This window comes from Lagierella sp. ICN-221743 (assembly GCF_037890055.1).
Taxonomy (GTDB): Bacteria; Bacillota; Clostridia; order Tissierellales; family Peptoniphilaceae; genus Mediannikoviicoccus.
Genome location: NZ_JBBKBD010000005.1, coordinates 1 through 115,343, shown reverse-complemented (window position 1 = coordinate 115,343; position 115,343 = coordinate 1). Strand labels below are relative to the sequence as shown.

At 33.0% G+C, this 115,343-nt stretch carries 127 protein-coding genes, 1 pseudogene and 1 riboswitch (1 of these 129 running past the window's edge); of the genes and pseudogenes, 13 read left to right on the top strand and 115 right to left on the bottom strand.

Annotation, left to right across the window (positions count from 1 at the left end; genetic code table 11):
• From WKS98_RS04095 to WKS98_RS03915, 37 genes are all read right to left on the bottom strand, one after another.
• On the bottom strand, positions 1 to 708 hold the 5' portion of the coding sequence (locus WKS98_RS04095) for a L,D-transpeptidase family protein (RefSeq protein ID WP_498917137.1). The gene continues 615 nt to the left of window position 1, outside the view; only the first 708 of its 1,323 coding nucleotides appear in the window; its start codon is at positions 706 to 708; the stop codon falls past the left edge of the window.
• A gap of 77 nt (positions 709 to 785) precedes the next feature.
• The gene (locus WKS98_RS04090) at positions 786 to 1,163 is read right to left on the bottom strand and encodes a hypothetical protein (protein WP_498917136.1); all 378 of its coding nucleotides are present in this window, start codon (positions 1,161 to 1,163) and stop codon (positions 786 to 788) included.
• A gap of 144 nt (positions 1,164 to 1,307) precedes the next feature.
• Entirely contained in the window at positions 1,308 to 1,904 is a 597-nt protein-coding gene (gene rpsD, locus WKS98_RS04085; protein ID WP_498917134.1) for a 30S ribosomal protein S4, read from the bottom strand.
• Between the two features lie 81 nt (positions 1,905 to 1,985).
• Positions 1,986 to 2,327 carry a 50S ribosomal protein L17 gene (gene rplQ, locus WKS98_RS04080; protein ID WP_498917132.1) on the bottom strand — a complete coding sequence of 114 codons (342 nt, stop codon included), beginning with the start codon at positions 2,325 to 2,327 and terminating at the stop codon, positions 1,986 to 1,988.
• A 12-nt stretch (positions 2,328 to 2,339) separates the two neighbouring features.
• Positions 2,340 to 3,272 (bottom strand): DNA-directed RNA polymerase subunit alpha, encoded by a 933-nt coding sequence (locus WKS98_RS04075; RefSeq protein WP_498917130.1) that lies wholly within the window; start codon positions 3,270 to 3,272, stop codon positions 2,340 to 2,342.
• Between the two features lie 52 nt (positions 3,273 to 3,324).
• Positions 3,325 to 3,729, bottom strand: coding sequence for a 30S ribosomal protein S11 (gene rpsK / locus WKS98_RS04070; protein ID WP_498917128.1), 405 nt, complete (start codon positions 3,727 to 3,729; stop codon positions 3,325 to 3,327).
• A gap of 13 nt (positions 3,730 to 3,742) precedes the next feature.
• Complete coding sequence (rpsM, locus tag WKS98_RS04065) at positions 3,743 to 4,105, bottom strand: 30S ribosomal protein S13 (RefSeq protein WP_498917126.1); 363 nt, start codon at positions 4,103 to 4,105, stop codon at positions 3,743 to 3,745.
• Positions 4,106 to 4,117: 12 nt separating this feature from the next.
• Positions 4,118 to 4,231 (bottom strand): 50S ribosomal protein L36, encoded by a 114-nt coding sequence (gene rpmJ, locus WKS98_RS04060; RefSeq protein ID WP_055078595.1) that lies wholly within the window; start codon positions 4,229 to 4,231, stop codon positions 4,118 to 4,120.
• A 9-nt stretch (positions 4,232 to 4,240) separates the two neighbouring features.
• Positions 4,241 to 4,459 carry a translation initiation factor IF-1 gene (gene infA / locus WKS98_RS04055; protein ID WP_237037289.1) on the bottom strand — a complete coding sequence of 73 codons (219 nt, stop codon included), beginning with the start codon at positions 4,457 to 4,459 and terminating at the stop codon, positions 4,241 to 4,243.
• Between the two features lie 3 nt (positions 4,460 to 4,462).
• Complete coding sequence (locus tag WKS98_RS04050; RefSeq protein ID WP_498917124.1) at positions 4,463 to 4,732, bottom strand: KOW domain-containing protein; 270 nt, start codon at positions 4,730 to 4,732, stop codon at positions 4,463 to 4,465.
• 17 nt (positions 4,733 to 4,749) lie between these two features.
• On the bottom strand, positions 4,750 to 5,406 hold the full coding sequence (locus WKS98_RS04045; RefSeq protein WP_498917122.1) for an adenylate kinase: 657 nt from the start codon (positions 5,404 to 5,406) through the stop codon (positions 4,750 to 4,752).
• 9 nt (positions 5,407 to 5,415) lie between these two features.
• Positions 5,416 to 6,699 (bottom strand): preprotein translocase subunit SecY, encoded by a 1,284-nt coding sequence (gene secY / locus WKS98_RS04040; protein WP_498917119.1) that lies wholly within the window; start codon positions 6,697 to 6,699, stop codon positions 5,416 to 5,418.
• A gap of 1 nt (position 6,700) precedes the next feature.
• A complete protein-coding gene (rplO, locus tag WKS98_RS04035) occupies positions 6,701 to 7,150 on the bottom strand; it encodes a 50S ribosomal protein L15 (protein ID WP_498917118.1) in 450 nt (149 codons plus the stop codon).
• 19 nt (positions 7,151 to 7,169) lie between these two features.
• The gene (rpmD, locus tag WKS98_RS04030; RefSeq protein ID WP_498917116.1) at positions 7,170 to 7,352 is read right to left on the bottom strand and encodes a 50S ribosomal protein L30; all 183 of its coding nucleotides are present in this window, start codon (positions 7,350 to 7,352) and stop codon (positions 7,170 to 7,172) included.
• Positions 7,353 to 7,362: 10 nt separating this feature from the next.
• Positions 7,363 to 7,869: a 30S ribosomal protein S5 gene (gene rpsE / locus WKS98_RS04025; protein WP_498917114.1), complete on the bottom strand. Its 507-nt coding sequence runs from the start codon at positions 7,867 to 7,869 to the stop codon at positions 7,363 to 7,365.
• A gap of 17 nt (positions 7,870 to 7,886) precedes the next feature.
• Positions 7,887 to 8,255 carry a 50S ribosomal protein L18 gene (gene rplR / locus WKS98_RS04020; protein WP_498917113.1) on the bottom strand — a complete coding sequence of 123 codons (369 nt, stop codon included), beginning with the start codon at positions 8,253 to 8,255 and terminating at the stop codon, positions 7,887 to 7,889.
• 15 nt (positions 8,256 to 8,270) lie between these two features.
• Positions 8,271 to 8,810, bottom strand: coding sequence for a 50S ribosomal protein L6 (rplF, locus tag WKS98_RS04015; RefSeq protein WP_498917111.1), 540 nt, complete (start codon positions 8,808 to 8,810; stop codon positions 8,271 to 8,273).
• 25 nt (positions 8,811 to 8,835) lie between these two features.
• Positions 8,836 to 9,231, bottom strand: a complete 396-nt coding sequence (gene rpsH, locus WKS98_RS04010) for a 30S ribosomal protein S8 (RefSeq protein ID WP_237037280.1) — start codon at positions 9,229 to 9,231, stop codon at positions 8,836 to 8,838.
• A gap of 21 nt (positions 9,232 to 9,252) precedes the next feature.
• A complete protein-coding gene (locus WKS98_RS04005) occupies positions 9,253 to 9,438 on the bottom strand; it encodes a type Z 30S ribosomal protein S14 (RefSeq protein WP_055078584.1) in 186 nt (61 codons plus the stop codon).
• A gap of 16 nt (positions 9,439 to 9,454) precedes the next feature.
• Positions 9,455 to 9,997: a 50S ribosomal protein L5 gene (gene rplE, locus WKS98_RS04000; protein WP_498917109.1), complete on the bottom strand. Its 543-nt coding sequence runs from the start codon at positions 9,995 to 9,997 to the stop codon at positions 9,455 to 9,457.
• Positions 9,998 to 10,013: 16 nt separating this feature from the next.
• Positions 10,014 to 10,322: a 50S ribosomal protein L24 gene (gene rplX, locus WKS98_RS03995; protein WP_237037277.1), complete on the bottom strand. Its 309-nt coding sequence runs from the start codon at positions 10,320 to 10,322 to the stop codon at positions 10,014 to 10,016.
• 15 nt (positions 10,323 to 10,337) lie between these two features.
• Complete coding sequence (gene rplN / locus WKS98_RS03990) at positions 10,338 to 10,706, bottom strand: 50S ribosomal protein L14 (protein WP_498917108.1); 369 nt, start codon at positions 10,704 to 10,706, stop codon at positions 10,338 to 10,340.
• A gap of 25 nt (positions 10,707 to 10,731) precedes the next feature.
• A complete protein-coding gene (gene rpsQ / locus WKS98_RS03985; protein WP_498917106.1) occupies positions 10,732 to 10,986 on the bottom strand; it encodes a 30S ribosomal protein S17 in 255 nt (84 codons plus the stop codon).
• 4 nt (positions 10,987 to 10,990) lie between these two features.
• Entirely contained in the window at positions 10,991 to 11,197 is a 207-nt protein-coding gene (rpmC, locus tag WKS98_RS03980) for a 50S ribosomal protein L29 (RefSeq protein WP_055078579.1), read from the bottom strand.
• A complete protein-coding gene (rplP, locus tag WKS98_RS03975) occupies positions 11,187 to 11,627 on the bottom strand; it encodes a 50S ribosomal protein L16 (protein WP_498917105.1) in 441 nt (146 codons plus the stop codon). Before rplP ends, rpmC begins: the two co-directional genes overlap by 11 nt.
• 20 nt (positions 11,628 to 11,647) lie before the next feature.
• Positions 11,648 to 12,385, bottom strand: a complete 738-nt coding sequence (gene rpsC / locus WKS98_RS03970; RefSeq protein ID WP_498917103.1) for a 30S ribosomal protein S3 — start codon at positions 12,383 to 12,385, stop codon at positions 11,648 to 11,650.
• A gap of 15 nt (positions 12,386 to 12,400) precedes the next feature.
• Positions 12,401 to 12,736, bottom strand: coding sequence for a 50S ribosomal protein L22 (gene rplV / locus WKS98_RS03965; protein ID WP_237037273.1), 336 nt, complete (start codon positions 12,734 to 12,736; stop codon positions 12,401 to 12,403).
• Positions 12,737 to 12,748: 12 nt separating this feature from the next.
• Positions 12,749 to 13,033 carry a 30S ribosomal protein S19 gene (rpsS, locus tag WKS98_RS03960; protein WP_237037272.1) on the bottom strand — a complete coding sequence of 95 codons (285 nt, stop codon included), beginning with the start codon at positions 13,031 to 13,033 and terminating at the stop codon, positions 12,749 to 12,751.
• A gap of 15 nt (positions 13,034 to 13,048) precedes the next feature.
• Entirely contained in the window at positions 13,049 to 13,882 is an 834-nt protein-coding gene (gene rplB / locus WKS98_RS03955; protein WP_498917102.1) for a 50S ribosomal protein L2, read from the bottom strand.
• A gap of 15 nt (positions 13,883 to 13,897) precedes the next feature.
• Positions 13,898 to 14,194, bottom strand: coding sequence for a 50S ribosomal protein L23 (rplW, locus tag WKS98_RS03950; protein ID WP_237037270.1), 297 nt, complete (start codon positions 14,192 to 14,194; stop codon positions 13,898 to 13,900).
• Entirely contained in the window at positions 14,194 to 14,817 is a 624-nt protein-coding gene (gene rplD, locus WKS98_RS03945) for a 50S ribosomal protein L4 (protein WP_498917100.1), read from the bottom strand. Before rplD ends, rplW begins: the two co-directional genes overlap by 1 nt.
• 20 nt (positions 14,818 to 14,837) lie before the next feature.
• The gene (rplC, locus tag WKS98_RS03940; protein ID WP_498917098.1) at positions 14,838 to 15,467 is read right to left on the bottom strand and encodes a 50S ribosomal protein L3; all 630 of its coding nucleotides are present in this window, start codon (positions 15,465 to 15,467) and stop codon (positions 14,838 to 14,840) included.
• Positions 15,468 to 15,521: 54 nt separating this feature from the next.
• Positions 15,522 to 15,830 carry a 30S ribosomal protein S10 gene (rpsJ, locus tag WKS98_RS03935; RefSeq protein WP_237037267.1) on the bottom strand — a complete coding sequence of 103 codons (309 nt, stop codon included), beginning with the start codon at positions 15,828 to 15,830 and terminating at the stop codon, positions 15,522 to 15,524.
• 342 nt (positions 15,831 to 16,172) lie between these two features.
• The gene (locus WKS98_RS03930) at positions 16,173 to 17,027 is read right to left on the bottom strand and encodes a hypothetical protein (protein ID WP_498917096.1); all 855 of its coding nucleotides are present in this window, start codon (positions 17,025 to 17,027) and stop codon (positions 16,173 to 16,175) included.
• 23 nt (positions 17,028 to 17,050) lie between these two features.
• Positions 17,051 to 17,638 carry an amidase domain-containing protein gene (locus WKS98_RS03925; protein WP_498917094.1) on the bottom strand — a complete coding sequence of 196 codons (588 nt, stop codon included), beginning with the start codon at positions 17,636 to 17,638 and terminating at the stop codon, positions 17,051 to 17,053.
• A gap of 21 nt (positions 17,639 to 17,659) precedes the next feature.
• Positions 17,660 to 18,370, bottom strand: a complete 711-nt coding sequence (locus WKS98_RS03920) for a hypothetical protein (protein WP_498917092.1) — start codon at positions 18,368 to 18,370, stop codon at positions 17,660 to 17,662.
• A 144-nt stretch (positions 18,371 to 18,514) separates the two neighbouring features.
• Positions 18,515 to 19,918: a hypothetical protein gene (locus WKS98_RS03915; protein ID WP_498917091.1), complete on the bottom strand. Its 1,404-nt coding sequence runs from the start codon at positions 19,916 to 19,918 to the stop codon at positions 18,515 to 18,517.
• 97 nt (positions 19,919 to 20,015) lie between these two features.
• Between WKS98_RS03915 and WKS98_RS03910 the strand changes: the two genes are divergently transcribed.
• From WKS98_RS03910 to WKS98_RS03880, 7 genes are all read left to right on the top strand, one after another.
• Complete coding sequence (locus WKS98_RS03910; RefSeq protein ID WP_498917089.1) at positions 20,016 to 21,803, top strand: ABC transporter substrate-binding protein; 1,788 nt, start codon at positions 20,016 to 20,018, stop codon at positions 21,801 to 21,803.
• A gap of 114 nt (positions 21,804 to 21,917) precedes the next feature.
• Entirely contained in the window at positions 21,918 to 22,067 is a 150-nt protein-coding gene (gene scfA / locus WKS98_RS03905; RefSeq protein WP_077064928.1) for a six-cysteine ranthipeptide SCIFF, read from the top strand.
• A gap of 72 nt (positions 22,068 to 22,139) precedes the next feature.
• Positions 22,140 to 23,501 (top strand): thioether cross-link-forming SCIFF peptide maturase, encoded by a 1,362-nt coding sequence (scfB, locus tag WKS98_RS03900; protein WP_498917087.1) that lies wholly within the window; start codon positions 22,140 to 22,142, stop codon positions 23,499 to 23,501.
• The gene (locus tag WKS98_RS03895; protein ID WP_498917085.1) at positions 23,502 to 24,872 is read left to right on the top strand and encodes an aminotransferase class I/II-fold pyridoxal phosphate-dependent enzyme; all 1,371 of its coding nucleotides are present in this window, start codon (positions 23,502 to 23,504) and stop codon (positions 24,870 to 24,872) included.
• Positions 24,873 to 24,931: 59 nt separating this feature from the next.
• The gene (locus WKS98_RS03890; protein ID WP_498917083.1) at positions 24,932 to 25,303 is read left to right on the top strand and encodes a GntR family transcriptional regulator; all 372 of its coding nucleotides are present in this window, start codon (positions 24,932 to 24,934) and stop codon (positions 25,301 to 25,303) included.
• Entirely contained in the window at positions 25,287 to 26,003 is a 717-nt protein-coding gene (locus WKS98_RS03885) for an ABC transporter ATP-binding protein (RefSeq protein WP_498917081.1), read from the top strand. The genes WKS98_RS03890 and WKS98_RS03885 overlap by 17 nt, the downstream gene beginning before the upstream one ends.
• On the top strand, positions 25,988 to 26,833 hold the full coding sequence (locus WKS98_RS03880) for a hypothetical protein (protein WP_498917080.1): 846 nt from the start codon (positions 25,988 to 25,990) through the stop codon (positions 26,831 to 26,833). The genes WKS98_RS03885 and WKS98_RS03880 overlap by 16 nt, the downstream gene beginning before the upstream one ends.
• A 114-nt stretch (positions 26,834 to 26,947) precedes the next feature.
• Here the strand turns inward: WKS98_RS03880 and WKS98_RS03875 are convergent, their stop codons facing one another.
• Together WKS98_RS03875 and WKS98_RS03870 are read right to left on the bottom strand one after the other, a co-directional pair.
• A complete protein-coding gene (locus tag WKS98_RS03875) occupies positions 26,948 to 27,562 on the bottom strand; it encodes a hypothetical protein (RefSeq protein WP_498917078.1) in 615 nt (204 codons plus the stop codon).
• Entirely contained in the window at positions 27,552 to 28,982 is a 1,431-nt protein-coding gene (locus WKS98_RS03870) for a hypothetical protein (protein ID WP_498917076.1), read from the bottom strand. The genes WKS98_RS03875 and WKS98_RS03870 overlap by 11 nt, the downstream gene beginning before the upstream one ends.
• Positions 28,983 to 29,205: 223 nt before the next feature.
• Here WKS98_RS03870 and WKS98_RS03865 point away from each other — a divergent pair, with 223 nt between their 5' ends.
• The gene (locus tag WKS98_RS03865; RefSeq protein ID WP_498917074.1) at positions 29,206 to 30,297 is read left to right on the top strand and encodes a glycosyltransferase family protein; all 1,092 of its coding nucleotides are present in this window, start codon (positions 29,206 to 29,208) and stop codon (positions 30,295 to 30,297) included.
• On the top strand, positions 30,294 to 31,355 hold the full coding sequence (gene wecB, locus WKS98_RS03860) for a non-hydrolyzing UDP-N-acetylglucosamine 2-epimerase (RefSeq protein ID WP_498917072.1): 1,062 nt from the start codon (positions 30,294 to 30,296) through the stop codon (positions 31,353 to 31,355). The genes WKS98_RS03865 and wecB overlap by 4 nt, the downstream gene beginning before the upstream one ends.
• A 393-nt stretch (positions 31,356 to 31,748) precedes the next feature.
• Here wecB and WKS98_RS03855 read toward each other — a convergent pair whose 3' ends face one another.
• From WKS98_RS03855 to WKS98_RS03810, 10 genes are all read right to left on the bottom strand, one after another.
• Entirely contained in the window at positions 31,749 to 33,764 is a 2,016-nt protein-coding gene (locus WKS98_RS03855) for an FtsX-like permease family protein (RefSeq protein ID WP_498917070.1), read from the bottom strand.
• Positions 33,745 to 34,518, bottom strand: coding sequence for an ABC transporter ATP-binding protein (locus WKS98_RS03850; RefSeq protein WP_498917068.1), 774 nt, complete (start codon positions 34,516 to 34,518; stop codon positions 33,745 to 33,747). Before WKS98_RS03850 ends, WKS98_RS03855 begins: the two co-directional genes overlap by 20 nt.
• Before the next feature lie 699 nt (positions 34,519 to 35,217).
• Positions 35,218 to 36,159: a sensor histidine kinase gene (locus WKS98_RS03845; protein WP_498917066.1), complete on the bottom strand. Its 942-nt coding sequence runs from the start codon at positions 36,157 to 36,159 to the stop codon at positions 35,218 to 35,220.
• The gene (locus WKS98_RS03840) at positions 36,156 to 36,827 is read right to left on the bottom strand and encodes a response regulator transcription factor (RefSeq protein ID WP_498917064.1); all 672 of its coding nucleotides are present in this window, start codon (positions 36,825 to 36,827) and stop codon (positions 36,156 to 36,158) included. Before WKS98_RS03840 ends, WKS98_RS03845 begins: the two co-directional genes overlap by 4 nt.
• Positions 36,828 to 36,908: 81 nt before the next feature.
• Positions 36,909 to 37,538, bottom strand: a complete 630-nt coding sequence (locus WKS98_RS03835) for an epoxyqueuosine reductase QueH (RefSeq protein ID WP_498917063.1) — start codon at positions 37,536 to 37,538, stop codon at positions 36,909 to 36,911.
• Positions 37,531 to 38,403, bottom strand: coding sequence for a lipoyl synthase (gene lipA / locus WKS98_RS03830; protein ID WP_498917061.1), 873 nt, complete (start codon positions 38,401 to 38,403; stop codon positions 37,531 to 37,533). The genes WKS98_RS03835 and lipA overlap by 8 nt, the downstream gene beginning before the upstream one ends.
• Positions 38,396 to 39,403, bottom strand: a complete 1,008-nt coding sequence (gene lplA, locus WKS98_RS03825; RefSeq protein WP_498917059.1) for a lipoate--protein ligase — start codon at positions 39,401 to 39,403, stop codon at positions 38,396 to 38,398. Before lplA ends, lipA begins: the two co-directional genes overlap by 8 nt.
• Positions 39,404 to 39,486: 83 nt before the next feature.
• Entirely contained in the window at positions 39,487 to 40,371 is an 885-nt protein-coding gene (locus WKS98_RS03820; protein ID WP_498917058.1) for a YitT family protein, read from the bottom strand.
• A 78-nt stretch (positions 40,372 to 40,449) separates the two neighbouring features.
• On the bottom strand, positions 40,450 to 41,421 hold the full coding sequence (gene folP, locus WKS98_RS03815) for a dihydropteroate synthase (protein ID WP_498917056.1): 972 nt from the start codon (positions 41,419 to 41,421) through the stop codon (positions 40,450 to 40,452).
• A gap of 114 nt (positions 41,422 to 41,535) precedes the next feature.
• A complete protein-coding gene (locus tag WKS98_RS03810) occupies positions 41,536 to 41,778 on the bottom strand; it encodes a hypothetical protein (protein WP_498917054.1) in 243 nt (80 codons plus the stop codon).
• A 174-nt stretch (positions 41,779 to 41,952) separates the two neighbouring features.
• Positions 41,953 to 42,045, top strand: a riboswitch (THF riboswitch).
• Positions 42,046 to 42,126: 81 nt separating this feature from the next.
• On the opposite strand from WKS98_RS03810, the gene folE reads away from it, so the two are divergent.
• From folE to folK, 3 genes are read left to right on the top strand one after another with little or no spacing between them, the layout of a single operon-like run.
• Entirely contained in the window at positions 42,127 to 42,681 is a 555-nt protein-coding gene (folE, locus tag WKS98_RS03805; protein ID WP_498917053.1) for a GTP cyclohydrolase I FolE, read from the top strand.
• A gap of 1 nt (position 42,682) precedes the next feature.
• Positions 42,683 to 43,159 (top strand): HD domain-containing protein, encoded by a 477-nt coding sequence (locus WKS98_RS03800; RefSeq protein WP_498917051.1) that lies wholly within the window; start codon positions 42,683 to 42,685, stop codon positions 43,157 to 43,159.
• Between the two features lie 9 nt (positions 43,160 to 43,168).
• Complete coding sequence (folK, locus tag WKS98_RS03795; RefSeq protein WP_498917050.1) at positions 43,169 to 43,975, top strand: 2-amino-4-hydroxy-6-hydroxymethyldihydropteridine diphosphokinase; 807 nt, start codon at positions 43,169 to 43,171, stop codon at positions 43,973 to 43,975.
• Positions 43,976 to 44,024: 49 nt separating this feature from the next.
• Here folK and WKS98_RS03790 read toward each other — a convergent pair whose 3' ends face one another.
• The 10 genes from WKS98_RS03790 to WKS98_RS03745 all read right to left on the bottom strand — a co-directional run bounded on the left by WKS98_RS03790 (position 44,025) and on the right by WKS98_RS03745 (position 55,561).
• On the bottom strand, positions 44,025 to 46,526 hold the full coding sequence (locus WKS98_RS03790) for an ABC transporter permease (RefSeq protein ID WP_498917048.1): 2,502 nt from the start codon (positions 46,524 to 46,526) through the stop codon (positions 44,025 to 44,027).
• A complete protein-coding gene (locus WKS98_RS03785) occupies positions 46,489 to 47,166 on the bottom strand; it encodes an ABC transporter ATP-binding protein (protein WP_036747208.1) in 678 nt (225 codons plus the stop codon). The genes WKS98_RS03790 and WKS98_RS03785 overlap by 38 nt, the downstream gene beginning before the upstream one ends.
• Before the next feature lie 88 nt (positions 47,167 to 47,254).
• Positions 47,255 to 48,127, bottom strand: coding sequence for a sensor histidine kinase (locus WKS98_RS03780; protein WP_498917046.1), 873 nt, complete (start codon positions 48,125 to 48,127; stop codon positions 47,255 to 47,257).
• A complete protein-coding gene (locus tag WKS98_RS03775; protein ID WP_498917044.1) occupies positions 48,115 to 48,768 on the bottom strand; it encodes a response regulator transcription factor in 654 nt (217 codons plus the stop codon). The genes WKS98_RS03780 and WKS98_RS03775 overlap by 13 nt, the downstream gene beginning before the upstream one ends.
• Positions 48,769 to 48,857: 89 nt before the next feature.
• The gene (locus tag WKS98_RS03770) at positions 48,858 to 51,293 is read right to left on the bottom strand and encodes an ABC transporter permease (protein WP_498917042.1); all 2,436 of its coding nucleotides are present in this window, start codon (positions 51,291 to 51,293) and stop codon (positions 48,858 to 48,860) included.
• Positions 51,286 to 51,966, bottom strand: a complete 681-nt coding sequence (locus WKS98_RS03765; RefSeq protein ID WP_498917040.1) for an ABC transporter ATP-binding protein — start codon at positions 51,964 to 51,966, stop codon at positions 51,286 to 51,288. The genes WKS98_RS03770 and WKS98_RS03765 overlap by 8 nt, the downstream gene beginning before the upstream one ends.
• A 46-nt stretch (positions 51,967 to 52,012) precedes the next feature.
• Entirely contained in the window at positions 52,013 to 52,873 is an 861-nt protein-coding gene (locus tag WKS98_RS03760) for a sensor histidine kinase (RefSeq protein ID WP_498917038.1), read from the bottom strand.
• A 1-nt stretch (position 52,874) separates the two neighbouring features.
• Positions 52,875 to 53,525, bottom strand: a complete 651-nt coding sequence (locus WKS98_RS03755) for a response regulator transcription factor (RefSeq protein WP_498917037.1) — start codon at positions 53,523 to 53,525, stop codon at positions 52,875 to 52,877.
• Positions 53,526 to 53,649: 124 nt separating this feature from the next.
• Positions 53,650 to 55,248, bottom strand: a complete 1,599-nt coding sequence (locus WKS98_RS03750; RefSeq protein ID WP_498917036.1) for a hypothetical protein — start codon at positions 55,246 to 55,248, stop codon at positions 53,650 to 53,652.
• Positions 55,249 to 55,351: 103 nt separating this feature from the next.
• A complete protein-coding gene (locus tag WKS98_RS03745; protein ID WP_498917035.1) occupies positions 55,352 to 55,561 on the bottom strand; it encodes a hypothetical protein in 210 nt (69 codons plus the stop codon).
• A 63-nt stretch (positions 55,562 to 55,624) separates the two neighbouring features.
• Between WKS98_RS03745 and WKS98_RS03740 the strand changes: the two genes are divergently transcribed.
• The gene (locus WKS98_RS03740) at positions 55,625 to 56,548 is read left to right on the top strand and encodes a LysR family transcriptional regulator (protein WP_498917033.1); all 924 of its coding nucleotides are present in this window, start codon (positions 55,625 to 55,627) and stop codon (positions 56,546 to 56,548) included.
• A gap of 11 nt (positions 56,549 to 56,559) precedes the next feature.
• On the opposite strand, the gene WKS98_RS03735 is transcribed toward WKS98_RS03740, so the two are convergent.
• From WKS98_RS03735 to WKS98_RS03460, 56 genes and pseudogenes are all read right to left on the bottom strand, one after another.
• A complete protein-coding gene (locus tag WKS98_RS03735) occupies positions 56,560 to 57,258 on the bottom strand; it encodes a gamma-glutamyl-gamma-aminobutyrate hydrolase family protein (protein ID WP_498917031.1) in 699 nt (232 codons plus the stop codon).
• Positions 57,251 to 57,940 (bottom strand): gamma-glutamyl-gamma-aminobutyrate hydrolase family protein, encoded by a 690-nt coding sequence (locus WKS98_RS03730; RefSeq protein WP_498917029.1) that lies wholly within the window; start codon positions 57,938 to 57,940, stop codon positions 57,251 to 57,253. The genes WKS98_RS03735 and WKS98_RS03730 overlap by 8 nt, the downstream gene beginning before the upstream one ends.
• Positions 57,941 to 57,951: 11 nt before the next feature.
• Complete coding sequence (locus tag WKS98_RS03725) at positions 57,952 to 58,452, bottom strand: QueT transporter family protein (protein ID WP_498917027.1); 501 nt, start codon at positions 58,450 to 58,452, stop codon at positions 57,952 to 57,954.
• A 196-nt stretch (positions 58,453 to 58,648) separates the two neighbouring features.
• Positions 58,649 to 59,488: a metal ABC transporter permease gene (locus WKS98_RS03720; RefSeq protein WP_498917024.1), complete on the bottom strand. Its 840-nt coding sequence runs from the start codon at positions 59,486 to 59,488 to the stop codon at positions 58,649 to 58,651.
• Positions 59,482 to 60,147: a metal ABC transporter ATP-binding protein gene (locus WKS98_RS03715; RefSeq protein WP_498917022.1), complete on the bottom strand. Its 666-nt coding sequence runs from the start codon at positions 60,145 to 60,147 to the stop codon at positions 59,482 to 59,484. The genes WKS98_RS03720 and WKS98_RS03715 overlap by 7 nt, the downstream gene beginning before the upstream one ends.
• 4 nt (positions 60,148 to 60,151) lie before the next feature.
• Positions 60,152 to 61,447 carry a metal ABC transporter solute-binding protein, Zn/Mn family gene (locus tag WKS98_RS03710; protein ID WP_498917020.1) on the bottom strand — a complete coding sequence of 432 codons (1,296 nt, stop codon included), beginning with the start codon at positions 61,445 to 61,447 and terminating at the stop codon, positions 60,152 to 60,154.
• 22 nt (positions 61,448 to 61,469) lie between these two features.
• A complete protein-coding gene (locus tag WKS98_RS03705; protein WP_498917018.1) occupies positions 61,470 to 62,114 on the bottom strand; it encodes a ZinT/AdcA family metal-binding protein in 645 nt (214 codons plus the stop codon).
• Between the two features lie 537 nt (positions 62,115 to 62,651).
• The gene (gene msrB / locus WKS98_RS03700; RefSeq protein ID WP_498917016.1) at positions 62,652 to 63,725 is read right to left on the bottom strand and encodes a peptide-methionine (R)-S-oxide reductase MsrB; all 1,074 of its coding nucleotides are present in this window, start codon (positions 63,723 to 63,725) and stop codon (positions 62,652 to 62,654) included.
• Between the two features lie 97 nt (positions 63,726 to 63,822).
• Positions 63,823 to 64,749, bottom strand: coding sequence for a 2-keto-3-deoxygluconate permease (locus WKS98_RS03695; protein ID WP_498917014.1), 927 nt, complete (start codon positions 64,747 to 64,749; stop codon positions 63,823 to 63,825).
• A 9-nt stretch (positions 64,750 to 64,758) separates the two neighbouring features.
• Positions 64,759 to 65,943 (bottom strand): amidohydrolase, encoded by a 1,185-nt coding sequence (locus WKS98_RS03690; protein WP_498917012.1) that lies wholly within the window; start codon positions 65,941 to 65,943, stop codon positions 64,759 to 64,761.
• A 133-nt stretch (positions 65,944 to 66,076) separates the two neighbouring features.
• Entirely contained in the window at positions 66,077 to 66,973 is an 897-nt protein-coding gene (locus WKS98_RS03685; protein ID WP_498917010.1) for a diacylglycerol/lipid kinase family protein, read from the bottom strand.
• Between the two features lie 116 nt (positions 66,974 to 67,089).
• The gene (locus tag WKS98_RS03680) at positions 67,090 to 68,247 is read right to left on the bottom strand and encodes an ArgE/DapE family deacylase (protein ID WP_498917008.1); all 1,158 of its coding nucleotides are present in this window, start codon (positions 68,245 to 68,247) and stop codon (positions 67,090 to 67,092) included.
• 11 nt (positions 68,248 to 68,258) lie between these two features.
• Positions 68,259 to 69,530: an MFS transporter gene (locus WKS98_RS03675; protein WP_498917006.1), complete on the bottom strand. Its 1,272-nt coding sequence runs from the start codon at positions 69,528 to 69,530 to the stop codon at positions 68,259 to 68,261.
• Positions 69,531 to 69,932: 402 nt separating this feature from the next.
• Entirely contained in the window at positions 69,933 to 70,391 is a 459-nt protein-coding gene (locus tag WKS98_RS03670) for a hypothetical protein (RefSeq protein ID WP_498917005.1), read from the bottom strand.
• Complete coding sequence (locus WKS98_RS03665) at positions 70,384 to 70,584, bottom strand: helix-turn-helix transcriptional regulator (protein WP_012994121.1); 201 nt, start codon at positions 70,582 to 70,584, stop codon at positions 70,384 to 70,386. Before WKS98_RS03665 ends, WKS98_RS03670 begins: the two co-directional genes overlap by 8 nt.
• Before the next feature lie 153 nt (positions 70,585 to 70,737).
• Positions 70,738 to 71,361, bottom strand: a complete 624-nt coding sequence (locus WKS98_RS03660; RefSeq protein ID WP_498917003.1) for an alpha/beta fold hydrolase — start codon at positions 71,359 to 71,361, stop codon at positions 70,738 to 70,740.
• Between the two features lie 376 nt (positions 71,362 to 71,737).
• Positions 71,738 to 72,376, bottom strand: coding sequence for a DUF4428 domain-containing protein (locus WKS98_RS03655; protein WP_498917001.1), 639 nt, complete (start codon positions 72,374 to 72,376; stop codon positions 71,738 to 71,740).
• A 279-nt stretch (positions 72,377 to 72,655) separates the two neighbouring features.
• Positions 72,656 to 74,185, bottom strand: coding sequence for a YifB family Mg chelatase-like AAA ATPase (locus tag WKS98_RS03650; RefSeq protein WP_498916999.1), 1,530 nt, complete (start codon positions 74,183 to 74,185; stop codon positions 72,656 to 72,658).
• 9 nt (positions 74,186 to 74,194) lie between these two features.
• Complete coding sequence (locus WKS98_RS03645; RefSeq protein WP_498917141.1) at positions 74,195 to 74,671, bottom strand: MOSC domain-containing protein; 477 nt, start codon at positions 74,669 to 74,671, stop codon at positions 74,195 to 74,197.
• Positions 74,645 to 75,094: pseudogene (moaC, locus tag WKS98_RS03640) on the bottom strand (cyclic pyranopterin monophosphate synthase MoaC); the annotation flags it as partial. The gene WKS98_RS03645 and the pseudogene moaC, both read right to left, overlap by 27 nt.
• On the bottom strand, positions 75,095 to 76,045 hold the full coding sequence (gene moaA, locus WKS98_RS03635) for a GTP 3',8-cyclase MoaA (protein WP_498916997.1): 951 nt from the start codon (positions 76,043 to 76,045) through the stop codon (positions 75,095 to 75,097). It abuts the pseudogene before it with no gap.
• Between the two features lie 29 nt (positions 76,046 to 76,074).
• Positions 76,075 to 77,031 carry a hypothetical protein gene (locus WKS98_RS03630; protein ID WP_498916996.1) on the bottom strand — a complete coding sequence of 319 codons (957 nt, stop codon included), beginning with the start codon at positions 77,029 to 77,031 and terminating at the stop codon, positions 76,075 to 76,077.
• Positions 77,018 to 77,587, bottom strand: a complete 570-nt coding sequence (locus WKS98_RS03625; RefSeq protein ID WP_498916994.1) for a type II secretion system protein — start codon at positions 77,585 to 77,587, stop codon at positions 77,018 to 77,020. Before WKS98_RS03625 ends, WKS98_RS03630 begins: the two co-directional genes overlap by 14 nt.
• The gene (locus WKS98_RS03620) at positions 77,565 to 77,903 is read right to left on the bottom strand and encodes a prepilin-type N-terminal cleavage/methylation domain-containing protein (protein WP_498916992.1); all 339 of its coding nucleotides are present in this window, start codon (positions 77,901 to 77,903) and stop codon (positions 77,565 to 77,567) included. The genes WKS98_RS03625 and WKS98_RS03620 overlap by 23 nt, the downstream gene beginning before the upstream one ends.
• Positions 77,887 to 78,309 (bottom strand): pilus assembly FimT family protein, encoded by a 423-nt coding sequence (locus WKS98_RS03615; protein ID WP_498916990.1) that lies wholly within the window; start codon positions 78,307 to 78,309, stop codon positions 77,887 to 77,889. Before WKS98_RS03615 ends, WKS98_RS03620 begins: the two co-directional genes overlap by 17 nt.
• 2 nt (positions 78,310 to 78,311) lie before the next feature.
• A complete protein-coding gene (locus WKS98_RS03610; RefSeq protein WP_498916988.1) occupies positions 78,312 to 79,532 on the bottom strand; it encodes a hypothetical protein in 1,221 nt (406 codons plus the stop codon).
• Complete coding sequence (locus WKS98_RS03605; RefSeq protein ID WP_498916984.1) at positions 79,529 to 80,242, bottom strand: prepilin peptidase; 714 nt, start codon at positions 80,240 to 80,242, stop codon at positions 79,529 to 79,531. The genes WKS98_RS03610 and WKS98_RS03605 overlap by 4 nt, the downstream gene beginning before the upstream one ends.
• On the bottom strand, positions 80,242 to 80,613 hold the full coding sequence (locus WKS98_RS03600; RefSeq protein WP_498916982.1) for a prepilin-type N-terminal cleavage/methylation domain-containing protein: 372 nt from the start codon (positions 80,611 to 80,613) through the stop codon (positions 80,242 to 80,244). The genes WKS98_RS03605 and WKS98_RS03600 overlap by 1 nt, the downstream gene beginning before the upstream one ends.
• A 9-nt stretch (positions 80,614 to 80,622) precedes the next feature.
• Positions 80,623 to 81,711 carry a type II secretion system F family protein gene (locus tag WKS98_RS03595; protein WP_498916980.1) on the bottom strand — a complete coding sequence of 363 codons (1,089 nt, stop codon included), beginning with the start codon at positions 81,709 to 81,711 and terminating at the stop codon, positions 80,623 to 80,625.
• Positions 81,708 to 82,898 carry a GspE/PulE family protein gene (locus WKS98_RS03590; protein WP_498916979.1) on the bottom strand — a complete coding sequence of 397 codons (1,191 nt, stop codon included), beginning with the start codon at positions 82,896 to 82,898 and terminating at the stop codon, positions 81,708 to 81,710. The genes WKS98_RS03595 and WKS98_RS03590 overlap by 4 nt, the downstream gene beginning before the upstream one ends.
• Before the next feature lie 174 nt (positions 82,899 to 83,072).
• Entirely contained in the window at positions 83,073 to 83,807 is a 735-nt protein-coding gene (locus WKS98_RS03585) for a DUF169 domain-containing protein (protein WP_498916977.1), read from the bottom strand.
• Positions 83,808 to 83,821: 14 nt separating this feature from the next.
• Positions 83,822 to 84,574, bottom strand: coding sequence for an energy-coupling factor transporter transmembrane component T family protein (locus WKS98_RS03580; protein WP_498916975.1), 753 nt, complete (start codon positions 84,572 to 84,574; stop codon positions 83,822 to 83,824).
• Positions 84,561 to 85,859, bottom strand: coding sequence for an ABC transporter ATP-binding protein (locus WKS98_RS03575; protein ID WP_498916973.1), 1,299 nt, complete (start codon positions 85,857 to 85,859; stop codon positions 84,561 to 84,563). Before WKS98_RS03575 ends, WKS98_RS03580 begins: the two co-directional genes overlap by 14 nt.
• An 81-nt stretch (positions 85,860 to 85,940) precedes the next feature.
• On the bottom strand, positions 85,941 to 86,744 hold the full coding sequence (locus WKS98_RS03570; protein WP_002842397.1) for a KilA-N domain-containing protein: 804 nt from the start codon (positions 86,742 to 86,744) through the stop codon (positions 85,941 to 85,943).
• A 189-nt stretch (positions 86,745 to 86,933) separates the two neighbouring features.
• A complete protein-coding gene (locus WKS98_RS03565; RefSeq protein ID WP_498916971.1) occupies positions 86,934 to 88,454 on the bottom strand; it encodes a recombinase family protein in 1,521 nt (506 codons plus the stop codon).
• The gene (locus tag WKS98_RS03560) at positions 88,447 to 90,189 is read right to left on the bottom strand and encodes a recombinase family protein (protein ID WP_498916969.1); all 1,743 of its coding nucleotides are present in this window, start codon (positions 90,187 to 90,189) and stop codon (positions 88,447 to 88,449) included. The genes WKS98_RS03565 and WKS98_RS03560 overlap by 8 nt, the downstream gene beginning before the upstream one ends.
• Positions 90,182 to 91,900 (bottom strand): recombinase family protein, encoded by a 1,719-nt coding sequence (locus WKS98_RS03555; protein WP_498916967.1) that lies wholly within the window; start codon positions 91,898 to 91,900, stop codon positions 90,182 to 90,184. The genes WKS98_RS03560 and WKS98_RS03555 overlap by 8 nt, the downstream gene beginning before the upstream one ends.
• 98 nt (positions 91,901 to 91,998) lie before the next feature.
• Entirely contained in the window at positions 91,999 to 92,166 is a 168-nt protein-coding gene (locus WKS98_RS03550) for a hypothetical protein (RefSeq protein ID WP_000332792.1), read from the bottom strand.
• 415 nt (positions 92,167 to 92,581) lie between these two features.
• Positions 92,582 to 92,992, bottom strand: coding sequence for an RNA polymerase sigma factor (locus WKS98_RS03545; RefSeq protein ID WP_498916965.1), 411 nt, complete (start codon positions 92,990 to 92,992; stop codon positions 92,582 to 92,584).
• A 238-nt stretch (positions 92,993 to 93,230) separates the two neighbouring features.
• Positions 93,231 to 94,595 (bottom strand): MATE family efflux transporter, encoded by a 1,365-nt coding sequence (locus WKS98_RS03540; protein ID WP_498916964.1) that lies wholly within the window; start codon positions 94,593 to 94,595, stop codon positions 93,231 to 93,233.
• 21 nt (positions 94,596 to 94,616) lie between these two features.
• Complete coding sequence (locus tag WKS98_RS03535) at positions 94,617 to 96,362, bottom strand: ABC transporter ATP-binding protein (protein WP_498916962.1); 1,746 nt, start codon at positions 96,360 to 96,362, stop codon at positions 94,617 to 94,619.
• A complete protein-coding gene (locus WKS98_RS03530; protein ID WP_498916960.1) occupies positions 96,363 to 98,075 on the bottom strand; it encodes an ABC transporter ATP-binding protein in 1,713 nt (570 codons plus the stop codon).
• 15 nt (positions 98,076 to 98,090) lie between these two features.
• A complete protein-coding gene (locus WKS98_RS03525) occupies positions 98,091 to 99,599 on the bottom strand; it encodes an ABC transporter ATP-binding protein (RefSeq protein WP_498916959.1) in 1,509 nt (502 codons plus the stop codon).
• On the bottom strand, positions 99,587 to 100,261 hold the full coding sequence (locus WKS98_RS03520; RefSeq protein ID WP_000687642.1) for an energy-coupling factor transporter transmembrane component T family protein: 675 nt from the start codon (positions 100,259 to 100,261) through the stop codon (positions 99,587 to 99,589). Before WKS98_RS03520 ends, WKS98_RS03525 begins: the two co-directional genes overlap by 13 nt.
• A gap of 17 nt (positions 100,262 to 100,278) precedes the next feature.
• Positions 100,279 to 100,881, bottom strand: coding sequence for an MptD family putative ECF transporter S component (locus WKS98_RS03515; RefSeq protein WP_498916957.1), 603 nt, complete (start codon positions 100,879 to 100,881; stop codon positions 100,279 to 100,281).
• Positions 100,882 to 101,022: 141 nt separating this feature from the next.
• Positions 101,023 to 101,994: a helix-turn-helix domain-containing protein gene (locus WKS98_RS03510; protein WP_339074751.1), complete on the bottom strand. Its 972-nt coding sequence runs from the start codon at positions 101,992 to 101,994 to the stop codon at positions 101,023 to 101,025.
• A 29-nt stretch (positions 101,995 to 102,023) separates the two neighbouring features.
• A complete protein-coding gene (locus WKS98_RS03505) occupies positions 102,024 to 102,785 on the bottom strand; it encodes an alpha/beta fold hydrolase (RefSeq protein ID WP_339074622.1) in 762 nt (253 codons plus the stop codon).
• Positions 102,769 to 103,848: an NAD-dependent epimerase/dehydratase family protein gene (locus tag WKS98_RS03500; protein ID WP_498916955.1), complete on the bottom strand. Its 1,080-nt coding sequence runs from the start codon at positions 103,846 to 103,848 to the stop codon at positions 102,769 to 102,771. The genes WKS98_RS03505 and WKS98_RS03500 overlap by 17 nt, the downstream gene beginning before the upstream one ends.
• Before the next feature lie 48 nt (positions 103,849 to 103,896).
• Positions 103,897 to 108,696, bottom strand: coding sequence for an amino acid adenylation domain-containing protein (locus tag WKS98_RS03495; RefSeq protein ID WP_498917139.1), 4,800 nt, complete (start codon positions 108,694 to 108,696; stop codon positions 103,897 to 103,899).
• 44 nt (positions 108,697 to 108,740) lie between these two features.
• Entirely contained in the window at positions 108,741 to 109,364 is a 624-nt protein-coding gene (locus tag WKS98_RS03490) for a nitroreductase family protein (protein WP_498916953.1), read from the bottom strand.
• Between the two features lie 90 nt (positions 109,365 to 109,454).
• Positions 109,455 to 109,874 carry a DUF4829 domain-containing protein gene (locus WKS98_RS03485; RefSeq protein WP_498916951.1) on the bottom strand — a complete coding sequence of 140 codons (420 nt, stop codon included), beginning with the start codon at positions 109,872 to 109,874 and terminating at the stop codon, positions 109,455 to 109,457.
• A gap of 118 nt (positions 109,875 to 109,992) precedes the next feature.
• Positions 109,993 to 111,039 (bottom strand): 1-aminocyclopropane-1-carboxylate deaminase/D-cysteine desulfhydrase, encoded by a 1,047-nt coding sequence (locus WKS98_RS03480; RefSeq protein WP_498916950.1) that lies wholly within the window; start codon positions 111,037 to 111,039, stop codon positions 109,993 to 109,995.
• A 10-nt stretch (positions 111,040 to 111,049) separates the two neighbouring features.
• Positions 111,050 to 111,982 carry a DpnII family type II restriction endonuclease gene (locus WKS98_RS03475; protein WP_498916948.1) on the bottom strand — a complete coding sequence of 311 codons (933 nt, stop codon included), beginning with the start codon at positions 111,980 to 111,982 and terminating at the stop codon, positions 111,050 to 111,052.
• Positions 111,958 to 112,731 (bottom strand): DNA-methyltransferase, encoded by a 774-nt coding sequence (locus WKS98_RS03470; RefSeq protein WP_498916947.1) that lies wholly within the window; start codon positions 112,729 to 112,731, stop codon positions 111,958 to 111,960. The genes WKS98_RS03475 and WKS98_RS03470 overlap by 25 nt, the downstream gene beginning before the upstream one ends.
• Positions 112,724 to 113,542, bottom strand: a complete 819-nt coding sequence (locus tag WKS98_RS03465) for a DNA adenine methylase (RefSeq protein WP_498916945.1) — start codon at positions 113,540 to 113,542, stop codon at positions 112,724 to 112,726. The genes WKS98_RS03470 and WKS98_RS03465 overlap by 8 nt, the downstream gene beginning before the upstream one ends.
• Positions 113,543 to 113,711: 169 nt before the next feature.
• Positions 113,712 to 115,049: a sodium-dependent transporter gene (locus WKS98_RS03460; RefSeq protein ID WP_498916943.1), complete on the bottom strand. Its 1,338-nt coding sequence runs from the start codon at positions 115,047 to 115,049 to the stop codon at positions 113,712 to 113,714.
• Between the last annotated feature and the right edge of the window lie 294 nt (positions 115,050 to 115,343).

The window sequence follows — 115,343 nt, the reverse complement described above, 5'->3', positions numbered from 1 at the left end:
GTTAAGTTGATATCCTTCTTGTAGTTTGTCGTAAAATGAAATTAGTTCATCGCCCTTTACTTCGAATTTTCTATCGTCAAAGTCAAAGGTCAATATTGTGGAGAAGAGTTTTTGTTTTGTTTCTAGTTCTTCCCTTATCTCTTTGCTATCTTTTGTTATTGTTGGTCTTATATATTCCTCGTCTAGTTCTATTTCTTTTTCTTTGTTCTTGAATGCAGTTATTATACTTTCTTTTGTTTTTTTCATATCTAGTTCGTCGCCATATTTTTCTGGTATGATTTCATATTTTGATCCTACTAGTTCTACTTCTGCATCTTTTGATTTTTCTACGCCTTGGCTTAGTTTTGAACTTTTTATTGCCTCTTCTAGTTTTTCTTCGCTTAGTGAATAGTTGTAGTCGACTTTATAGTCATGTTTCTTGAATACTTCTACAAACCACAAAAATTCTTTTTGTTTTAGTTCTAATGGCTCTTTCTCTTCTACTTTAAAGTCTAAATCTTCAGCAGTAAATTCGTCTTCTTTGCTGTTTTTGCCTTTTACTTTAAGTGTGTAGTCGTCATATTTTGGATCTGTTATTTCTTTTATTGCTACAAATCCTTTTTTATCTCCGTTTACTGTTGTTTTAGGGTATGAGTAGTTTTTAAAATAAAACGCCCCTCCCAGGTATATTACTGCAATTATTATTGGTATTATAATCTTTTTTTTCATTTTCATCCTACTCTCTTGATGTATTTTGTGTTTATGGCACCTTGTAATAGATGCGGGTGTTTTGGTCTTACATCTTCTTATGGATATATTTCTTCTTTTTTTGCTTCTTTCACAAGTTTTTTAAAGAAGTTTCTAATTTCTTCTTTGTTTAGTTCTACGATTTTTAATTTCGCATTGTCTTTTCCATTTTTTATGTCTTCGATTTGAATTGTCTGTGTATCGTATTTTGTTGGGGATGACATTTTTATACGATAGTCACTTGAGCTTATATCTATTGTAAACTTTCTGTCTGTTTTTTCTATTTCTTTTAAACTAAAAAGTTCTTTTGCTATTTCGTTAAATTTTTTTACATTTTCTATATTTCCAAATGGGAATTGTATAGCGTAATCTGAAAGTCCTGATTCGTCATTTTCATCTATTAGTCTTTGCATAACAATGTAGAGTTTGTCTTCCATTTTTATCTCCTCTTTTATTTTCCTTTATTAAATAATTATATGTTCTTTGATATTTCTTTTCAAGTTGTTATATACCCTTTATGTATGGTTATAATTATTTTTGGGCACAAAAATACCGAGAAGACGAACTTCCCGGCTTAATGATTATACTAGTCTTGAGTAGAACTCTACTATTAATGAATCTGTGATTTCAATAGGTACTTCTTCTCTTTCAGGCATTCTATCTAATTTAATTTTAAATCCTTCCGCTTTTGAAATGTATGGAAGTGAATAGCTGAAATTAGTTTCAAAGTTTTCTTTGAACATTTCATTTTTTCTTGATTTTTCTCTTAGTTCAAGTTCATCTCCTGGTTGTACTTGGTATGAAGGGATGTTTACCTTTTTACCATTTACTAAGATGTGTCCATGAACTACCATTTGTCTTGCTTGTCTGATTGATGAAGCAAATCCTGCTCTATATGTTAAGTTGTCTAGTCTTGTTTCTAGCATTTTAACTAAAGCGTCCCCTGTAGATTCTTGAGATTTGTATGCTTTTTTGAAGTAGTTAAAGAATTGTTTTTCCATTACTCCATAATAAGCACGAAGTCTTTGTTTTTCTAGTAATTGTCTACCATATTCTGTTAGTTTCTTGTCTTCTCTTCCAAGGCCTTTTCCCATTCTCTTTTCAGCCTTTGGATGTCCTGAAACATTTAATCCAAGTCTTCTTGCTTGCTTGAATCTTGGTTGCATCATTTTTGCCATATCATAATCTCCTTAAAATTATTTTGCCGCGGATAATTTTAAGCCACAGTTCAAATCTATCTTTCCTACTACTTGTTTACATTAAACAAGTTCTAATATACACATTTCCGCTGAATCGCCCATACGAGGTCCTAGTTTTAAAATTCTAGTATAACCACCGTTTCTCTCTTCGTATTGCGGAGCTATTTCTTCAAATAACTTATGTGCAATGTCATCTCTATATACATAAGCCATTACTTGTCTTCTTGAGTGTAAATCACCTTTTTTTGCAAGGGTGATCATCTTTTCTGCTACTCTTCTAGTTTCTTTTGCTCTAGTTAAAGTAGTTTTGATTCTTCCGTGTTCAAGAAGAGATTGAACTTGGTTTCTAAGCATAGCATCTCTATGGTCTGATCTTCTACCAAGTTTTCTAAGGTTTGCCATTTACGCCTCCTCCTAATCTTCTTTCTCTGAAAATTCTAAGCCCAATTCATGGATTTTAGATTCCACTTCTTCAAAGGACTTCCTACCAAAATTCTTTATCTTGCTTAATTCCTCAACGCCCTTTGATATTATATCTCCAACTGTGTTTATATCCGATCTCTTTAAACAGTTGAATGATCTTAGGGAAAGGTCAAGCTCTTCTATGCTTGTAGATAATAAGTCTTCTATAGCAGACTCTTCTTCGTCCTCTACCTCTTCTTCAAAAGTGTATTCCGGTAGGTCTATAAATATAGCTAGATAATCTGTTAATATCTGAGCTCCTTGAGCTAACGCTTCTTGAGCTGATATAGTTCCGTCTGTCCATATGTCCAGTTCCAATTTTTCTTTGTTAGATACAAGTTCTGTAATCTCAAAGTTAACTTTTGTAACTGGTGTAAATGTAGAATCTATCGGAATAACTCCTATTGGATCTTCTTCTGATTTGTTCAAATCGGAAACTCTATAGCCTTTTCCATTTTCTATTCGAAGACTCATCTTTAAGTGTGCATCTTCGTTTAATGTTGCAATATATTGGTCTGGTTTTGCAACTTCCAAGTTTACATCTTGCTCAAGGTCTTTTGCTGTGAAGATGCATGGCCCTTTAAGATCTATATCAATATCTATGGGCTCAGTTGTTAAGCTCTTTAAAGATATTGCTTTGATGTTTAATATGAGCTCGGAAACATCTTCTAAAACACCTTTTACTGTTGAGAATTCATGTAGTACGTCTTGTATATGCACCTTGGTAACTGCAGTTCCGGGAAGAGATGAAAGAAGTACTCTTCTCAATCCATTCCCAAGTGTAGTTCCAAAACCTCTATCTAAAGGAGCTATAACAAATTTTCCATGATTTTTTTCTTCGTTGATATCTGCTATTTCAATCTTAGCCATTAAGTTTTGTGTCATAATTTGCGCCTCCTATGAAGTACGTTGAGTTAAGAATATTAATTTACTTATATTAAACTCTTCTTCTCTTAGGTGGTCTACAACCATTATGAGGAACTGGTGTTACGTCTTTGATAAGGCTGATTTCAAGTCCTGAAGCTTGTAGTGATCTTATAGCTGCTTCTCTTCCTGAACCAGGTCCTTTAACATATACTTCAACTACTTTTAATCCATGTTCCATAGCTTTTTTAGCCGCTTCTTGTGCTGCTTCTTGCGCTGCAAAAGGAGTGGATTTTCTTGATCCACGGAAGCCTAATTGACCTGCTGATGCCCAAGAAATAAGATTGCCTTGAAGGTCTGTTAAACTAACCATAGTATTGTTGAATGATGATACTATATGTGCTTGACCTTTATCAATATTTTTTCTAACTCTTCTCTTTGTTTTAGTTGAACGAGCTTTTGCTTTCTTTTGTGCCAATTAAATCCCCTCCTTACTTATTCTTTTGTGCTAATCTCTTAGGACCCTTACGAGTTCTTGAATTGTTCTTTGTGTTTTGTCCTCTTACTGGAAGACCTCTTTTATGTCTAATTCCTCTATAGCAATTGATTTCTTTCAATCTCTTGATATTCATAGCAACCGTTCTACGAAGGTCACCTTCTATTTCATAATGATCAAGTTGTTCTCTTATAGCTCCCATTTCAGCTTCAGTTAAGTCCTTAACTTTAGTTCCAGGATTAACTCCGGCAGCTTTAAGAATTTCTAATGAACGAGCTCTTCCAACGCCATATATAGCTGTAAGCCCGATTTCTACTCTTTTTTCTCTGGGTAAATCTACCCCGGCAATTCTTGACACTATTGTCCCTCCTTAACCTTGTCTTTGTTTATGTTTAGGATTATCGCAAATAACCATTATGCGGCCTTTACGTTTGATAATCTTACATTTTTCACACATCTTTTTAACTGATGATCTTACCTTCATGCTAACCTCCTACTTGTTACGCCAAGTTATTCTTCCCTTTGTTAAATCATATGGTGATAGCTCTACCACCACTTTATCTCCGGGAAGAATTCTAATGTAATTCATCCTTAGTTTTCCGGAGATATGAGCCGTTATTTCATGTCCATTTTCTAGTTGTACTTTAAAAATCGTATTTGGTAGAGCTTCGACAACTTTACCTTCAACTTCGATTATGTCCTTTTTCGCCATTAGTTAATGAGCCTCCTTGTCGTCCATAAACTCTTTTAATAGCTTTCTTATATGACTGTCGTTAGTTACATCTGTCATGTCAAAAACGCTATTTGTTTTTTGTAAATGCTTTATCTTCTTCAGCTTAGGCCTTTCAAGTTTTCTTCTTTTCCCATCTGCGACCTGTACAAAATTATCGTCCAAGAGTTTTATAACTATTTGGAATTTTCCTTTATCACGTCCTGACAGGGATCTAACCACTTGACCTTCAACTAACTCTCTAAATTGGTCCATCTTCTCTCCCGAGAATATTACATTCGTTTCAGTTGTGTAAGATGGTCTTTGATTCTACCAAACACATCGTCCGGTGCTAAAGTTCCATCTACATTAAAGATTAATCCAAGGTTACTATAGTATTCAATTAAAGGCTCTGTTTGTTTTTTATAAACGTCAATTCTGTTTTTAACAGTCTCTTCCTTGTCGTCTTCTCTTTGAACTATTTCGTGTCCACATCTGTCACAAGTTCCTTCTTCTTTAGAAGGTTTGTTGTCAACATGATAAGACGCTCCACAGTTTAAGCAAACTCTTCTTCCTGCAAGTCTCTTTACAAGAACTTCTGAGTCTACGTCAATATTTATTACAGAGTCTAGTTTGATTTGTCTTTCTTCAAGACCCTTTGTTAAGGCTTCTGCTTGAGCAATTGTTCTTGGAAAACCGTCAAGCATAAATCCATCTTTGCAATCGTCTTGATCAAGTCTGTCCCATACTAAATCAATAGTTAGTTCGTCTGGAACAAGTTTACCTTCTGCTAAATAACCTTTAACTTTTTTACCAAGTTCTGTTTCCTCTTTGATATTCTTCCTGAAAATGTCCCCCGTAGAAACATGTAGTACTTCGAATTCATCTACGATTTTTTCCGCTTGAGTACCTTTACCTGCTCCCGGTGGTCCTAATAGTACCAATCTCATTTATATCTCCTATTTATTTAAAAAACCTTTATAATGTCTCATTGTCAACATTGATTCAATTTGCTTGATTGTTTCTAATATTACACCTACAACGATGATTAGTGAAGTTCCTGCAAAGATCATTCTAAGCTTTAATGCATAGTTTATTATGAATGGAGCTGTTGCAACAACTGCAAGGATTAAAGCTCCTATCAAAGTAATCTTTCCAGAAATATTTTGTAGGTATTCACCTGTTGGTCTACCAGGTCTGATTCCTGGAATGAATCCACCATATTGTTGTAAGTTTTTCGCATATTCTACTGTGTTAAATTGAATAGCACTGTAGAAGTAAGCAAATATTATGATTAAAACCAGATTGATTAAACAGTATAGTATCAACCCGCTTATAGTTTGCATGCTAAACAAATATTCTAACCACTTAGGTGCCTTAGCTCCAAACAGTGAAATTATAGTATTTGGTAATTGCAAAATAGATGATGCAAAGATTACTGGCATAACTCCTGACATATTAACCTTAACTGGAATATGTGTAGATTGTCCGCCGTACATCTTTCTACCTACAACCCTTTTTGCGTATTGAACTGGAATTCTTCTTTCACCTTGGTTTATCTCAATTACTATAACAAGTATTGCTATTGAAACAAGTACAAGTATTACAAACGCCCACCAAGCTACCATTCCACCTTGCTTTTGAGCAATCATGGTTTGAACAGCTCTTGGAGCACCTGAAATAATACCAAAGAAAATCATTATAGAAATTCCATTTCCTACTCCCTTTGTTGTTATTATTTCTCCTAACCACACAAGGAACATTGATCCTGCAACTAAGGTTAGTAACATAATTATCTTTGAAAGGGCATTACCTTTTGCTATTTGAACAGCATCGCTGAAAAGTACGTTTACCATTGCATAGGCTTGTACAAATCCAAGTACAACACCCATTATCTTTGTGTATTCCCCGATTTTCTTCTTTCCTTCTTCTCCGTCTTTTGCAATTTCTTCAAGTCTTGGAATTGCAATTGTAAGAAGTTGGATGATGATAGAAGCAGTAATATAAGGATATATACTTAGTGCAAATATACTCATATTTGACAAACTTCCTCCAGAGAATGCATTAAGCATGGAAAGAAGCCCTGCATCCTGTCCTGACATATGAGCTTGAACAACTTTAGCATCCATAAATGGAACTGGGATTACATTGCCCAGTCTATATACTATAAGCATCAGGAAGGTGAAAATAAGTCTATCTCTAACTTCCTTTACCTTCCAAGCATTCTTCAGCGTTTGAAGCATTTTATACCTCCTCAGCCTTTCCTCCAGCTTGAGCTATTTTATCCATAGCAGTCTTAGTAAATTTAGTAGCTTGAACCGTTAATTTCTTTGTTAATTCACCTGATCCAAGTATCTTTACTCCATCTTTTGCTTTAGATTTCTTTACTATACCTTCTTCAATCAGAAGTTCTTCAGTCACTGTAGTGCCATCTTCAAATCTATTTAGTTGTTCTACATTAACTTCACCATATACCTTGCTAAATATATTCGTAAAACCTCTCTTAGGAAGTCTTCTGAATAAAGGCATTTGACCTCCTTCAAAACCAGGTCTTACTCCTCCGCCAGATCTTGAATTTTGTCCGTCACGTCCACGTCCTGAAGTGTGTCCAAGGCCTGAACCATAACCTCTACCTACTCTTTTTCTTGGCTTAACTCCGCCACCGTTAGCAGGCTTTAAGTCGTGTAATTTCATTGTAAAGTACACCTCCCCTTTATTCTACTTCTTCAACATCTATCATATACCCTACTTTTTGTATTACACCTCTTAAAGCAGGATTGTCTTCTTTAATTACGTGTGAACCGATTTTCTTAAGACCTAATGACTTAATAGCCTTTTTATGCTTATCAGTTCTACCAATTAAACTTCTCTTTAGAGTTATCTTAAGCTTCTTCATAAAAGCCTCCTTACCCGATGATTTCTTCAACGGATTTTCCTCTTAATCTAGCAACATCACTTGCTCTCTTAAGATTTTTAAATCCTTCAATAGTTGCGTTTACTATGTTTCTAGGGTTGGATGTTCCAAGAGATTTTGAACGAATGTCCTTGATTCCAGCAAGCTCACATACGTCACGAACAGGACCTCCCGCGATAACTCCAGTACCTTCGTATGCTGGCTTTAAGAATACTCTTCCAGCTCCAAATACTCCAGTTATTTCATGAGGGATTGTTGTTCCAACTAAAGGTACTTCAATCATATGCTTCTTAGCATCTTGAACTCCCTTTCTGATAGCTTCAGGAACTTCTTGTGCCTTACCTGTACCGATTCCAACCTTACCATTTTTATCTCCAACAACTACAACGGCTGTGAATCTGAAGTTTCTACCACCCTTAACTACTTTCGCAACACGGTTGATAGCAACAACTCTTTCTTCTAATTCTAAACCTTCTACATTCTTAGTTAAAAGTTCCAATATTGTACCTCCGTATCCTAGAATTTCAGTCCAGCTTCTCTTGCGGAATCTGCTAATTCTTTAATTTTTCCATGGTATAGGTATCCAGATCTGTCAAACACTACTTCTTCAATACCAAGTTTAACAGCCTTTTCTCCGATAACTTTACCAACTACTTTAGCAGCCTCTTTGTTAGAAGTACTTTCTAAACCAGATTTAATATCCTTCTCAAGAGTTGACGCTGATACTAAAGTCTTTCCGTGTGCATCATCTATAATTTGAGCATATATATTGGTATTGCTCTTATATACGTTTAGTCTTGGCTTTTCAGAAGTTCCGGAAAGATTTTTTCTATTTCTTATATGTCTTGCTTTTCTATTTTTTTGTTTATCTATGCGCTTTAACATCTAATACTCCTTCCTTTACTTACCAGTCTTACCAACTTTACGTCTAACGTATTCATCAGAATATCTAACACCTTTTCCTTTGTATGGTTCAGGTTTTCTGTGATCTCTAATCTTAGCTGTAAAGCTTCCTACCAATTGCTTGTCTATTCCTGAAACCTCAATTGTGTGTGCTTCAGGTACTTCAACTGTAATTCCTTCTGGTTCTTCCATCTCAATCGGATGAGAAAATCCTAAGTTCATTACAAGTTTATTTCCACTTTTGCTTGCTCTATAACCAGTACCTTCAATTAATAAAGTCTTTTTATAACCTTCAGTAACACCTACAATCATGTTTGCCAACAAGGTTCTTGTTAGTCCATGAATAGATTTGTGATGTTTGTCTTCAGAAGGACGAGATATAGATATAACATTATCTTCTATATTTATAGTCATTTCCCCATCTAGCTTTTGAGTAAGTTCTCCCTTAGGTCCCTTAACATGAACTAGATTTTTGTCGCCGATGTTTACTTCAACGCCACTTGGGATTTCTATTGGTTTTAATCCAATTCTAGACATTTTTACCTCCTAATAATACTATCCATTACCATACGTAACAGATAACCTCTCCACCTACACCTTCTTGTCTTGCAACTTTATCAGTTACAACGCCTTTTGATGTAGAGATTATAGCTATTCCAAGACCTCCAAGTACTTTTGGTAGTTCTTGAGCTTTTACATATACTCTTAAACCCGGTTTAGAAATTCTCTTAATACCAGAGATTACTCTTTCTTCATTTGGACCGTATTTAAGATCTAAAGTTATAATACCTTGTTTGTCATCTTCTGTAACATTGAAGCCGCTAATAAATCCTTCATCCAATAGGATTGAAGCAACGTCTTTCTTAATCTTAGAAGAAGGTATCTCAACTGATTTATGTTTAGCATTATTAGCGTTTCTTATTCTCGTTAGCATATCTGCTATAGGATCTGTCATCATAAAAGCTTCCTCCTCTCTATTTTACCAGCTTGCTTTTCTTACGCCTGGGATTTCGCCTCTATAAGCCAATTCTCTAAAGCATATACGACAAATTCCATACTTTCTTAAGTAAGCATGAGGTCTACCGCAAATTTTACATCTATTATAAGCCCTAGTGCTGTACTTAGCTGGCTTTTGTTGTTTAGCAATCATTGATTTTTTTGCCACGTTATTCCTCCTCGGTCTACTTCTTGAATGGCATACCCATTAATTCTAACAACTTCTTAGACTCTTCGTCAGTTTCAGCAGTTGTTACTATTACGATATCCATTCCTCTTATTTCATCAACCATATCGTACTCTATTTCAGGAAATATAAGTTGTTCTTTAATACCTAGAGAATAGTTGCCTCTACCGTCGAATGATGTAGAAGAAACACCTCTAAAGTCCCTAACTCTTGGAAGAGAAATACTAACTAGCTTGTCGAAGAAGTCATACATCTTTTCGCCTCTAAGAGTTACTTTACAACCAACGCTCATTCCTTCTCTTAATTTGAAGTTAGCTATTGACTTTCTTGCCTTAGTAACAACAGGTTTTTGTCCTGTAATTGTAGTTAAATCTCTTACTGCAGATTCAACAGCTTTTGGATTGTCCTTGTGAGAACCAAGTCCTATATTTATAACTATCTTTTCAAGTTTAGGAACTTGCATTACATTCTTGTATCCAAAGCTTTCTGTAATTGCAGGAACAACTTCATTTCTATATTTTTCAACTAATCTGGAAGTCACTAAATTACCCCCTTCACTACTTTATAGCTTTATTGTCCGCTTTAGAAACTCTTTGTTTCTTGCCAGACTCAACTTTATATCCTATTCTAACGCCCTTACCAAGCTTAGAATCATAATACATTACATTTGATACGTCTATTGGACCCTCAGACTTAACAATTCCACCTGGATCTTGAGGTCCTCTTGGTTTTCTGTGCTTTGTTTGAATGTTTATACCTTCAACAATCACTTTGTTAGTTTTAGGAAAAGTCTTTAAAACTTTACCCTTTTTGCCTTTATCAGCACCGGCAATAACAATTACCGTATCATCTTTTCTAATTTTCATGTGATACACCTCCAACTATATAACTTCAGGTGCCAAAGAAATTATCTTCATGAAGTTTCCGGTTCTTAACTCTCTAGTTACAGTACCGAAAATTCTTGTACCAACCGGATTTTTGTCCTCTTTTACGATTACCGCTGCATTGTCGTCAAATCTGATATGACTTCCGTCATTTCTGCTTACACCTGTCTTTGTTCTAACTATAACAGCCTTAACAACATCACCCTTCTTTACAACTCCTCCGGGTGTTGCAGTCTTAACGCTACAAACTACTATATCCCCAATATTGGCGTACTTTCTTTTTGTACCCCCTAATACTCTTATAACTAGTAGTTCTTTTGCACCGGAGTTATCCGCTACTCTTAAACGACTTTCTTGTTGAATCATTTAGTTTCTCCTTTCTAGTATAAGATTATTTTGCTCTTTCGAGGATCTCAACTAATCTCCATCTCTTTTGTTTAGAAAGAGGCTTAGTTTCCATTATCTTAACTTTGTCCCCAATGTTGCATTCGTTATTTTCGTCATGAGCTTTAAACTTAGTAGTTTTTCTCATTTGCTTGCTATAAAGCGAATGTGAAACAAAAGTGTTAACAGCTACAACGATAGTTTTATCCATCTTATCTGATACAACCGTACCAATTATTGTTTTTCTTTGATTTCTTTCCATGAGATTAAGCCTCCTTACCTATATTAAGTTCTCGTTCTCTTACGATGGTCTTAATGCGGGCTATATCCTTCTTAACTCCACCTATTCTCATAGGGTTGTCTAATTGTCCGGTTGCCAATTGAAAACGCAAATTGAAAAGTTCAGCCTTTAAATCCTTTAAAGAACTTTGTAATTGAGCGTCGGACATTTGACGAATTTCTTTAGTTTTCATTAGCTTCACCGTCCATTTCCATATTATCACGAGCTATAAATTTAGTTTTAATTGGAAGCTTGTGTGCTGCAAGTCTCATAGCTTCTCTAGCTACGTCTTCAGGAACACCAGCCATTTCAAATAAAACTCTACCTGGTTTAACAACCGCTACCCAGTACTCTGGATTACCTTTACCGGAACCCATACGTACTTCTGCAGGTTTTTCAGTTACCGGCTTGTCCGGAAATACCTTAATCCAAATATTTCCGCCCCTCTTTATATATCTAGTCATCGCACGTCTTGCGGCTTCTATTTGATTAGCAGTCATCCAGCAAGGTTCTAATGCTTGAAGACCAAAATCTCCGTAAGCTAAGGTATTGCCCTTGTGAGCCTTACCAGTCATTCTGCCTCTGTGAACCTTACGATGCTTAACTCTTTTAGGCATTAACATAGATTCTTTCCTCCTATGAACTATTTGTTTTCTGATTGACCTCTGTTATTTCTCTTTGGGTTTTGTTTTCTATTTCTCTTGTTTTTTCTTCTGTTGTCCTTTACTTCAGGTACTTCAGCTTCCTTCATTCCTGGAAGAACTTGACCTTTGTAAATCCAAACTTTAACACCCAGCTTACCGTAAGTTGTATCTGCTTCAGCAAATCCGTAACTTATGTCAGCTCTAAGAGTTTGTAGAGGAATAGTTCCTTCACTGTATCCTTCAGTTCTAGCCATATCAGCTCCGCCAACACGACCTGAAACAGAAGTCTTAATTCCTTTTGCGCCTGCTCTCATACTTCTTTGAATAGCTTGTTTCATTGCTCTTCTAAAAGAAACTCTTCTTTCTAGTGAAGCTGCAATGCTTTCTGCTACTAGTTGAGCGTCAAGATCAGGTCTTTTAACTTCCTCAACATTTATAATAACTTGCTTGTCTGTTAATTTTTCTAATTTATTTCTTAATACTTCAACGCCGGCACCTTGTCTACCAATTACCATGCCTGGCTTTGCAGTTTCAATTGTAACCTTTATCTTATTTGAAGCTCTTTCGATTTTAATTTCAGAAACTCCGGCTAAATAAACTTCCTTCTTTACTAATTTACGAATTTCGTTATCTTCAACAAGTAAATCAGCGAAGTCCTTTTTGTCGGCAAACCACTTTGAGCTCCAGTCCTTAATTACACCAACTCTTAAACCGTGGGGATTAACTTTTTGACCCATATTCGCTTACCCTCCTTATTCTCTTTCCTTAACAACAACGCCAATGTGGCTTGATCTCTTTAAGATCGGATAAGCTGAACCCTTAGCCTTAGGTCTCCATCTCTTCATAACTGGAGCCTGATTTGCATATGCGTGGGCTACAATAAGCTCATCTCTGTCTAAGTTGAAATTGTGTTCAGCGTTGGCAATAGCAGATTTTAAAACTTTTTCTAAAAGTCTTGCTCCTTTTTTAGGAGTGAACTTTAAAATCGCCAAAGCTTCATCAACATTTTTACCTCTAATTTCTTTGCAAATAAAGTTAACTTTAAGAGGTGATATTCTTTCATATTTAGAAATAGCTCTTACTTCCATATCTTAATCCTCCTATCTAACCTTACTACCTTTTTCTTTACTTCCTATATGGCCTTTGAAAGTTCTAGTGGAAACAAATTCTCCTAACTTATGACCAACCATATCTTCAGTTATATAAATCGGTAAATGCTTTCTTCCGTCATGTACCGCAATTGTATGTCCAACAAATTGTGGAAATATTGTAGATCTACGTGACCAAGTCTTAATAACCTTCTTCTTGTCTTCAGCGTTTAGTGCTTCGACTTTTTTCATAAGGTGTTCATCACAAAATGGTCCCTTTTTAACGGATCTTCCCATTAAAACCCCTCCTTATTACTTAGTTCTTCTTCTTACAATGTACTTATTAGACTTCTTGGATTTCTTTCTTGTCTTAACTCCAATAGCCTTTTTACCCCAAGGTGTAGATGGCGCTGGACGACCAACTGGTGCTCTTCCCTCTCCACCACCGTGAGGATGATCTACCGGGTTCATCGCAGATCCTCTTACGTGAGGTCTCTTACCTAAATGTCTGCTTCTTCCAGCCTTACCTATATTAACAAGTTCGTGAGTTGTATTACCAACTTGACCGATTGTTGCACGACATTCAAGGTGAACAAGTCTAAATTCTCCGGAAGGTAATCTTAATGTTGCAAACTTACCTTCTTTACCCATTAATTGAGCTTCAGCACCTGCAGTTCTTGCAAGTTGTCCACCCTTTCCAGGTTTTAACTCAATGTTATGGATTGTAGTACCAACTGGGATGTCTTTTAATTTTAATGCATTACCAATCATGATATCTGCATCTTCCCCAGATTCTATTTTATAACCTACTTTAAGTCCTTGTGGTGCAAGGATGTATCTCTTTTCACCATCTGCATAGTGAAGAAGTGCAATGTTTGCAGTTCTGTTTGGATCGTATTCGATGGAAGCTACTGTTGCAGGAATTCCATCCTTGTCTCTCTTAAAGTCAATTATTCTATATTTTCTCTTAGCACCGCCGCCTCTGTGACGAACAGTAATTCTACCATATGAATTTCTACCACCTGACTTCTTTAAGTCAACTAATAGTGACTTTTCAGGTTTTTTATTCTTTGTGATTTCTTCAAAGCTTAGTACGGACATTCCACGTACGCCGGCAGAGGTTGGTTTGTATTTTCTAATAGCCATTTAATTACCTCCTAACTATATTCCTTCAAAGAATTCAATATCTTTTGAATCCGGTTTTAAAGTTACGATAGCCTTTTTCCAACTAGGTGTTCTACCTTGGTTTTGGCCCATTCTCTTAAGTTTACCAGGAACAGTCATTGTGTTAACCTTAGCAACCTTAACTCCTTCGCCGAAAACAACTTCAATTGCTTTTTTAATCTCTGATTTGTTTGCTCTTCTATCAACCTTGAATGTATAAACTCCCTTGTCCATATTATCCATGGAAGCTTCAGTTATAATAGGTTTTATAATAATATCGTAAGGTGACATCATTATGCGAACACCTCCTCAATCTTTTCAACTGCGTCTTTTGTCAGTATAAGTGAGTCGTGTTTTAAGATATCATAAACGTTGATCTTGTCAGCAGTAGCTACGATAACTCCAGGAATGTTTCCAAAAGATTTCATAATCTTTTTGTCGTCTTCCCCAATAACTACTAAAGCCTTCTTTAAAGCTTTTACGTTGTTTAGTACACCTTTAGCTGTCTTAGTGCTGAAATCATCAAATTTTAAAGCATCTAACACGATTAGTTCTTCTTCGTTAACCTTTGAAGTTAAAACAGACTTAATAGCAAGTCTCTTAACCTTCTTAGGTAGTTTGTAGCTGTAGTCCCTTGGTTTTGGTGCAAATACAATACCGCCACCTCTCCATTGAGGACTTCTGATACTACCTTGACGAGCACGTCCTGTACCCTTTTGTCTCCAAGGTTTCTTTCCTCCGCCTCTAACTTCAGCTCTCGTCTTTGCGGATTGAGTGCCTTGTCTTCTATTTGCAAGTTGATTTTTAACAACTTCGTAAACTACATGTTCATTAACTTCTACGCCAAATATAGCTTCACTTAGTTCTATATCACCAACAGCTTCGCCTTGTTGGTTTAACATTTTAATGCTAGGCATATTCCATCCCCCTTCCTAAACTATTTAGCCTTTACAGACTCTCTTATTGTTACAAGTCCACCTTTAGGTCCGGGAACAGCTCCCTTAACTAAAATTAGATTCTTATCTTCATCAATTCTAACAACTTGTAGATTTTGAACAGTAACACGTTCATTACCCATCTTACCGCTACCTTTTCTACCTTTAAATACACGTCCTGGATATGCAGAAGCAGATCTTGCACCAGCAACTCTGTGTGATTTGGATCCGTGAGCTTCAGGTCCTCTACCGTAGTTATGTCTTACGATAGCACCTTGAGTTCCCTTACCTTTTGAAGTTGCAAATACATCAACCTTTTCTACATCATTAAATACGTCTACTTTAATTTCAGAACCAAGTTCATAAGCAGCAGTGTCGTCTACACGAAACTCTCTTAAGTATTTCTTGAATCCTGCATTTGCTTTGTTAAAGTGACCTTTCAGCGGTTGGCTTACTCTATGTTCTTTCATGTCAACATAGCCAACTTGAACTGCATTATATCCGTCAGTTTCTTCTGACTTAATTTGAGTAACTATCATAGGGCCTGCCTCTATAACAGTTACCGGAATAACTTCTCCACCTTCAGCGAAGATTTGAGTCATCCCAATTTTCTTTCCCAATATACTCTTCATGAGCACACCTCCTAATTACTTACAGCGGATTGTCCACTTACAATCATACTAAGATTAAAGCTTGATTTCGATATCAACACCTGCTGGAAGATTTAATTTCTTTAAAGCTTCTAAAGTGTTTTGGTTTGGTTCCACGATATCGATTAATCTCTTATGTGTTCTTTGCTCAAACTGCTCTCTACTGTCTTTGTGTTTGTGAACAGATCTTAAGATAGTGATGATTTCCTTTTCAGTTGGAAGAGGAATAGGTCCTGAAACCTGTGCACCAGTTCTCTTAGTTGCGTCCACGATCTTATGAGCAGATTGATCGATTAACTCATGGTCATAAGCTCTTAGTCTAATTCTTATCTTTTGTTTTGCCATTATAGGCACCTCCTTAAAATTTTGGAAGCGTCTGATTACTTTCGGCGTCAACCCATCCGGGTGTATCGTGTCAACAATTTTATAAAGACCTTTCGGTCCAAGTAATCTTTTTCGCCTGAATCGTGCCAGACTTACTCCACGGAAATTCCCTGAGAAACCTCAGCAACCTACCGTTTCTACGCTTTTCCTATTTTTGACACTCATACATTATATATGACATATGGGATTAATGCAAGTCTTTTTCAAAGTTTTTTTAATTTTTTTTGAAAATTTTACTTTTTTTCGTTCCCTTCTTCTTATATACATATAAAGAGCGACGGAACCGCCGCTCAAAATTAATTTTTAATTATTTAAAATGTCCTTGTCGAAGCTCGCTATCCACTTTCCAGAAAATGGATCTATATAATATACTTTTTTATTGTCCTTAGTAGGTATTCTATATAACATAATTCCAAATTCACTTTTAAAATCTTCTGAAGGAGTTCCCATAGTTAGAATCTCTTCCCCATTTACTTTCAAGCTCTCATAAAGCATATTTGTAACAAGTAATTCACATTTGTCCTTGTCAATATCTTCAGGCTTAATGTCTTTGTACTCACCTTGACCTAACTCTTTAAACAGATTATCAAGAACATCACCCAAACTTAAAACCTTCGGCTCTTCCTTTAGAACTGAATTCCTTCTTTTTACAATGTCAGTTACATATTCACCATCAAAGATAAATTCATAGGAGTCTAAGTAGTTAGTTATGGATTTTTTAGAATTTGTTAATAAAACTCTATTGCCATTATCATTTTTTATTTCATTAACCTTGTCATATCCATCTTCTAAATAATTTGAATCCATTATGTCTTTAAGTTTTAAATCAGCATCGCCACTAGCTTTATGATAGAAGACCAACTTTTCCTTAGCGTCAAGAACTACAATTGAACCTTTTTCATTCTTATATATTACAGGTGAGTCCTCTTTAGATAAAAAGTCAAGGGCCTTTAACTTTTCAACAGCTAGGTCATTTCGTTCTCTGTCTAAAACTGAGATATCAATGTACCTATTATCTATTTCTTCTTTTACTTCAGCATATTTTGCATCACTTTCTTTTATTTCATCAAATCGTAATCCAAATAATTCTAAGTTAGATTTTTTTGTGCATCCCGCTAAAAGAAAGACAACACAAATAAGCATTAAAAATCTTTTCATTTTATTTCATTCCATTCATGTATTTAGTATCTATATTCAATATTTAATCCAACTGCTCGTGGATATACATTATTATTTAACTTTCTCCAAAGAGGTTGATCTTTTTCATATGAATTGTGAGAACAATATAAAGCTCTGTTTCTTCCTCCTTCTTTAGAGCAAATTAATGTATGTTTAGCAGTTCCATTATTGGGACCTGTAGTTAAGCATAGAAATATTAAATCTCCAGGATATAAAGTGTTATCTTCTCCTCTATCAAACCATGTGCCTCTCCAGTATTGAGGTCCTGTCTTTTGGTATGATTTCCTATTCATAATAAGAAATTCCTTTAGCATTGAAGCCGAAGCCCAAGCATAAGAATAATTATTTCCTCTATTCATAGCAAACCACTCATTCGGAAGTTTTCTTTTCGATATATCCGTACCTGTAAATGGTGCTCCTGCCTCGTGTAAAACTTGAGAAGCGAAATTTGCGCAATCATAATTTCTAGGATGTTTTGTAGGTATATGAATATATCTACTTGAATCGCAGTATGGAGGTGTTGTCACCCATTTTACAGCATAGTTTCTTGCCTTTGTTCTATCTAACTTTCTGATAGAAGAATACGGCATTATTTCTATATCATTTAAATCTTATTCATAATTAGAATTTAAATTCATTAAAGCTCTGTTTTCTAAAATTTTTTCTGCTTTTTGAATATTTAATTCCTTGTCTTCTTCAGTGGTAGCTGATTTTGTACTTTTTAAAGACCTTGCATTATTTTGTAAATCTGTTGCAGGATCTACAGAATAAGGTTCTTTCTCTTCTGTAAGTCCATTTATTCCTACGTCTTTGTTAAAATAGCAAGAAATAGGATCTACTAAGTCAATTAATTTTAATCCTTCGTTTGTTTTTTCAAATTTTAAAATAACATCAGTTAATTCAGAGCTGATTCTACTTATAGAGTTATCCTCTTCCTTAAATAAATATATTATTTCGCAATTTGCCTTTACCGTATATATATTTCCATCTTGTTCACAGGTCATGTCCTTACTTTGATGTAATTCATGACCAATTACATTTCCTCCATTTTCCTTATTTACCTTTACTCTTAAATTAGAAAAATTTACTCTGGCTTCAATTTCTTTATTGAAAAGGTTATTTGAAGGATCTAGAAAACGATTTTCTAAATCGAAATAATCTATTTCATTAGATGGAATCCAATAATTTGTTAAGAATTCTTCCGCAATGTTTAAGACTTCTTCGTTAAGATTCTCTTCATCAGCATAAGACATACCCCTAGCAGGCAATACTAATAAAATCGCCAGCATTATCGCCATTACTTTTTTTAGAATTTTCATCATATATACCTCCTCAATATATTCGGATAAACGTTATAGTCATTCATCTTTATTATAACATTATCTTATAATTCTGTAAATATTTCTTTTCCATTTTTAAAACAAATTTCCATAAAAAAACGGCGAATACTCGCCGCCTAAAATCAATTATACTGTTTCGTTTTTCTTTTGACTTCTCTTTTCAAAAATTAACTTGTCTAAAAGCTTACTAAACACTCCCATCAATATACTTGCCACAACTACTATTGCCCAAATCACATTGAATACATAGTCTGCGTATCCTCCATGTAGGGTTAATAAAAATGCAACTGTTAAATACGAAAACAGCGATACATTTATAGCTGTCTTTGGCAAGCGAGTAAAAATTAAATTTAATGCAAAGAACACTATTGGCACATGAATCATTGCAATCCATATTCCAGGTATTTGGAAGTTGGCATAGGCTTCTCCTAAAAATAGACCATTATACACTCCCGCTTGGCCGGACCTCTCTCCAATAAAGTTTACTGACTGCATAACAACTGATGAAGATCTAATAACTTCACTAAATCCAAATAGAGGAGCACTTATAATCTTTGGTAGTGACGCTCCCATAAGTGGAAGCATTCTATATGTGAATACTTCTAGGTGAAGCAAAAAGCCCATGGGTGTTGTTATAAATAGTCTTGAAAAGATTGGATTGTCCGGTGACAATAATTTGCTAAGTTCTACTTTTGAAATAAAGTAGTACATCAAGTTCAGTGTAATAAATCCTATAACTCCAAAGGCTATAAGGTATTTTACTTTTACCCTGTCTCCATATATTAATGATAGAACTATAAAGTTAAGCCAATACATTACAAGGGTTGCCTTTTGAAGATTGTAAAACACCATCATATTTGAAAACATAAATAGGATGATAAATAGCACTAGCCATCTCTTCTCCTTTGTGTTTCTAAGATGCACATATGCAACATAGGACAGAAAAGGTGTCATTGTTAGTGCAAAAATATTTTTTATATATCCAGAAATTCCAGTAAATTCATTTGCAATTACATTTCTTAGCACCGCAAGTTGGTCCTTACTTCCCCCTCTTATCATGGCAAGATAGGGATTGTGTTCAGTGCCAAGTTTCACAAATACAAATATCACCGCCGCTATACAGACGATTGACGCCAACACCATTGTTGTAAACTGAGCGTCTTCCGATGACTTTGAAGTAAGCTTCTTTGTCCTGTACTCTTCATAGGTCAAAGGGTTATACTTAAATATTTTGTTACAGAGAATTATTACCCCTGGGAAGATTATCATTAGTGCTGAAATTATAAAAAATGCATCCGTAACCATTTGCCAATGCCTCATGTAACGCATCATGGAATGGTCTGCGATCTTTAGGTTTAATAATGTAGTTCCTAAGTATGATAGGAAATACAAAAAGTAAAATGTCAGTGATATTGGTCCCAGTTTTTCAAGGGACAATGTGCCCGCCGCTCTTTTATATAAATAAATTGAAATTACAGTTGTTAGTATAAAGAAAAATATTATATAAGTGAATTGTAGATTGATTATCATATGAACCTCCTTCTTTTTTATTATAGCATACGAACATAATATTATCGCTATTGAAACCATCTTGTTTTTTTGCAATAATAATTAACAGGAGGTACCAATGACTAAATTAAAAAAACTTATAACGCTATTCGCCCTGACCTTAGTTTTAACTTCTTGTGCAGGAACTGCGGCGGATAACGATGCAAAAAAACTTTTTGAAGATGAAAAGGAGACCTTGGAAAGAAGAATTGCTTTTCAGACCCCTTTAAAGGATGAAATAAAATTTGGAGTCATTGACACTGTAGAAAATTTAAATCCTTTTTATAACGAAGACGAATCTTCAAAAATAATTACATCCATGCTGTACCAAAATCTTTTTTCCATAGAGCAAAAGTATCACCAAGAGGAGTACAATTATCTTTTGGCAGATAGTTTAACCTCTTCTGAAGATGGAACTGTTTATAATTTAAAATTAAAAGACAATCTCTATTGGCATAATGGAGAGAAGATAACTGTGGATGATATTATCTTTTCAATTAAATATAGCTACGAAAATAAGGACACGGTATATCTTGATAGTTTTTTAGTTGATGGTAAAGAAATAACCATGAACAAAGTTTCAGATACGGAACTTGAGTTTAGATTACCAAGGCCATCCTTTACTTTTAAGTATTCCCTTGAAAGTTTAAAGGTAGTGCCGGAAAATACTTTTAAAGACGCTCCAAAGCAATTTACATTTGAAGACAAAAATCACTTAATCGGCTCTGGACCATATGTGTTCGAAAAAAAAGTTCATGACAAACATTTCAATGTGGATGAATTTAAGTTTAAAGCCTTTGACAAATACTTTGAAGGGCCTGCCAATATACCAAAACTATGCATTAAAAATGTGGCCCACTACAGCTCTCCAAGATACGACATGCTGGACTACAATATACAAGGTGGATATATTTTAGGAAACGACGTTGACGCTTTTGTAAAGGACTTTTACAACATAAAGGCCGTTGAATCGGGTAATGTAAAGTCCCTCTTATTTAAAGTTAATAATCCCGTTGTTAAAGACAAAGAAATGCGTAACGCCATATGCAACTTAATAAATTCATACAATTTATCTTCAACATTTGGAGACAACACAAATGTATCCAGAGCAAGCTCTGTGTTTGGTCACAATAACTTCTACAAATATGACGACAATATAGTGGATGAAATGGCCAGTGGAAATGCCATTGAATACATTAAAAAATTCCAAAGGGAACACAAGGACTCTACACTAAAAATGGGTTTTATTCTCGACCCAGGAGAGCCACAGGAAAAATTTGCAGTGGCGATTCAAGAGAGCTTTATCAATAGAGGAATTGATATAGAGTTGGTGGCATTATATGAAGAGGAGTATTTGGAAGAGCTAAAGGATCCAAACTCTAAAGTTTTTGACTTCTGTCTTTTTGAATACGATTCAAATGACAATCCCGATTATTTCAAAAACTTTTTTAAGACTGATGGCGCTTTAAATTATTCTGGATATTCTAATAGCGAATTGGATCCACTTTGGCAAGAGGCCCAAAGCGAAATGGATTTTCAAAAAAGACTTGAATTATATGGAAATATTCAAAGTGTTATAAACGAAGATAAACCGGTGTATCCACTATTCTTTGCAAATAAAGTTGTTGCCACAGATGACAGAATTATAAACATTGAAGAAGCAGATGCCAACGGAAGTTCGTTCTTTACACATTTGAACAAACTGGACATAAAAGAGTTTGAAGCTTCAAAAAAGGATATAAAGAAATATAAAATTGATGAGTCCTCTATTAAACGAAAACCAAAATATAATGATGTAAATATTTTTACAAAGAACTCTCAACCTAAGAAGGTTATTAAACCTGAAGGCGCGAAGGAAATAAAATAATTAAGGCAATTTCATAGGGATTGCCTTTTTTCTACACAATTTTTCACAATATAAAAATTTTAATTTCCTACTGAACTTTTATATGTTATAATAAAACCAATGAGGAGGTACATAATGGAAAAACATATTATTACTATTTCAGGTAATTCTCTTAAAGAATCTGCTTGTAAAGGTGGATGTGGAGAATGCCAAACTTCTTGTCAATCTGCTTGCAAGACTTCTTGTACTGTAGGTAACCAAGAGTGTGAAAACGAAAACAGATAATCGAGAAGGGTTGATTAATTTCATCCCTTTTTTACTTTATAAATTTAAATGGATTAATTTGAAGGAGATTTTATGATTCATAAATATAAAATGCATGGTAGAAATATCGTAGTTGATGTTAATGGTGGAGCAGTTCACTTGTTTGATGACATCTCTTTTGATATTTTAGACTACTATAAAGATAAGAATAAGGAAGAGATAATAGAAATACTTTCAGAGTACGATGCGTCGGACGTGTCCGACTGCTATGATGAAATTGAAAACATGGAGAAAAATGGACTGCTTTATTCCTCCGACGACTACATCGACTTTGATGCAATTAAAAATAAGGAGCCTGTGTTAAAGGCAATGTGCCTTCATGTGGTGCATGACTGTAACTTAAAATGCAAATACTGTTTTGCATCCCAAGGAGACTTTGGTGGACACAAGGCCTATATGACGGAAGAGGTTGGTAAGAAGGCACTTAAGCACCTTGTTGACCACTCCGGGTCAAGAAAGGCCCTGGAAGTTGACTTCTTTGGTGGCGAACCACTTATGGACTTCCCTCTTGTGAAAAAACTTGTGGAGTACGGAAACAAAATTGCAGAAGAAAATGGAAAGTACTTCCGTTTTACAATAACCACCAATGGAATTTTATTAAACGACGAAATCATCGACTATATAAATGAAAACATGCACAATGTTGTGCTTAGTCTTGACGGTCGTAAGGAAGTCAATGACGAGATGAGACCTACTCTAAACGACAAGGGCTCATACGACATAATCGTTCCAAAGTATCAAAAGCTGATTTCAAAAAGAGGAAAGAAATCATACTATGTTAGAGGAACCTTTACTAAAAATAATTTAGACTTTTCAAATGACTTAGAACTTTTCAGAGACCTAGGCTTTAATTTGTCTTCTGTAGAGCCGGTGGTGGACCCTGACAACAATCCATATGCTATTACGGAAGAGGATTTGCCAGTTATTTTAAAGGAATATGAAGATTATGCAAAGACCTACGCAGACCTTCAAGTTGAAGGAGATCCTTTTAAATTCTTCCACTTTATGGTGGACCTAAGCCAAGGGCCATGTATCTTAAAGAGGGTTTCAGGATGTGGCGCCGGCTGTGAATATGTGGCTGTTACTCCAGAAGGAGACGTTTATCCATGCCATCAATTTGTAGGTAACGAAGATTTTAAAATGGGCAATATCTTAGACGAAGACTTTACAATGCCTGAAGAGACGCAAAAACTTTTTGGCTCAGCCCATGTGTTTGAAAAGGACGACTGCAAGGACTGTTGGAACAAATTCTACTGCTCTGGAGGTTGCCATGCCAATGCATATAACTTTAATGGCGACATCCATAAGCCATACGCTGTTGGCTGTGAGATGCAAAAGAAGAGAACCGAATGTGCAATCTATACGGAAGTTGAAAAGATGTTAAAGGATAGTTAAATGACGAAACTGAATACGCCAATACTGTCTGGTCTAATGAAACTTAAAGACAACGACAAAATAAGATTTCACATGCCCGGGCATAAGGGCCATGCTTTTGAACTTTATAAGCCAATTATAGATAATCTACTACAACTTGACTTCACTGAGATTGATGGCGCAGACAATCTTTATAATACAAATGGTATTATTGAAGAGTCTTTAAAACTTTTGACCGAGGAAAGAGGTTCTAAAAAATCTTTTTACCTTACCAATGGTACCACCGTGGGAATTCTTGCAGGCATAATGGTACTGACAAAACACAAGGACAAGGTGTTAATTGCAAGAAACTGCCACAAGTCCGTTTATAATGCAATTGAACTTAATGAACTGGTACCAATTATTTTGGAACATGAAAGCACAGATACGGGCTTAGAAATTCCAATTTCAGAAGAAGAGTTTTTAAAGGTTTTAAAAAAAGACAGAGACATTAAGATGGTTATCCTTTCAAGACCAAACTACTTTGGACTGTCCAGGGACATCAGAAAGCTTGCAAAGTATTGTAGGGAAAATGATGTATATCTATTTGTGGACGAAGCCCATGGGTCCCATCTTAAGTACCACGGGGACTTAACAATAAATGCCATGGAGCTTGGAGCAAGTCTTTCAGTAAACTCATTTCATAAGACCTTGCCCGCACTTACACAGACTTCAGTTATAAACTTTGGTCACCATATGAGTGATGAAGATATTTCAAAGGTGCTTTACATGATTGAAAAACTTCAAACCTCCTCTCCCTCATACATCTTTATGATGTCTTTGGAGTTGGCAAGTGCCTATATGGCAAAGCATGGAGAAGAGAAGTTTGAAAAATTAAAGAGTTATGTGGATGACTTCTATAAGTCAATTGAAGACTTAGACTTTGTATTTTACCCTAATTTTTCAAAGGACTTGAAGCAGGACTTTTCAAGAATAATACTACAGACCACAAGCCCTTCCATCTATCTTCGTCATCATCTTGAGCGTCACGATATTTTTATCGAGATGATTACAAAAAATATTATGGTGTTAATAACCAGCCCTATGGATAGAGAGGAAGACTTTAAAGCCCTTTCAAAGGCGATTAGGTCATTCAATATGAAGGACTATAAAGACTTTGTAACCCATGAAGATATAGAAAGCGACAAAGAAGACAATAGAGTTTCCCTTCTTAATGCGAAAGGACGAAAACTAAAGGAAAATATAATCATCTATCCACCGGGAAACATTTACCTTAAAAAGGGCGATGTTATAAAGAGCGAAGACATTTCCTATTTAATGGATCTATTTGAAAACGGCGTTAAGGTATTTACAGACTTTTCAAAGGACTTAAACAATCTATATGTAGAATAAAATATTGACATTCCTATTATGTTGCTGTATTATTTAGATAACACAGTAGGAGGTGTAATATGGAATTTAACGATTTTCAACCTATCTATGTACAGATTATGGATTACTTTAAGTACAAGATTATTAGGGGCGAACTTAAACCTAACGAAAAGATTCCATCTGTAAGGGACATGTCCTCTATTTTAAAGGTCAATCCCAACACTGTTCAACGAAGCTTTCAAGAACTTAAAAATGAAGGGATTATCTATTCTCAACGAGGACTTGGAAACTTTATAACATCAGATGAAAAGATATTAAAAGATTTAAAAGTCGATAAAGGCAGAGAGATTATTTCAAATTTCTATAGCGAAATAAAAAGCCTTGGACTTAATAAAGAAGAATGTTTCAATTTATTAGAAGAGGAGTGGCAGGCGAATGAGCAATCTAATTGAAATAAGAGAATTAAATAAAAAATATGGAAGTAACTACGCCCTAAAAGATGTTAACCTGTCTTTAGAGTCGGGCAAAGTTATTGGACTTCTAGGACCAAACGGATCTGGTAAGACAACTTTAATAAAAATTATTGCAGGTCTTATTAACACATACAAAGGGGAAGTACTACTTAATGACTTCAAACCAGGAAAGACCACAAAGGCATTTGTGTCTTACCTTGCAGACAAAGATATCTTATATAATTTTAAAAAGATTTCCGATTGCATAAAGTACTATGCAGACTTTTATGAAGACTTTGACAGAGAAAAATCTGTAAAGATTTTGGAAAGCCTCGGTCTAAATCCAAGTCAAAAGATATCTACACTTTCAAAGGGCATGAACGAAAAACTTCATCTTGCCATGGTACTTTCAAGAAAGGCAAAGATTTATATTATGGACGAACCAATTGCAGGAGTTGACCCTGTGGCAAGGGACGAAATCTTAAACACCATAATAGACAATATCGCACCGGAAAGTCTTATGATTATATCAACCCACTTGGTTAAGGACATCGAGAACATCTTTGAGCAAGTTATATTTATTAAAGACGGAGAGATAGCTCTTTTTGATACAGCAGAAAATATTAGAGAAAGAGATGGCTCTTCTATAGAAGAAAAATACAAAAAAGTATTTGGAGGTTTGCAATGGGAAAACTTTTAAAATATGAATTTAAAAAGGCTGCATCCTACTTCCTATACCTAATAATAGGAGGGCTTGTAGCTTCAGGACTACTACTTCTTGGTTTCAAAACCTTTACTGGTGATAATCTTGAACCAGGGTTAAACACAGTTAGTGATACTGGACTAATCTTTCCAGTAACACTAATAGTATCCATAATAATTGCTACGGCAATAGGAATATGCTTTATTTTTTATGTAGTTACAAATTATAAGAGGGATTTATATAACGATCAATCCCTACTAAAGTTTACTCTTCCAATAAATGGAAAGGACTTTTTAAACTCAAAGCTTATAAATATATTAATATGGACCGCAATACTAAATATTACAATACTTGCAGGATTTTACTTTTTCTCAAAGTTTTTAATCCCAAATATTCATGAAGCAGCTGCAAAGTCAATTCGTATGGCAATGACAGCAAACGAAATAAACATTAGCCATATTATATTTGTACTAGTAGCAAGATTTGTAGAAGGAATTTTTTCATTTGTGTTGTTATATTTTTCCATAACATTTACAAAGGCGGTATTTAAAGAATCCAACTCAGGAATACTTTGGCTTTTAGTTTACCTTGCTTTCTCTATTGCACATTCAATAGCAGCTTACTTTATAAACCTAATGGTGCCATATAGAGTTGAGTTTTTTAAGAGAATAGAATTGGTATATAAAAGTTTTGATATGTTTGCACAAGATACTCCTCAAAGTGCATTTCTATCCTTTAACCTTGCATCGGCAATATTATTCACAGTGCTATGCATAGTATATTACTTCTTAACTAGATATATGTTAGATAATAAAATTGATTTATAGTGTTTAGGGCAATCTTCGGGTTGTCCTTTTTTAATTGAAGACATCAACTAAATTTTTTTCATACACAAAAATAAGAGATAGTATAAACCATCTCTTATCAAATATTTCTTGAATCTATTTGTTATTTATAAACTCAGTCGCCTTTTCATAAAGTTCATGAGATTTTTCACTATCATACTCTACCCCATAAACATCTTCAAATGACAGTCCAACTTCTTTTAAAATTTTGGAATATAGGGATTTTAATTCTTTATATATAGGGTCTTCTTTATTAAACGAATAAAAATGTCTCTCCTCTTCTCCATATACATCTGCCCTTAACCTCACATAAGCACCGTCTTCCTCATCAAATAGCATTGAGAATTCAAAATCATAAGGACTTTTGCCAGACATAAGCCTAATAGGAAGTATAAGTTTCAACTCTCCAGACTCGTTTTGAACTTTTAATTTGTCAATAGTATTGTTAATTTCATTTTTCAAATCATCTTTATCCGTTGTAAACCTTAACTCTTCTAATTCTTTATTTTGGATATTATCAATTATCACTTCAATAGGCAACTCTGAAACTTTAGTTTTTTTAAAATTATCCCCAATAAAGTTATCATTGTTTTCCGTATTATTTGCATTTGTAATTGCTGTTGTATCAATATTTCCATTTCTTTTACATGAAACAGCAATTAAGACAACACTTATTAATAAGCTTAATCTTATAATTTTTTTAATATTCATAATCTCCTCTAAAATTTAAATGAGATACATCTTCTCCTTTAGCTGAAGCAATACTTTTTGCTTTTAAAACGTTTTTATAAAGAGCATCTCGTGGATGTGCCACACTTTGATTTCTTAATTCTGTAACAAAAACATGACTTGCATTAATATACACACGTTCCCTCCATCCCAAAAGCACTTTACCTTTGCTTGAACTCCATATGTTAAAAACTGACGCCCATGCATTTCCTTTTTCAGATTCACACATATCCATAAACACAAATTTCCACCTGGAATTAGTTTTACACTCAGATGCATATATATATGTATGCGGGTCCCCTCCAGATTGATTCTTACTGGTTAATAACATAGAATTCTCACTACCATGACCACTAAATGAAAATCCTCTTTGATTTTGGTTAGTGTTAATATTATATAAAATAGAATTCTTGTTATATGTTCCATCTGCAGAAACCCCAACTTGACCTCCTGGTAGTCCCTTTATATTCATAACTTCAGCTATGCTTTTTGCATTTTCCCAGTTATACATATTCTTTTGTCTATCATAAAAAGATGTGGAATTTTTAAAATCATTAATGTTAATAATTTTATAGTTGTAACAATCTAAATTAATTTTTGTCTCATCAGATAACTCAACCTCATAACTTAAAAATAGATTATCATCGTATATCTTAGATATAAGGTCTCTATTTTCTTCTATTATTGGATTATTGATTTGCTTTACTTTTAAATAAATATCATTAATTTGTACATTTTTTTGATATTCTTTACTAATAAAGTCTTTTACAGCAAGCATAGCCTTTTCTTTATCAACTTCTAATTCAATTTCATCCATATTAAATTTTTTATTATTAATTAAATGAACCAATTTGTAATTATCTTTTCCCAGTGTAATATACATAGCATCAAATGGATTATCAATTTTTAAACCCTTATATTCTCTATCTTTCCTTTCCAATTTTACATCTATAAAATTATCTAAGGACTCTTTAATACTTGTTATTTCATATTTATCTAAATCATTAATGAGAGTTCTTAAGCTTCCTATATAGTTTTTCACTCGTTCTTCATCAATCTCTTCCGAATAAGAAACTGCTCTTTCTTCTTGTTTTGGTATCAATACTTTATCTATATACTGTTCAAATCCGTCAAAATATAACAACTCCCCGTTATATTCCGCATATTCATTTTCCCCAATTTTTTTAACTATAGCATCTTTAGAAATTTCATTAAGTTCTAAAAATTCTTCTTTTTCTTTTCCTTTTAATTCGTTTTGCTTTTCTCCAGAATCGACAATACCTTGAGACTTTAACTCATTTTCTATGTTCTCATGATTTAAATCTTTCGCATAACTTTGGCTAGTCAGCGGTATTGCAAAAATGGTAATTAAAAGTAAAATTAGTAATATGTTTTTTTTCATTTTTTCCTCCTTTAATCGCTAATAAAACTTTTTCCTATTCTGCACCAATTTTCTTTACACCTTTATTGTACTATAATACATTAAATTTAACAAGCATAACTAAATAGACAATTTAATTACCTAACTATATAATGCTATACACCAAGCACTTGTCTTCGATTGTCCTTTTTTAATGTAATTTTTGAAAGCCTATGTTATAATCATACGGAAAGAAAGGATTATTATGAATAAAAATATTATATTTCACATTCCGTTTTATGCGGACAAAAACCATTTAAGTGGTTCAAATATAAGACCATATAAGATGATTGAAGCCTTTGAAAAGATTGGATTCAATGTTGATGTGGTTATGGGCTACGGCGCCGAAAGAAAAACTCAAATAGAAAATATTAAAAATAATATTGAAAAAGGAGTTTTATATGACTTTTGCTACAGCGAAAGCTCCACCATGCCCACACTACTTACAGAAAAAAATCATTTACCGAAGTACCCAAACTTAGACTTTGGCTTCTTTAAATATTTGAAATCAAAAAATATAAAGATTGGACTTTTTTATAGAGATATTTATTGGCTCTTTGAGCAGTACAAGAACAGCGTTTCATTTTTAAAGAGAGCTGTTTCCACATACTTTTATAAATACGACTTGAAAAAGTATGTGGACCTTGTGGATATAATCTACTTACCAAGTTTGAAAATGAAAAGCTATATCCCTATAAATCAAAATCTTAATTTTAAAGAGCTTCCCCCGGCCATTGATGAAGAAGTAGAATATGAAAAGCCTGAACATGAAGATTTGAAATTTTTCTACGTTGGTGGACTGGGAGACCTTTATAAACTTGATGAGTTTTTAAAAGCAACAAGCTCTTTAGAGTTTGCTAAGGTAACTATTTGCACAAGAAAAGAAGAATGGGAATCTTTGAAAGATAAATACCAACCTTATTTAAACGACAAAGTGAAAATAATTCACGAAAAGCCAGAAGGCTATGAACCATATCTTAAAGAAGCAGACATAGGCGTTTTGTATATGGAGCCAGTTGAGTATCGTGACTTTGCAATGCCTGTAAAGCTATTTGAATATATTAAATACTCAAAGCCAATTCTTTCAGTCAAAGGCTCTGCTGTTGGAAACTTTGTAGAAAAAAATGATATTGGTTGGGTACTGCCCTACTCTTCATATGAACTAAAAAGTTTACTTACAAAACTTTTCGAAGATAAAAATGAAATCGAAATTAAGACGAGAAATACAAAGGAAATTATTCCACAAAATACTTGGACTGCAAGGGCGACTAAGGTAAAGGAGGATTTGAGTAAATGAAGATAATGTCAATTATAGGTGCAAGACCTCAATTTGTAAAAGAGGCCATTGTGCAACATGAAATAAATAAATATGACGATATTGAAGAAGTTGTTGTTCACACGGGGCAACATTATGACGAAAATATGTCGGGAGTGTTCTTCGATGTTCTAAAGATGAAAAAGCCTGACTACAACTTGGGCATTAACGGCATGACCCATGGTGAAATGACCGGCAATATGATTATCGAAATAGAAAAGATTTTACTAAAGGAAGAACCGGACCTTTTAATCCTATACGGTGACACTAACTCTACCTTGGCTGGAGCAATTGCAGCGTCAAAGTTAGGTATAAGTGTTTGCCATATTGAAGCAGGCCTAAGACAGGAACCTAAGACAATGCCGGAAGAAATAAATAGAGTTCTCACCGATAGAATTTCAAACTTTTTATTTGTCCCAAGTGAATATGGCCTTGAAAATCTTAAGAAGGAAAACATCACAAATAATGTTTACTTCACTGGAGACGTTATGTATGACATCTTCCTAAAGATGAGACCATCCTTTGACGACTCACTAATGAAAGAGCTGTCACTTAAAGAAGATAACTTTATACTAATGACACTACACAGGGACTTTAATGTGGATAAAAAAGAGACTTTAGAAGAAATCCTTACACAGGTTGATAAGGTTTCAAAGGAGATTCCAGTGGTGTTTCCAATTCATCCAAGAACAAAGTCTAGAGTTGAAAAGTTTGGCCTGTCTCACCTACTTGAAAATGTAAAGGTGTTAGATCCAATTGACTACCTAAGCCTAATGGGCCTTACGGAAAAATGTAAGAAGGTTTTAACAGACTCCGGTGGTTTTCAAAAAGAGTCCTACTTTGCAGGAAAGCGCGCAGTAGTAGTTATGGAAGATACATCATGGAGAGAACTTACGGACAAGGGAATAAATGTGCTTTCCACTCCAGAAAATATATATAAACATATTATGAGTAATGACAATGTGGTGTTTGAAAAAAATATTTATGGAAGTGGAAACGCGGCAGAAAAGATTGTAAAGATTTTGCATGAAAGCAAGTAAAATAATTCAGGATACTTTATCGCGAACTTTCTAATAGAAAGTCCGCGGGATTCTTCGACTACAATTTTTGCTTTGCAAAAATTTTCGCTCAGAATGACAGTATGGGTGTCTATCGTTCCTAGAGAGAAGATGCACAAACTGCATTAAGTGCCGAAGGCACAAATAGGAAAGCCTTAGCTTTCCTACCTCTTTACAAACGGGGTCTCGGGGCCGGCCCCGAGTCGTTGGGAGGTAAAGGGGGTTTCCAAGGGGGAAAGGAACGTACGAAACGGTTCCTTTTCCCCCTTGGTATAATAAAAATGATAATATACTAGAAATAAATAGGTAGTAGGTCATCGACCTACTAACCAAAAACAAAAATTAAAAGAGCGAAATTCATTCGCTCTTTTAATTTTATCTATTCTCATATCTCTTTGCCATCTTCAAATACACCACTGTTGAAAGTTTAAACATTACAAAGTAAACCACAAGGTATATTCCCATGCCAATGGCGGTGGACTTAATAAATGTAGTCTTATCCATAACTCCTACTATCTTTACAATGTCAAAGACTATTTTAGACGAACCCATGGTATGGCAAAGTGCAACTATCAGTGGTGCAAAGAACATAAAAAAGTTTTGTCTTCCCACTTGACTTTTAATCTGTCTATTGCTCATACCGATTTTTTTCATAATTGAAATGTTTTTTCCGTCTTCAATTCCTTCTGAAATCTGTTTGTAAAATATTATTATGGATGTGGTTATTATAAATATAATGGAAAGTAGTGTGGAAACAATGTAGATTCCACTGTATATGTCTTTAAATTCCTGTCTTGATGAAATTCCATTACCACATGATGCTTCATATTTTCCATCTATCAGTCCTATAACAATATGTTCAGCCATTCCATTATAAAAACTGTTCTTTACATTTTTATTGTCCACTAGGTCGATAAAAATTTCCGTAAATTTATGGTAGCTTCCATGATCTTCATGACCTTTAATAAGTTTATCAATTTCATCAGTAAATGCCTTAGTGTCCTTTGTCACAATAATTACATTGTGAAATAGACCTTGGGCAGGATCTGTAATATATTTTGGTTTTTCTTCTAAGTTTCTTACTTTGAAATTTAAATCTCCCATATGGAAGTTTTCGAAAGTTTTTTTCTTGTTTGAGTAAATTAAAACTTCTCCGTCATTAAGTTCATATTTTTCCTCTGAAATCTTATTCATTTCCTCTATGTCAACTACACTGATTAAGTCGGTGCTATCTTCCATTTTTTGTTCCAACCCATCCACATATAGCTTTGGTGTAAAGTTTTCCTTGTCACTTTTGGTTTCAAACTTAATTGTCTTTACAGATTTAATATCCTTTATGGGCATATTAGTTTCTTTAGAAAGTTTTTGTAATTCCCCTTCTATATCTTTCTCCAATTGGTCATCAAAGGCATAGTATGTTATGTTGTAGTCCGCCGGGAAGGCGTCTTCTATGAAAACATCCCTACTCTTTAACATTCCCGTAAGGCATGTAAACACAACTAAGAACATTGTTGATATTATACATATACTTGCTAATGACGCAGAAGATTCTCTAACTCTAAACAATAGTCCTGAAATAAAGTTCATGTTTTTTTCTTTATAATAAACCCTTTTATTCTTCTTTAATGCCTTTAAAATGACTACTGAAATGGATCCAAACAAGAAGTAGGTTCCAATTATAACTGCAATAACAGCAAAGAAAAATATTTTTAAACTTTTGAATATGGAGCCGGTGGATAGGGCCTCATAATAGCCAAAGATTAAAAGCGCCACACCTATAACTATCCCAATAATATTTGCCCTTGGCTCACGCTCTCCCTCTCTACTCTTTTGCATAAGCTCAATTGGATTTAGCTTTCTAGTGGAGATGATGTTTATAAAACCTAGTACCAAATGGATTATTAGAAATATTCTAACTGTTTCAAAAATAAAAAACTTATTTACTGAAAATACATCGACGGCTTTTACATCAAGTATTTTAACAACCATCCTGAACACCAATGGATAGGTTATAATCTCTGTAACTATTCCTATAATCATTGATATAATGGCAGTTAAAAAAGTCTCTATGGCAATGACTTTGCCAATGCTCTTCTTTGAAACGCCAATCATTGAATAAAGTGCCAAGTCTCCGAGCCTACTCTTTCTAAGTACGGAGTTGATGTATAGTAGGAACAGCACTGCGAAGATCATTATAATCCAAGTTCCAAATCCCAGCACCATAAATATGGTCCTTGATCCTTCGCTTTCTTTAATAAACTCGGCGCCGTCCAAGTTCAAAAGTAAAAGGTAGATATATACAAAAATTGATGATGCAAAGATATATGGGATGTATATAAGCTTGTTGTTTTTGATATTACTTAGGGCTAATTTAAATTCCAGCTTCTTCAAGGCTGTCACCTCCCGCAAGTAACATCATTTGAGTTTGAACTAACTTTTTGTACATCTGGTCGTTAGTCATATCACCTTTGTATATATCGTGAAAGATTATTCCGTCCTTTATAAAGAGAACTCTTGATGCACGACTTGCCGCCATGGTGGAGTGGGTTACCATTAGTATGGTCTGCCCTTTTAAATTTAAGTCGTCAAATACATTTAAAAGTTCCATGCTGGAGTTTGAGTCAAGAGCTCCCGTAGGTTCGTCTGCAAGTAGTATCTTTGGATTTGTTATCATGGCACGGGCTATGGCAACTCTCTGTTTTTGCCCTCCAGACACTTCGTATGGATACTTTTCAATAATCCTTTCTATCCTTAATTCCTTTGCAATTTTGTTAAGCCTTTCTTCCATTAGAGATACCTTTTCATTTGAAAGCACCAATGGAAGATAGATATTGTCCCTGTTGTTTAATGAATTTAGTAAATTGAAATCTTGATAAACAAAACCTAAATTATTTCTTCTAAAGGCAGCCCTTTCTTCATCACTCTTTTTAAAAATGCTCTCGCCCTTTAAGTTGACCTCTCCATAAGTTGGGCTATCCACAGTTGCAATAATATTTAGTAATGTGGTCTTTCCCGAACCAGACTCTCCCATAATTGCAACAAACTCTCCTTCTTCAACTGTAAAGTTAACGTCCTTAAGTGCTTCTACCGAAGTCTTCTTTCCTTTATAAACTTTTTTCAAATTCTTTACTTCAAGAATATTCATTTTAACCTCCTGATTATTTCGTTGAGATTATAATATAGTTTTTTGTGGAATTAATCCCAAATTTAACCTTACAGTTTTTTTGTAAACTTACAAGTTGTAAGTTTTAAATGGGAAGTAGGGAGTTAGAGGTGAGAGAAGATGTGACAAAAAGCTATCGCTTTTTGAGATTCTTCGACTACAAAATTCCTCTGGAATTTTTCCGCTCAGAATGACATACATGAAATATAATCGCTATATTACAACATAAATGTTCCGTAGCTGTCATTTTAAAAAAGAGGTTAGAAGTTAGAGAAATTGAAAGAAAATTTCAAGATACTTTAGCGTGAACTTTCTACTAGAAAGTTCACGAGATCTTTCGACTTCAATTTTTGCTTTGCAAAAATTTTCGCTCAAGATGACACACGCGATGCTATCACACCTACTGTGCATAGTTTCCAACTCCGATAACACTTTACTACTAGAAATTAAAACAAGGTCTACATTTGACCTACAATAAAAATACTTGTCATCCTGAGGGAGCGAAGCGACTCGAAGGATTCTTGACCTAACAGAAGACGAAGTCTTCGTTGTAGGTCAAATGTCAATCTCGTTTCACTTTTCGAAGAAAAGTGTCAGAAGGCGACCTCAAAAAAGCAACGCTTTTTTGCTACCTCTTGTCCAACTTCTCATTTCTCACTTCTCACATCTCACATCTATTCATTAATCTTCAATAAGCTCTCTTCTCCTAAGATTTATTTTAAACCTAGTTCCTACTCCTACTTCCGACTCTATTGTATAATCATATTTTAATTTATTAAGTATATCATTAACTAAAAACAGTCCAATGCCGGTGGAGTTCGAAAACTCCCTTCCGTTTTCGCCGGTAAAGCCAAAGCCAGTAACCCTTGGCAAGTCCTCCTTTGGAATTCCAATGCCACTATCTTCTATAACAAGCACGTTGGGGTCTTCATTATTTGAAATTTTTATATGGCCATCTTTTGTATATTTAAGTGAGTTAAACACAATTTGGTCTAACACAAAGCTAAACCACTTTGGGTCTGTGACTATTTCAATGTCCTTAACATCTAAAATCAATTTTAAATTCTTTTCAATAAAGAATAGTCTATACTTCCTAATGGTCTTTTTTACAACCCCTTCAAGTGATACTTTCTTAAAGCTGTAGTCCTTTGATTTTTCCATGGACTTCATATAGTTTATCATCTGACTAATATATTCTTCCGTCTTTTGCACTTCAAGCTCCACAGAACTTTCCGCACTTCTCTCTGCAATAAGTGAAATTGCCGCAAGGGGCGTCTTAACTTGATGTGCCCAAAGTGTTAGATATGAATTTAAATCCCTTAGGTCACTTTGGTTTCTACTATTTATTTCAATTATTTCTCTTTCCAGTTCTTCATATGCCTTTTTGTTTTTCAAGCTTAAGGTGTTCTTATCTAAAACCACATATTCCTTTGAATTTAATTTCCCTCTAAATATAAAGTACCTTATTATCATGGGGATACATAGAAAAAATAGTGACAGTGCCATATAATAGGCGATTATTTTTAAATCTATTTCAAAGGCAAAGAACACCAATGCACTTGCAACACACATGATTATGTATGATATTACATAGCCTTTATTTATCTTAAAAAAATCTATCATTTTATTATATAACCTACGCCCTTTTTAGTTTCTACAAAGTCTTCTATCCCCACATCTTGTAACTTTTTTCTAAGCCTTGTGACGTTTACCGTAAGGGTGTTGTCGTCAATGTAAGAGTCTGTGGCCCAAAGCTTATCCATAATTTGCGACCTTGTTACAACTCGGCCGATGTTTTCCATAAGTATTTCTAAAATTAAATACTCATTCTTGCTTAGCGGCTCTTCCTTGCCATTATATAGAATTGTCATGGCGTCAAGGTCCAATGCCACGTCTCTATGTTTTATTTGAGAGTTGGAGCTTTTGTTAAATGTATATGCACGACGAAGCTGTGCCTTTATTTTAGATCGAAGTATTTGCATTTGAAATGGCTTTGCTAAAAAGTCATCTCCACCATAATTGATGGCGTTAATTAAATTTATGTCGTCGCCGGCGGAAGTTAAAAAGATTATTGGCACATTGGAAAAACTTCTTATCTCTTCACAAAATATAAATCCATTTTTATATGGAAGTTTTAAATCCATTAGCACCAAGTCATAGTCTTCCTCTTTAAACTCTTCCACCACATTTTTAAAGTCTCTAACTGTGCCTGTTTCATATCCCCAGGTTTGAAGTTGAAATTCTAACTCTTCACAGATTTTCTTTTCGTCCTCTACAATAAATATCTTCATATTGCCCTCCTGACTTTATTATACATTATTAAAACTTTATTTATTCGACTTAGACAAATTGTAATAATTAAAAAAGAGAGGCTACTTCCTCTCTCTTTCTTCCGCTTCTCTTTTTGAAAATGGACATCCACAGTAGTCCTGCCTATAGATGTTCCAACTTTTTGAAAGTTCCACCGACTTTTTATATCCATCTTTTTTCTTAAAGTCATTTGGCAAGTGGTTTACTTCATATTCTTGCGCAATTTTTTCACCGAGTTCGTTTATTGTCTGTGCATTTTTATATGGACTTACTGAAAGGGTTGTTGCAAAGTAATCTATGTGAAGTTTTTTTGCAAACTGCGCCGCTTCTCTAAGTCTAAGCTCATAGCAGTTAAAACATCTTTGTGATCCTTCGGGAAGATGTTCCACTCCCTTAACTGCGTCAAAATATTCTGCAGGGTCGTATCTCCCTTCTAAAAATTCAATTTTAAATCTGCCATTAACCTTCTCCAAAACTTTTTTCTGCTCTTCCAGCCTCTTATAATACTCGTCACTGGGATAGATATTTGGGTTGTAATATAATAGTGTAACTTTAAAGTAGTCACTAACTAGCTCTAGCACTGACGTTGAACATGGCCCACAACAGGAGTGTAAAAGTAAAGAAGGGGGATTTTCTAAGTCTATCCCCTTTATTACCTTCTCGAATTCCATATAATAATTCTTTTTATTCATCTAATTTTATAGCCTTTGCCTTGTAGGATGATCTTACAAACGGACCTGATTCAACTTCTTTAAAGCCCATGTCTAAAGCTATCTCTTTGTACTTGTCAAATTGCGCTGGTGTTACATATTCTTCAACTTCCAAGTGGTCCAGTGATGGTCTTAGGTATTGACCGATGGTAAGCATATTTACATCAATTTCCCTAAGTGCCTTAAATGTTTCTATCATCTCTTCTTCAGTTTCTCCAAGACCAACCATAATACCTGTCTTTGTTACAAGACCTCTCTTCTTTGCATAGTCTAAAACCTTTAGTGATCTATCAAACTTTGCTCCTGGTCTTACTTTTTTATAAAGTGAAGGAACTGTTTCAATATTGTGATTAAGCACGTCTGGCTTTTCGTCATAGATTATATCCATGTACTCTTCTTTGCCATGTAGGTCTGGTATTAATACTTCCACAGTTGTGTCTGGGTTTTTCTTTCTTATTTCTCTAATAACATCTCTAAACTGAGTAGCTCCTTCATCTGGAAGGTCGTCCCTTGTAACTGATGTTACTACAGCATGTTTAAGTCCAAGTCTTCTTACTGCCTCTCCTATGTGTGCCGGCTCGTCCTTGTCTACCATGTCTGGTGTGCCATGAATAACATCACAGAAGTTACAATTTCTTGTACATTTACTTCCAAGAATCATAAATGTGGCAGTTTTTGACTCGAAACATTCCATTCTATTTGGACAGTTGGCCTCTGAACAAACTGTATTTAAATGTAAATCAGAAATTAAATTTCTAACTTCTGCAGCCTTTTCTCCACCTTGAATCTTAATTCTCATCCATTCTGGTTTTCTTTTTATCTTCAAAACGTCACCATCCTTATTCATTTATAACTAGTTCTTTGTCTATCTCATCTTTATAAAACAGGTCTTTAATAAGTGTTTCCATTGAAAGGCCTGTTATGTAACAAGAGAGTTCTTCATCTTCAAGGGCATCTCTTAAATATTTTTCTGAAAATTTAATTCCTTTAAGCTTGTCCGTAAGTTCCTTTACATCTTCCATACCAAAGAAATCTCCATAAATTTCAATCTCTTTTATTATACCCTCTTCTATGCATATGGCGTACTCAACTATGCCAAAGTCGTGCTTAACAGAATATTTTATATTCGCTTTTGGGTTCTTGCCATAGTTCCAGTGGTCACAGCCATACTTAGCGTCAACTATTTTTCTAATCTCTCTATCAATGTCTTCGTCGATTTTTATAAATTCTGTAATGTCAAAGTCTTCCATAACAGTCTTTGAAATTTCGTCCATAAATTCAGTTACGGATATATTTAGTAACTCTTTTAAAAATCCAACTCTACTTGCAATTGAAGAAACATTTTTGCCCACAAATTTTAATGGATTTGGTCTTAGGCAGTGCTTCATAACTTCAACATTGCCACCATAAAGGATGGATCCATGGTGTAGTACTTTTCCCTTATTGTGGTATTGGGCGTTTCCAGAAAATTTCTTGCCGTCAATAACAAGGTCGTTTCTTCCTGTAAACTCACCATTTATTCCAAACTTCGCCAATGTGTCTATAATTGGCTTAGTAAAGTATCTGAAAGAGTCTCCCTCTCTCTCCTTTGTAATAAAACTATATTGTATAATGTCTAGGTCGCAGTAGATTGTACCTCCACCTGAAGGCCTTCTCACTACATCAATTCCATTTGCAATACAATAGTCTAAGTTTACTTCTTTATATATATTTTGATTCCTTCCCAACAGCACAGTGGGTCTATTTCTCCATATGATGAAGATGTCATCATCATAATTATCAAAAAAATATTCTTCCAGTGCGTGGTTATATGCAGGATTTACATTATTATTTTCAACAACAATCATCTTACCACCTCAACTATTTAATTATAGCATAGATAGTCTATAATAATCTTACTTCATAAAAAAACGGAAGTTTTCACTTCCGTCTATCTTACAATACTTCTCCATCTCCAGCCCAATGTCTCTGATGCAGATGCAGTTACAATAAAGGCCAGTGGATCAATATCCCTTATATATCTTTTTAGTACAATGTAATCTCTATTTGATACAACAGTTTGAATAACGTCTTTCTCCACTCCAGTGTAAGCGCCAATGGCCTTGTACACATTAGCGGAACGAGTTAAGTTGTCCGTAAGAAATTCACATACCTCTTTCGTCTTCGATGTATTTATAAAACATAATTTAGATGTGTTAAGTCCGTTTATGGTGTTGTCGATAACAGTTCCATTTAGCACAACTCCTACTAGCGAATAAAGTGCAATCTCTGTACCAAATTGGTACCATGCCAGTAGCGTTATAGAAAAGTCAACTATTAAACATCCCTTACCGAGGTCCAGTCCAAAGTATTTGTTTAAAATCTTTGCAAATATATCGGAGCCTCCTGTGGAGCCATAGCAATTTAAAACCATGGCAACCCCTCGTCCATACATAAGCACACATGCCACCAGTTGGATAAATAGATTATCAACAATCGGTTCTTTAATTGGAAATACTATATCAAGTATCCATACCATAACCGATAGACCTAAGGATGCCACTATGGTACGCTTACCAAAGGAAGGACCAAGGAAGATAAAGCCAATTATAAATAAAACAACATTTATAATTACAAGCCATGCCCCTGTGGATATAGGAAATACCGAATTAAGTACTATTGCAAGCCCCGCTCCACCACCTAGGGTAAGTTTAGTTGGAGCCAAAAACAGATGAATACCAAGGGCAATTAAAATAACTCCTATTGCCATATTTATGTATTCTTTTCTTGTAGATTTTTTTTCTAAATTTGCTAAATCTTTCTTTTTAACCTTCATACGCCCTCCCCTTCCAGATATATTTTAACATATTTCTACTTGTGGGGCATAAAAAAAGACCATGGTCACCCATGGAATTTATTTTTTATATGCATCAAAATTTATATCTTCAGTTTCTTCCGCCATCCTTACGGCGTCTGCAATATCCGCTGCAATTTTATGTCTTGGAATAACATGTACCCTAAGTGCCTCTGCCCCCATAACCGCTGCGATGGATGTTAGCGCTGCTGAACCGTCGTCCCTATTTATAAAGCCTTCGTCAGTGCTTGAGTCCACATTAAATCCACCCTCTTCAAGTATATTTACAATAAATCTCTTTCTTGATACACCGATAAACGCAAACATATTCCAGTCGTGAATGAATTTAAAGTTTTTAATTAGCTCAAGATTTTCTCTCTTTGTAAGTCCAAAGCCAATTCCTGGATCAAGCATGATTCTCTCTTTAGAAATATTATTTTTCTTTGCAACTTCTAAAGTCTTTTCAAAGTACATCTTGCATGAGTCAACTATTGAATCACTCATTGCACTTTCTTCTTCCTCTTTTGTAAACACACCGTCTCCACCAAACTTCATAAAGGCCTTTGATGACTTGTGCTCTGGCCTAAGAATAACTGGATTAAACATTGCAACAACTCCAACGTCAGAGTCTCCAACAACACGACCCATGTTAGGGTCTCCAAGCATTCCAGTAATATCATTTATAATATCAACACCTGCATCAATGGCAGCTTTTGCAACTTCACTCTTCCATGTGTCAATGGAAATTAATACATCAGTACGTTCCTTAAGTCCTTTTATTACAGGAACGACCCTGTCAATTTCGTCTTGCACTTCGACCTTGGTAGCACCGGGCCTTGTGGACTCACCACCAATATCAAGCATGGTAGCACCTTGCTTTACAAGTTCAAGGCCATGTTCAATAGCTTTTTCAGTGTCAAACCACTTGCCGCCATCGGAAAAAGAATCCGGAGTCACATTTACAATTCCACATAAAATAGTCTTGCCACCGGATTTAATAACTTTATCTCTATATTTAAATATTCTTTCCATCTTTATACCTCCCTTGGGAACTCTATGATAAAGATACATCAAATTTAGTAAAATGTAAAATGCAATTAAATTAAGCCCCCAAATATCGGGAGCTTAATTTAAAATCAATTTTAATTAACTCATAAAAATTGAAATTGTAATGGCTTCAAGTACTAAAAATAAAATTATGACACGTAAAGCCAATTCCTTAGCACCATGTGATGCAAGTTCATCGTAGATTAAGTAAGAACCAAAGGCACCTATGGATGTCAATTGAACCCATGTTGTATTTCTAAACAGATAGAGTATTGCTAAAAAAGCAATTACAACGATTAGTTTAACTGTGAAGCCTTTTTTTGAAGTCTTTACACTCTCCATAACATCCTCCTTGAATTTTTATGTAAATTATAATTTTATATAAAATATATACCCTGATTAATAAATCGATAACATTTATTTTTACTAGATTTAACTCCTGTTAAAAATTTTATTTTACGGGTATTATAATAATGACAATACCATACCCCGTTTGTATGGTATAATTGAATACAGAATAGAGTAGGTAAGACGCGTTAAGTGTAAAGGGATAGGGAGTTGCCCTTTAACGAAAATTTTAAATTGCGGTGTCTTATCGCTTCCGCTAATATTATTATCATACTTGCGGAAGACCGGTACCTATTGGTACTGGTTAATTTTATTTGTAGAAACTAGAAAGAGAGATTTAGAATGGATAAAAAGAAAATTGAACAAGCAGTATCGATGATAATTGAAGCTGTGGGAGAAGACCCAAATAGAGAAGGACTTCTTGAAACCCCTCAAAGGGTGGCAAGAATGTATGAAGAAATATTTTCAGGTTTAGGCAAAGACGCTAAGGAGCATCTATCTAAAACCTTTGAACATGTGGACGACAATATTGTAGTGGTTAAGGACATTGAGTTCTTCTCAATGTGTGAACATCACTTTTTACCAGTACATGGCAAGGCTCATATTGCCTATGTACCAAATGGAAGAGTTGCAGGCCTTTCAAAACTTGCAAGAACAGTTGAAACCTATGCAAAGAGACCACAACTTCAAGAGAGATTAAATCTTCAAGTGGCTGAGGCGATGATGGACTACCTAGGAGCAAAGGGAGTTCTAGTTGTTGTTGAGGCTGAACATATGTGTATGACAATGCGTGGTGTTAAAAAGCCTGGCTCATACACAGTAACTTCAGTAGCCCTTGGGGAAATGGAAACTAATTTAGACCTTAGAAACGAAGCTTACAGATTGATTGAGATGTAATATGGAAAATACAAATATCATAATGTTTAATGAGGAGTATGTAAAACTTTTAAACGACTTGGAGGAGTTTGAAAGAGAAAGACCCTTTTGTAAACATGACCTTGTTCATTTTTTAGACGTGGCGAGGATCTGTTACATTATGGTTTTGGAAGAGGGACTGGATATATCAAAGGACTTAATTTATACAACCGCCCTTCTTCATGACATTGGAAGGGTTATGCAGTACCGCGATGGAACGGACCACGACAAGGCCTCCACCGAGATTGCAGAAAAACTACTTCCACTTACTTCCTTTAACGAAGAAGAAAGAGAAATGATTTTGGACTGCATCAAAAAGCATAGAGAAAAACAAGAGAGCACCCCCTTTAATGAAATTTTTTACAAGGCGGACAAACTTTCACGAATCTGCTTTAGATGCCCCGCTTATGATATTTGCTATTGGTCTGAAGAGAAGAAAAATCACAGGATTACCTACTAAAGGAGAGTTATGGATACACTCAGAATAAAAGATTTAACAATTTTTGGTAAGCATGGTGTTTTTGAAGAAGAAAAAAATCTTGGACAAAAATTTGTGCTAGATTTAAACATATACTATAACATGACAAGAGCTGCTAGAGAAAATGACCTAGAAGCTTCAATCCACTATGGAGTCTTGGCAGAGGAACTAACAGAAGAGTTTAGAAGAGAGTCCTATGACCTTATTGAAGAGGCATGTTTAAAACTTGTGGAGTTTATCTTCCATAAATATAAAATGGTTGAAAGAGTTGACCTGGAATTAAAAAAACCTTGGGCACCGGTGCATCTTCCCCTTGATACAGTTTCAGTTGAAATATCGAGAACAAAGAGAAGGTACTATCTGTCCCTTGGCTCAAACATTGGCGACAAAGAAAATTATATGAATAGAGCCATAGAAGAACTGTCAAAACATTTTGAAATAATAAGACAGTCCAGCGACTATGTAACAAAGGCATGGGGAAAGACAGACCAAGATGACTTTTTAAACAAGGTTGTAGTAGTAGAGTCCTTCGAAGAACCAATAGATTTTTTAGATATAACACAAAAGATAGAACTGGAACTAGGTAGAGAGCGTCACGAAAAGTGGGGACCAAGAACTATAGATATAGATATACTTTTCATTGACGACGAAATAATCTATAACGATAGGCTAAAAGTGCCACATCCATATATAGAAGAAAGAAAATTTGTATTGGAACCACTCAATGAAATCGAGCCATTCTTGGTGCATCCTGTTTTGAAAAAGAAAGTGTTCCAGTTGTTAAATGAAATAGAATAATTTAAGGCGATGGATTTCTTCATCGCCTTTTAAAGTTGAATTTCATATATTATTCTAAACTTCTTATTCTATCTACAAGACTGTTTTGACTGTGCTTTTCATAGAATCTACTTGTAAATAATATCCCAATAATTATATTTACAAAGTTTACAAGTATAAGTGGCATGATTACAAATTTATAGGAAGTCCACTTAGTTTGTTCCATAAAACCTATCAAGATGTATTTATCTACAAGAAGCATAATGATGAAGGAAAATACTAAGCCACATAAAGAATAGATCAAATTCTTTTTCACCAAATATTTTTTAATATTTTTCGTTGTCATTCCAATTGCTTCAAGAATTGATAAGTTCACCATATTTCTCAAAATTTCAGTAGCAATAACATTAATAAAGTTAAGCACAGATATTAAGAATAATACTATAGATAAACTATAACCCACAAATTCTATAAGATTTTTGAAATCTTTAAAAGACTTTATCTGAAGATCCCTTGAATCGTAGGAAAATCCTGGTTCATTTTCAAAAGATTTTAATAACTTATCAAAATTTTCCTTTTTGCTATCTTCTACATCAAATCCATAGGACATTATACTCTTATCGCCTGTGAGCTCTTTATACTCATTCGGCTTCATATAAATGTATTCCAAGCCTAAAGTAGGACTAGATTCGTCGTTTATATCTTCCTTAATTACAGGGAAATATCTAAGACCATTTGAAAAATTATATTCAATCTTGCCCATAACTTGGACTTCTTTGACCCTGTTTTTTACATTGATTTTTATTTTATCGCCTGCTTTAAATGAAGATTTCTTATCACTATCTTCACCTACAATGGCATACGATCCGTTATTCCATTTATCTTTATTAAATTCTCCTTCTATAAATTTTTGTTTGTTTATTAGAAACTCATCTATACCAAATAGAATTGGAGCAATTTTTTTATCTTCTATTTTAATATCTGGATAATAGTACTCATAACCATAATAGTATAATGCTCCCCCAGCTTTAAATCCCTTTTGATTTTCTATTTGATCAATGAAATTATCCTTTATACCGTCCTCACTTCCTGAGTACATATACCTAAAATATTTTGGGCTTGCTATATTATAGTCTGTTACAATTACATCAGAAATTCCCTTTTCTAGATCAATATTACCAGTATAAGTTAAAACGCTATTTAAAATAACAGCAGAAAGGCTAATGGAAAGAACTATCGATATAAATCTAAATTTATTGGAAAATACTTGTCTTCTAGCAAGCTTGCCTAGAGAAATGTCCTCGCTTTTATACTTCTTTTTTATCGTGGTTTCATTGTATCTGCTGGCATCTATTGGAGAAACTTTTGCCGCATACCTTGCAGGTCTCATCACCGATAGAAATACTGTAAGCAAAGTAAAGGCTGTGGAAAATAAAATAATTAAGATTATTATTGCAGGCGATAATTTTACATTCGTTAGCATCTCATTACTTGCAAATATTTTATTTAAAATGATTTTTCCAATAGAAATTCCGACTATATCTCCAACTATTATTGAAGGAAGTGCGACTGCTAAAGACTCTAGATGAATAAGCCTTTTGATTTGTGGCTTTGTCATTCCAATTGTTTTTAAAAGTCCTAGAAGTTTAATATCTTCATTTACGGATATCTTAAAAATATTATTTATTATTAAGTATCCCGCTACAATTACTAAAATCAAAAAGGCTAAGAAGGGTAGAAATGTTTTAAAATCAAAACTAGAATCACCAGATAAAAGATATGCAAAGTTAACACCAATTCTTATTTCTTTGTCGGATAGATTTCCAGGGTCATCTACCACTTTATAACCATTTCTCTCTGCAATTTTTAAAAGTTTATCCCTTATCATAAAGGAATTCTTTAGCATTACTTCCAAATCTTTATTATTTTCTGGAAGGGATAATTTATCTACATAAGCTTTTGATAAATAAATTTGTCCTACACCAACGTTGGAGTCAATAGGATTTTGAAAAGTCCCCGATATAATAAATTTCTCACTTATTTTTTTGATAATTTCTCCTGTGTAAGGTTTTTCTATAGTGAAAGGAACTTCTATCTCTTCTCCAATTTCTCCTTTATAACCTAACTTTTTTGCAGTTGCTAAATCTATAAATACGTCGTTTTCTTTTTCAGGAAATTTCCCTTTAACTTTTTCTATTAGCGACCATTCAAATCCATTGTTATCTATATAGGATAGTTCTGCGCTTATTTTTTCATCATCAAGAATACCAACTTTCTCTCTTATTGAAAATTCCTTTATGTCTTTATCCTTTGATAAAATACTTATGTCTTTGTCAGAAAGTTCTTTAAAAGAGCCATGGCTGATTGTTCCAATAGTTTTCATCGTTTGGGTTTCCATGCTCTTTCCTAAACCTAAGGCTACAGAAAATAGACTTGTAAATAGTATAGAAGTCAAAGCAATTGCTAATAAGAGAATATTTCTCCTACTTTTATTCGCATTTAAAATACTTTTTGCAAGACGCCTTATATAAGCTTTATTTTTGACTTTCATTTTTTCCCACCAGCTTTCCATCTTCTATCCTCAAAGTTTTTTCTGCAGCTTGAGCGACGGCATCATCGTGAGTAATCATAAGAATAGTATTTCCAAGCTCTTTATTAATCTTTTTTAGTAAGTAAACAACTTGTGAAGATGATTTTGAATCCAAATTACCTGTGGGTTCATCAGCTAGAATTAAAGAGGGTTTAGTAACCAAGGCTCTTGCTATAGCAACTCTTTGTTGTTGTCCACCAGATAATTCGTTTGGCATTTTATATTTTTGATCACTTATCTCAAGAATATCTATTACAGAATCAACATATTTTTTATCTACCTTGTCCCCATCTAGACCAAAGGGAATAATTATATTCTCATATACATTTAGCATGGGCAAAAGATTATATGCTTGAAAAACAAAACCGATGTTTCTTCTCCTAAAAATTGTTCTCTCATCATCTTTCAATGCATAAATGTCGGTATCATCAATTAAAACTTTCCCGCTTGTAGGATAATCAAGTCCACCTAACAAATGTAATAAAGTTGATTTACCAGATCCGCTTGCTCCTATTATAGAAATAAATTCTCCTTTTTCCACATCGAAAGATACTCCATCAAGAGCTCTTACTTCCACATCATTTGTTTTATAATATCTTTTTAAATTTTCTACTTTTAACATATCTATCACCTCTTTACATTTAATATAACATTCATATCTTACAAAGTACTTACAAGACTTCTTACAGTTTTGTAAGAAAAAAGACTTCTCACAAAGGGAAGTCTACTGAAAATTTTATTCTGTTATTATCCAAAGACGCTCTTATATTTCCGCCATGCTTTTCTATAATTTCTCTGGCTATAAAAAGGCCTAAACCCAAACCGTCCTTTGAAACAGAATTTGCACCTCTATAAAATCTTTCAAATATCTTTGGCAAAGTTTCTTCTGACAAGTCTTTGCACTCATTTTCTATGTCTAAATTATAGTTTAGGTAAGATTTATAAACTGAAATATTAATAGTAGAACCATTTGGCGAGTATTTTATAGCATTGTCTACAAGATTGTGGACAGCTTCTTTAAGCCATCTTTCGTCCAAATTGAAAATTAAGTCTTCGTCTTTTAAATTAATGCTTACATCTTTTTCATCTAATGTAACTTTAAATTCTCTCAAAACATCTTCTACTAGCTCTTTTAAATTTGCTTGCTGTTTTTGTAAGGAAATAATATCGGATTCTAGCCTAGAAGATTTTACTAGGTTTTGAATTAAAAATTCTAGTTTATTAAGCTCATACTTTATAATTTCAATATACTCATCTTTAGGATTATCTTCTAAAAGACTGATGTATAAAGAAAGATTGGTAATAGGCGTCTTGGTTTGGTGTGATATATCCGCTATTAAGTCCTTTGTTTTATTTTTTTCTATATTTATTTTTGCTTCTTTTACTTGGCTGGCATATAAGAATTTAATGAGTTTTGATTTTATTTTAGATAATTCCTTTTCATCAAATTCTGTAATTTCTAAATTTCCATCCAAAGCCTTATCAATATAAGCTGAAAGTTCACTCATTTCACTTCTCAAGACAATATATTTATATAAAATAATTCCAATTATAAGAGCTAAAAGACCTATTAAAAATTCCATTTATATCCAACTCCAAAGACTGTTTCTATTGGGTCATAGGGTTTTAATTTGTTTCTTATTCTAGAAATGTTGACACTAAGAGTGTTGTTATCTATAAATTCATCATCTATTCCCCAAACAAAATCAAATAGTGTTTCTTTTGTTAAAACCTGCCCTTTGTTTTTTATCAATACATATAAAATTTTAATTTCTGTTCTCGTCAACTCAAAATTAACACCATCAACTGAAAACTTGTTCTCACTAAAATTGAAATCAATACCAGCTTTTTTATAAATAGTTAAATCATCAGAGTTGATTTTTTCAAATGCCCTCTTTATCTTTGCTTCTAAAATTCCTAAAGAAAAAGGCTTGGTTAAATAGTCATCTGCCCCTAGATTTATGGCTGAAATTATATAGGCTTCTAAATCTATAGCAGAAATAACTATTATAGGTATTGTTGAAATTTCCCTCGTATATTTTATTATTTCAAGTCCATCTCCATCGGGAAGATTCATATCAAGTAAAATTAGATCTGAATCATTAATATGTTTTTTTGACTCGCTTATAGAAAATGTAGAAATTACTCCATAGTTTTTTTCTAATGCTATAGATAATCCCTTATTAAGATGTTTATCATCCTCTATGATTAATATATTTTTCACTTACTTAGTCTCCTTTTCTATAGCTACTAATAGTATACCATTATCTTTTATACTAAAAATAGCCCTTTGCACGGGCTATTTCACTTATTCTAAATTGTCCTTATCAAATCAATAGTCGGTCTGTCTAATATCCTCTTCAAGGATAAATGATAGATGATTAAGTTAATACCATAGACGACTAATGAAAATCCTAGAAAGCTTTTGTAGTCATAATATTTTATTAAAGTACTCATTCTTAAATCAGAAGCGATTAATGATATTACAAACATAACTCCTAAGCTCACCATAATAGAAATTATAAAGGATTTTACCTGTTCTCCAATAAATTCCTTTTGATATATGTTCTTTAACTCATCTACATCCATTCCACAAGAGTAAAGACTCCCGATTTCTTTTTTTCTGCTCATTAGACTTAAATTAATGGATAAGTAACCATTGGTGATATTTAGTACAAAGATGATTGATGCAATTCCTATTACAATTTTTATTAAATTTTTCACGTCCTTATATTTATTTTTTTCGATTTCTTCACCTGTTGTGATATTAAAGCGATCTTCTGGTGAGATTTTACTTCTAATCATGGCCTCTACATATTCTTTTACATCTTTGGTATCAGAATCTTTTACCTTCATGTTTAAAGTATAGGCATAGTTTGTATATTTCTCATCACCTGCTTCTTCCATAAGTTTAAAATAAGTGTCAAAATCTGTATAAATTTTTACATCAAAAGGCATTGTTCTCGACTTATATTTTTCCAAATCTGTTATAGTATTTGAAATTTCAATTGTCTTATTATAATCATTTGCATAGACAATATCTAAACTCTGCGGATTTTCAAAATATGGAATTCTCTTTGCCTTAGCTATTGGAATAGAAGAATCTTCTTGAATTGTATTGTATAGGACAAATTCACCCTTCTTTCCTCCAAGTTCTTTTAAGTCTTTTTCTTCCAAGGCGATGATAAATCCATCCATACCCTCTTTCTTATATTTTTCTATATTCTTTTTCGCTTCCTCGTCTAAACCTGCCGCCTTTGCTTCCTTTGAGAATTCGTTAGTGTTTTTCACTCGAACATATTTATCTTTTGAAATATAAGACTTCTCGTTAGGAATTTTATCTACAATTTCTTTTAATATTTTTGGGACTTGATTCTTTTCACTAAAATAGTCCACAGAAAAATTATAGCCAGCATCGTAATGCGAAAAATCTCTGTAGTATGTTGAGATGCCTATGATGATTATAAAAACCGAAATTATAATTATCCCTATTGCAGAAATATATCGTTGTGATTTTATTGATGCCAAGTTGTTGAGTTTTAATTCCTTCCAAAAATCTTTGGCTCTTTTCTTCTTTGATTTTGAAAAATCTATATTTCCTCTTATGCCGTCTATAATATTTATTTTAGAAATCTTTTTCGCAGGGGATTTAATAGCTATTGCCACAATTGTAAAAGAGACCAAAAGTATTGCTAAACTTAATAATGGATTAAATTTTATAACTTCAAAGGCACTTACTCCTTCGCCTATTGTTATGTTTTTATACAAACAATATATAAAGAAAAATCCTGCAATATGTCCTAAGAGTATTGGAATTGCAGTTGTAATAAGTCCTTCCTTTAGAAGTAACAGAAAAACTTGTCCATTGGTAGATCCTATAGACTTGTAAATGGAAAGCTCTCTAATCTTCCTAAGCCCCCAAACCCAAAAGATGTTTTTTATAAAAAACACAAAGAGCACTATACATCCAAGAACTGATAGAACAAGAACAGCCTGGCTCATTATATTTTGTAAGGGTTCGTTTTCCACTCCATAATAGTTTATAAGACCTTCAGAAAATTCTAAATGAACATCTTTACCAAGTATCTTATTTATTTCATTTTGTATCTTATCTCTATTTTTGTAAGCTTCTTCGAAAGAATTAAACTTTATAAATGTTCTAAATGTAGGCATTTTATCTTGTAGACCTAGAGCAAAACTTAGTTTACTGTACTTGTTGTAGACATCTCCATAAACACCGACTAAAGTAAAGTTTTTGGAGCCTTTAATCTCAAATTTTTCCCTGTCAGTATTTGCACTTGTGGGACCTATCTCTTCGCCATCTAAAAACCTTTTGCCTAAATCAAGTTCTACCTTGTCGCCTATTTTAAGTTTATTTTTCTCTACGAGGCTTTCAGATAGTACAATTTCGTCTTCCTTTGTAGCAAATCTACCATCAATAAGTCTTGAATACTCCCTCATCTTATTGATTGCTTCGTCTTGGTAGTTGATAACGACTAAATCGTTAGCAAGCTTTCCATTGTCAGGTTTAAGAGACATTTTTCCGACCAAATCTATATCTTCAACGGACTTTAACTTTTCAACATCTTCATTTGAAAGTTCTTCTTTAATCTCCCCATGATAAAAGCTTGAAGCCATGTAATAACCATAGTTAGCCCTCATACTTCTATATCCGTAATAAAAAATTACAGTGAAAAACAGACTTACAATAAATAAGGAAATAAAGATAGGAAAATTCTTCTTATTCATTTCTTTCATCTCCTACAATTTTTCCATCGACTATTGTAATAATACGTTTTGTTTGTAAAGCTATTTCTTCGTCATGAGTTATAAGTATGATGGTTTGCTTTAAGGTTCTGTTAAAGTATTTGAAAATTTCAATTATCTCCTTAGAGTTTTTTCTATCCAAATTTCCCGTTGGCTCATCTGCAAGAATAATTGAAGGTCTATAAATCAAACTCCTTGCAATGGCAACTCTCTGTTGTTGTCCTCCCGATAGTTCACTTGGAAAAGAGTCTAATTTGTCCTCAATACCTAGTTTTTTTACAATGTCATCAAATAATTCTGTCTCAATTTTCTTTTTATCCAATTTAAGCGGAAGTTCTATATTATGCCTAACGGTTAAATTTGGAATTAAGTTATAGAACTGATAGATTAATCCAACCTTTCGCCTTCTGAAATACGCTAATTCCTTTGAAGAATAATTTGAAATGTCATTACCATCTATATAAACTTTTCCATCATTTGGGTTATCAACTCCTCCAATGATATGTAAAAGTGTTGACTTTCCAGATCCGCTTGGTCCAACTATTGCAACCAGGTCACCTCTTTCAATTTCAAGATTAATTCCATCAAGGGCAATAACTTTATTATTCCCTTCGCCATATTCTTTTCTTAAATTTTCTACTTTTAAAATTTCCATACTTTCCTCCCTAATTTAAGGTAAGTATATAAAAGTAAAGTGATTTTTAGGTGACATTGTAAAATTTAATTTCAAATCTTGCTCCAGCATCAATATTTGAAACAGAAATTTCTCCGTTGTTTTTTTCGACAATTGTCTTCGCCATAGCAAGACCAATTCCAAAACCATTTGAGTCTGGAGTTTTATAAAAGCGTTTAAATATTTTTTTCATATTTTCTTTTTCTATTCCTCCTCCATTATCTTCAATTGTAATCGAAGTGTAGAGAGGGTTTTTATATGAATTTATAATAATCTTGTCACAAGTTGGTCTATTTGATGCATTTTTCAAAATATTTATTATAGCTTCACAGATCCAGTAAAAATCTCCTTCAATATATTTTTCTTTTAAACTGTCATCCACTACTACATCAATACTGCTTTCTATATTTAGAGTATCAAGTGCATACATCAAAACTTCATTCAAGTTCACAGACTCTTTTTTCATCATATTTTTATTTGCATCTAAATTCGAAAGTTTTAGTAGTATATCGGAAAGAGAGTTTAATCTTAAAATTTGTCTTTTTAAAACTGTAACCTCTTCACTTTGATAACCCTCAGATTCCATGTTCTCAATAGAAAAAAGCATACTGGTAATCGGTGTCTTTATTTGATGCGCAATGTCTTCCAAATACTCTATCTGACTTTTAGAATTATTTTCAGTCCTTTCCCTCTCTTCAACCAATTCTATAAAGAGTTTATATATCCTATCTTCCAAAATCGAAAAATCATCTTGCTTCATAGGAATTTTATAATTTTGATTTTTCATATTTTCTATCAGATCTATAAGTTCATTTATTCTATTTTTCTTTCTTTTTTCTAAAAAATAATAAAGAAGTCCCAGACTTATTATCCAAAATACATATAGCATCTCAATCCATCCTATAACCAATTCCTCTAACAGTAGCGATAACTTCTCTATCAAGCTTTTCTCTGATTCTCTTAATAGTTGATGTGAGAGTATTATCATTTACGAACTTATCCCTATCTTCCCAAAACATTTCTAACAGCTGGCCTCTTGTATAAACTCGGTGAGGATTTTTGATAAATAATAATAACATTTCGTATTCAAGTGGAGTTAATTCTATAAGTTTAGATTTAAAATAAACTTTTGACTGATTTAAATCTATTTTTATATCCTTGTAAGTAATTATTTTGTATTGACTTAGGGGTATTGTCCTTAAAACCGCATCAATTCTTGCCCGCAATATGGCAAGTGAAAATGGTTTAATTAAATAATCATCTGCCCCATTATCGAGAGAATCTATAATAAAGTTCTCATCGCTTTTAACTGTAGTAATTATGATTCGAATATCTTTGTTTTTAAGTTCATCTATTAAATGATGTCCGTCTCTGTCTGGCAAATTAATATCCAACAAACAAGCATCATACTTAATATTAATTTTATTAAGGGCATCAAAATATGAATTCGCAAGATCAACTTCATATTGATTTTTTAAAAGAAATCTTTTTATCTGCATTGCAATTTCTTTATTGTCCTCTATGATTAAAATTTTTTTCAATTTGTTCTCCTAGTTAAGTTTAAAGTTTCAACTTCAGTATATCATTTGTTGTTTAAAATAATAAACATCGTCTGATTAAATTTAATGTACTTAAAAAGAAGACATCTCTGCCTTCTTTCATAAATTATTCTTCAATATTTGCTATATTAAACTGTTTTCCCAAGTCTTCTCCCTTTATCTTAATCACGTCGCCCTCTTTCATGAACGGTAATTTGTTACTTGCTGAAATTGGTGCAACATAGACCACGTCATCTCCTTTATTTCTAATAAAGTAATTTGTATTTCCATCTATTGTTACTGGAATTATTTCTGAAATTGTAATGGTCTTTTCGTCAAGCTCTTCTGTCGGTGTCTCTTTTGAGATTGAAGTGCTGTCGTATGCGTTAAGGGCTTGTTGTACCGTTGCTCCAGTCGCTACGGTTTGGTAGTTCTGTGCATCTATAAATGCAAAGGTCTTAATTAGTCCTGCGTTGTCCTTTAATGAAAGGAAGTAGGTCGGTCTGTTGTATAGGTTTATAAGAATTGGGAATGTGGCCTTATATCCCTTTTCCTGTACTGCACCTTCCGCCGATTCCATTGCGGACTTTTCGTCTGCTGATGATACTGGATAGAACTTTGCTTCCTTTGTTCTTAAATTAATAAGTGCAAAGCCTATGTTTGATTCGTCTTGTAATACGGATGTGATTCCTGTGTACATATAGATGTCGTTATCTATTGAAAGGTAGTTGTATCCGTCTGTTGGTTGGTTAACTCCCTTTTGTCCAATATATTGGTTGATGAAACCTCTCTTTAATGCACCGTTCCATTTCAGCTGTCTCATAATTAGGTTTGCAGAGTACACTCTGTCCACCCACTCTGGTACATTTCCCACATCATATCTATTGGCTTCTCCCGTTGAAGCGTCAACTACTATAACTGAATTTGAGTCAAAGCCTCCAGCAAGTCCAATGGTTGGCTTTACTGTTGATGCAACCCAATATGGTTTGTTGTTGTCGTCCACTTCGAAGTTTATTTCGTCAATAATCGCAGTTGGATATTTAAATCTTATTAGTCTGTGAATATTTCTTCCAAACTTGTCTGAGAAGGAATATTTAATTGGCGTTTCCGGTTTAACCATCTTAACATCTTGTTCTGTCATATCAACTGAGATGAAGTATGGTATTCCACTTTTCTTATTTTGAAACCACTTTATTAAATCGGAATACACAAGCGGCGTGTTTCTAACTGGCTTTCCGTCAACTGTAACCTGGCTATAGGAGGAGTCGATATTGTACTGTGAAACAAGTTCTCCCATCTCTCCCATCTTTCTTGAACCAAGTTTTGCTGCAGTGTCCCTGTCTACCACTGGAATTCTATTAAAGTCCACTTGAGTTACATCTTCTTTAAACACGCCTTCCTTAATACCAAGCAGGTTTGAATAGGCCTTTGCGTGAAATATTGGAAGGGATATTATGTTCATGCAAATAAAAACTCCCCATGCAAGAACTAATATTCCAATAAATACTTTTCCCGTCTGCAAGAAATTTTTAAATGTTCTAGTATGTAACAGCACCACCAGTATTGATGTCACTGCCACAACAATTGTAAGTGACACATAAAACTCTGCAGAGTATAGGTTTATCGGTGGAAGCACCACATAAAAATAAATTAGTGCAAACACCACTCCAAGACCAATGGCTATGGGAAGCCTATTCGTCTTCTTTTTGTTTTTCTCTTTTTCCATTCTTTTCTCCTTTTAAGAAATTTTTAAGCAAGTTGTACTACTATAATAATTGAGAGATGACTTTTTTCATAACAACTTCCTTTGAATAAGACGGGCAACCGTCTTATTTTTTTATTTTATTATCTTTAATATACCTATATAGTCCTACAATTATCATGTAAAAAACATAAAGCAAGAAAACAATTAAAAGCACATGAATAAACACACTTTTAAATGATTTGCTATATAGCCCATACACTTGATAAATAATGTATGAAGCAATCAGCACCAGTAATATTACTTTGAAGAATCTTAAAATTTTATTATCAACCATGATCATCCCCCTGCTTATATTATACCCCTAAATTGTGGTATGATATTTACAAAGGAGAATAAAATGACATTACAACAATTACGCTATATTATTATTGTAGCAGAAAAGGGTTCAATTAATGAAGCTGCAAAATATTTATATGTATCACAGCCGAGTCTTTCAAACTCAATCAAAGAGCTAGAGGAAGAACTGGGCTTTACAGTCTTTATAAGGACAAATAGAGGAGTGACTCTGTCCCACAAGGGGATGGAGTTTTTAGGCTATGCAAGACAGGTTATAACCCAAGCAGACCTTTTGGAAGAAAAATATATTAAGAAGACAAAACAGATTAAATCCTTTTGTGCATCGTCACAACATTATCCCTTCGTATCCCATGCCTTTGTGGAGTTGGTAAAGGAATATGAAGAAGATGACTACAACTTTACACTTAGCGAAACAACTACATACGAAGTTATCGAAAATGTAAAGACACTTTACTCGGAAATTGGAATACTGTACCTTTCAAAGTACAACGAGGCAGTTATTAGAAAAATTCTTTCAGAAAACAACTTAATCTTTGAAGAACTTGTTAGGGCAAAACCCCATGTGTTCGTATATAAAGAACATCCACTGGCAAAGGAAGAATTAATTGACCTAGAAGACTTAAGGGAATACCCAAAGATTTCATTTAACCAGGGAATGTATAACGCCTTTTACTATAGCGAAGAAGTCTTTAGCAACCTTCCAGTGGAAAGATCCATAAATGTGTCAGACAGAGCCGCCGTGGTAAACTTTATGATGGGGCTAAACGCCTACACCTTTTCTTCAGGTATCTTCCCAGAGTACCTGCATGATCAGGATATTATTTCAATCCCCGTTTCTGCAGATGAAGAGATTATTATTGGTACAATTGTCCATGAGGACGTAACACTTTCAAGCATAGGCGAGAAATTTTATGAAATTTTAAAAGACTATGCAAAAAAGCATAATGAGTCAATAAAAAAGTAGCCGTCAATCGGCTACTTTATCATTTCTAAAAATGCTTTAAATATATCTATATACTTGTCATTGTACTTATCAAGTTCGGGATGAAACTGTGTTGCAAATATTGGAAGGCTTTCATGTTCTATGCCTTCAATCATCTTGTCTGATGCTCTCGCAGTAACTTTTAGTCCCTGTCCCAGGTCTTTAATGGCCTGGTGGTGAATGGAGTTTACATAATCCCTTTCTCCAAGGACACGTCTTAAAATACTTCCTTCCACCGTTTCAATCATATGATGGTATTCATATCCCTTGTCGTTTTTATCTGAATGTAGGAACGGATTATCAAACTGTGAGTAGATATCTTGATAAAGGGTTCCTCCAAAGAATACATTTATTAGCTGTAGTCCTCTACACACTCCAAAGATTGGGATTTGTTTTTCCACTGCTTTTTTTAGTATTTTCATTTCAACAAGGTCCCTATGGTACTGGGTCTCTTGTAGGGCATTAGACATCTCTTCTTTATATAATACTGTGGACACATCCGCCCCTCCCGTAAGGATAAGTCCGTCTATTCGATTTATAAACTCATTCACCGACCTGTCGTCTGGTTGTTGAGGATACATTAATGGAATGGCATTTAACGATATTAGTTTTTCCACAAAACTATTATTTGTTTCTTGTCGCCTGACCACATCTGAATGTGTCCAAAGAGGTATTCCTATTATCTTACTCATAATGGCCTCCTTTAAAAAACTCTTTTAATATCTTGACTGCCATTTCCATATCTTCCAAGTTAAATTGTAGTCCTAGGAGTTTTTCGTTACCATCAGGCTCTATAACTTCTGCAAGTCCATCTAAAGATCTTCCCGTAACTTTCATTCCACTTCCCAGGACTTTTATGCCCTGTCTGTGGTTTGATGGCACTACGATTTTTTCTTCTTTAAAGACATCTTTTAAAAATGATTTTTCTAATTCCACAAAGTGAAATGTACTTCCTTCTTCACCTTTGTGATACACTTCTGTGCCTAATTCTTTTTCTAAATCTCGGTATAGGTTTCCACCAAAGTAGATATTTAATAAAAGCGCTCCCCTTCCTGTAACAAGTAGTGGAATATTATTTTTTATTGCCCTTTCAATGTAGATAAGTTCTACATCATCTTGTAATAGGTCAAACTTTCCTCTATTGTCTATAGGATCTTGTCCAAATAAAAATGGATTTACTTCTTCATCTCCACTAATAAAAATCCCGTCAAGTTTTAAAAGTAATTCATCTATTATAGCTTCATCTTTCGTTATTGGCAGTGAAAAAAGTACAATATCAGATTTCTTCGCCAAGTTTAGTGAACTTTCTTTTATATATGAAGATTTATAAAGTGGTCCATTGAAATATCTACCGATGGTTCCTATACATTTCATTTTGTTCTCCTTTAAACGAGTCCTCTCTTATCTAGGTCTAGAATATTTACGAACTCTTTATTTTTTGTAAGTAGTTTAAATAGTGGTACTCCTATTATTGTAACAATAATTATCTCAGAAAGCATTATTTGTCCTGTTGTTAAAAAGAACGCCGCCTCTCCCTTTGTTACAAAATAGATTTGTACTCCGATTAAAATATTTGCTATGGCCGGTATAATAGACGCCACAAAAATATTCTTGCACTTACTCATAAAGTAAACTGCAATGAAGGATGCAAATGTTCCTACAATTATATCCAGTATATATGGACTGAAGATATTTGCAAGAAAGCATCCAAGAGTAAGTCCCCAAATGTACTCTGGGTTAAAGAATGCAAGCAGAGTCATTGCTTCTGATGCCCTAAACTGTAATGGTCCATAGGCAAGGTTTGGGAATGCCAGTGTTAGCACTGCATAAAGCGCCGCAACGATTCCCTGTCTAACTAAGAATTTTTGATTAAATTTTTTGTTCATAAAACATCTCCTTAAAAAATATTTATGTTTTATGACACCAAGGATATCTAAAATAAAAAAGTCTCGCCAAAAGACGAGACAGATATCCATCACATCTTGATTTTTTAAGTGGGTGCCAAGTAAACACTTCATAGTCTAGAATAACATAATATTTTTACTATAGCAATAACCCCCATCCATTGGGATGAGGGTTATATTAATTCTCAGGTTGTTCTCTTAATATTACTTCCGTTTTCTTTAATGCTCTTTCTCTTAATTTTGTAATAATAAATGTTATAGAAAGTCCCAGTCCTGCAAACACCACTATGGCTCCTCCGGGTTTTACGTCAAAGTAGTAGGAGAATAAAACTCCCGACATTGTATGAAGCATTCCGAATAGTATGGTGTAGATATAGGTTTCTTTATAACTTTTACTAACCATTAATGCGTTTGCTACTGGAAGCACTATTAATGAAGTAACCATCAAAGCTCCTATTACTTTTGATGACAATGCTACGGTGATGGAGGCTAGAAAAGTAAAGAGTCCGTTTATGAATTTTGTATTCACTCCTGCAAGCCTTGCAAGGTTTGGACTAATACAGATGTTTAATAAACCACCGTAAAATATTATGGACATAGTCACCACCAATAAAAATGTTATTGAAATAAGTATTAGGTCCATCTTTGATATGGACACGATACTTCCAAATAAATAGGCTTCGAAGCTATTACCTCCCGGCGCAAAGTCGGAAAGCACCGCCGCAATACCAAGTCCAACAGCCGTTATCATTCCTGTTGCCATGTCTCCATAGTGCGGAAACTTTTTTCTGATGCCTTCTATTCCAAAGGCACCTATAATACATGCTATTACTCCTCCGATAAGTGGATTGATGCTTAGTATTAGTCCAGCGGCAACTCCCGCCAAGGAAACGTGGGATAGCGCATCTCCAATCATTGAAGTCTTTCTATTTACAAGTACAATCCCAATTAAAGGTATCATTATTGATATCATCATTGAAACAATCAACGTACGCTGCATAAATTTAAAGGCTAACATGATATCCCTCCTTGACTTATTTTATATATATAAGGAGTGTTTATATTGTCCTTAATCCAACTTAATTCGTGGGTTACAAGGATAATTGTGCTATTATGTTTGTCGTTGAGCTTCTTTAGAATTTCCGCCAAATATTTTTTTGAATCTTCGTCAACACCAGCAGTTGGCTCGTCGAAAATCAAAATAGATGGCTCGTTCATAAGTGCTCTTGCAATCATCACTCTCTGTCTAAGTCCTCCCGATAGTTCTGAAACGGGAGTGTTTATATATTCCTCAAGTCCGAGAGTCTTTAATATTTCCTCCACCTTTTTATAAAGCTTTCTGCTTGGTATCTTTATAAATCCAAACTCATCATAGGCCTGTAATACTACAAGCTCCTTTGATGTCAGGGGAAATGCTATAAAGTTATCTCCTTGACTTTGGGGTACATATCCTATTTTTTTTATAATTTTATTATCTATGGGTTCTTCTAAAATATTAACTTCTCCTCTGTCGGGAGTGTTCTCTCCAGTCATCACCTTTATAAGGGTGGACTTTCCACAGCCGTTTTCTCCTGTGATAACAATTACATCTCCCACATTAGCAGTAAAGTTAATGTCATTTAAAACTTTATTTTCGCCATAGCTAAAATCTAAATTTTTAACTTCTATTGCTTTCATCTTCTCACCTCAAAGACTCATATATGGATTTCAAGTTGTACTCCATAAAATCTATATACCTGTCTCCAACTTTCTCCATATCCCTATTTAAATATTCCATGGATATTAGGCCCTTAAGATCTGCGCCTATCTCCTCCGCTATTATGTCAGCACCATTTGTTGGCATTCCATATTCATAAAATATAGTTTTAATGCCTTTGTTTTTAGATTCGTTTATTACCCTTACTATTTTTTTTATGCTTGGCGCTTCCATACTGGTTAAACTTTGTAGAGGATACTGAGCTAGGGAGAAGTCTTTTGCCAAATATGCAAATGCATAGTGGCTTACAATAAACTCTTTTCTTTCCACATTATCGAAAAGTTCTCTATATTTATAATCTAAGGTAGTTAATTCTTGCACTAACTTGGATGCATTTTTTCTATATACCTTTTGATACTTTGGAAATTTTTTACTTGCCACATATTCCATATCATTTACAAATCGCTTTGCATTTCTAATGCTCATCCAAGTGTGAGGATCGTAAGTTATCTTGTCCTCAGAGGTTGTAGATTTATCTCTTAATGTTTCAAAGGTCAACTTTTGTTCCTTTGAGTCAAAAAACTCATAGGACAACATGTCTGATGAAACTCTGTCGGTGTAGATTAACCACTTGCCCGCATTGGGAAGTTTAAAGAAAATCTCTCCCGACTCATGGCCCATCTCAAGGGCATAGACCTTATTTTTTTCCACCTTAATAACATCCTCTTGAGCTACCACTTCGCCCTCTGACTCCATAATCTTTCGTCCTATTTTAATCATTTCCTTTTCCGAAAAATTTTCATCATAGGGTACAAAGGCCATCCTAAGGCTCTTTTCATGGGTGTGACCAAATTCTATTTTATACTCTTGCTTGGTCAGGTCAGCTTTTGCCAAATATTGAAAGTCTCCTATGGCAGCGGCACCCTTATAGGAAATAAGATTGACTCCTCCCGCCAAATTTAATATTTCAAGATCTGGTAAGAGCTGTGGTATTTTGTCCGCCCACTTTTCAAGGTTTGCGCCATTAATAATTAAAAGGTCCGCCTGTGAAAGCTCTTTCATCTTTTTTGGAGATGGCTCCCAGAGATGTGGATCTTGACTTAGTGGCATAAAGATTCTAAGATCCACCGTATCTCCAAAAACCTCTTTTGCAAGGCTGTATACAGGATAAAAAGAAGTGTAGACTATTGGTTTTTCTTTATCCTTTCCACTTGTCTTACAGCCAGTAAAGGTAAGAAGGCTCAGTAAAATTAAAAACAATGAAATTATTTTCTTTTTCATACTACCTCCTTAACTAAAATTTTTATTCAGCTATCTCCTCATAAACTTGGTCAAGAGTTACTGCTGGACTAACGAAAGTAGGATACCAGTCATCCATGCTTAACATACTTTCAACGTCGCTTCCTGTTCTTAAGTGGAAGTGAGGCATGGTCTCTTCACCATGAACAGGCATTAATAAAATATGTTCATACTTTCCATCTGACTTGAATTCATACCAGTAGTAAGTCTTTCCACCATGTTCCATTGGATGTTTGTCAACATACTCAAAGTTTGAACTGTCAATTTCTTTTCCATTTGGAGCGTCATAGAAAGTGATCTTTCCATCTCCAATCTTAACTGCGCCAAAGTCAACCTTAACATGTTCTGCAAAGTTTTGCTTTGCTTCTTCTTCAGTAATCTTATCTCTTTCAGCTACTTCCTTGTATGCTCCTTGAACTTTTTCATCATCAGCATAAGTAGCTATACTATTCCATTCGCCATCCCAGTCAGAAAGAGAAACTTCTCCCTCTTCATCATCATGATCGAGGTCATGATCATGTCCTGCGCTTTCTTCTGTTGTTACATTACCTGCAGTGGTGCTGTCTTTGTCTCCACTCTTTTCACAACCTGTAAAAGCAAACATTCCAACTATGGCAAATGCCAAAAGAATTTTAAAACTATTTTTCATTTTTTTCTCCTAAATTTGTCCTCGCCATTTATAGCACCAAACTTATAGGGGGTAAGTTAGTTACTTTATGAATTTTAATATGTAAAATCCATTAGCTACAAATGGCAAGGATTTTTAATGACAATCGGATTTGGGGTGATATTGATTATCATTTCAACGACAATTGTAGCACCATTTATTGTTTAATGCAAATTTTTTTTATAATATTTTTGTTAACCTTGCTTAAACATTGAAATCAAGCCATTTTGATAACGCTTATCATTTAAATGTAGATTATTATTTTTATTTCACTTAAACATGTTGTAAAGCTTTATATTTAGCTATTTGTTTCTTGTTAACTTCTCTTGACTAATCTTTTTAGATAATTCAAAAATATTTTTCATAATAAAAATAGTTTTAAAATTCAAACTTTGTTTTTTACTTTTTGAAGCAGCAAGTTTCGATTAAAATTCAAAAAATTTTCACACCCCATTATCAATTAGAAATAAAAAATAAAAAAATTACCACAAAAAAAGAAGACTTTCGTCTCCTTATTAATCATTTTACTTTATCAATATAGTCGCCGTAGCCCTCTTCTTCCATCTTGCTTAGCGGAATAAATCTAAGCGACGCACCATTTATACAATACCTTGCGCCGCCTTTGTCCTTTGGACCGTCATTAAACACATGGCCAAGATGTGAGTCGCCGCTTTTACTTCTAACTTCAACTCTGCTCATGTTAAAAGAGTTGTCGCTTTTGTAATTTATATTTGAGTCGATTGGCTTTGTAAATGAAGGCCATCCACAGCCTGCATCATATTTGTCCTTTGAAGAAAATAGTGGCTCTCCACTTACTACATCCACATAAATTCCCTCTTCGTAAAAGTCGTCATATTCAGAAGTAAAGGCTCTTTCCGTTTTATCTTCTTGAGTTACTCGGTACTCTTCTTCCGTAAGTTTTTTCTTTAATTCACTTTGGTCTTTCTCAATTACTTTTCCCTTTGTATCAAGCGGTTCATCTGCCAGTGCAAGATTAATATGGCAATAGCCTCCTGGATTTTTATCTAAATAGTCTTGATGATAGTCTTCTCCTAGGACAAAATTGTTTAGTGGTTCAACTTCAACTGCAATCTTTTCATCGAAAAGCTCTTGCTTTTGCCTTATAATTTCATCAATGACAAGCTTATCGTTTCGATTTGTATAGTAAATTCCAGTTCTATATTGCCTTCCTCTGTCATTTCCCTGTTTGTTTACAGATGTGGGATCAATTATTCTAAAATAATGTTCTAACAATTCTTGTAGCGAAACCCTGTCTTCATCATAAATTATTTTAACAGCTTCACTGTGGTCGGTTTCCTTTACTTCTCTGTAGGTGGTGTCTTTGGTTTTTCCATTTGCATATCCAACGGAAGTGTCAAGAACGCCTGGAACCTTTTTAAAGTAGCCTTCCACTCCCCAAAAGCAGCCACCGGCCAAGTAAATTTCATTTTTATTTTTTACATTACTCATATCTATATCAGTCCCTTCTGTATTTCTCTTATTTGAATTTATGTTGGAGTTGTTTTTATAAAACTTAACTCCAACAATAACTAAAACTATCGTCAAAATTATAAAAACTTTATGTCTATTCATCTTATCACCTCTAAGGTTATAGTAAATTTATACCAAAATGATAAGATTTTAAACAAAAAAATATAAAAAGACCCATCCATCTGGACAGGTCTATATATTAGTTTTTAGCTTTTGTCGCCGCTTTTTTTGCAAAGTATGGTGAAACTATTGATGTTATAACAACACCCATGGTAACTATAGCCGCAGCTCTTGGTGCAAACTTTGCAATTTCTGGATTAGTTTCTGCAATTGTAAGTGGAACTGATGCTGAAAGTCCAGCCATGGTGGAAATTCCAAAGGTGGAAATTCCACTTCCCTTTTGTATCTTCTTTTCAAATAGTAGTACTGGTAAAACTGTTAGCGCATAATAAAGTACTACCATTACGATTCCTGCAAAGCCTGCTCTAAATGCTTCAAGTAAATCAATTCTTGCACCTACACACCAGCCTAGCATAAATATTGTAAATGGCATTCCTGATGCCATAAAGCTACCTAAGTCATGGTCTAAGTTCCCAACGATAACACCTAAAATAAGTGGTACTACTATAGATACTATTGGAAGAATATCTATCTTAGTTGGTTGTGTAAGACCAAATATAAGTAGCGGTATTACTGGTGTTGAAAGTAGTGATATAAGTCCAAAGGCTGAAGTGTCAACTTCGTCTCCAAAGTCTTCCATAACCGCAAGAAATATTGAAGGGTTCATGGAAGTTGTAGATGCAATAAATGCAATTAAGCTGATTCCAAGTACACCTTCAAGGCCAAACAGCCTATAGAATAATACGCCAAAGGCTGCACAAAGGGCTGTTCTAAATGCAAATAGTCCCAAATATCTCTTTAAAACATGCTTTATTGTTGATAATTTTAAAATACAACCAGAGATAAATATTGCAGCACCTAAAACGAAGTTTAAGGCTCTACCTGCAATAAAAGCTTCTGTTACACCACCGATGTGAAACAGTGATGGGTAGATAGTGTTAATAAGTGCCGATATAAACATTGGCACAAGCATTGTACCTCCAGGTATTTTTCTCATTAATTTCATAATGACCTCCTAGCAATCCCCAAGATATTTTAATACAACTGCTCCCATTGATTTAGCAGCAATCATCATAGAATCTTCATCTATGTCAAACTTTGGATGATGATGTGGGTAAGCTTCTCCCTTAGGCATTGCACCAATGTAGAAGAAACAGCTTGGAAGTTTTTGTGAGTAGTATGAAAAGTCCTCTGATGGACTAAGTGGTCCACAGTCCTCAACACCTGTTACAATTGGGATATTTGCTTCACTAACGGCGTCAACTACAAGTTGAGTCATTTCGTCATCGTTCATAAGCACAGGGTAGTCGTTTTTGTAATCAAGATCTATCTTACAGCTATAGGCTTCTTCCATACCCTTGCACATAGCTTTAACTTCTCTTTCAATCATCTCTCTGTCTTCGTTGGACATACATCTTACGTCTCCCTCTAGTGTTACAGAGTCTTTAATTATGTTGAAGTCTCCCTTTCCATCAAAGGATCCAATTGTTATAACACCAGGTCTCATTGGATTAAGTCTTCTTGAAACAATTGTTTGAAGGTTTACTACTAGTTGACTTGCAATAACAATGGCGTCATTTGCTTCGTGTGGAGATGAACCATGTCCACCTCTACCTTGAACCTTAGCCACAAACTTTGCTCTGGCCTGTTGGGTTGCTCCCTTGTGGTAGAAAACTTTTCCAAACTCCATTTGACTCATAACGTGGCAACCAAAAACATTATCCACACCGTCAAGTACTCCGTCTTCTATCATAGCAAGTGCACCTCCTGGTGGCATTTCTTCCCCTGGTTGGTGAATTATAACAATTTTTCCACAAAGTTCGTCTTTCATTTCAATAAGTGTATCTGCAAGGTTTAACATGTAAGCAGTGTGTGCATCATGTCCACATGCATGCATTACACCCTTGTTCTTAGATGCATAAGGAAGTCCAGTGTCTTCTTCAACAGGTAGTGCATCAAAGTCTGCCCTAATGGCAATGGTCTTTCCTGGTTTCTTAGTGTCGATGGTTACTTTAACACCATTTCCACCAATGTTTTTTTCTATCTTTACACCATCTTCATCTTTATATTTTTCATAAATATATTTTGCAGTTTCAGTTTCTTGAAAAGACAGTTCTGGATGCATATGAAGCCACCTTCTGTCTTCAATCATAGTCTCTTTTCTTTCATCAAGCAAAGAAAACAATCTTTCGTAATTCATAAATCCCTCCTTGAAGTTATTTTGCTTAATTATACCCCATATTCAAAAATTAAATAAGCCTATTTCAACTTTATTTAAAACGTTATCACTTTTTTTATAATTAAATGCCTTATACCATTTTGGCAGTAAGACATTATTTATAACATACATTGGCAAATTTTAATGACTTAGGTTTCACCTTGAAATCCAAATGGTCGGTTTCAAAAATTTCTCCATCCGCATTGACCACAATAACTTCTTCAAAGTCTATCCTTCCACTTGTTAAACTTTGTAAACGGATTAAATCACTGGAAAGATGTTGTCCTTTTTTATATTTGAAAATAAGGGGAATTAGTTTTAATAAATTCATTTCCTTGGCCAAGCAAATTTCAAGCAATCCATCCCTTACATCTGCATTTGGCGACGGATTAAAACCACCACCATAGTAGCCGCCATTACAAATGGCACCAAGAATAAAATATCCCGTAAGCTTAGAAGATTCTTCCCCATTTTTAAAAAAACATTTTAATTTGTACTTAGGTATCTTGAAAATATTTTTTAAAATCGCCCTTGGGTAGGCCCCTTGTCCAAGCTTTGGATTTTTCTTTAAAAGGTCATAGGCGGTTTCTAAAATTACAGTATCATAACCAAAACTCAAAACATTTACAGAGTACCTGTCGTTAACTTTAATTAGGTCGATGTTTTCAACTTTTGGGTTGATAGTGTCTTCTATTTTAAAATTTTTATAATCAAAATTTTTTGAAAAGTCATTGGCAGTTCCCGAAGGAATAAGCCCTACGGTAAATTTTGCATTAACTTTTTTCATCTCATTAACCACTTCGTTTAAAGTGCCATCTCCAGAGCAAACATAAAAAATTAGTTCTTCTTCATCTTTATAGTCCCTAACAACGTCCTTGGCGTGGTCCTTATACTCCGTCTTGATAATTTTATATTCTAAATTATTTTCATCGTAAGAAGAAATAATACTTTTTTCAAGCTCCGTAAAGGAACCACTTCCCGCCTTCTTACTCATTAAAAATAAGTATTTCATTTAATCACCTTGCCATATTATAATATAAAGATAATTTTGGTACAATTAAATCTTTTATTAATAGATACCCAGCAATGCCTTTAAAAAAGCATAAAAAAAGCGACCTAAGCCGCCTTTTACATCTTTAAAAATTTAATTGCCGTGTCTTTGAAAATACGAATTGTATCCACATATTCATCTAGCTCAATATACTCGTCCACCACATGAGCCTGCTTTGTTAGTCCCGGGCCATACACCAAAAGTTGTACATTATCTGAAATATGAATGAATCGTGACAGTTCACAGGTTCCAATTAGTGGTCTTATTTGTACATTTTTATCCGGAGCCGATTCAATTAATGCACGAATTAAGTCATTATCTTTAGAAGCCTCAGCCGGGTCTAGCACTTGAATTAGTTCAAGACTTAACTTTGCACGGCCTTCGTCACTATTATTTTCTTCAATTGCCTTTTCCAAAATTCCAATGGACTTTTCTGATCCAAACTCAGGCACCGTACGAATATTTCCCTTAACAAAGGCCTTGTCCGGCACGGAGTTAATTTGAATTCCACCTTCCATAATTGAAAACACATTTAGTGTAGAGCCCAGTTCTTTATTTTGAAAATCTTTGTTAGCTGTAACTTCATCAAACTTTTTTTGCACCTTTTGTATAAAGTCTGCAATGGCCGTAATTGCATTTACACCAATTTCTGGCATTGATGAATGGGCTGCCTTTCCTTCCGCGTGAACCGCATACATAATCGACCCCTTCGATGCAAAAATGCCTTGGTTTTCTCCATCACGCTTTGTAGGTTCTGGTGTTATAATTGCATCTACATCCTTTAGGTATCCACCTTCCACAAGGTCCAGCGCTCCCTGCATTCCCATCTCTTCGCCGACGGTTCCAATAAACCAAATCTCTCCAGCAAAATCTCGTTTCTCTTCAATAAGATCAAGGAGAGTGTATATTCCAGCTGCAACTCCCGCCTTCATATCGGCTGTGCCTCTGCCATACATCTTGCCGTCTTCAACCACACCTTCAAATGGTGGATAGGTCCATCCTTCTCCCGCTGCAACAACGTCAAGATGTCCAGAGATTGCAAAGACTTTGCCCTTTTCACTTCCCTTTAGCTTAACGATAACATTGGAGCGATCAGGGTATGAAGGAATTATTTCCGTTTCCGCATTGTCATAGCCTTCAAAGAGATTTGCAATATACTTTGCAACCTCGTCCTCTCCATCATTTACCGATTCAAATTGTATTAAGTCCCTTAAAATAGGAATATATTTTTCCATGAAATCCTCCTCTATTTTTCACTCTTGCCTTCATATGGCTTTGCAGTTTTATGAGCAAGAAGCCATAGTAGTCCCGTTAAAATTGCAAAACCAATATTGATTAGCCATGCAAACCTGTAGCTTCCTGATGAATCAAAAATAAAGGAAACTAGAAGTGGTCCAAAAGCCGCGCCGACTTGAGTGCTTGACTGTACAAATCCGTAGGCTTCTCCATACATCTTACGTCCATAAATTGAAGAAGTTACAAGAGGTGGTAGTACCGAACCTAGTGCAAGGCCAAATCCAAACACAATGGCAACTAGCCAAGGTCCAAAGGGTTTATCAACAAGAAGCATGGAAACAAAACTAAGGGCCAAAGTGCTAGCACCAAAAATAATTGCATGATTAATTCCATACTTGTCGGCGATTCTACCAAGTAAAAGTTTACCTCCAACGCCAATCAATAGATAAATTGAAATTACAGTTCCTGCCACTTGAAAGCCCACAGCTTCTTGAAGTGCCGGCGGAAACTGAAGTGACGCTCCATTTGAAAGACCATTCATAACAGTTCCAAGTAAGAGGAATATAAAAAAGCTACATGATAGTGACGCTCCAATAGAAAGTCCCACATTTAAAGACTTGTTAGAGTCCACTAAACTACTTACAGACTCGTCCTCTCCCCTATATCCATATGGCTTAAGTCCCTTGTCCTCTGGCTTTAAATAAATTAAAAAGAATCCAAAGACAATTGCCAAAGTAAGAATAATAAGGGCATATACCCTATAGGACATTCTCCAGCCCATGTTTTCAATAAGCATATTTATAAGAGGACTTAGGAGTGCACCTCCCGCAGATATACCTGATACTGCAACGGAAGTTGCAAGGCCCTTCTTCTCTTGGAACCAGTTGTTGATAAGCATCATCATAGGAATTTGCGCAGTGGTTATATAAGACGCACCAACTACAAAACCTAAAATATAAAAATGATATTTATTTTGAGCCATGGAATATCCAAACACAGCTAGAGCAAAAGTAATTGCCGCCGCTGTCCAAATGCGTTTAAAATTATATTTAGTTAACATAACAGAAATTACAGGCCCAAGGAAAATTCCCACCGCCTGAGTTATGGTTCCCGTAAAGGAAAATGCAGTCCTTGAAAAGCCTAAGTCATTAGTAACAGCAATTTGCCAACTATTGGATAAGGAATTTACCACCGGCACATACACTCCCAAAGTGAGCGTAGTTACCACTAAAATTACCCAGGCGTAATGAAAACCGCTCTTTTTATTTAATCTATCTTCCACAATAACCCCCTAATACAAATCAATCCTTTAGTATATTATAGTACAAAATGTTTGAGATTACATTGTTTAAAAAAAATAGCCCATAGAGGCCATTTAATTTTAAATCTCGTCCTTATGAATATTATTATATTCTTCAAGACTAAAAGGCTCTTCAAGTAAAAACTTTATTAACTTAAATTCGCGTTAATACTTATCTTTTATCTATCTAATAGTTCCTTCTCCTTTATCTATAAATTTCAATTAAAAAAGCGACTGAACTTATAATTCAATCGCTAAATGTCTTATATTATATTGTTTGAGTGGTACTTCTTAACCTTACCATTTTAACCTCCTAATTTTTGGTATAGAAAAAGACGATAGAGTTTTTAATTTCCATCGTCTGATGCCTTTACTATGATGTTTTTAAATCTTTTTTGACCAATATATTTTTAATATTTTAGAAAATATTATTTGTACAAATGCAACTATCATTAATGCTAAAAAGGCTTCATAACTTACATATGCTACAATTAAAGAAACAATTACAATAACCATTGAAAATATAGGTATTATATTTGCTCCTGACTTCATCTTTATTAATATCACTCTTTCATCTGTTTCTTTAGTATACATCTTTTCCAATATATCTCTATTTCTATATGCTCTAACAAGCATTGACATATAGAATACAGATACTAGTTCAATTCCAGTAAAAAATCCTACTACATAATCTGTCACATCTTCTTTTAATGGAAATTTATATTTTAAATAAAAATTTCCAATAATAACTGCCAGTAAGGCAACTATGCATAATAAGACTAAAATACTAATCCTAAATCCTATCTCTTTTTTATAATTTTCTAATTTGTTAATATTAATCATCCTCCTCTATACTAAATATTTCTTCAATACTCATATCAAAAAACTTAGCAATTTTAAAAGCCAACGGCAGTGACGCTATATATTTTCCAGTTTCAATGGAAGTTATGGTCTGTCTTGTTACTCCAACTTCATTTGCCAATTCTTCTTGAGTTATTTTATGCTGTTTTCTTAATTGAGAAATCGTATTTTTCATTTTCCCCCTCCAATAGCAAGCTTGCTTTACATATAAAGTATAGCTTGCTTTGCTTTTTTATCAAGCACGCTTTGCTTTTTTTTAATTTCTTAAACAAAAAGACGATAGAGTTTTTAATTTTTCTATCGCCTTGGGTACCTTCCATTATTCTATTTAATCAGTCCAAAACTCTGATATTATATATCCTAAGTCTTTAGGATTATCAATATTTATTTCATGTCCAGAATTTTTTATTATTCCAAATTTACTATTTTTAATCTTCTCATTAAAAAGCTTGCTACTCTTAATATTGAGCTTATCTTCTTTTCCACAAAGTAACAAGGTTCTGCAATTTACCCGTTCTAACTCACCGTTTATCTTTAAATCCTTCAATGATTTAAGCAGATTTATAAATTCATATTTTTTTAGACCTAATTTTAAAAAATTAGATTGTGGCATAGGTTTAAAAACAAAAGTTTGTATGCTAAAAAGTAATTTAGGTATTTTATACGGTACTCCTATTAAAATTAAAGAATTTACTTTCTTAGGATGATTTTTTGCATAATCTAAAGCAACTATTCCACCTAAAGAAAGACCACACAAATTTACCTTATCATTATAATTATTTATTTGTTCTTCAATAGCACCGTAAAGGTTATTGTATTCATAACTATCATTTTTTAAAAGATCAAATAGATTAGGACAAATAACATTATAATTGTATACTCTTAAATACTCTTTTACTTTATCCCAACTTTTATTATCTTGACCCAACCCATGAATTAAAATATTCTTCATAATTAAATTTAACAATTTTCAGGCTTTATTAAGCCTAACCATTGATATGTTCTTTTAGTAATCCCCCATAGCTATATCTTTGAAATTGGTTTATTAATACCCTTTTTAAAATCAATTTCATTTTAAATTTCATATTCGTCTTTTCAAAATCTCTCACACATTTTGCGTTGTATTGTAGTGTAACATATATATTCATTATATGGAAGAAAAGTCTTATATTCTATATTTTGAATTTTTCAAACAAAAAACTGTTGAGGTATGTTCATACTCCAACAGTTTTTTCTTTCTCTATTAATCAAATCACGAAAGATCCTATCACCTTTTATTAAAAAGTGCTTTCGTTTAAAAAGTTTTTTCTGTTAAAAAATTAATTGTTCTACTTTTGAATTAGACTTCCTTCACCAACGCCTTCTGAAAGATCCAATAGAATCCATGCGCTGGTTCCCGCTTCCGCATTATGTTTGTGCAAATTGGATGCAAGCATTGTCTCAAATGTTGAACTGTTACTGCATTCAATAACATCGAGAATAGTTGTTGTAATGTCTTTGCCGTCTGTAGTAACTGTAACTGTGTCATCTTTGGCAAATTCACCAGTAATAATCTGAGATGTAGCCACGATTTTGTTCTTAAAAGCTTTAGCTCGTTTTAGCCCCACATCCAACGCCTTTGGTGCAATGGAAAAGCACTTATCTACTTTTGCAACATTAGCGTAATCGGAACCTACTTCTTCGATAATCTTTGCTTGCTCTTCTTTCATTGAATGCATCATATCTTCAATTTCGGCTATTGTCATAGCCTTAAGAGGGTCTTTTGTTTTTAAAACATAATCTGCTCTATCGAAGCCCGTAGTGCCCCATCCTTTCTTCCAATATTCTGTAATATTAAATTGACCGCGAAGCTTTTTCTCACAATCACTACAAATTTGTCCATCTTCAACTACTAGACCGCTAAGTAATTTCAATTCATTGCCGCATATAGGACATGATTTTTTTCCCTTTTTTCCGAATAATCCCATAATTGTCTCCTTCCTTTAGATTATTTAAATTTGTTGACTTTGTTTATACTACTTTAAACTTCTTCAACTTTTTTCGGAAAACCTTTTTATTAGGTATCTAATCATGTTAGCCCACTTGTTTGTCTATATTATACTACATTTTAAAACTTTTTCAATCTTTTTGTTTGAAAACCTTTTTATTAGGTGCACAACAAAAGACCCTGAAAGTTTTCAAGGTCTTTTTATATTCTTTTGCTTTAAAAAAAACAATCTTTACTAGATATTTGAACAATTATTATTTTATCCCCAATACTTTGTATCAACTGTTCTAAAGCGTATTGCCTCCAGCAAATGCTTTTCTTTTATCTCTTCGCTTTCTTCAAGGTCTGCAATGGTTCTGCAAAGTTTAAGAATTTTATTGATACTTCTTGCTGAAAACTTATATTTTTGGTACGCCGCTTCCAATAGCTCGTTTAAGTTGTCGTCAAGTTTAACATATTTTTTTATAAGTCTATTGTTCATTTGACCATTGGTCTTGGTCTTTTCCCCTTTGAAACGCTCTCGCTGAATATTTCTCGCCTTAACAACTCTTTTTCTAATCTCTTTAGATGGCTCTTCCGGTGTTTTATCCCTTAAGTCCTTTAGCTTTACTGGCTTAACATCCACATGTATGTCGATTCTATCAAGGATTGGTCTGGATATCTTTCCAAGGTATCTCTGTATTTGTGACGCACTACATGTACACTCGTGTTCTTCACTTCCGTAATATCCACATGGACATGGATTTGCCCCTGCGATAAATAGGAAGTTTGCAGGGTAAGTAAGAGTTGCGTTTGCACGGGAAATAGTTATAGTCTTTTCTTCCAGTGGTTGTCTCAAAACTTCTATGGTTGATTTTGGAAATTCTGGAAGCTCGTCAAGAAAAAGCGCTCCATTATGGGCCAGGGAAATCTCTCCCGGTTTTGGAATTCGTCCTCCACCTATAATTGACACCGATGAGCTGGTGTGATGTGGCGCTCTAAATGGTCTTTTCTTTACAAGTCTATTTTCTTTTAGCTCGCCGCTAACTGAATATATTTTTGTGCATTCCATGGACTCTTCAAAGTCCAGTGGTGGTAGGATGGTAGGTAGTCTCATTGCCGCCATTGTCTTTCCTGCCCCTGGTGGTCCTATCATAAGCAGGTTATGTTCTCCTGCTGCTGCAATTTCCATGGCTCTCTTTAAGTTTTTTTGTCCTTTTATCTCTGAAAAGTCTATGTCGTATTCTACTTCTTCTTCAAAGTCGCTAAACACATCTTCGTTAAATGGTTCTATGTCTATATTTTCGTTTAGATAGTCCACAAGGTTTGTAAGATTATCCACTGGTATTATGTCAACGCCTTTTACTAATGAACACTCTTCTTTGTTGTCAACAGGTACTATGATTTTTTCAAAGCCCATTTCCTTTAGTGATATTGCCATGGGAAGTGCTCCATCCACTGACATTAATCTTCCGTCTAAGGCAAGCTCGCCTATAAATGCAATGTTGTTCTTTGGCTCTTTAATTATAGTTCCATAGGCTGTAAGGATTGATATTGCAATTGAAATATCTAGCTGTGAACCTTCCTTTTTTAAGTTTGCCGGTGCCAGATTTATGGTGATCCTTCCAACGGGAAATTTAAATCCGGAGTTTGTTATTGCTGAACGGACTCTCTCTTTTGCTTCTTTTATTGATACATCTGCCAGCCCAACTATATTAAACGCTTGAAGTCCTCTTGCAATATCTGCTTCAACTTCTACTTTATATCCTTGTAAACCTTCAAGAAAACAGGTGTATATCTTTGAATACATAATAACTCCTTAGTCTAAAAGCTCTATCTTGTCGCCCTTTTTAATAGGCCCCCCCTTTAATACTTTTGCAAAAATTCCTTCCGTTGGCATGATACAGTTGCCAACTTTTTGTTTTATTGCACAGCCCTTATGGCATTTTTTTCCAATTTGTGTAACTTCTAAAAGGCTATCTCCAATTTTAAACTTTGTTCCAACGGGAATTTCGTGTAGAATTAGTCCCTTTGTTGTAATATTTTCTGCAAAGTCGCCGTCTTTTAAGTCTGGTAGTCCCATGGCCTTCATCTTGTCTATGCTTTCAACTGCAAGTAAACTTATTTGTCTATGCCAGTCACCTGCATGGGCATCTCCTTCTAGTCCAAAGTTTTCTATTAAATTTCCAACTTCTACTGGAGTTTTTATTACGCCCTTTTCCTTTGAGATGTTTACGTCAATCACTTCTCCAACACCTCTTTTGTAGTGGCCGGACTTTCCTCCAACTTTTTCCATTAATTTCACTTCCTCTATTACCATGCCTCTGTCTATGGCCTTGCACATATCGTATATTGTTAGGGCTGCAGTGGAACATCCTACCAGCGCTTCCATTTCAACTCCTGTCTTTCCAGTGGTCTTGGTTGTGCAGTATATGTCTATGGAGTCTTCTTTTACTTCGAACTCTATGTCCGCTCCCGTTAGTAGTATGGTGTGGCACATGGGAATGTGCTGTGGAGTGTTCTTTGCTCCCATAACCCCTGCAACTTGCGCCACTGAAAGCACGTCGCCTTTTTTTATTCCACCACTTTTTATTGTGTTTATGGTTTCTCTTTTCATTCTTATGGTTGCCTTTGCCGTAGCAACTCGAAGGGTGTCGTCCTTTGATGACACGTCCACCATCTTGGCTCTACCCTGTTCATTTATATGAGTTAAATCCATTTATCCTCCAATTTCGTTCATGTCGGTTTCGTTGTACTTGCCCTGTATTAACGAATGTCTCTCGGGCTTTTCCTGGATGGCCTGTAATATAACTTGCTTTATATCTTCAGAAGCTCTTAGGGGCGTCTTAATGTCCACTGTCTTTTTAGAGTGGAGACATAGCACTAGATTCCCCTTAACCGTAAGTCTAATTCTGTTACAGTTTTTGCAAAAGTTACATGATATTGGGTTTATAAATCCAATTTCTCCCTTGTAGCCATCTATCTTATAGTACTTGGCCGGCCCTGAGCCTATGCTTTCTTTAACCGGTTTCAAATTGCCACATAAATTTATAAGCTCTTCGTTTGAAATAAAGTCATCTTTGCTCTTTATGGCTTCTCCAATGGGCATTAGCTCTATAAATCTTACGATAATGTCCTTATCTTTCGTAAGTTCTAAAAAGCTTTTGTACTCGTCAAAATTAAATGACCTCAGTACCACCGTGTTTATTTTTATTGGACTGATGCCGTACTTTTCGCAAGCTTCGATGCCTTCAATAACATCTTTTAAATTACCACCTCTAGTAATGTAGCTATATCTTTCTTCTTTTAAACTGTCCAGAGAGATGTTCACTCTGTTTAGTCCCGCATCTTTTAAGTCCTTGGCCATATCCTTTAAGAGGATTCCGTTGGTGGTCATTGATATATCTTCAATGCCCAGCTCTTTAATTCCCCTTATTAAGTCTACAACGCCATATTTTACCAGTGGCTCCCCACCGGTAATTCTAACTTTTTTTATGCCCAGCTCTTTGAAGGCCTTTACTATTTCTATATATTCACCAATGGTAAGTACCTGCCTTGAGTCCACCTTGTGAAAACCGTCTTCCGGCATGCAATACCTACATCTTAAGTTGCATCTATCTGTAATGGAAATTCTGAGATAGTCTATCTCTCTTCCAAATCTATCTTTCATATTCTCACCTAGTTTAATTATAACATAGGTTACTTAATCATAAGTCTGTGAATCTTTGGATTTAAATTGAGGCTGGTATTGTCCTTTAGTCTTAAAACATCTTCAAGCGATGTGGTTGATATGCCTTCATATTTTGAAACTTCCACAACTTTGCCTTTAACTTTTATGTCTTTATATGGACTATGGTTAATCAGTATGCCATTTAGTGTTATGCCACCAATTTTTTCTCCCTCATTTTCAAGCACAGCGATTCCACTTAGCTGTGGCGCCTTTTGGGACAACACTTCAAAACTTTTTAAATTATAAAAGTAGTCCCCATCCAAAGTTTTAAACTTGTTCAAGTAGTCTGCAATATCAATTTCTATTACTTCTTGGTCGTTTTCCGTTGTTTCTTTGTCTGGGTCCGAAGCTTCTTCAGGTTTCTCATTAAAACTCTTTTCGATTTCACTAAGTAATTTTTCGTAATCTTTTCTCTCCAGATAATAAAGTGTGTCATCTTTTTGATAAAAAACTAAATCATCGCCAATTTTTTCTAAGTCATTTTCAATTATCTTTTGAGTTTCTTCATCACTTAATTTCACGTTAGAATATTTGTCCAGTAATTTTGAACTGTTTTTTTCCACCACAATATTATTTTTTGTGGAGGTGTTTTTATATTTTACTTCATAGGACACGACAAATCCTCTTTTGTTTTTTCCAAATAACAAATTGACTGGCTCGTTGTAGCACTCAAGGCCTAAGTTTCCCATTTGAACTTTTTTAAGTTTTTGTTCCGATGGATTTTTTGTAAATTCTATAAAGTTTTCATCGTTTATTACTCTGTAGTAAATAGACCTAGCGATTAATTTGTTTTGGTAGTAGTCCCCCTGGTTTATGACCTTCTTTGACTCCATCTTAACTCCTAAAATAAGCACGGTTATTATGGAAACTAAAAGCATAAAAATAATAAGGGTGTAAATCGAAATGTATCCTCTAGTCTTCTTCACTTTGTCCCTCCACAAATATGCCTAGTGTGCTTTCTTTATTTATTCCATTTTCTTCAAAGGAAAAGTTCAACTGTATGTAGTTTGAAGCTTTGTCAAAGAAAGTTCCTTCAATTGAACCTATGTTTTCACAAATGGTGTTGGTGCCTTGGTAGTATATTTGCCCCTTTTCTTCAATGGAATCAAAGCTACTGTAAAGAACCCTTTGCAGCTTGTCGTTGTTTAAGTAGTAATATACATAGTCGTGGCTATATTCGTCCATGTCATTATACGGAAGTATTTCTATTACAAAACCCAAGTTGTTTGAGCGAAGTTCTTCCGGAAACTCACTTGTCTCATACACTTTAAAGGACCTTGAAATCTCCTTTTCTATATAACTTTGTGCATATGAGATGGAAGACTTCTTTTTGTTATATTCAAAGTCAGTTTTTAAAATATTCAATGAAAAGCCCATCAAAACTGCCATAACAGAAAGTATTACAAGGGATATGGCCATGGCCAGGATAACTTCAAGCATTGTAAATCCATTAGTCTTTTTATTTAGGAAGAATGGTTTCATAGACTTGTTCCCTTTCACTATTTTTATCTAACACTTTAACTTTTAGCTTTTTAAAATCTCCTTGTGAAGTTATGTCGTAGCTTACAATATACTTTTCATCTTCCGGTATGGAAATTGCACTGCCCGTAGAAATATCTGCAATTATTTTTTCTGTAACAGTTTTGGAGTAATTTGTAAACTCCAAGTAGTTCTTTTGTTTATTTCGAAGGTTTGAAATATTTCCCAGTGCTGGAAGGGTAAAGGCAACGATAATACTTAATACAAAAAGTGCCACAAGGCATTCCATTAATGTAAATCCTTTAAATTTCTTTTTCAATAAGATTCACCTTCCCTGTGGCAACTTCAATAGTAATGATGTATTCCTTTTTATGTCCCTGAAAGTAGTATGTTCCTGCTATGCTTGGCGCTCCAGTAGTTGAGAATTTAAAACTTTCAAGTCTTTGTACTTGCAATTTCTGTAAGTTTAACCTCTCCACTATTTCACTTTCTTGATTAACTTGCACCATGTTTTCATCTTTTAAAAATTTTACGGTGTGAACATAACCACTTGTAATGGACGCGTTTCTTGCTTCGTTTATGGTTCTTAAAACCGATTCGATTTCAATTTTTTCTTGATAATTTGTTAAAAAGTCGTACCTAAGCGCTCCGACTCCAACCAACATCGCCAATATGGCAATGGTTAAAATAAGTTCAATTAATGTAAATCCCTTTGTCTTTTTCATAATTAATTAAAATAAATATCCAAATATTTTCCATGTTCTTCATCTACAAGGCCATACCTTGAGTCTTCGTTTGGAAATATCTTATATCTATTGTCCCCAATTCCAGACACTTTTCCACTATATATTTGGCTTCTCTTAACACGAATAAAATATATTTCTCCACCGGAGCCTTCAGCTATAATATTGTCCGTATTGTTTGAGTAAAACTTGTAGATGCTATCCGATGAAACAATTTTTTTCTTGTACTTCTTTTCTCCCTTTGGATTTATGTCGATATACATAAGCTTTAGGGATTCTCTGTCATAAATATCGGTATATGATGAAAAGATTCCATTTTTTAATGCGATAAATGAAAAGAACTGTTCCGATGGCTCTATGGGGATTTTTTCCACATTGTTGTCTTCATCAACAATATAAAAATAACTATTTTTCTTGTCCTTGCCCTGAGCAATCAGACGGTCGCCGCTACTATAGATCCTATCTTGTATCTCATCTACAAAGTCGAATGAAAACATGTCGTTTGGATTTTCATCAAGTAGTGGAGATACATTATACTTACCATCTTTTAAACTAAGATAGTATAGGTCGTCAAAAGCAAACAAAAATTTTGGTGCAAACTTTTGTTTTTCCAAAGTTGTTATTAAACTAATGCCACCGCTTTCAAGCTTTCCAATGGAATAGGTTTTGTTTTCAATACTTTTCCCAAAGAAAGGATCTGTAGGTGTATTATTTGTTGGCAAAGTTTTGTTTTCAGTTTTATGCTTTGTCTCTTCAGTAGCCTGTTTGTTTTCTTCAGCCTTATTTTCTATTTCCCCAATATCTGTAACTTCTGTTGGCTCATTAAAAAAATCTTTTCCGCCGTCGCCAAAACTAATGTAAATATCCCCTTGATAAACAGCAAGGTCGTGAATCTTCATTCCCTTTTGAAAAAAATATCTCTTAACTTCTCTTTCACATTGAAAGTCGTATATCATAAGACAGTCTGCAAGCTTTTCGCTTTCGTCTTTTACATCATGAATTAAAATATAAAGTCTATTTTTATAGGCCTTTAAAATTTCATGTTCTTCTTCGATTTTAGGAAGCTCATACTCTATCATGCTATAGTCCACGTCCATGTCTTGAATGGTATATTCTTCCTTTTCAACTTCTTTAACCTGTCCCCTTGAACAGGCAATTGTAATTAATACTATTAAAAATATAAATACTTTAAAAATTTTTTTCACGCTATCATGCCCTTCACTATTTCCAGCAGTATAAATGAAGATGCGATTATTGGTACAAAAGCTATCTTCATCTTCCTATCTCTTTTCTTTAAGTATAACACGAGGGCAGCTAAACCACCTACAATGCTTATAAAAAAAAGAAAAATTGTGGTTTCGTGAAAGTTTAGGCTTAGGTTTAAACATAAAATAAGTAAAATATCTCCAAATCCAACATAATCTTTCCGGCTTAACATATAACCTATTATAAGAAGAAGGGTTGAGAAAATTATTTTGTATATCACTTCCTCTTTAAACCAAAAGTTGTAATATGAAAGTATTGCCGAAAGAAAAAACACTCCTGCTATATGTGAATAGTAGATGTCTTTTGTTTTTAAGTCGATTATGGACATGGCAATGAGTAATGAAATTAAAACCGCCATTAAAATGCTTTTATAAAAATCACCAACAAGAAAGTAGACCATTACAAATAAAAATCCAGAAAGAACTTCAGAAATAGGATATCCTATGGAAAGTTTTTTATGGCAACAGTTACTACGTCCCCTTTGAAATAAAAAGGAGAGTATTGGTATGAGATTATAAAAATGAAGCCTTTTATGGCAGTGGTCACATACTGAAAATGGTTCTGTTATAGGGCGAGAAGTTTTTCTCATAATTTGAAGATTCAAAAACGATCCCATAACAGAACCAAGTATAAAGGAGAAAAATTTCATTATTCTTTTAATTCAATAATTCCAGGGGAAACTTCAACATCGCCTTTATCTGTAATTGTAACAGTATAATCTTTTCCAGCCTTGCCGCTAAGTTCAGATATTCCCTTTGGAACCTTTGGATAGTTCTTTACATAGTCCTTGTAACTTGCATCCCCTGGCCAAGTCGCTGCCCCTCCACCATTTGCAACATAGTTAAGCGCCGCTGATTCAAGCACCCTAACATTTGCATTATGGGCAGTTATTACAGACTTTCTCTTGGAGTTATTGTACTTAGGTAGTGCAATTGCCGCAAGTACCGCAAGGATTGCAATTACAATAATAAGCTCAATTAATGTAAATCCCTTTGACTTCTTTCTAATGTATTTTTTCATAGTTCCTCCTTAAAAGTTATAACTATTTATTAAATCAAACATAGGAGTGGCAATGGAAATAACAATAAATCCAATTATTATGGCCATCACTATGATGATTGTTGGTTCAAAGACCCTTAACATATTGTCTATGGCGTAGTCACTCTCTTCACTGTAGTGAGTGGAAATAACATTTAATATATCGGAAAGCTCCCCGGTTTGTTCCCCAACTTCAATCATTGATGAAAATAGTTTTGGAAGCTCTTTTATCTCATGAAAAGTTTCAGAAATACTTTTTCCATTTTGAATTTCTAAAATACCAGTCTTTATTCTTTCTTCTAAATATCTATTTCCAAGGCCTTCAGAAATTATTGAAACCGCATCAATAAAATTAAGCCCTGCATTAGTTGAAATTGAAAGTGCCATGGAAATCTTTCCCGTTAAGACCTTAGAATAATTCTTTCCAACTATGGGAATTTTAAATTTAAATTTATCTACTGCTAGTTTAAAGCTGGTCTTCTTGTAAAGCATTGCAAATAAAAAAATGAATATTAAAATAGCAACCATCAGCGTGACGCCGTGATTGTTAAAAAAAGAAACTATTGCAATTAAAACTTTCGTGGACTTAGGAAGGGTGTTTTCGCTTTCCCTAAACAAGTCCAAAAAGGTTGGCATAACATATGTAAAAATAAAAAACAAAACGCAAATCGCAGTGACCATTAAGATAATGGGGTACACCAAAGCTCCCTTAACTTTCTTATCAATCTGATCCGTCCTCTTATAGTAGAGAGAAAGATTTTTAGAAATTTCTTCAATCCTTCCCGTCTCTTCCCCAGTTTTAATCATGGTTATGAAAAATTCTTCAAAATTTCCATGCCTTGAAAAACTATCGGAAAGATTATGCCCCATTAAAAGATCTTCATAAACTGCATTTAAAATATAATTTAAACTCTTAATCTCCCTTTGGTCCTTAAGAATAAAAATCGCCTCTTCTGAATTAATCCCTGCCTTTAAAAGGGAAGAAAATTCATTTAAGAAGATGGATAAATCCTTATTGTTTTGTTTTATGTAAATTGGTTTATTAATTACTTCTCTAATAGCTTCAAAATTAATCATCATACTATAGAAAGATTGGCAAGTTCTTCAAAGGAAGTGTTTCCCTTTAAAAACTCAACGCCACCCTTGTACTGTAAATTTTTAATATCCTTTTTCTTGCCCAGTGCCTTGAGAGCGTCCAAATTGACATCAGGTTCAATAAGCTCCCTAAAATCCTTGTCAATAACAAGTATTTCAACAAGGGCCTTCCTTCCGTGATAGCCTTCGTTGCAGTGTTCACAGCCACATGGCTCATAAACCTTTTCGGGGAATTCAGTAATGCCTATGGATTTTAAATAGTCTATCTTGTCGGAACTTAAAGAAACTTCCCTCTTGCAATAAGGACATAATAAACGAATAAGCCTTTGAGATACAACGCCTCTAAGACTTGCCCTAATTAAATAATCTTCAACACCCATGTCCAAAAGCCTTACAATAGCAGAGTAGGAATCATTAGTATGTAGAGTGGAAAAAACTTTGTGCCCAGTAATGGAAGACCTAACGGAAATTTGCGCAGTCTCCTTGTCCCTGGTTTCACCAACTAGAATAATCTCAGGGTCTTGACGTAAAATTGCACGAAGAGCATTAGAAAAATTAATGCCCGCCTTCTCATTTATCTGAATTTGATTAATACCAGAAATCTTAAACTCAACGGGATCTTCAACAGTAATAATATTTACCCTGTCGTCGTTAAGCTCCCTTAAAAGAGAGTACAAAGTTGTAGTCTTGCCACAACCAGTTGGCCCGGTTAAATAAATAAGACCATTTTCAACCTTTGCCAAATTTAAAAGCTTGTCCAAATCATCTTCATTAAGTCCCAAGTTCTTCAAACTTATTTTGTTCTCATCCTTTTCAAGAATTCTTAGTACAACCTTTTCCCCATAGATAGTTGAAATGGTAGAAACACGAATATCCACATTCACATTCTCATAATCGAAATTAAAAGAACCATCCTGTGGAAGTCTCTTCTCCGCAATGTTAAGTTTAGACATTACCTTTATTCTACTAACATACCTCTCATACTCATGTCTTAAAATGTTTTTCTCAGTGTAGAGCCTTCCGTCAATACGAAACCTTACCCTTACACTTTCAGCAAATGGTTCAATATGAATATCAGAACAGCCCCTTTGAACAGCTTCAAAGATTAATTCATTTACATTTAAAATAATATCATCTGGCTTTTCAACAAGCTTTTCTTTCCTTTTAATCATATTAACCACACTTTTAAAAATAATATTAAAGAGTACATCTATATGGTAGCATGGTAAATTGTAAAAATCAATAAATTTTTTATTTATTTATTTTTTGGTTTGTGAGGGTTGTTAAGTTTTATAATAACCGATAAAAAAGTAGTCAAGGTTCTATACCCTGACTACTTTATAAATTTATCCAACTTTGTTTACTTCTTTAATTCCTTCAATTAAATTTTTAACTTTTGCATAAGGAATTCCCGCAGCTAATTCGTTTTCATCCCATTTTGCTAAAGTTCTTGTTGACGGACATAACATGCTTATATTTATTTCTCCTGTCAAGTATGGTATTACTGTAACTTCACTGCAAAGTCCTTGCATTGCTGCAAGATTTAGGTTCATTCTCCTTCCACCGTTATACATTTCAGCTTGAATAATTTTCATCATTTTTTGTGCATTAGCTACAATAATAATTAAATCTGGCTCTTTATCAAAGTCTTTCAGAGGTGCTATGCCTATTCCATAGAGTCTTATACCATTACTTGGAAAAGCCGGAACTTCCGACCAAACTTTTTGAGCTATTCCTCTAGTTTTATATAATCCATAGGAGTAATAAACTCTTCCTGATTTAATTTCGTCATTAGGATCTTCCAATCCTAAAGCTGTTGTTGCACCATCACAATAGTGATTTTCAATAACGGTCTTCGCTGCCAAGCTATTTCTACTAGCTTTCTCAACAAAAACACAATATGCCATTCTATATTTAGTTTCCTCTAAACTACTATTTTCATATTCTTCTTTGGAATAATAGAATTCAATTCCTACAGGTTCTCTTTCCAAACCAAGGATATTTTTGAATTCTTTTGAAATTTCATAGTTTATTGAATCATTTTTGTTTTTTGTAATATCCTGCTTTTCATATATAGGCATTTTTACCCCCTTTATTAGTACGTTAATGAGAATTTAAAAAGTCCCCATTTAATAAATAGAAATACTATAATAAAAATAATCATAATTCCTACTACTAAGCTTATTATATCTAACTTTTTAATCTCCAACGGTTTGTAAACAGTTCTGGTTTTATACTTTCCAAAAGCTCTATTTTCCATTGATATCGCTACTCTTTCGCCTTTTCTAATGGATGTGACTAATAGAGGTATAGTATACTTAGGAATATTTGTAAAAACTGAAAAAAATCCTTCTGATGCAACACCTCTTGTTGCATGACAGCATTTAATATTATCTAGTTCGTACTTAAATGTAGGAAAAAATCTATACGCCGCCAAAAAAGCAAATCCAAAAGACTCAGGAACTTTAAAATATTTTATAAGGCATGAAGTTAGCTCCATCGGTTTAACTGTGTTTACGAATATTATAGAATACCCTGCCATTACCAAAAATCTCAGTCCAAGAGATATGGAGTATTGAATATTTACACCTTCTCCCGATGCTTTTTGACCTAAGAAAATGAAAATTCCATAAGATACGGATAATACAAAAACATATCTCAACTTATATAAATAGTTAATTACTGTGATTTTTGAGAACAGGCCAACAGAAATAACGGATAACATAAATATACAAAGTGTTAAATAAGCCCATTTATCAAAAGTTACTAGAATTGTTACCGATACTAATATAATTATTTTTATAAGCGGATTAAGTTCATCCATCAATTCATCCCTATTTATATTCATAAACATCAGCATCTCCATAATATGATATTTCACCATTACTCAACTCTAACACTTTATGACATGCATTTCTTATAACTTCCATATCATGTGAAATCATTATAATCCCTACTCCATCATTTTCTAAAGAACTTACGCTATATAAAAGCTCTAACAAATACCCCAAATTTTCTCTATCTTGTCCAAAAGTAGGTTCATCTAATATTAATATATTCTGTCCAGTAATCAACATGTCAGCTGTAGAAAGCTTTCTCTTTTCTCCTTGACTTAGTTGAAAAGGATTATTCTTCCTTTTATCTGATAAGCTAAAAATATCCAAATATTTATCTACTGCTTTATCTATTTCTTCTTGACTGAGATTTCTCGCTTCCAATCCCAAAGCTAATTCTTCTTCAACTGTGTTTTTTATAAATTGATGCTCTGGATTTTGAAATACAAGACCTACATTTTTACCAAGCTCTTTAAGAGAAAAATCATTAATATTCTTTGAATTAATTAAAACAGTTCCCTTAAATTTTCTCCTCAAGCCCGAAAGTATATTGGCCAAGGTTGACTTTCCAGCACCGTTATGTCCTACAATGCCTAAAACTTCACCTTTTCTTAAATCAAATGAAATATTATTTAATATTTTTCTATGACCATAAAAAAATTCTACATCATCAATGGATAGAATCACTTCTTCCGATGCTTTGTTTTTATTAACCGGTAAAAGACTTTCTTCTCTGATTTTTCCGATATACTCTTCTACATTTTCATCAATCATTTTATTTTCAGAAATATTGTATAGTTTATCAACGCAGTCTTCCAACATAGAAGTGTTGTGCTCTATAGCAATAACTGTTTTATTCTTTTTTTGAGATAGTTCTTTAATTATTGCAACTATCTGAGCACTTGTTATTGGGTCTAGATTAGCAGTAGGCTCATCTAAAATATATATATCTGGGTCCATTGCAACCACAGCTGCAAAAGCTACCTTTTGCTTTTGACCTCCAGAAAGTTCATTTAATGGTCTGTCCCTTAGATGACCAATGTCAAACAATTCAAATACACTATCTATTCGTTTAGATATTTCATCTCTTGAAATCTTTAGGTTTTCTAATCCAAACGCCACTTCATCCTCTACAGTAAATGTGCAAAGCTGTGCATCAGGATCTTGCATAAGAAAACCTATGGTTCCAGCTAAATCAACCATGCTAGAATCCGAGATATCTTTCCCATTTATAATTATTTTACCTGTAACATCCCCATCCATAGCTGTGGGAATAATTCTTGCAATACAATTAATCAAAGAGGATTTTCCCTACAATGTCAAGCAATTGTTACATAAAATTAGACGATATTTCTATCGCCTAATTTATAAACAAAACTTTTATTTTAACTTTTTTATACGTTCACTTTCTGTTAGAATCCTCATTTGTTCAATAGCAATTGCATTTAATTTTTCTATCCTTTCAGTTGCATCCATTCCCTCATTTATGAAAACAGCATTTAAGTTCTCAAGATTTGATAAACACACTAATTGTGATATATCAGCATAGTCTCTCATATTTCCTTTTAACTCCGGATTATTTTCACGCCATTCTTTTGCTGTCATTCCAAACAAAGCTACATTTAATATATCTGCTTCACTTGCATAGATATAGTTTATTCTTTCCTTTGATAATTTTTCAGGGACAAGTTTATTCTTAATTGCATCTGTATGAATTTTGTAATTTATCTTAGCTAAATTCCTCTTGATATCCCAACCTAATTGTTTTTGTTCTTCTTCTTTTAAGCGCTCAAACTCTTTAATAAGATAGAGCTTAAAATAAGGTGATACCCACGACGCAAATTCAAAAGCTATGTCTTTATGTGCATATGTTCCACCATATCTTCCTGCTTTGGCAACAATTCCGATAGAATTCGTCTTATTGACCCATTGTTTAACCGATAAAATAAAACGATTAAAACCTGCTTCATTTTTAATTCCCTCGAATTCGGTGGAATTAAAATTCGCATTATACATTTCTTCCCATATTCCTAAAAATTCAATTGTATTTTTATTCCTTAGCCATTTTTCTATTAGTGCCACACCATTTTCAACATTTCTAACCATGTCGGTTAAAGAAATATAATCTCTATTATCTATGGCAATAATGCTAATTTCTGATCCTTCTACATTTATTTTAGACACAAAAATCACCTCACAATATCTCATTTTAACTATAATTATATCATTTTTTTATTTGTTCCTAAATATTTACCCTATCAACTCATAGTAAACAGTACTATTTATTTCCGCAAATTTCCTCGCCATTATTTTCACTTTGGCGTATTAAAATTAAAGTTGGCGAGATTATGAGTTACTTTTAATGCTATTCATCTATTTTTCTAAAATTTCTATTTCTCCACTTCTTGATACAATTATTTTATCAATTTTATTGTCTAAATAAGCCTTCAATAAACTTTCTTCGTCTAAGACTGTAATATCCGTTTCTTTCCTTGAATCAATCTTCTCTGATTTTAATTCTTTCAACCTACTCTCCAGTAATACCTTTTTATCATGGATAAAAGTTTTTTCCTTTAAATAGTCATCTTTTGAAATATTTTTCTTTTTATAGTTTTCATAGATGATTTGTAAATTACTGTTTAATATGGATATTTCCTTTAGAATCTCGTCTTTCACATTCTTGTGTTCTATGACTTTCTCTTCATTTAATGTGTTTTGTATCTTAAAATCTTTTAATTTGGGTTTTATAAGTTCAATAATATCTTTCTCTTTGATATTGTTTGGTGTTTTCTCAGCTTTACATAAATTACAATAATAACTTTTATACTTGTATATTTTATCAGAATTCTTCTTTTGTCTACTGTCACATCGAAAACTCATATGTCTACCACATTCTTTACAAAAAATCTTATCAGAAAAAATAGAACGATTTTTATTTCCTGTATATCCTCCAAAACTTCTTTTTTCTTTTATTTTCTTTACCTCATCAAATACTTCTCTTGAAATAATCGCTTCATGGGTATTTGGAAGTATTTTCCACTCCTCTTCAGAAAGTAAAATTCTTTTTCTTCCACCTATTTTTGTTTCTTTGAATTTATTATATACATAATCTCCTGTATATAGTTCGTTCCTTGTAATCTGTGAGATAGCTGCGTTTGTCCAAACTCTTTTCTTTACTTCACTTCCAGTAATTAAATTTCCAGTATAATCAGAAAGTTTCAGTTCTTCTTTTCGTTCAGAGCGTGTAATATAACCTTTTTCATTAAATATATTAGCCACTTGAATGCACGAATATCCTTTTAGCAATAAATCAAAAGCTTCTTTAACTATAAAAGCTGTTTTTTCATCAATGATGATACTATGTTTATCTTTTGGATCTTTAATATATCCAAAAGGTGCTGCCCAATTTATATTTTTCCCCTGCGATTTAATTTGCCTAATAGAACTTCTTACCTTTTCAGATAATTCCTTACTGAATAAATCATAATACAATGTCTTAAACTGTGTATCTGTATCTAAGCCATTACCTTGTTCTTTTAAAGAATCATAGTTGTCATTAATAGCAATAAATCGTATTTTTAGAAATGGAAATATATTGCTCAAATAATCCCCAAGTAAGATATAATCTCTTGAAAACCTAGACATATCTTTTACAATTATAGTTCCTACTTTACCACTCTTTATATCCTCAATAAGCCTTAAAAATGAAGGTCTATTTGTATTAGTAGCAGAATATCCATCATCTACATATTCTTCTATTTCACAACTTTTTAAAGATGTTTCATTTTCAATGTAGCTTTTTATATAATCTCTTTGATTTGCTATACTTTCACTTTCATCTACTTTGTGATAATCTTCTTCAGAAAGTCTTAAATATATAGCTATCTTATTCATGCTCTACCTCCAACTGCTTTCCCACATCTTTATCAAGTTTAAACTTAAAATATATGGTAACCTGCTTATACTCTGATATTTCTATATGGCTAATTAATGTATCGACCAATTCTTTATCAACTTCTATGCTTTTAGCATCCAAGCAGCAAAATAGTACATCTATAAATTCTATAATTTCTCTTTTTATCTTTTTTATATTTCTTATTCTTTCATCAAAAACTTTTAACTCATTTTTTAAGGTTTTTATTTGATTATTTATTTTTTTACTTTCTATTTTAAAATCACTTAAAAGAATATCTCCTTTAACATAGTTTTCATATTGTTCTTGTAGATTGATCCTAAGAGAAGCAATCTTTTTATTATTTACATCTGTTTTTATAGAAACTTGATTTATCTTTTCAGCACTTATATTTTCTAAATATATTTTTAGTTGTAATCTTTTATCCTTTTTATAAAAGCTTGAAAACAGTCTTTTTAAGGTATCTACTAAAATTTTGTCGAGGTCTGTTTCATATATTCTGACATGAGATTTTTCCAATTTTAATCTGTCTCCACCTTTACAATAATAGCAATAGCAAATCTCATCATGATATTTCAGTCCTCGTGGTCCATATTGTTTTTTCAAATTTCTACCACAAACACTGCATTGTATGAGGTCGTCATACTTTCCTTCTTTTTTATAATCTCTTTGAATTTTTACTCCAACATTTTCTTTTCCGTCTTTTATTATGTTTTTCAGTGAATGGTAAGGTAGATAGTTTTGTTTTTTCTCCTTTATCTCTCTGATATTTTCAAATGTAGTTTTGTCTATTAACCCTTCGTGGGTGTTCTCTGTTATAATCCACTCTTCTTTATCACGAAACTTACTTTTCCTACTTGGATCATGTCTATTTGAGTATACTCTTTGAATCAAATTCCCAATATATACTTCATCAGAAAGCATTTTTGATATATAAGAAATATCCCATTGTTTTGTATCTTCTTTATCCTTAAAAATTTTACCTGTTCTTTTATATTCATCAGGTGTCGTATATGTTTTAGTCAATTCTCTTGCTATTTGCATATTGGATTTACCTTGACTTGCCATATAAAAGATAAGTCTTACTACATCTGCTGCCTTTTCGTCCATCACCAGAACTCTTTTTCCATCAATTTTATCAACCTTATAGCCATACGGAGCCATCGCTCCTATAAAAGACCCTTGTTTCATTTTTATTTCTTTGGAGGCTTTTATTTTCTTTGAAATATCTTTTGCGTATAAATCATTGAAGATATTTTTTATTGCTATTTCATAACTCTGATCTGATTTTATACCGTCTTTAGTATCTAGATTATCATTTACGGAAATAAATCGAACTCCCAAAAACGGAAATACTTTTTCGATATAGTTTGCGATTTCTAAATACTCTCTACCAAACCTTGACATATCTTTTACTATAATACAATTTATCCTGCCTGTTCGAATATCTTCCATCATTTCAATAAATGCAGGTCTTTTAAAATTTGTTCCAGAATATTCATAGTCCTTGTATACTCTTAAAATCTTTATATCTTTTTCTTCTGCAGCATTTATACAAAGTTCTTCCTGCATTTCAAGTGAATTACTTTTATCCCTGTAAGCTTCCTTTCTTTCCTGTGATAATCTAGCATAAATACCGGCAATGTATATTTTTTCAATCACTTTTCCAACTTCTGTTTCTGATTGTGATATATGCCTGTTTTTTGTTCTAGCCACAGCATACCTCACTTTCAGCACTTACAAGACTTTTATTCATAACAGTGGGAATAGTTTTTGACTTCCTACTTATATAGACACTTTTCTTTTTTATGATGTTAGATTTAATATCAGGCTTATCCATTTTTGTCATTTCTTCAAGTAAAGACAATTCTTCGGTATGATTAAACCTAACATCTATCGTTTTATCTTCAGAAATAAAAATTTTATCAATGAGCATCACAACAGACAATCTATCTATTTCCGATAAATTTTTATACTTGTTAATGTCGATGATCCAACTCTTATTTTTGTCAATCTTCTCCTTAGTATATTCCTGTTTTTTCAATCTATACTCGATACTTTCATCTAATTTAGTCAGTTTCTCTGTATAGTTTTTTCTAAAAAGTTGATATTCTTCTTTACTAATAACATCTTCTTTCAGGTCAAGGTATAGGGAAGATAAGAGTTCTTCTGTCATTGCTTTTTCTCGTTTTAGTATAGGAATTTGATTGTCTTTCAAATTTTTATTTATATCTATACGCTGAACTTTAAAATATAGATTTTCATTAAATTCAATGTAGGACTTCATTATTTTAGATACTGCTTTTATCAAGGTTTCTTCTTTTATGCTGTGTCTTGTGCAAGATTTTTCCTTGTTATACTTTGAGCATATATAGAAAACCTCTTCTCTTTTTTTATACTTTACAGTCCTTCTAATCAAAGAACTTCCACATTCTTTACAAAAAAGCATTCCTGTAAAAATATCAATTTTGTCCTTTCCACGAGAATTATTCAAATCTCTTTTTAACATAGTATTTGCAATAGTAAAAACTTCTTTACTTATAATTGCTTCATGGGTATTTTCTACTCTTATCCATTCTTCTTTCTCTTTTTCTATCTGCTTTTTATTTTTATAACTTAAAGTAACACTCTTTCCTTGTAAAGTATTTCCAATATATACTTCATTTTCTATAATTCTATTTACTGTCTTTGCTGACCAAGTTCCACCTTTTGTATTTTGAAATCCATTACACTTAAATCCTTGACTTTCTTTATATTTTCTTGGAGTTAAAACTCCTAAATGATTTAGTTCATCTGCAATTGCCTTTGAGGAATATCCCAAGAGTTTCATATCAAATATATTTTTGATAATATCCGATATCTCTTTATCAATCACTAACTTGTTTTTATTCTCCTCAGACTTTTTATATCCATAAGGTGCAAAAGCACTGATAAAGTCTCCTTTTTCTCTTTTTATCTTTTGAGAGCTTTTTACCTTATTGGAAATATCTCGGCAATAACTATCATTGATGAAGTTTTTTATAGGAAGTATAAGGTGTGTATCGTTTATATCTGCACTTTTACTATCGTAATTGTCATTTACTGATATAAATCTTATACCGTTTTCCGGAAATATTCTTTGAATATATTTTCCAGCTTCTATATAATCTCTTCCGAATCTTGATAAGTCCTTTACAATAATTGTATTGAACTTTCTATCATAGGCAGCCTTTATCATTTCTTTAAAATTGGGACGATCAAAATTTGCACCTGAATACCCATCATCCACATACTCTTTGACAATTGTAATTTGATTTTTTCTTGCATAAGAGTCTATAATTTCTCTTTGATTGGATATAGAGTTACTTTCTGTTTTTTCGCCATCTTCTTTTGATAATCTTAAATACATAACTGCCAAATTTTCTTTTGCTAAATTGTTTTTAAACATAAAAAAGCCTCCTTTAGTTCAATTTACATACAATAAATCAAACCAAGGTTAGGCTTCCACAAAAATATTATAACGCTCCTTATATTTTTTGTCAGCTCCTAATAGACAGAAAATTTTTCTTTGATGTATTCCTCTACTAAATTTTCTAAACTAAATCCATTTTCATTAAATTTAACTTCTATATTCCAACCATCAATTTGATTTATCATCTGTTTATCTTTTTTATCTGTTTTCATTTCTGTATTTATATTATGTTCATCACACATAATACCTTCTCCTTATCTTCAATATTTTTAAGTTTTTTGACATTAACAGGCGTGTAGGTCACGACATTGGAATTTCACCACCGCCCCTTTTCAAGATGAGCCGGCAACAACTGTAGAAGTATCATTATCCCCATTTGCTTCAATGCATCAGTTTCCTAGGCTGAATATATAATTTCTTTTTGTCGCTCGTTTTCTTTTATCCTTCTTTTAACTAGAGTATTTATTTAAACCGAAATCCTTATCAGCAGAAAAGTTATGGCGAAGAAATTATAAAGCTCCACAAATGGTTAATGTCCTGTCTTGGTCTATTCAGTTGTCAAGGTTCAAATTTCTATTAATTTCTTTTTTATATAAAAGAGGACAAAATTCCCCTTCACTTTATAAAGGAAAATTTGCCCTCTTTGGTAACCAGAAATTATATTTCTTCTATAAATTTCTTTAGTTTTTCTAAAATCTTATCTCGTCTTTTAATTAAAGTTGGATGTGAGATATTTTTAGTCTTTGCTACTGCACGAAGTGTTTCATCATTGAAATATAATCTTTCTATGATTTCCCGTTCATCCTTATTTAACTTTGACATTGCATTTCTTAGTGCTTCAATCATCATTTGTGTAGCTACAACTTTTTCAACATCAACATTTTTATCTTCTAGATTATCTTCAAAATTCCCATCGTGATTTAGAGACGAAAAAAATAGCAAGTGGTTTTTCTTGTCCACCTGCTCTAAATATTTTTCGTGTTCTCTTTCTTGCCAATAGACTTTGTATATCTGCTCACTTACTTTGATTTTTTGTCCACCGACATAAAGGTAATATTCTTTTGTCATTTATGTTTCCTCCATTCTTTTTTTGTCTTTATGTTTTCAGACAAAAAAAGGAGGACTCCTGCTCTTGGGCATGGTTAGTCCTCTAGAATGAAAGAAACTATTTCTAATAGTAATTTTATTTAATTTTTTAACTGAGTTATCTAACTTGTAAACAGCGTAAACCAAAGAAAAAAGGTAAATGTAATTTAATTATATTTATTTGCATATTTCCCTCCATTCTTTTAAATAAACCCACTTATTATTCATTACTTGAATTTTTCAAACTAATTTTATCCATCCTATTTAATTCCCCAAACATCATTACTACACCAGCTATTATCATAATTAAATCTACAAGGGGTTCTGCAAACCATACTGCTTTAACTCCAAATATCATTGGTAAAATAATCATGGCAGGTACGAATAAAAATAACTGTCTTAGCATTACTATTATGCCGGCTTTTTTTGCGTTTCCTATTGATTGGAAGAATGTTATAGTCATTACCATTACTCCATATAGGATAAAGATAGAATAAAATAGTCTAAAGTTTCCTATTCCCTGAGTTATAATACTTTCTTCTACTCCAAATAAAGAAAGAATATTCTTTGAAAATGCTAATGCTGGTATCCAAAATATTGATGCAAGAACTAATCCTCCGATAGAAAATACTTTCATAGCTTCCTTTACTCTGTCGTATTTTTTCGCTCCAAAATTTGTACCAACTACAGGTTGTAAACCTTGACTCATTCCCCAAAGTGGAATGAATGAAAAGGCATATATTCTAAGTGTTGCTGCCATCAAGATAGCATTTGTATCTCCGCCATATTTAAATGACATTTTATATAGCATTGTTTGTTGAATCATGAATAAAATTTGCATCATCATAGCAGATGACCCTACGCCAAACATTTCTTTTTTTATTTCCTGATCAGGTTTGATTTTATTTATTTTTACTGCTTTACTTTTATATTTGAAGTAATAGAGTGTTATTATTGCTTGAACAAATTGTGCTGTAATAGTTGCAAGTGCAGCCCCCTCAATCGCATATTTTCCCATTAATTTCATTAGAATTGGATCAAGAATTATGTTTAAAAAAGCCCCTAGCCCCATAATGAGCATTGCTTTTTTCATTAACCCTTCTCCACGCATAACCATGTTTGCTGATTGAGTAAAGTTTACAAATAAAGAACCAATGAAAATTACTCGTAAATATCTGATACCATATTCTTTAATTTCTCCACTTGCTCCAACCATATCTAAAAAATGTGGTGCAAGTAAAATTCCGCCTATTGTAATAATTGATGAGAATAGAATAACCCAAAAGATTAAATTCCCCATAATTTTATCAACTGTTTTTTTGTCGCCCTTTCCTATAGCTCTTGATAAAACCGATGCTGAACCTACACCAATAAGTGTAGATACACCACTATTGAAAAATGTAAGTGGCATAGCTACACCACAAGCTGTCATTGCTGTTTGTCCTATAATATTTCCTGCAAAAATTCCATCCATTAGTGGATAAAGACCTATTACTATCATTCCTATTACAGCAGGGACAGATAATTGAAAAAGTAAATCTATAGGTCTTTTTGTTAATAATTGTTCTTTCATATCTTGTTTCATAAAATCATCCTCTATTAAATTTTATTCAATTTTCCAACCAGTAGCTTTTTCTCTTTTCTCAATAAAACTCTTGTATATGTGTGATTTTTCCATAAGCTCTTTATGTTTACCAATACTTTCAATATTTCCTTTATCCATAACAACAATTTGATCAGCATTTTTAATAGTTCCAAGTTTATGTGCAATCACAATTACAGTTTTATGTTTTAACAAATTGTTTAAAGCAGTTATAAGTTGTTGTTCATTTTCTGGATCTACACTTGAAGTAGCTTCGTCAAGAATAACAATTCTGCTTGGTTTTAGCATAGCTCTTGCTATAGATATTCTCTGACGCTCTCCTCCAGATAAATTTGAACCACCCTCTTGTAAAACTGTGTCATAACCATCTGACAACTTCATAATAAATTCATGACACTGTGCTTGCTTAGCAACATTAATAACTTCCTCATCACTAGCTTCTGGATTTCCGAACTTAATGTTGTTTTTTATAGTGTCATCAAATAAATAGACGTCTTGAAAAACAAAAGTGAAATTAGATAACAGATTGTCATACCTAAAATCTTTTATGTTATTATCATCAATCAATATTTCTCCAGAATCTACATCCCAAAATCTAGCTATCAAATTACAAAGTGTTGTTTTTCCACTTCCAGAACCACCTACAATTGCTGTAGTCTTACCTTTTGGAATATCTAAATTTAAACGGTTAAATAAGTTCTGTTCGTCATATGAGAAGTCAACGTCCTTTAGATTTATATCTCCTTTTTCAAAGCTTGTTCTTGTGCCTTCTGAAATTGTTGGTAAATTCCTAAGTTTAGCAATTGAATCCAAGTTTTGTATAGCTATTCCTCTAACGTTTTGCATACTTCCAGCCATTTCAAAACCAGAAAAAACAATAAAACTAGACACTACAAGCATTACAGCTTTATAGTGATCAATTTCTCCTATACAAAATCTATAAATAGCTGAAAATATAATAAGACAAATCCCTAATTTAAATATAATTAGAAATATCAAAGCAGCAGGTGCTACAGTTTTTTCAACATTTATAAAGCCTCTTCTATTTTTATAAATCTCTCTGTCCAATTCTTTAGTCATTTCACCACTTTTTCCAAACGACTTAATGACGCTAATACCTTTAACATACTCTAAAGTAGATGCGTTTAGATTTATTTTTAACGCTTGTAATTTTTTAGTCAACTCATCTGATTTCTTTTGAAAGATAACATTGCATAACATTCCTAAGAATAAAGTTCCTAAAATTATAGAACCTGTAACTATATCAAACGGAATCATAAATATCGCCATTATTATAGTTTGAATTACTCCCACAAATAAAGTTTCTATTATATTAACTCCTACGGTTTCAAGTTCACCTATAACTGTGGTTAATCCGCCTGAAATGTTTCCAAGGCGATTACTGCTAAAATATCCCATATTCACTTTTTTTAGCTGATCACCTATATATAGCCTATTTTCTGCTCCCATATTGTAAGTTGCGATGTATTTATTTCTATCAGCCATATAACTAGATAATATTTTCCCTACTACACTTAGTAGAGCTATTGCAAATACTACATAGATGTCTTCTTGTGTAATATTTCTTCCTTCAAATATATTTTGAAATATTTTAAGTAAAAGCAACATTGTAGCTCCAAGGGATATTCCTTCAAATATACTTTTTAATACTTCAAAGAAAAACATCTTGCTAATTTTGGAAGATTCTTTTCCAGCGACCCAATATAACTTGTGAATTAATTCTTTCATTTACTCACCCCTATCGTTTGATAAACTTATGTGTGATTTCCACATTTTTGCATATGTTTCACTTTTTCCAAGAAGTTCTTTATGAGTTCCTTCTGCTTCAATTTCCCCATTGTTTAATACTATGATCTTATCGGCTCCTATTATTGTAGAAAGCCTATGAGCAATCATAATAACCGTTTTATTTTCAACTAATGCATCTATAGATTTTTGAATTTCAGCTTCATTATCTGGATCAGAATATGCTGTAGCTTCGTCTAATAAAACTATTGGGCTATCTTTAAGCAAAGCTCTTGCTATTGTAAGTCTTTGTCTCTCTCCTCCAGACAAGTTGCTCCCAGATTCTCCAATTATGGTTTCATATCCATTAGGAAGACTCATAATAAAGTCATGACAAGAAGCTTTTTTACATGCATCTTTTATCTCTTCAATACTAGCATTTTGATTTGCCATTCTCATATTGTCTATAATACTTTTCCTAAATAGATAGTTTTCCTGTGATACATAGGTTACAAGTTCCATATTCTTTTCAAGAGAAACATCTTTAAGATTTACATTGCCTATGGATATTTTTCCTTTATTAATGTTCCAATATCCCGCAATTAGCTTAGCAATAGTGGATTTTCCTCCGCCAGAATAACCAACAATAGCAGTAAGTTTATTTTCTTTTGCACTAAAGGATAAGTTATCAAAAACTTTTTTCTCATCATTATAGGCAAAACATACATTTTCAAAATTTATATCGTATGAACTTATTTTTTCCTCTTTTTTACCTCGCTCTAACTCTGGTAATTCCATAACATTTTTTATTTCATCAATTACAACTCTCACATTTGCCATAGTATCCATATGACTCATGGCTTTAATCAAAGGTTTGTAGCAGGCATAGGATAACAAAACACACATTATTAGATTGCCTACTTCAATACTTCCTTTCATATACAAGTATAAAGAAGTTGGTAAAACAAATAATAAAGTTGATGGTAAAACTTCCATTGCTGCTGTCATATAGAAACAAACACTTAAATACCAATTTAGCATACTGTCTCTATTACTATTTACAGCATCAACAAATTTTCCATATGATGATGCAGACTTATTGAATGCCTTTATAACTTGAATTCCCCTAATATATTCAACAGCTGTTGTATTCATGTTTTTTGCGGCTTCTTGATAATTTCGTGATTTTTCTTCATATCCACCCATCATTAGAATTGAAAATAGCACCCCTAGTGGCAAGGTGATAAGATTTGCAATTCCAATTCTCCAATCTATAATAAAAATAATAACTACTAAAGCGATTGGAATGATCAGATTAGCTATTACTTCAGGAATAACATGAGCTATCGGTTGCTCAATTTTATTCAAAGTTTCTACCATAAACTGAGTCCATTCTCCACTAGATCGTTTTTCAATCTCTCCCATTGATAATCTATTAATTTTTCTTACAAGTTTCTTCCTCTCATCCTCTATTATGCGAAATGCTAAATTGTGAGAAATTAAAGTTGAAATCTCATGAAAAATAACACTTCCTATTAATCCACCTAAAATAAGCAAAATCGGTCTTATATAGAATTCTAAATCTGTATTACTAATTGCTATATTTTGAGTAATCTTAGCTAAAGCAAAATATGGTACAACACTACAAAAAACACCAATTACTGCAATAATAACTGATGATAAAATTTGTCCTATATGCTTTTTTAAAACTTCCATTACGCACCTCCTAAATTATTTAGCCTCCATAGCTCTTAACAGCTGTCCTATATTATCAATATAAAAATCTTCTGTTATTATCCCATTCTCTAGTTTTACAAGTCTATCACACGTCTTTGCTATAAATTCAATATCATGAGAAATTATCAAAAATTTTGTTCCTTTTTTTTGTTCCTCTTTGATTAATCTCCCCACCTTATCCATACTCCTGAAATCAAGCCCTGATGTCGGCTCATCCAATATAATAAAAGGTGTTTCTCTCAACATAGCTACGCATAGAACCAATCTCTGTTTTTGACCACCTGATAAAGTTGCTGGATGCTTATCTCTTATATCAAATAATCCAACTTTTTTTAAAAGTTCCTCTGCTTTCGTGATATAATCTTCTCTATTTTTTAACCCAGTTAATAATTCATCCATCAAATCTTCCCCAAATAATTGAGAGTCTAAATCTTGAGGAATATACCACACTTTGCTTAACCTCATCTTTTTATTAGCTTTGAGTCCATTTATCTTTATTTCTCCATCAGTCTGATTTTGAATCCCAGAATAAATTTTACCGAGTGTACTTTTACCTGTTCCATTTATTCCTACTAAAGCAATAGTCTCATTGCTATCAAATTTAAGTGACACATCTTTTAGTATGAAATTATTTTTATATTTTTTACTAATATTTTTCACCTCAAAATCAAAAGAATTGTCACTACTAATTTCTTTTTCTTTAACTTTGTGGTCATCTACAACAATATCATCAAGATTTATTGAGCGTAAGCCCAATGCATTTAAGTCTTTTGAACTAATTTTTTCAAATTCTTCTGCTTTATAACTATTTGTTAAAGATCCATTTTGTATCAATAAATACCTATCAGCTATTCCTTTTAAATAAAATAACCTATGCTCAACAATTACTATAGTTTTTCCTTCATTTTTTAAGTCCATTACAAGTTTTGAAAATTTATATATTGATTGTAAATCAAGATTTGCAGATGGTTCATCAAATACATAAATAGATGGTTCAATGGCTCTTGCTGAACAAATTGCTACTTTTTGCCTAATTCCATAGGATAAATTGTATATCCTATTATTTAGCAATTTATCAATATTCATTTTCTCAGTTGATTCATTTACTCTTCTTATTATTTCATCACGCTTATATCCCAAATTTTCCGGTCCAAATGCAATTTCTCCATTAACTTCATTGGCAAAAAATTGGCTTCTAGGATCTTGAAATACATTACCGACTAACTTTGCTATTTCCCAGGATTTTAAATTTCTGATAGATTTGCCATCAATAAATACTTCTCCATCTAAATTTCCTTCGTAAAAATTTGGAATTAATCCATTTATAGCCCTTGTCAAAGTAGACTTGCCACATCCCGACTCCCCTATAATTACACAACATTCACCATCTTTAATGTCTAAATTTATATCTTTCAACTGTTCATCTTTATTGCTATTATATGAAAAAGATAATTTTCTAATTTCCAGTTTATTATTCAATGATGCACCTCTCATATAAGACATAATATAAATAAAACAAAGCTTGCAGTTATTATAATTATGTCTAATTTACACAACTTGTTACTATAATATGAATCCCTTTTTATTGGGTTTTCAATTCCTCTAACAATCGCTGCTGCTGATAATTCATCTCCTACTTTTATAGAACGAAAAATTAAAGGAACTATAGCATATTCAAGAGTCCTCAAAGGATTTGATAAAATATGAAAAAAGTTACCTGTAAATCCCCTTACTTTCATAGCTTCTTTTATTGTTCTAAATTCCCCAGCAATTGTTGGTACAAATCGAATAATTACCGTTAATATAAGTACAAAATTTCGTGGCAACATTAATTTGTGAAATATTGAAATTAATTTTCCTGATGGTATCTTAAAAGTTAAAAATCCTGCCATGATTGGAACTATGAATTTATACAACATTCCCAAAAGCATTGGTGAAATTATAACTACACCACTAGGTATCATTTTTAATAACCAAAATGTAGTAAAACTATATATCATAAAATAAATTATGCTCTGTTTGATAAAACCAAAATATGCTAAAAGCATACAAAGCCATCCTACAAACAGAGCATGCATATAGTAACTTTTTGTAAATATTGACACCATACAGGAAATAATAGTTAAAAAAAGACAAGTTATTCCACTTATTTTTTCTATTTTCATTTCCCATATATCTCCATTTACTCTAAAATACCCGCCTTTTTAAAGTGCTTTTTAAGAATTTTTTGTGCAAACAAAACACCTAAAGCAGATAATATAACGGTTATTGTTACACCTAATAATAGTAGTTTTGGTGAAGATACCAAATTATATTGCAATGTTAATGTCTTATCTGCAAACCCACTCTCTAAAGCTTGCTTTTGATAAGATTCCCAAGCTATCCAACATGGAACTCCTATTCCCATGAACATACCAGCACCATAAACACTCCAGCCAATCATATTTCTTATTGGATTTATATAAGTATCTTTGCCTATCATTACTATTTCACACAAAATAGCAAGTCCAATAAAATATGGAAGCATAAACACATAACCCATAGCTGCTGTGATAAGACCATAAATTAATATCCATATAAATAATAGCCCGTGTTTATTAAGTCTGTTAGCTGCTACTAAGTAGAAAATAGCTCCTATAAACATTTCAATTCCAGCAGTACCATAAATATATACAACTGGAACAGCAACCAAACTCATTCCAATAACAATAGAAATTGCATAAAATAAAGCAATCATAATAGCTACTGTTACTACATCTTTTGTAGTCATTTTTTTATTGTTCATAAAACACCTCCGTTAATTAATAAAATGTACATAGAATGTGTATAGAGAATATTTACAAAAAAATATCCATCTCAACTTTATTATAAAGTAAGATGGATATTTTCTTTATAACCTGACAGCTCTTTATTTGCTCCAAAAAGGTCAGATGGATTTTTTTCTATATTCTTGAGGAGTTTGCCCAAAATGTTTTTTGAATGACTCAGAAAATTTACTAGGATTCAAATATCCTGACAAATCAGAAATCTCTCCTATCGACATTAAGGGCTTATGAATTAATAATTTAGCAGCGGCTTCTAAACAATTTTCCCTAATAAAATTACCTATTGAGCTTCCAGTTATGTATATAAAACATCTCTTCAAACTGGATTCTGAAATAGCATATTTTTTTGATAAATCAGAAATAGAATATCTTTCAAAAGGATTATTTAAAATCGTCTTATATGATTCTACAGTTGCTTTATATACTGGTTCCGAAAAAGATGTTAACTTAAATGTATCTGAACTTTCAACTAAATTTAAAAATAATAACAACTCTATTGTCTTTATAATTGAATAAGAAAGTCTTATTCTAGAATCTACTCTATAAAGTTCACTAATAACATGGTCTATCTCATGACGTGAATGAATAATTAAAGCTGCACCATTTTTACATAAACGGTCTTTTATTTCTAACAAATCAATTTTTGCGTACGGAAAGTATTTATCAATAGATTTTTGTGCCTTTTCAATATCAATAAATATTGAAAGTCCCACATATTTTTTTGTTGGTATGCATGAATCTTCAAAAGGAACTTTACCTATTTCGATTACACTTAGATCGCCTTTACCTATCAGAGCGCGTTCATTATTTTCAAGTTTAAACTCATAACATCCCTCTAAACAATGATCTATTTCTAAAACCCCGCTTTTAGGATTTATTTTTTGATATGCTGTCTCCATATTTAGGTTATTATAAGATAACTGAACGCCTTCAAATAAATTGTAGCAACGCATTTCGCCACAGCCAGTAGAATTTTCAATTGTATAAATTTTACATTCATCAGTAACCTTTTTTTCAGAAAACATATATCCTTCAAGGACATTTTCTATTATATCAATTTTATTTAATCTCAGAATTATCCCCTCCAATATATTAATGTATCCTATAAGACTTTTTCAATTTCATTTATAATTAGCTCTGGATTTAATCCTAATACTTCAGCATGTCCTACATTATCAAAACTAACAACTCTTACATCACTTATGGATTTACTCCTGATTAAATCGACATATTTGCTTGCATAAGTTTCTTTTTTGCCAAACATTATACAAACAGGCATTGTAAGCTTTTCAACTTTATTTTTAATATCATATTTATATGCCATCTTAAAAGCTTGGTATAATGTATCTCTTGTAATAAAAGGATACATCATATGTTTCAAAGTTATAACATCATTGTCTCCATAACCCATTCCTTTTCTCACATCTTCTATTAAATGAATTCCGTTTTTTAAATTATCAAATTGTTCTGCCATAACTTTTGAAAATGGTTCAATCATCTCTCCCATGCTCTCATACTGACCACCATCGATAATTAAGTTATTAACATTTATTTTCTTATTCAAAGAAATTTGTAATGCTATACTTGCTCCTAATGAAATCCCATATGCACATTCTATATTTACTATATCTTCAAGCATCAATGCTTTTTCTAAATCTTCAGCAACATCCTCTACTGAACTTAACCTTCCAAGTGTATTGTTTCCATGTCCAGGTAATTCTGGGGATATAATACAATATGTTTTACTGAGTTTAGCAATAATACTCTTAAAACAATTTGCATAACTAAATCCCACACCATGAATAAGCAAAATCTTTTTGTTTGTTTTGTCTCCAACAATATTTAAATTATAATTCACTTTCATAATAATTTTCCCCTTCAAATTTTTCATTTATACTGTAATTGATATTTAAACTGTCAATGTCTTGTATAATTCTATCAATTTTTATGATATCCATAGCATAATATATACCGTTTTTAAATGTATTCTCTAAAATTGACATTGCTGTATAACCCAACACAATAGCACTCATTTCACTACTTGATGAGCTATCAATACTTATTTCAACTGATGAAGTTCTCCCATTTATTCTCCCCCTTCCACAAATATTTAAATAGCTGTATGTTTTACCTATTCCGACCTCTTTCTTAAAGTAATTTAAAATTTCATCTATGTCTTTCTTGTTATCAATATAAATATTTTGTTGCATTTTTTGTACAATCATTTGCATTTTACTTAAAATTTCACTTGAAAATGAACAATTGTACCAATTAGCTTGTTTTAAATTATGTTTTTTAGCTACTCTTAATATCTCATTGGTTAAATAGTTATACATTTTATATTTTTTGTTTTTATACTCTTCTGTCTTATAACAATTATTATTAATTACTTCCCCATCAATATAACTACTTAAAGATTTTCCGAAACCAGATAAATTAGTTAATATGAAATCCTCAATCGCTGAATAACTCGGTACTTCATTGCTTATATTAAATCCCTCAATCATTAAGGGAACTTCGAAATGCTCTGCAACATATTTTAACATTAATCCCGTTAAGCCAGGAAAATACCCAGCAGACAAAATAAATAGATTTTTATTTTTAATATCTTCCAGTCTATCTTCTAAAAAAGATTCTCCTGATGGATCTATATAAGGAACGCCAAAATCACTAGCAATTCTTGCTATATTTTCTCCATTAATAAATGAAGCTCCCGCACAATTTAAAATAATATCGCATTTTTTTATGAATTCCCTTAAAGCATCTATATCACTAACTTCTAATTTCATATATCTACAATTTTTATCATCTGGGACGTAATTTTGATTATAGGTGGCAAGAATTGAATAATTTTTTTGCTTCAATATATCAATGCATCTTTTACCAATTTGTCCACTTCCACCCAAAATACCTATAATTTTTTCCAATTTAACCTCCTAACTTAAAGCTTATTTTTATATTATTATTTAAATAGACTATTTATATGCATTAAAGTCTAATATTCTGCTTAAGTTTTTCTTTAAGTTTTCTCCATTCAAGCAATCAAAATGTTGCCCTACTATTTCGTCGTAAAATATTTCTCCATTCAAATATTCTTTCCAAGTTTCTCTATCCTCAGCAAAGAATTCTCCATAAAAACTCTTTTCCTGTTCCTTACAATAAAAAACTCTGACATTTCCATAATACTGTTTAGGTATATATGTTGATATACAACCGAAATTTTGGGAGAATATGTTAAAAAGCGTATTAAGCATACGTATTTCTGAATCTTGAAGATTCAAAGACTCCCTTTTTATTGTTGAATATAAATTATTAAGCCTTTCAGATAAAGGTGTGTCTTTTAACTTTTTAAACTGTTGTCCAATATATTTATATTCATTTGACAATTGAATAAAGGAGTTAACATTCAAATCTCCATCACCATTAATTACCATATCATAAATGCAATCATTTAATTCATGATCCTTTATCTCATGCCCAGCGTTAGAAATATCTGCATTTATTAGTCTTGCAAAAGTTCGTTCTAACAGAATTTCATTTTTTAAATTAGAGTGCAAAGCTTTTTTATATTTTGTTGGTGAAATATCTCTAAATAGCGTTCTTTCCTGAGCTTTAGGTATAGTCGTACTTATCAAAGTAACATCAATAACCTTTTTATTATTAGCATTTAAAAATTCAGCAGTTTCTAATGCAATTAAACCTCCAACACAATGTCCTATTAATATATATTTTGAGTAATTCAAATCTCTTAAGATTTTACCGTATTTTAATCCTAATAATTTAAAAGTATCTTCTGTTTTCATAGAAATATATTCGGCTTCATCACCGAAAGTAAATCCTAACACAGCTTCATTTGCTTTACTATCTTCCTTTATATAATTAATTATTTCAGTATACGCAGAAAGAGTTCCTGTTCCAGCATGAAAAATAACTTTAGCTACCGATTTATTATTATCTATAGTGGATTTCTTGATAGTTAGCAGTGATGAATCATGATATTCCTCCCCTTTTTCAAACTTGTCTTGTATCCTTTTAGATATTTCTCTAACCGTTTGAAATTGCATCATTTCAGATAACAAGGCACTCCATTCCCAATCCTTAGCCTCTGGAACTTCCTCTAATATCTTTGTGACTATTTGTGCAATCAGTAAAGAATCTCCACCAACAGAATAAAAGTTATCATCTAGCCTTAAGTTTGTTATTCCAAGTTCTCTTGTCCAAATTTTTTCTATTTTTTCTTCAATTGCAGTTTTTGTCTCCTCTATAACATGTTTTTCATTTTTCACGGTATTTTCGAATAATTTTTTTAATGATTTAATATCAATTTTTCCATTAATTGTTGTAGGAATTTTAGATATTATTTTAACATCATTAGGTATCATATAAGAAACCAATTTATTTTTAAGTTCATTGATAACTGCATTCTCTGTTATTGGTTTATATGAATCTTTAAATCTTACTACATATATAGTTTGTCCAAAATCATCTAGTGGACTATCTTCTTTAGGAAATTCATATATTATTTGACCATTATGGTTTTCAAAATTATCCTTCCATTGATTTCTATTAAAAAAAGTTTGTTCATTTAAACTTCTAATATCCGAAAATCCTGTCAATCCATCTTTAAATTCCATAGATGTTAGTAACATATAACTCATTCTAGTTTCATCTAATATGATTAATGAACCGTTTGGTGCTAACAAATTTTTAATATTATTCATAACAAAGTCTATATTTTTTGAGTTATGCAATACATTAGCGCACAATATTATGTCAAATGAAGATATGTCATAATTTTGTTCGTAAAAAACTTGATTTATATCAAAAATACCATAATTAACCCAATTATATTCTTTAAAATTACTTTTAGCTTTATTTAAAAAGAACGTAGATATGTCTGTAAAATAATATTCAACTTGTTCTCCATCTAGTATAGGTATTACTTCTAAGCTTGTCCCTCCAACTCCCGCACCGATTTCAAGTATCTTGATTTTTTTATCTTTATTTCTTTTTACAATAAATTCTATTTCTTTAGCTATAAAATAATTACATATTTTATTTATTTTATTTGTATTATATGAGGCTAGTGCAGGCTTTATATCACCTTTTGGAAATAATAAATTTAATGGATCTTCATCCCCTTTTATAAGCGCTACCAAATTTTGGCTAGATTTCTTTAAATAGTCAACAAAATCTTTACCATAATTAAATTCTTCTTCAATTTTATAGAACTCTTCCCATTGTTTGTCTGAATTTAGACAATTAACTTCTCCTACTAAATAATAAAGTTCATTTTCTCTATTAATAATTTTTTCATTTTCTAATACTTGAAGCCATCTTTTTGTTAATTTTTGTAGTTTTTCAGGTATTCCCATCCCATATATAATTTCTTCAAAAGTGTACTTTTCTGCATTATTAATAAAGAAACCACATTTTTGAAACGTATTCAAAATATCACTTATAACTACTTTTTCAGATGCTTTAATCCATTTTTCAATAAGTTCATCTTTAATATTTTCATTTATACTATTTTCTAACTCTTTTAATTTATTTACCTCTTCATTTCTATCCAATAAATCATCATTGATTATTATCTTTTTTGGTAAAATGGCTGCGCAAATTTTCTTTTCTAAACTATCTACATCAATTGTAAACACTTCAGCTGAATCAATATCTTTGTTTTCCAATAAAGCAGATTTAATTTCGGATAACTCAATTCTATGACCATGTATTTTTATTTGTGAATCTCCATCCTCTCTACCACAAAAAATAATGTCACCATTAGGCAAATAATAACCAATGTCTCCTGTTCTATAAATTCGCTCTCCATCATTGCCTAAAGTCTTGAATTTTTCAGCATTAAGTTTCTCATCATTTAAGTAACCTACAGAAAGCCCTGTTCCTGATATATACAAACTTCCTACAACATAATCTGGACAATCTTCCATTGCTTCGTTTAATATATAAAACTTTTGATTAGCTAAAGGTGTGCCATATGGAACACTATTTAGGAATGTTTCTTGTTTGCTAACCACATGATAGATAGACCATATCGAAGCTTCAGTAGCACCTCCCATACTTATTACTTGTGCATTAGGAAACTCACTATATATTTTTTCAGGAAGATCGATCGGAATCCAATCACCTGATAGTATTATAGTTCTTAAAAACTCACTTCTCCTTAAATTCTTAGACATAGCTAAGAAGTTAGTTATAAGTTGCATTTGAGCTGGTACTGAATTCCAAACGCTAACTCTATATAACAACATTTGATTGTATATAATATTTGGATCTTTTAATGTTTTTGAGTCTGGTAATACTAAAGTCCCACCCGCAAGAAATGAACCAAAAATATCATATACTGATAGATCAAAAGAAAGATTTGCTAGACCTAAAAATACATCATTTTCGTTAATTTTATATTTTTTATTAACATCAATTATAGTGTTAATAGCCGCTCTATGTGTAATCACAACTCCTTTTGGGTCTCCAGTTGTCCCTGATGTAAAAATTATATAAGCTTCATCATCATATGATTTTCTCTTGTTTTTCCAATATTCATATTCTACGTTTTGATAAATTATGCATTCTCTCAAATCTATAATCTTTGTATTAAATTCATTTAAATTTGTGCTATTAAACGATAAAATTATTTTAGCATCAGAATTTTCAATTATTCTTTCTTTTCTTTTTATTGGTTGCGAAGTGTTAATAGGAATATACACAGCGCCAATAGCCAAAGTTGCTATTACAGATGCAACTTGCCAAACGCTTTTAGGGATATCAATAATGACTCTATCTCCCTTAGTTATTCCATTTTTTTCTAAATTTTTAAAAATTGAGTATACATATTTATTAAACTCTTCGTATGTGTATTCTTTGTTGTCGCAAATCAATGCCGTTTTATTTTTATGCTCTTTCAATGAGTCAAAATAACAATCTTCTAATCTTTTTATATTAAAGCTTTCAAATGTATCATTTACTGTTTTTCTTGTATCTAAACTGCTTTTACTTAATTTAGTAACAATCTTGTTATCTAAAATATTTTTATCTGATTTAAAATTTTCAATTATGTTAGTAAAGCATTCAAACATATCATCAATAATTTTCTTTTTAAATACACCATCCCTAATATCCCAATTAATTTTAACTCCATTATTTTCTTCCATAATTTGACAATCTAAATATACCTGTGGAGTTTGACTTATTCTGTAAATAATCTTTCTATTCGAAAGTATTGTGTTGCTATTTGATAACCCTATTGTGCTAGTAAAAACTACTGGTATAATAATGTTTTGTTTTCTTTTTTTACTCAATTTTCTCAAAACTTCAACACCTGAAACTTCTTTGTGTTCTAAATCAGTCCATAAATCATCTTGTAAAATCTTTGTTCTTTCTAAAAATGTCTTACTATAATCCATATTTATAGAAGTTATATTAACATCCGTAAAATCGCCTACTACAAAATCAATATCATCTACTATTTGGGGTCTGTTAAAGAAAGTTGTATTTATACTAAATTTTTTATTTGCCGACCAATATGCTATCGTTTCAGTTAGCACTGACAATATTAAAACTGATGGGGTAATATTATTTATCTTAGAAATTGCACATATTTTATCCCATTCAAAATTATTTAGTTGTATTGATTTTTGGCTAAAAGTTTTTACACTATTATTCTGTGAAAGTATGGGTAAATTAGGAGCTTCATAAATAACATCTAATTTATTAGACCAGTATTCTTCATCTTGATTTTTATTTTTAGAACTATTTATTGCTTTTTCTTGGTACTAAAAAGAGCCACCATGTGGTGGCAAATTTATTCAAATCTAGTTACTTCTTCTGGATCAAGCCTTACACTGTCACTTGCATCTTCGTTGCCCTTTCCAATGGCAACTATTGTAACTGGAACATACCTTTCCTTATCAAGTCCAAATTCTTCTACAATTACATCTTCTTCAAACCCACCTATTAAACAGGTTTCGTATCCGTGGGCCCTTGCCACAAGTAACATCTGCATTGCCGCAAGACTTGCGTCAATCTTTACAATGTCATTCATTTCTTGTCTTGTTGCTCCAGTGTACGCTGGCATTATAAGGTCGACCATTTTCTTTTTCTCTTCTTCAGTCATAAGTCCCTTTTCAACAGCACGTCCATAAATTTCTTCAGTCTTTTCGTAACATTTCATATCTCCAAATATAATTATCATTGCTGAAGATGTGTCGTTTTGGCTTATATTGAACTCTATAAGTGGACGTAGTTTGTCTTTCCCCTCTTGTGATTCCACTACTACAAATCTCCAAGGTTGTAAGTTTACTGATGAAGGTGCTTCTGTTGTCTCTTTGATTATTTGAAGCATTTCATCCCTTGGTATCTTGTAGTTTTCGTCAAACACTCTAACCGAACGTCTATTAAAGACTATATCCTTAAAGTCGTTATTCATACTGTCCCCCTTTAAAAAATCAAACTACTATAACTATACCCTATAGTTTTATAATTTATTCAATATTAAAGGATGATGTCTATCTTGAATTTAATATCCGTAATCGTCTACTTTCCAATCACTGTTTTTATCTTCTCTTATAAGTATCCATTTCTGAGCTTTATAGTCGCCTGCATCAATTGTTTCATTTGCATCGCTAGTTACAGTGAAGTCAGTGTATATAATCAACACATTATCAGGAGTTATACCATTACTAGACCCATTTCCATATGTCATATATGTTTCAACATCTTCATTCGCTTTTTCTTCATCGTAATAAATCTTTGTAATCTCTGCGTCTTTAAGTTTAAAGTACTGTTCAACTGTAACCATAGCCTTATCTATCTCTTCAGTGGAGAACTTTTCAGATTTACCTATATTTCTTTCAATTTTTGATTCTTCTGCCTTGTTACATGCTGATAAATTAAAAATAATTAACAGCGACAACAATGTAAGTAATATTTTTTTCATAGCACCCTCCTTGCTCTTTGTTTTATTATATCACGGGGTTTAAGCTTTACTAGATGGCAATTACTACAATATTTCAACATTTCATAAAAAAAGACAAGGAATACCTTGCCTCTTAATCTTATTTGCTTTTTAAAACACTGGAACTTTTAGAACAGAAATCAATCATCTGTTCATTAAATAGTCCTGGTAGTCCTCCTGAGTGGATAATCAAAATCTTTTTCCCAGAATCTTTTAAGTTTTCGTCAATATATTTTAATGCTCCATTGAAAATTTTCCCAGAATAAACAGGATCTAAAAATATTCCCTCACTCCTTGCCATCTTCTTTATAAAAGTTATGGTTTCCCTGTCCGGGATGGCATAGCCTTCATTAATGCTATTTGAAAGAAGTTTCATTTCACTCTCGTTAATTTGAATTTTGCCATCGTAATAGTTAAGGGCTTCGTCAATTAGTCCCTTTATAAAAGTCTTTTTGTCCGGTGGCATATTCATAATATTTATACCAATGGCTTCTGCGTTTGGTGCGTAAAGTTTGCATCCTAAAAACACTCCACCATAGGTTCCCCCAGAACCATTTCCAGAAAATATATATTCAAAGCTAGAGTCTTGTTCCATTATCTCTTTGATACACTCACTGTAGCCGAGTATTCCAAGGGGAGTGCTTCCACCAAATGGAATATTATAAACTTCTTCGTCTTTTAAAGAGTGTTTCGCTTTATATTCTTCAATATGCTTTTCAATCTCTTTATTGAACTTTTCATTTGCCTTTGCACTGTCTTTGATGTTGGAAAGGTCAATAAAAGTAACTTCACAGCCTATGTAGTCATCAAGAAGAAGATTGCCACTAAGTTTTTCAATATCCTTTTCATCTTCCTTCTTTAAAAATAGCAGACATTTCATTCCAAGTTTACTTGCGCAAGTGGCAGTTAACATTCCATGGTTCGTCTGTAATGCACCATTAGTGTAAACCACCTTTGCCCCTTTATCTTTAGCGTCCTTTAAAAGATACTCAAGCTTTCTTACCTTGTTTCCTCCAAGGCCAACACCAATTAAATCATCCCTTTTAATATATATTTCACATCCATATTCCTTAGAAATATTTTCAAGCTTTTGAATTGGCGTAGGCTTTATTCCCAAATTTATACAGTCAACTGTTTTTGTAATCATCTTTGCTCCTTTATTCTAATTCAAAAATAGTCTTTAATTCTTTTTCCAGGTAGCCTGTTTTAACCATATAATAATTTAAGATTGAAAAGTATCTAAAAGCCTTGTTTAGCTGATTTTTATTTTCGTTTTGCCAACAAAAACCATCTGTTATTAAAATAAAATCTATTTCATTTTTCTTTAGATCATTTTTCCTATTTATATAACTATCTACTATTTCTTCAGGTTTTGATCCTGCCGCAAAATAATAATTTGCTTCAATGTTAACTACTTTTTCATCTTTGACAAGTATAAAGTCGGCCTTTCTGTACTTAATATCTTCACTTATCTTAAGTCCTCTATCTTCTAGAACTTTAAACTGATTTTGCGGTAATAATTCTATTTCATATTTTTTACATATTGGTTTAATTAATTCCATACAAAGATTTTCAAAAGAACTTCCACTTCTGTTCTTCCTTCCATTAGAATCTAGTCCTACCAATACTCCTATCACATAATCAACAACACTCTTTTCTAAGAAGTTTTTAAAAAGATCTTGTAATCCCATCTCAATAAAAAATAAGTAATACTCTTCAATGTCTTCATCGGTTAACGGTTCTGATGTTTTTACTCTTGAAAAGTCAAATGACTCAATAGTTTTGTGTACTAAGCTTGCTATTTCTAATTTATTTTTTCCTCTCCAAAGCTTATCTCTTTCACCTTTTGATAGGGCAAAAAGTAAAGGAAATGTATTTATTACTGTAGGAAGTTTTTTTACTAAATCATAAAATACTTCATCCATTTCGTCATTTCTAATAAGAACGTTCATAGCATTTAATTCTATCTCGAACTCTTTATATAACTTAGCATTTTCCCAATTTACGAAAAAGTCATATCCTCTGTTTGTTGGAAGAAGATTTTCAACGAACAAAGGTATTAATTCTAAATAATTTTCTGTATGGTACATTTTAATTTTTCTCCTTTAAATCTGTTATCAATTATATTTATGAAATCCGAATCCATTTCTATACCCACACTATTTCTTCCTAGCTTTGAAGCTACTACAGAAGTTGTTCCCGAACCTAGAAAAGGATCTAATATCCAATCCCCTTCGTCTGAAGCTGCTAAAATCATTTTTTCAATTAAATACATTGGTTTTTGTGTAGGATGATAACCATATTTCTTTTCATTTTTTGTTATACAAGGACCTCTCCAAACATCTTTCATCTGCTTGTTATTATTAAGGGACTTCATAAGGTTATAATTATATTTGTGCTTTACTTTTTCGCTTTTTCTTGCCCAAATTATCGTTTCTGTTGAGTGTGTAAAGTACCTACAGGATAAATTTGGTGGTGGATTAGTTTTTTCCCAAGTGATGTTGTTTAGTATTTTAAATCCTTCTTCATATAGAACCATCCCTACAGAATAAATATTATGGAAGGTCCCTGAGATAAAAATGGTTCCATTATCTTTCATAACTCTTTTACATTCTCTAATCCACTTTCGATTAAACTCGTGCATCTCTTCTTTACTGTCAATTTTGTCCCAATCACCCTTGTCTACCGATACCATTTCTCCACCTTTACAAGATATTCCCCCATTGGATAAAAAATAAGGCGGATCTGCATATATCATGTCGATAGATTTTTCTTTAAATTTTGGTAAAATAGTTAAACAATCGCCTTCAATTACTTTAGCTAAATAATTTTTATTCATAATTCCTCACTATCAATTCTGTTGCAAACCTCTTAGTAGAATCACTGTTAATCATTCTCTTAGCATTAACATTTTCCATGTTATAACCTTCATATAATTCTCTTATCAATTTTGTATCGTGATTTGTAAGCATAATATAGCAACCTTTTTCATCTAATTCTTTAAATACTTTGGCAAGCCTTTTATGTGAATCAATATCAAATCCTTGTTTTGTGTAATCACTAAATGATGTAGGCTTTAAAGGTGCATATGGGCTATCTAAAAATATAAAATCTCCTTTTTTTGCCGTCGATAAACAATCCTCAAAATCCCCTTGATGTATAGTAACTGTTTTTAAATACTGACTCATGTTTTTCAAATTCTCTTCGTCAAAAGAATTCACTTTCTTTTTGTTATTAAATGGAACGTTAAACAAACCTTTTAAATTCACTCTATAAAGACCATTAAAGCATCTTTTATTTAAATATATAAATAGTGCAGCCATTTCAACATCAAAATCTTTATCAATTATTTTTTTGTTAAATCGATCTCTCATTTCATAATATTTTTCTTTTGTTGTTTCAATTTCATCCCATTTTTTAAGTGTTTTGATCAACTCTTCAACATTGTTTTTAATCGTATTATATGTGTATATCAAATGAGGGTTTATATCATTTATTATTGCATCTTCTGGTTGCAATTCAAATAAAAGAGCTCCTCCACCTATAAAAGCTTCATAGTATCCATTAAAATTTTCTGGCATTCTTTTTAATATTTCTGGAAGTAATTGCCGTTTTCCTCCTGCCCATTTAACAAATGGTTGTAAATTCATTTTATCAAATCATCTTTCTAATATCAGAATTATCAATTATTTCTTTATGAAATGTTGATTAAACTAATCATACACTAAGTGAATATTTGTTTCAATGTTGCATATTATCAACACGCTATAAGATTTGGGTCAATTAAAAAACTGCCAAGGTCGCCCCTGACAGTTTACGTTAAAAGGCAATTTTAAAATACAATGCTACAAAGCATAAAATTATTGCCATTGGTACATAGATAAATTTTCCAAGGTAGTACCAAGTCTTGGTGTATTTCTTTTTGCTTCCTGTATTTATTTCATTTAGCAGTGCATTTTTGTCCATAATCCAGAACCATGTAAAGGCTCCTAGGGTTGCTCCCATTGGGATGATGTAAATGGAAACTAGGTCCATCCAAGGGCCCCATCCTCCAAGGATTGCTCCTTTGACTCCTCCTATCGGCTCCATGAAAATTCCCGGAACAAATGCTGCAATGCCTATAAAAATTAATACTGTTTTTCTATTTAGCTTTTTAAAATTGTGAAGGATTGATTCGCAAACAACTTCAAACATATTTTGTAATGAAGAGATACCTCCAAATAATACTGCCAAGTATAGTGCCACTGCAAATATTCTTCCACCTATCATATTTTGTAAAATTTTTGGTAGGGTTACGAATAGTAGGCCCGGACCTCCTTCTGGGTTTGCGCTATATGAAAACAGTGCCGGTATCATAACTAGGGCTGCAACTAAGGCTGCGATTGTGTCGAAAAGGGCAGTTTGTTTTGCTCCTTCAACTATATCTTCATCTTTGTTTAAGTAAGCTCCACACACTATCATTCCACTACCTGTAATTGATAGGGAGAAAAATGCCTGCCCCATGGCTCCAACTAAAACTTTTGGGTCCTTTAACATTTGCCAATCTGGTTTAAACATAAATTTGTATCCTTCAACAGCCTTGGGAAGAAAGGCAACTCTAACAGCCAAAATAACAAATAGCACAAAGAACAGTGGCATCATAATCTTATTTGCCTTTTCTATGGAGTGGGCACCTCTTACACAGGTTAAAAGTGTTATAGCTATTACTATAAAGTGAAATGGTATGACACTGAAGTTTGTACCTGAAAAAGAATTAAACCAAACTTCTGAGTCCACTGTCATTAAGCTACCTGTTAAACTTTGGAAAAGTGATTTTAAAACATAGGAAATAATTACTGCATATCCAATGGCGATGCAAATTGAACCTAAAAGTGGTAAAATTCCTATAATCTTTCCAACTTTTGAAAGTTTAACATGTGACCAGGCCTTTTCGTATGATCCTAGTGTTCCCGTTTCTGAATATCTTCCCACTGCATACTCTGCTGACAATCCAAAATAAGCAAATATAATAATAAAGAATAAATACGCTACTAAAAATGCTCCACCGCCGTTTGCCGTAAGTTTGTATGGAAAGCCCCATACATTCGCCATGCCAACTGCAGAACCTACAGTTGTGAGTATAAAACCCCATGTTGATGTAAACTTATTATTTTTCATATGAATCTCCTTTTTGCTTTAACGCTTTTACTTGTTAAATTTACATATAATCATAAGGGTTATTTTTTATATTGTCAACCTTTATTTGTATTTGTCTTAATAAACAACATTTTACCTCTTTGAAATTTAAAATATTCCAATCATGACCACCCGTAAAACGGGTGGTTTGTTCAAGGGCTATAAGCCCGAGTGATACCAACCAGCGTCTCAAGGCGCTGGTTTTCACTCCGTTCAAACCTAACTGTTTTTGCCACTTTAGCCTATCCCTGAAAGGGATTTTTAATTTCTATTTCC

Coding starts and splice junctions, on each gene's coding strand:
- WKS98_RS04090 (WP_498917136.1), bottom strand. CDS start 1,163: ATGGAAGACAAACTCTACATTGTTATGCAAAGACTAATAGATGAAAAT.
- rpsD (WP_498917134.1), bottom strand. CDS start 1,904: ATGGCAAAAATGATGCAACCAAGATTCAAGCAAGCAAGAAGACTTGGA.
- rplQ (WP_498917132.1), bottom strand. CDS start 2,327: ATGGCAAACCTTAGAAAACTTGGTAGAAGATCAGACCATAGAGATGCT.
- WKS98_RS04075 (WP_498917130.1), bottom strand. CDS start 3,272: ATGACACAAAACTTAATGGCTAAGATTGAAATAGCAGATATCAACGAA.
- rpmJ (WP_055078595.1), bottom strand. CDS start 4,231: ATGAAGGTAAGATCATCAGTTAAAAAGATGTGTGAAAAATGTAAGATT.
- infA (WP_237037289.1), bottom strand. CDS start 4,459: ATGGCGAAAAAGGACATAATCGAAGTTGAAGGTAAAGTTGTCGAAGCT.
- WKS98_RS04050 (WP_498917124.1), bottom strand. CDS start 4,732: ATGGACCAATTTAGAGAGTTAGTTGAAGGTCAAGTGGTTAGATCCCTG.
- WKS98_RS04045 (WP_498917122.1), bottom strand. CDS start 5,406: ATGAGATTGGTACTATTAGGACCACCGGGAGCAGGTAAAGGTACTCAA.
- secY (WP_498917119.1), bottom strand. CDS start 6,699: ATGCTTCAAACGCTGAAGAATGCTTGGAAGGTAAAGGAAGTTAGAGAT.
- rplO (WP_498917118.1), bottom strand. CDS start 7,150: ATGAAATTACACGACTTAAAGCCTGCTAACGGTGGCGGAGTTAAGCCA.
- rpmD (WP_498917116.1), bottom strand. CDS start 7,352: ATGAAGAAGCTTAAGATAACTCTAAAGAGAAGTTTAATTGGTAGAACT.
- rplR (WP_498917113.1), bottom strand. CDS start 8,255: ATGTTAAAGCGCATAGATAAACAAAAAAATAGAAAAGCAAGACATATA.
- rplF (WP_498917111.1), bottom strand. CDS start 8,810: ATGTCTAGAATTGGATTAAAACCAATAGAAATCCCAAGTGGCGTTGAA.
- rpsH (WP_237037280.1), bottom strand. CDS start 9,231: ATGATGACAGATCCTATAGCAGATATGCTAACGAGAATAAGAAACGCT.
- rplX (WP_237037277.1), bottom strand. CDS start 10,322: ATGAAAATTAGAAAAGATGATACGGTAATTGTTATTGCCGGTGCTGAT.
- rplN (WP_498917108.1), bottom strand. CDS start 10,706: ATGATTCAACAAGAAAGTCGTTTAAGAGTAGCGGATAACTCCGGTGCA.
- rpsQ (WP_498917106.1), bottom strand. CDS start 10,986: ATGGAAAGAAATCAAAGAAAAACAATAATTGGTACGGTTGTATCAGAT.
- rpmC (WP_055078579.1), bottom strand. CDS start 11,197: ATGAAAACTAAAGAAATTCGTCAAATGTCCGACGCTCAATTACAAAGT.
- rplP (WP_498917105.1), bottom strand. CDS start 11,627: ATGTTAATGCCTAAAAGAGTTAAGCATCGTAAGGTTCACAGAGGCAGA.
- rpsC (WP_498917103.1), bottom strand. CDS start 12,385: ATGGGTCAAAAAGTTAATCCCCACGGTTTAAGAGTTGGTGTAATTAAG.
- rplV (WP_237037273.1), bottom strand. CDS start 12,736: ATGGAAGTAAGAGCTATTTCTAAATATGAAAGAATATCACCTCTTAAA.
- rpsS (WP_237037272.1), bottom strand. CDS start 13,033: ATGGGAAGATCCGTTAAAAAGGGACCATTTTGTGATGAACACCTTATG.
- rplB (WP_498917102.1), bottom strand. CDS start 13,882: ATGGCTATTAGAAAATACAAACCAACCTCTGCCGGCGTACGTGGAATG.
- rplW (WP_237037270.1), bottom strand. CDS start 14,194: ATGATGTCACCTTACGATATTATTATAAAACCTATTATAACTGAAGCT.
- rplD (WP_498917100.1), bottom strand. CDS start 14,817: ATGCCTAGCATTAAAATGTTAAACCAACAAGGCGAAGCTGTTGGTGAT.
- rplC (WP_498917098.1), bottom strand. CDS start 15,467: ATGAAGAGTATATTGGGAAAGAAAATTGGGATGACTCAAATCTTCGCT.
- rpsJ (WP_237037267.1), bottom strand. CDS start 15,830: ATGGCAAAACAAAAGATAAGAATTAGACTAAGAGCTTATGACCATGAG.
- WKS98_RS03930 (WP_498917096.1), bottom strand. CDS start 17,027: ATGAAAAGATTTTTAATGCTTATTTGTGTTGTCTTTCTTTTAGCGGGA.
- WKS98_RS03925 (WP_498917094.1), bottom strand. CDS start 17,638: ATGCCGTATTCTTCTATCAGAAAGTTAGATAGAACAAAGGCAAGAAAC.
- WKS98_RS03920 (WP_498917092.1), bottom strand. CDS start 18,370: ATGATGAAAATTCTAAAAAAAGTAATGGCGATAATGCTGGCGATTTTA.
- WKS98_RS03915 (WP_498917091.1), bottom strand. CDS start 19,918: ATGATAATCAATCTACAATTCACTTATATAATATTTTTCTTTATACTA.
- WKS98_RS03910 (WP_498917089.1), top strand. CDS start 20,016: ATGACTAAATTAAAAAAACTTATAACGCTATTCGCCCTGACCTTAGTT.
- scfA (WP_077064928.1), top strand. CDS start 21,918: ATGGAAAAACATATTATTACTATTTCAGGTAATTCTCTTAAAGAATCT.
- scfB (WP_498917087.1), top strand. CDS start 22,140: ATGATTCATAAATATAAAATGCATGGTAGAAATATCGTAGTTGATGTT.
- WKS98_RS03895 (WP_498917085.1), top strand. CDS start 23,502: ATGACGAAACTGAATACGCCAATACTGTCTGGTCTAATGAAACTTAAA.
- WKS98_RS03890 (WP_498917083.1), top strand. CDS start 24,932: ATGGAATTTAACGATTTTCAACCTATCTATGTACAGATTATGGATTAC.
- WKS98_RS03885 (WP_498917081.1), top strand. CDS start 25,287: ATGAGCAATCTAATTGAAATAAGAGAATTAAATAAAAAATATGGAAGT.
- WKS98_RS03880 (WP_498917080.1), top strand. CDS start 25,988: ATGGGAAAACTTTTAAAATATGAATTTAAAAAGGCTGCATCCTACTTC.
- WKS98_RS03875 (WP_498917078.1), bottom strand. CDS start 27,562: ATGAATATTAAAAAAATTATAAGATTAAGCTTATTAATAAGTGTTGTC.
- WKS98_RS03870 (WP_498917076.1), bottom strand. CDS start 28,982: ATGAAAAAAAACATATTACTAATTTTACTTTTAATTACCATTTTTGCA.
- WKS98_RS03865 (WP_498917074.1), top strand. CDS start 29,206: ATGAATAAAAATATTATATTTCACATTCCGTTTTATGCGGACAAAAAC.
- wecB (WP_498917072.1), top strand. CDS start 30,294: ATGAAGATAATGTCAATTATAGGTGCAAGACCTCAATTTGTAAAAGAG.
- WKS98_RS03850 (WP_498917068.1), bottom strand. CDS start 34,518: ATGAATATTCTTGAAGTAAAGAATTTGAAAAAAGTTTATAAAGGAAAG.
- WKS98_RS03845 (WP_498917066.1), bottom strand. CDS start 36,159: ATGATAGATTTTTTTAAGATAAATAAAGGCTATGTAATATCATACATA.
- WKS98_RS03840 (WP_498917064.1), bottom strand. CDS start 36,827: ATGAAGATATTTATTGTAGAGGACGAAAAGAAAATCTGTGAAGAGTTA.
- WKS98_RS03835 (WP_498917063.1), bottom strand. CDS start 37,538: ATGAATAAAAAGAATTATTATATGGAATTCGAGAAGGTAATAAAGGGG.
- lipA (WP_498917061.1), bottom strand. CDS start 38,403: ATGAATAAGGATGGTGACGTTTTGAAGATAAAAAGAAAACCAGAATGG.
- lplA (WP_498917059.1), bottom strand. CDS start 39,403: ATGATTGTTGTTGAAAATAATAATGTAAATCCTGCATATAACCACGCA.
- WKS98_RS03820 (WP_498917058.1), bottom strand. CDS start 40,371: ATGAAGGTTAAAAAGAAAGATTTAGCAAATTTAGAAAAAAAATCTACA.
- folP (WP_498917056.1), bottom strand. CDS start 41,421: ATGGAAAGAATATTTAAATATAGAGATAAAGTTATTAAATCCGGTGGC.
- WKS98_RS03810 (WP_498917054.1), bottom strand. CDS start 41,778: ATGGAGAGTGTAAAGACTTCAAAAAAAGGCTTCACAGTTAAACTAATC.
- folE (WP_498917053.1), top strand. CDS start 42,127: ATGGATAAAAAGAAAATTGAACAAGCAGTATCGATGATAATTGAAGCT.
- WKS98_RS03800 (WP_498917051.1), top strand. CDS start 42,683: ATGGAAAATACAAATATCATAATGTTTAATGAGGAGTATGTAAAACTT.
- folK (WP_498917050.1), top strand. CDS start 43,169: ATGGATACACTCAGAATAAAAGATTTAACAATTTTTGGTAAGCATGGT.
- WKS98_RS03790 (WP_498917048.1), bottom strand. CDS start 46,526: ATGGAAAGCTGGTGGGAAAAAATGAAAGTCAAAAATAAAGCTTATATA.
- WKS98_RS03785 (WP_036747208.1), bottom strand. CDS start 47,166: ATGTTAAAAGTAGAAAATTTAAAAAGATATTATAAAACAAATGATGTG.
- WKS98_RS03780 (WP_498917046.1), bottom strand. CDS start 48,127: ATGGAATTTTTAATAGGTCTTTTAGCTCTTATAATTGGAATTATTTTA.
- WKS98_RS03770 (WP_498917042.1), bottom strand. CDS start 51,293: ATGAATAAGAAGAATTTTCCTATCTTTATTTCCTTATTTATTGTAAGT.
- WKS98_RS03765 (WP_498917040.1), bottom strand. CDS start 51,966: ATGGAAATTTTAAAAGTAGAAAATTTAAGAAAAGAATATGGCGAAGGG.
- WKS98_RS03760 (WP_498917038.1), bottom strand. CDS start 52,873: ATGCTATATGTATTTTGGATAATAAGTCTGGGACTTCTTTATTATTTT.
- WKS98_RS03750 (WP_498917036.1), bottom strand. CDS start 55,248: ATGGAAAAAGAGAAAAACAAAAAGAAGACGAATAGGCTTCCCATAGCC.
- WKS98_RS03745 (WP_498917035.1), bottom strand. CDS start 55,561: ATGGTTGATAATAAAATTTTAAGATTCTTCAAAGTAATATTACTGGTG.
- WKS98_RS03740 (WP_498917033.1), top strand. CDS start 55,625: ATGACATTACAACAATTACGCTATATTATTATTGTAGCAGAAAAGGGT.
- WKS98_RS03735 (WP_498917031.1), bottom strand. CDS start 57,258: ATGAGTAAGATAATAGGAATACCTCTTTGGACACATTCAGATGTGGTC.
- WKS98_RS03730 (WP_498917029.1), bottom strand. CDS start 57,940: ATGAAATGTATAGGAACCATCGGTAGATATTTCAATGGACCACTTTAT.
- WKS98_RS03725 (WP_498917027.1), bottom strand. CDS start 58,452: ATGAACAAAAAATTTAATCAAAAATTCTTAGTTAGACAGGGAATCGTT.
- WKS98_RS03720 (WP_498917024.1), bottom strand. CDS start 59,488: ATGTTAGCCTTTAAATTTATGCAGCGTACGTTGATTGTTTCAATGATG.
- WKS98_RS03715 (WP_498917022.1), bottom strand. CDS start 60,147: ATGAAAGCAATAGAAGTTAAAAATTTAGATTTTAGCTATGGCGAAAAT.
- WKS98_RS03710 (WP_498917020.1), bottom strand. CDS start 61,447: ATGAAAAAGAAAATAATTTCATTGTTTTTAATTTTACTGAGCCTTCTT.
- WKS98_RS03705 (WP_498917018.1), bottom strand. CDS start 62,114: ATGAAAAATAGTTTTAAAATTCTTTTGGCATTTGCCATAGTTGGAATG.
- msrB (WP_498917016.1), bottom strand. CDS start 63,725: ATGAATAGACATAAAGTTTTTATAATTTTGACGATAGTTTTAGTTATT.
- WKS98_RS03695 (WP_498917014.1), bottom strand. CDS start 64,749: ATGAAATTAATGAGAAAAATACCTGGAGGTACAATGCTTGTGCCAATG.
- WKS98_RS03690 (WP_498917012.1), bottom strand. CDS start 65,943: ATGAATTACGAAAGATTGTTTTCTTTGCTTGATGAAAGAAAAGAGACT.
- WKS98_RS03685 (WP_498917010.1), bottom strand. CDS start 66,973: ATGAAATACTTATTTTTAATGAGTAAGAAGGCGGGAAGTGGTTCCTTT.
- WKS98_RS03680 (WP_498917008.1), bottom strand. CDS start 68,247: ATGGAAAAATATATTCCTATTTTAAGGGACTTAATACAATTTGAATCG.
- WKS98_RS03670 (WP_498917005.1), bottom strand. CDS start 70,391: ATGATTAATATTAACAAATTAGAAAATTATAAAAAAGAGATAGGATTT.
- WKS98_RS03665 (WP_012994121.1), bottom strand. CDS start 70,584: ATGAAAAATACGATTTCTCAATTAAGAAAACAGCATAAAATAACTCAA.
- WKS98_RS03660 (WP_498917003.1), bottom strand. CDS start 71,361: ATGAAGAATATTTTAATTCATGGGTTGGGTCAAGATAATAAAAGTTGG.
- WKS98_RS03655 (WP_498917001.1), bottom strand. CDS start 72,376: ATGGGATTATTCGGAAAAAAGGGAAAAAAATCATGTCCTATATGCGGC.
- WKS98_RS03650 (WP_498916999.1), bottom strand. CDS start 74,185: ATGTATTCAAAGATATACACCTGTTTTCTTGAAGGTTTACAAGGATAT.
- WKS98_RS03645 (WP_498917141.1), bottom strand. CDS start 74,671: ATGGAAAAAGTTGGAGGAAAGTCCGGCCACTACAAAAGAGGTGTTGGA.
- moaA (WP_498916997.1), bottom strand. CDS start 76,045: ATGAAAGATAGATTTGGAAGAGAGATAGACTATCTCAGAATTTCCATT.
- WKS98_RS03625 (WP_498916994.1), bottom strand. CDS start 77,587: ATGAAACCATTCTTCCTAAATAAAAAGACTAATGGATTTACAATGCTT.
- WKS98_RS03615 (WP_498916990.1), bottom strand. CDS start 78,309: ATGAAAAAGACAAAGGGATTTACATTAATTGAACTTATTTTAACCATT.
- WKS98_RS03605 (WP_498916984.1), bottom strand. CDS start 80,242: ATGAAATTTTTCTCCTTTATACTTGGTTCTGTTATGGGATCGTTTTTG.
- WKS98_RS03600 (WP_498916982.1), bottom strand. CDS start 80,613: ATGAAAAAATACATTAGAAAGAAGTCAAAGGGATTTACATTAATTGAG.
- WKS98_RS03595 (WP_498916980.1), bottom strand. CDS start 81,711: ATGATGATTAATTTTGAAGCTATTAGAGAAGTAATTAATAAACCAATT.
- WKS98_RS03590 (WP_498916979.1), bottom strand. CDS start 82,898: ATGATTAAAAGGAAAGAAAAGCTTGTTGAAAAGCCAGATGATATTATT.
- WKS98_RS03585 (WP_498916977.1), bottom strand. CDS start 83,807: ATGCCTATATATGAAAAGCAGGATATTACAAAAAACAAAAATGATTCA.
- WKS98_RS03580 (WP_498916975.1), bottom strand. CDS start 84,574: ATGAATATAAATAGGGATGAATTGATGGATGAACTTAATCCGCTTATA.
- WKS98_RS03565 (WP_498916971.1), bottom strand. CDS start 88,454: ATGAATAAGATAGCTATATATTTAAGACTTTCTGAAGAAGATTATCAC.
- WKS98_RS03555 (WP_498916967.1), bottom strand. CDS start 91,900: ATGTTTAAAAACAATTTAGCAAAAGAAAATTTGGCAGTTATGTATTTA.
- WKS98_RS03550 (WP_000332792.1), bottom strand. CDS start 92,166: ATGTGTGATGAACATAATATAAATACAGAAATGAAAACAGATAAAAAA.
- WKS98_RS03545 (WP_498916965.1), bottom strand. CDS start 92,992: ATGACAAAAGAATATTACCTTTATGTCGGTGGACAAAAAATCAAAGTA.
- WKS98_RS03540 (WP_498916964.1), bottom strand. CDS start 94,595: ATGAAACAAGATATGAAAGAACAATTATTAACAAAAAGACCTATAGAT.
- WKS98_RS03535 (WP_498916962.1), bottom strand. CDS start 96,362: ATGAAAGAATTAATTCACAAGTTATATTGGGTCGCTGGAAAAGAATCT.
- WKS98_RS03530 (WP_498916960.1), bottom strand. CDS start 98,075: ATGGAAGTTTTAAAAAAGCATATAGGACAAATTTTATCATCAGTTATT.
- WKS98_RS03525 (WP_498916959.1), bottom strand. CDS start 99,599: ATGTCTTATATGAGAGGTGCATCATTGAATAATAAACTGGAAATTAGA.
- WKS98_RS03520 (WP_000687642.1), bottom strand. CDS start 100,261: ATGAAAATAGAAAAAATAAGTGGAATAACTTGTCTTTTTTTAACTATT.
- WKS98_RS03515 (WP_498916957.1), bottom strand. CDS start 100,881: ATGAACAATAAAAAAATGACTACAAAAGATGTAGTAACAGTAGCTATT.
- WKS98_RS03505 (WP_339074622.1), bottom strand. CDS start 102,785: ATGAAAGTGAATTATAATTTAAATATTGTTGGAGACAAAACAAACAAA.
- WKS98_RS03490 (WP_498916953.1), bottom strand. CDS start 109,364: ATGAATAACGACTTTAAGGATATAGTCTTTAATAGACGTTCGGTTAGA.
- WKS98_RS03485 (WP_498916951.1), bottom strand. CDS start 109,874: ATGAAAAAAATATTACTTACATTGTTGTCGCTGTTAATTATTTTTAAT.
- WKS98_RS03480 (WP_498916950.1), bottom strand. CDS start 111,039: ATGATTACAAAAACAGTTGACTGTATAAATTTGGGAATAAAGCCTACG.
- WKS98_RS03475 (WP_498916948.1), bottom strand. CDS start 111,982: ATGTACCATACAGAAAATTATTTAGAATTAATACCTTTGTTCGTTGAA.
- WKS98_RS03470 (WP_498916947.1), bottom strand. CDS start 112,731: ATGAATAAAAATTATTTAGCTAAAGTAATTGAAGGCGATTGTTTAACT.
- WKS98_RS03465 (WP_498916945.1), bottom strand. CDS start 113,542: ATGAATTTACAACCATTTGTTAAATGGGCAGGAGGAAAACGGCAATTA.
- WKS98_RS03460 (WP_498916943.1), bottom strand. CDS start 115,049: ATGAAAAATAATAAGTTTACATCAACATGGGGTTTTATACTCACAACT.